The organism is Dermacoccus sp. SAI-028, assembly GCF_004346775.1.
Lineage (GTDB): Bacteria > Actinomycetota > Actinomycetes > Actinomycetales > Dermatophilaceae > Dermacoccus > Dermacoccus nishinomiyaensis.
Genome location: NZ_SMFS01000001.1, coordinates 2,868,424 through 2,981,379, shown reverse-complemented (window position 1 = coordinate 2,981,379; position 112,956 = coordinate 2,868,424). Strand labels below are relative to the sequence as shown.

Genomic DNA, 112,956 nt, shown 5'->3' with positions numbered 1-112,956 from the left:
GCGAACGTCTCGACGTCGATGACGTCGCGCGGCAGGCTCGGCTCGCCGTTGTCGACGCGCAGGAACGGCGTGTCGGCGTGCCACAGCTCCCACGCGCCGTTGCCGACGACCTTGATCTCGAATACCTCCTCCGTCGCCGGGGCGTACCCCTCGAGCATGCGCCCGATGCCGTAGACGGTGCGCCCGTCGCACAGCAGCTCGAAGCCGGGGCCCGTCATCTCGAGGGCCTTGCGGAACGAGCGTGGCACGCCGACGGGCACGTCGTGCTCGAACGTCACCTCGCACGCGACGTCGGGGTGCCCCTGGGGGGCGAGGACGACGGAGCCGAGGCTCGCGCGGCCCTCGTACGTCTGCGCGCTGACGGCGTCGCACGCGTCGCGCAGGCCGTGCGGAAACTTCTGCCCGGCGCGTGAGGCGCACCCGTTGATGAACGTGTCGGCCGCCGAACGCAGCACAGCGCCGGCGTCGAGGCCGATGAGCGAACCGGGGTGGACGCGGTCGAGTTCGTGGCTCGCGGCGCGCAGCACGTCGTCGATGACGGCCTCGGGAAAGTTGCCGGGCACGCCGAGGCCGTCAGCGAGCGTCGTGCGTAGGCGCGGCACTTCACTCGCAGGGTCGGCGCAGCACCGCGAGCACCGGGAAGACGCGGTAGTCGCCGACGACGATGCTGATGCCGACATGGACGACGCGGTCGGCGAACGTCGCCGCACGCGTCAGGGCCTCGCGCATCACGTCGCGGCGGCACCCCTCGCGCAGAGCGGCGAGGTAGTGGTCGGGGTGCCAGGTCGCCGTCGACTCATCGTCGGTGCGCGACGGGCACATGCGCGCGCGACGCTCCTCGAACAGCGACGTGAAGTGCGGGTGCAAATTCTCGAGGCGGGTGACGTCGAACGCGTCGCGCTGTGGGTCGACGAGGACGGGCAGCGCATCGTCGCCGTCAGGGATGCCGATGAGGTAGCCGCGCGGGTCGAGTTCGACGCCCGCGCGGTCGAGGGCTTCGTCGGCAATGCGCTCGATAGACCACCGCAGCTCGTGCTGGCCGTCCCACATGTGCGGCGCGAGGCTGATCCGGGGGTCCATGCCCGCCATGGTTTCATCCCTTGGCGGTGCCCCCCAAAGGGGCATTCGTTCGGCAGACGGACGTTGCCACGGCGCGGGCAGATCCGAGTGGGGCGATGGGGCCAGGTTGCCATGAGACCCGGCACCACCACCCTTGGGGAATGTCGCTCAGTGCCGCCCACCACGGGCGTCGCGCGCTCGCGTCAGCTCTGCGGAGCGTCTCCGCCGCGACGCATCGGCGTCTCGCCGTCGCCGTTCGTGTTGGCGCGGCGCTCGCCACCGAAGTCGCCCTCGGAGCCGGCCGACTCGAGACCCTCGCCCCGGTACGACGTGTTCGGGTCGAGCGACGACGACGGTGCGTCGGCGCCGATGGCGCGCTCGACCGGGTTTTCACCGCGCGACTGGTCATCAGCCGCCGACATGCCGTCCTGGCCGACGGTGCGCTGCGTCGCCGTCTCACCGCTGTCCTGTGCGCCGGCCGCGAGGTCGGCGTCGTAGGCGCGCTCGGAGCCGACGGCCGTCTCGCCGAACGAACCCGTCGTCGTGCCGGCGCCCGCACCTGCTGCCGCGCCTGCCCCCGCGCCCTGCTCAGCAACCTTGTCGACGCCCTTGAGCGCAGCGCCCTGAGCCTTGCTGATCTTGTCGCTGTACTTGCCGCCCGTCTTCGAATCGACGGTGGCGCCGGCCTTGTCGACGGCGCCGGCGATCTTGTCACGGTTGGCGTCGGCTGCCGCGGCGGCCTTCTCCTTGGCGAGGGCGGCCTTCTCGTCGAGGCCGAGTTCGGTGGCCTTGGCCCTGATCTTGTCCATGAATGACATCGTGGTCTCCCTGCGTCGATGGATCTCTTGACTCGTACAACACAGCGTGCGCCTCGAAAGGTCCCCGGCGCAACAGCTCGCGTGACATGACCATCGCGTGGTCCCTCGCGCCGCGACGCCATGACCGCAGCCCTGTCGAGCGACACTGCCGGCGCGCTCGCCGCAGCAGTCGGCGTCGGCGATCAAGGCGCTCCACCTCGTCGCGTACGCGGAGGCCGTCAGCCGCGGCCGACTCGATCCTGACGCGCGCGTCACCCTGCGACTGGGATCGCTGGTACTACCCAGCTGACGGCGCTGCCCACGCGCCGGCGCTCAAGCGGCTGCGCGTGCGGGCCCAGGGCAACGGCACACGCACGAGCGCCCACGACCTCGTCCGTCTCTACGATCGCGTCGCCGCCGGCTCGATCGCCGGCGCCGACGTCATGCGCCGCCACCTCCAATGGCAGCCCGCGAGCGGTGACGTCGCGGCGGGTTTCAAGGCCGGCAGCCTGCCGGGCGTGCTCACCGTCGGGATGGAGCAGCGTGTCGTCGGCACGAAGCGTCGCGCCACCGGCGCGCTGCTCATCGGTGGTCTCGACGAGGCGATGGCGAGCTCGACCGACTTCGGGTGGCAGGAGCTGCTCGTCGAGGCGATGGGTGACCCGACGTACGCCCGCCGCGTCATCGCGACGTTGGACGGCACGTCGTCGGGCACGCCGGGCAGCACCCCCACCGGGCCGCTCGTGCAGACCGACCTCGTGCGCTGAGCGCCGTCAGCTCTGCTTGATCGTGCGAACCGCGTCGGCGAGGCCGGGCATGGCGCGTTCCATCGTCGCGAGGGTCGTGACGAAGCCGTCCTGGCCGCCGTACCAGGGGTCGGGCACGCCGTCGCCGGGGTTCGCCTGCGGGTCGTAGTCGGTGAGTAGGACGACGTGGTCGGGCAGCTCGCCACCGTAGATGTCGCGCATGCGCTCGAGGTGGATGTCCTCCATCGCGACGACGAGGTCACAGGCGTCGATCTCGTCGCGCGTGATCTGGTGCGCCGCGTGGTTCGACGCGTCGTACCCGGCCTTCTCGAGTTCACGGACGGCGCGCGGGTCGATGGGGTTGCCGATCTCTTCGCGCGACGTGGCGGCGCTCGTCAGCTCGACGTCACCGAGCCCGTGCTCCGCGAAATATTTCGCGGCGACGCGCTCGGCCATCGGTGAGCGGCAGATGTTTCCCCAGCAGACGAAGACGACGGAAGTCATGCTCGCCATCCTGGCATCTGCCACCGATAGCGGCCATTCGCGGCGACCCTGCGGGCATCGAGTCGTCAGGTCAAGCGTTCCGAGTCAGGCCCGATGGCCGTGGCGCGGCAGCGCGAAGATGACGGCATGGTCATCGCTCTCGACCCCTCGGCCGACGCAGCCGACCTCACACCGCAGGCGCAGTTCGACGCCGAGCGCAGCCGCCGAACGTGTTGCCCCGACCGATATCGCTCGTTCAGCGCTGTCGCAGCCACAGCAGCGTGATGCCGTCGACTACGTCCTTTCGACGCAGGAGGGGCGCCTGCCCGCGTCACCGTTGCGGCAGTTCCGCAACGCGAAGGTTCGATCGATCCGCTCGACCTCGCCGGGCAGATGCTCGAAGACTTCGGCCAGGTCTGCGCCGTCATCCTCGCGCGCGGGCACACGCGCACGCTCCACCCGTCAGCGCTTCGGGGTTACCTCAAGGGTGCCGAGGATCTCGACGAGGCCCTCGCCGCGTACGCGCAGGACTGTGCGGACCAGGTCGAGCGCGACCACGCCGACCTGAACGGGTGACGTCGCGGCGTCGCCATGCAGGATGGCGGGTAACTCACAGGTAAGCGGCCAGTTGCCTGCCTACCTGTGAGTCACCCGCCATCTCGTGAAGGTCGGGCCCGAGCCGTTGTCCGCCACCGATCTCGCCGGGCGGGTTCGTCAGCGAATCCCGCCGACGATCTCGAGTGCGCGCTTCTGGGCGTCGAGGCCGCGGGCGGAGTTCGTCATCATGAGTTCGTCGGCCATGGCGTGCTCGGCGAACTGTTCGAGGTACGCGGCGATGCGCTCCGGGCCGCCGATCGCGGTGTAGGTGAGCATGTGCTTGGCCTGGTGGCCGGCGGGCGAGTCGAGCAGCATGTCGAGCTCGGCGTCGGTGAAGTCGCGATCGGCCACGCCGAAGCGCGTCGCTATCATCTCGACGCGCGAACGCAGCACCTTTTCGTACATCGCGGACGCTTCGTCGTCGGTGTCTGCGGCGACGACGTTGAGCGCGGCGATGACGTACGGCGCGTCGAGCTGGGCGCTCGGCTTGAACTCCGAACGGTAGGCGTAGACGGCGGCCTGCAGCTGATCGGGTGCGAAGTGGCTCGCGAACGCGTACGGAAGGCCTAGTGCCGCAGCGAGTTTCGCGCCGAACATGCTCGAGCCGAGGATGTAGAGCGGCACGTTCGTGCCCTTGCCGGGGATCGCCTCGATGCCCGCGAGCGGGCTCGTGTCGGAGAGCAGCCCCTGCAGCTCGACGACGTCCTGCGGGAAGCGGTCGCTCGCGTGCGGGTCACGTCGAAGCGCCTGCCAGGTGCGCTGATCCGTGCCGGGCGCGCGTCCGAGGCCGAGGTCGATACGGCCCGGGTGCAGCTCGGCGAGCGTGCCGAACTGCTCGGCGATCGTCAGCGGCGAGTGGTTCGGCAGCATGACGCCGCCGGAACCGACGCGGATCGTCTGCGTCTGCGACGCGACATGCGCGAGCAGCACGGACGTCGCCGCCGACGCAATGTGCTTCATGTTGTGGTGCTCGGCGAACCAGATGCGCTCGAAGCGACCCGTCGCCTCAGCCCGCTGCGCGAGCTCGACGCTGCTGCGGATCGCGTCGCCGACGCTCTCATGGCTGCCGACCTGCGCGAGGTCGAGGATCGACAGCGGAATGTCGGCTGCCTTCTTCGCGAAGGAGCCGGCCGAGTGGGAGGTCTCGTCAGGGGATCGCAGGTCGGTGTTCTGGGCGGCGTCGAAATCACTCACGCACTCGTCAACGCGGGCCCCGGCCTCGCCCATTCCCGGGCTGCATCCCGAAGGGTCCAGGCCGGCTGCGTCACATGGTGCCCGCTGCGTCAGTCGTGACCGACTCGACGAGCACGAATCGACTCACCTGGTCGGGCGTGGTCGCTTCGGCCCGGCTCCGATAGCGCCGTGCGCGCACGAACGCCGATCACGCGAGCAGCGCGTCGATCTCCTTCGCGAGCTTCTTGTGCAGCCACGGCGAGGGGTGGAATCCGTCGTCGGCGAAGGCCTTGTCGCGCGCCCATTTCGGGTTCGTCAGCGGTACGTGGCGGGCGGTGGGGTAGTCCGCGACGATCGCCGCAGCGATCGCCTCGAACCGACGCGCGCGCCCGCCGAGGGCATTACCGAGCTGCTGCGGCATCGCGGGCAGCGCCTCGATCGGCGGCAATCCGAGCAGGATGACGGGGGAGTCGCCGGCGAGCGCCGTCACGCGGGTCAGCAGCTTCGTCAAGCTGACGCGCCACGCCTCCTCGGTGCGCAGGTTCTTCACGTCGTTGACACCGACGCTGATGACGACGACGTCAGCGCGCGCGAGTTGCGCCTGGGCGCTCGCGGGCTGGGTGAGGTGGGCGACGTCGCGGGCGTCGGCGCCCGAGCGGGCGAGCACGTGCCAGCTGACCGGCCGTTCGAGCCGATCCGACATGCGGCTCGCGAGGCGCCCCGCGATCGAGTCGCGATGGTGTTCGACGCCGGCACCGTCGGCCACGCTGTCGCCGAGCACGACGAGATGCGGCTCGTGACCGTCCCGCTCGGCGTGGTGCTCGCAGATCGTGCTCGTGACGCCCTCGCGCCCGGCCGCACCGGGTAGGCGCGGCACGTCGCGCTGCACCTGACGCCCCTGCGCGATGAGCACCGGGCCGTGCAACAGCACGTCCGTCAGCGAATATCCGGGCAGCGACGACCCGCCCGTATCGGATGGCGCGTCAGCCGATGCCGCCTCGTCCGGTGCGGCGGAGCCCGACGTGGTTTCCCGTGAAACAGGGTCACGCGGCGCAGGGGGTCGTCGGTCGGCGTCCCCGTTGGTCGCCGAGATGTCACGCATGCCCCCATCGTCACCCATTCACCTGCACTTCGGCGCAATGACGCGCGGCGTTCACCGCACCGTTATCCGCATCGACTCTTCAGACTTTAATCTTCGCCAGACCCGACGGCCCCGCCTCAACGCCCCAACCCGCCGCGGCTCAACGCACCCGCGCCGTAGCCCGACCCGTCCACACCCCACACGACGAAGCGTGGCGCGCACCCGTCGACGAGGAGAGAGCTCCTGGCCGACCGATGCGCGCCACGCTGTGAACAAGGCGACAAGGCGACGGTTACGCCATCACTGCCCCTCGTTGGGTCGCGTGAACGGGAACGCGAGCGTCGCGCGGATGTTGTTGCCCGTCAGCATCATGATGAGGCGGTCGACACCGATGCCGAGCCCACCCGTCGGGGGCATGGCGTACTCAAGGGCGGCGAGGAAGTTCTCGTCGACCTCCATCGCCTCGGGGTCGCCGGCGGCGGCCTTGAACGACTGCTCGGTGAGGCGGTTGCGCTGGTCGACGGGGTCGACGAGCTCCGAGTACGCGGTGCCGATCTCGGCGCCGAACGCGACGAGATCCCAGCGCTCCGACAGCTTCGGGTCGGTGCGGTGCGTGCGCGTCAGCGGTGACGTCTCGAGTGGGAAGTCGGTGTAGAAAACCGGCATCGTCGTCTGGCCCTCGACGAGCTCGTCGTACAGCTCGAGCACGACCTCACCGGCCGTCATCGTCTCCGCCCAGTGCACGTCGTGCGCGTCGGCCACGGCGCGCACCTCCTCGAGCGGCGTGTTCGACGTCAGCGTCGTGCCCGTCGCCTGCGAGACCGCCTCGTGCACGGGCACGACGGGCCACTCGTGGTCGAGGCGCAGGCGCTCGACGCCGCCGTGTCCGTCGGGGCGGACGGCGACGGGCTCGCCGTGGATGGCCGTGGCGACCTCGAGGACGAGCTCGCGCGTCAGCACGCGCATCGTGTTGTAGTCGCCGTGCGCGGCGTACGCCTCGACGGAGGTGAACTCCGGGTTGTGCGTCGCGTCGGCGCCTTCGTTGCGGAAGTTGCGGTTGAGCTCGAAGATGCGGTCCATGCCGCCGACGGCGAGTTCCTTGAGGAACAGCTCCGGCGCGATGCGCAGGTACAGGTCGGCGTTGTACGCGTTGATGTGCGTGCGGAACGGTCGCGCGCTCGCGCCACCGTGCACCGCCTGCAGCATCGGCGTCTCGACCTCCATGTAGCCGCGCTCCTCGAACGCGCGACGCAGAGCGCTGACGCCCCGCGAGCGCGCGCGCAGCAGATTTGCCGAATCCTTGTTGACGATGAGGTCGAGGTAGCGCTGACGCACGCGTGCCTCGGGGTTGGTGAAGCCCGTGTGGTCGCTGGGGATGGGGCGCAGCGACTTCGACGCCATGCACCACGACGACGCGAGCAGCGACGGTTCGCCGCGACGGCTGTGGCCGAGTGTGCCCGTCACGGAGACGTGGTCGCCGACGTCGACGGTGCGTCGCCACAACCGCATGAGCTGCGGATCGACAGCGCCCGCCTCGAGCACGACCTGCAGGCGCACGTCGTGCTCCTCGATGAAGGCGAACACGACGCCGCCGAGGTCGCGCAGCGCTCGTACGCGGCCGCTGAGGGAGACGACGCCGGCGTCCACCCCGTTGCCTTCGACAATCGCTTTGCGGGCAAGATCGACCGTCATCGTGTACGGCACGTCGACGGGGTAGGGCTCCATGCCGGCCTCGCGCAGGACGTCGAGCTTGGCGTGGCGCACGCGCTGCTGCTCGGTGAGGCGCTGCACGGGTCGTGCGGGCGTGAGCAGCTCCTCGTCCTGCGCGACGACGAGCTGCGCCAGCGGTGCTTCGACGCCGTCGGGCAGGTGGACGATCGTGTCCGCGTCGTGGCTGGGGCGCGGTGCGTGGCCGGGCAGGAAGCCCTCGGCGCGGCCGGAGGCGATGCCGATGAGTGGCAGGCTGCCGACGGAGTCGAAGCAGACGAACCGGGTGTCCCAGCGCGGCAGGTACTTGGCGTTCGCCTCGTACAGCGATTCGAGCTGCCAGAAGCGGTTGCCGATCGACAGGATGCGGTCGGCGAGGCGCACGCCGATGCCGGCGCCCACCTTGTCGGCACCGGTGAACACGGAGCGGAACATCGCGAAGTTGAGCGACACGTCGCGCACCCCGAGGTCGGACGCCGCGTCGGCGAGCGCCGCGACCATCGCCTCGTTGACGCCGTTGGGCGCCTTCGGGGAACGGCGCATCAGGTCGAGCGACAGCCCTCGCATGCCCCACGGCACGAACGACTGCAGTGCGACGATCTGACCCTGTGCGTCACGGACGAGGACGGCGACGCAGCGGCCGTCCGTCGCGTCCTCGAGGCGGTTGAGGGCCATCGAGAAGCCGCGGTCGGGTTCGTCGCCACGCCACTTCTCGGACAGTTCGGTGATCTGGTGCAGCGTCTCGGCGTCGAGACGCGAGTGGCGTTCGACGTCGACGGTGCAGCCGGCCTCACGCACGCGCGCGACGGCGCGCTTGACGGGGCGCATCGCGCGCCCTTCGAGGCTGAACGTGTCGAGTTCGACCACGGCTTCGTCGCCGAGGGGGCGGGCCTTGAGCCCGGCCTCGACGTAGGCGCGCGCACCCGTCTCCGAGGCGGACAGGACGCCGGAGCGCCACGCGTGCTCGCGGGCGAGGGCCTGCCAGGCGCCGATGGCGGCGGGCCATGACTCACGGGCACCGAGCGGGTCGCCGGAGGCGAGGCAGACGGAGCCGATGACGCGGTAGCTGACGGCGGCCTCGCCGTCGGGGGAGAACACGACCGACTTGTCGCGGCGCGTCGCGAAGTAGCCGAGCGAATCCTGGTTGCCGTGCAGCGCGAGCAGGCGGCGTACGTGCAGTTCGTCGGCGGCCGACTGCACCTCGGAGCGTTCGGCCGATTCGGTGTAGCGCCACACCGTCAGCAGCAGCACGCCGGCGGCGAGGATGCCGGCGAACGCGGCGAGCCAGTGGGGCCCGTTGGCGCCGTCGGAGATGCCGTGCGGCATGGAGATGCCGGTGACGCTGCGGATCGAGAACCACAGGTGCTCACCGCCGTGCAGGTCGCCGGGGGCCGCCCAGGAGAGCATGAAGATGACGGCGATGCAGGCGAGCAGACCGGCTAGCAGCGTGACGATCGCGCGCCGCAGGGAGCCTGAGCGCATGCGGGCCGGGAAGTCCTTGCGCCGGATGACGAGCAGGACGAGCCACGCGCCGGTGACAATCGTCGTCACGACGATGAGGGCGATCGTGATGTCGTCGACTTCCTCGTCGAGGCTGTCCGTGCAGATGCTGACGGCGACGATCGCGCAGGCCACGAACTGGAGGGTGAGCACGGCGAGGGCGACGACCCACGCGGCGCGCAGCCCGCGCTTCAGGGCTGCGGCGGTGATGAGAAGACACAGGGCGAGGAAGAGACTCGGGCCTGCGGGGACGCCGACGACGGCGAAGAGGTCGTCGACCCAGTCGGCGAAGTCGCTGCGCGGCAGCGGGATCGACACGAGCGACCACACGCCGCCCAGGGCGACGAGCAGCCCCAGCAGCTTGGGCAACCATCCGTGGTCGTTCGCCACCGCGGGGTGGTGACGGGTGGGGGTGCTCATGCTGACGGTGCTCCTTCGACGTGCTCTGCGTTCGTTGCGGGATGGGGGGTCTCTGGGAGGCGGGCTGCTTCCTGTCTCGCGCGTTCGGCGCGGGCCCAGAGGTTGAGTGTCAACAGTGCGAGGGCCTGGAGGGCGGCTTCGAGCAGGATCTCGAACTGGCTCGTGTAGGCGCCGAGGGAGTTGGCGACGGCGAGCATGAGGACCATCGCGATGGAGCCGTAACGGAACGCACGCTCGACGTTCTGGTGCTTCGGGCTCATGGCGCGGAACGCGATGAGCGACAGGATGCCTGCGATGACACCGACGGCCGCTGACGCGAGGTACATCGACGCCGCGAGCGAACCGAGCTTCACGCGATCGTCAGCAGCAGCCCGCCCCAGAGGGCGCGCGCGATGTGGGAGACCTCGCCGCCGACCCGCGGGTAGCCTGTCAGGACGAGGTACGCGCGCGTCGCCGCGATCGTGACGGCGCAGGCACCGGCGAACAGCAACACGAGCGACGAGGCGTCCTCGCGCGGAACGATGCCGCGGGAGCCGCCGCGCCCTGACGGGGCCGACGACGCGCCCGCAGGCGTCGACGAGCCCTCTCTGGCAGGGGTGGCAGTCATGTCATGACGCTAGCAAAGCGTTTCGCCCCTGCCTGGAAGACCATGCGGCCTGCGGGGCGCCTTCGTCGCGCTCGGGGCGTCGGCTCGGGCATGGCGGGAGTGGAGGGGAGGAGGCCACCTGCGACGATCGACCTGACGACCGAGCGATGCCATCGGAGGGCAGATGAAGATCACGCAGGTGGGGCCCGCTCTGGCCATCACGGCGCTCCTGGGCGCGACCTGGGCCGTGCTGGCAGCGATCTCGGCAGCGACCCCGACTCCCGTCGAGACGGTCGCGGCGAGTGAGACGAAGACGCTCGAGGGGGCTGACCGGGGACTCCGTGACGTTCCGGGCACCTGAGGGCGGGGTGACGGCACCGTCCTTCTCGCGCTCCTCGGCCCACTTCGAGAAGGACGAGCAGACCCTGACGCTGGCTGTCGTCGACGGTAGCGTCGACTTCGACACGACCGCCGACCGCATCGTGCGAAACCTCGACGAGCAGGGTGTGGCTGTCGCCTTCGACGGGGGCAAACTCAGCACGCGCAACGGCTTCGCCTGGCTCGCGATGCATGCGAACGACCACCTGTTCGCCTTGTCGGCGAAGCCCCTGCCCGAGGGCAAGGGGGCCGACCGGGGCGCCGCCATCGCGGGCCCCACGAGCGAGGAACGGGCGAAGATGCTCGGCGTCGTCATCATCATGCTCGTGGCCTCGCGGACGTTGCGGCGGTCAATGCACGGTCTGCTCGTCGGCGCGTTCGTCGGGTGTCGTTGGCGCGGCGCGTGCTCACGTTCCACGGGCTCTTCGCACTGGGTTGGGGGCTGCACTTCCTGTGGAACTCGCCGGTACCCGAGGGTCGCGACGGCCCGGCGATCCCCTTGAGATCGCCGTCAGCGTCACCGCGTTCCTGCTCGTCGCCCGGCACGCCTGGGCGCAGGAGCGGCACTACCTCGCGAGCGCGCGCGAAGCCCTGGCCGCGGGGGGTTTCGTCGCCTTCGACGACGTCGTCGCCAGCGCTGCAGGCACTCGCAAGGAGCGCAAGCAGGGCCTGCAGACTGCGCGTCAGGTCGGCGGTCGCGCGGAGAGGAAACGGATCAAGCACGTCCCCGAAGGGCTACCTCGACCACCTGCAGGCCTGGGGTGGTCGCGGCACCGGCGTCGACGAGGTCGTTCGAGATCTGGTGTGACGGTGATTGCTCCCCCCGAGCGCCGGGGGTGCGCGCCCGTCACCAGGGATGCTCGGCGAAGTCCTTGAGAAAGACGCCGTACTGGTCGATTCCGTTCTCACCCATGACGATCGGGTCGTAGACGCGGGCGGCGCCGTCGACGAGGTCGAGCGGCGCGTGCCAGCCCTCCTCGGCGATGCGCAGCTTCTCGTGGTGCGGGCGTTCGTCGGTGATCCAGCCGGTGTCGACGGCCGTCATGAGGATCTTGTCGGTCGCGAACATCTCACCCGCCGACGTGCGCGTCATCATGTTGAGCGCCGCCTTCGCCATGTTCGTGTGCGGGTGGCCGGGGCCCTTGTAACGGCGCGAGAACTGCCCCTCCATCGCCGAGACGTTGACGACGTACGCGCGCCGCGCCCCCCGCGCGACGGCCGCACGCATCGCCGGGCGCAGACGGCTGACGAGCAGGAACGGCGCTGTTGAATTGCAGAGTTGCACTTCGAGGAGTTCCAGCGGATCGACTTCCTCGACCTTCTGCTTCCAACTGTTCGTGTCGACGACGTCGGGCAACAGGCCACCCGCGTCGACCGCCGTGCCCGCCCGATGCGCCTCGAGGCTCGCCTGCCCCGCCGACAGAGCGAGCGACGTCATCGCCGCCGCGCTGCGGGACGGGTCGAGAGCGTCGGACGGGTTGAGCGGGCCGGCCGCGGGCGTGACGCCGGGCGCATGGACGTCACGTCCGGCGTCGGGCTGGGGCTCGGCTTCGTCAGTGGCGTGGGTGTGCTGATAGGCCGCGAGGGTGCCGGCGAGGTTCGCGGGGTGAGCGTCACTGATGCGGTCGAACTGGACGATCTGCGGCAGCTTGACGTCGCGCGGCAGCGGAAGCTCTTCTCCCGCAGTGAGATTCGAGTACGCTCCCGGCGAGCGACGCACCGTCTGCGCCGCGTTGTTGATGAGGATGTCGAGCGGGCCGTCGGCCGCGACCTCGTCGGCGAGGGCGATGACCTGCGTCGGGTCACGCAGGTCGATGCCGACGATCTTGAGGCGGTCGATCCACTCCGGTGAGTCGGCGAGCTCCGCGAAACGACGCGCGGCGTCGCGGGGAAAACGCGTCGTGATCGTCAGGTGCGCGCCGTCGCGCAGCAGCATGAGCGCGATGTACATGCCGATCTTGGCGCGACCGCCCGTCAGCAGGGCGCGCTTGCCGCACAGATCGACGCGCTGGTGACGCTTCGCGTGACTCATCGCCGCGCAGTTCGGGCACAGCCAGTGATAGAACGCGTCGACGGTCGTGTACTTGGCGTGGCAGATGTAGCACCCGCGCGGCGTGTTGAGCTCTCCGGCGACCTCACCGATGACGTTGGACGTCAACGGGATTCCCTTCGTCTCGTCGTCGATGCGCAGCGGCGAACCCGTCGCCGTCGACGCCAGCACCTTCGCGTCCTGCTCGCGCAACGGGCCGAGCTCAGCAGCCCTCGCCTCCGCGCGACGCGCCTTGCGCACCCGCTTGTACATCGTGCCCGCGGCGCGCTTCACCGTCTCGATGTCGGGGTGGCCCGCGGGCAACTCGTGCAGCATCCCGATGACGCGCAACGTCGTCGCCATGTCCTCGGCATCGATCGCGGTCTCGGCGAACAGCTGTTCCTGCTCAGGTGTGACGGACGCGTCGTCACGGGCGTCGTCGTCCTCTGCGGGCTGTTCGTTCACGCCGTGATTCTAGAGGTTGCCGGTGAGGCGAGCCGGCGCTGCCCTCATGGGTGGGTGTGCCTCCCCGTGAGACTCTGCCCCGCCATGACCGGAGCCGGCGGTGTTTTCGCGGGGCGGGTGGCGGTGGGGGTCGGCGTGTCTCGAGGCGATGTCCGGAAATTCAGTCAGACGTCCAGATAGGGTGAGAATGATGACCTCGGGGGAGGTCGGCGCGCAGGGCCTCGGGGGCGTTCGGCTGAACGCGAGGTCGGCAGGAGAAAGGTGCACGATGAACCACGAACACCGCAAGATCTCACTCGCGGAACGACTCATCGTGACGCTCGGCGTCGGCATCTCGCTGGCCGTCATGGCCGTCGTCCTGATCCGCATGGCGAGCGCCGGCGCCCACCCCGTTGCGGTGTGCCTCATGGCTGCGGCGCTCGGCGGGGCGCTCGTCGTCGCCATGCGCCTGTGGCGCGGTTCGCAGGGCTGACGTTCGGCGCCGCCCGCCGGGTGTCATCCGCGCGGTGAAATCGGCCTGGCGTGGCCGGCTCGGCCGCCGGGGCGTGTCCCCCTACGCTCGTCTTCTTGGCGCCGCCGGCCTGTACCCATCCGCGATTTTCGTCCACATTCGTGACGGGGGCCGACGACGCGAACGTGGACGAAAATCGCCGATGTGACCGAGAAGCGCACATGGGGACGCGGTTCGCGAAGGTGGACGGAAATTGCGAAGGTGGACGAAATTCGCAGGTGGGGCCGGGTGTCTCAAGGTGCGCCGTCTCTGTTAGCCGTCGGACGAGGTGACGGGGGGTGGTGCGGCGTCAGAAAGCAGTCGCTCGCTGCGCACGACCAGATCGTCCGACGGCGGGCTTGCATGACGCGTGGCCGGACGGCGCGCTGTCCGCGTTGTTGACGGGCACCGCCGACAGGGCTCCCGCGAATGGCCCCGTCGCGTTGACGACGAGCGGCCTGACGTCGCGCTCCTCGTGTTCATGGGCGCGGCATTCGCCGGCGTCGTGACGCAGGCCGTCATCGATCGGCTGTGCCCAGAAGACGGTGTGCAGCGTGTGAACGGTGGGGGACGGGTCACCCGAGCCATACGAGGACACCGCACGACCCGTGCCATCTCGTGTCGTAAGGCCTAGTGCCGGCTCACCGCGTCATGTCATGGTGCTCAGCGCACCCTCATCGACGCGTGACACAGTAGGCATCGTGACCGACGAACGCACCCATCCGGACGACGACGCCTGGCGCTACGTTCCGCCGCGACCGCGCGAGACCCCGGCGTCGGTTCCGGGTTCGCCCGCGCCGGATTCCCGGGCGCACACGTCGGCAGCTTCCGCGAGCGACGCCGCGGCACCGACGGGGCAGCTGCCCAACGCATGGCACGAAGGCGCACCCATGCCGCACGGTTGGTCACAACCGCCCACAGGATCGATGTCGTCGCCTCCTCCGGCGCCGAACGCCCCCGGTGTGGGATCGTTCGCCCCGGGCGGGTGGCCCCCGCCGTCAGCTCCCCGGCCCGCAGCTTCGGGTGCGCCTGCGCCGGCTAGTTGGTCCCAGCCGTCAGCTCCGCAGCCTCAGTATCCGCCTGGGGTGTTGTTGGCGCCGGCGTCGCCCGGCGCTGCGTATCCCGTTGCAGCGCAAGCCGGTCCGCGCAAGCCACCCCCGGCGTGGGCATTCGAGCAACCGAAGCCGTTGCCGTATCACCGCATGGCACGCATCGACTGGCGCGTCGCGCAGTGGTGGCGTCCTTTCGCGACGCTGGGTGTGGCGTTCGGTGTCACGATCGTCATGATGATCGCGCTGGGCGTCGTCGCGCTCGCATGGGAGGGCCTCGGCCTGCCCGCTGCGAGCGAGAGCCTCGAGGACGGTGGCAACCCGGCCGACCTGATGGCGATGCTCGGTCCGCTCGCGGCGCTCGTCCCCATCGTCGTGCTCGCGTCGTGGTGGGGCGCCGGGCGTCGCGGGTCGATCCACTCGGTGTTCGGGCGATTCCGCTGGGGTCTGCTGGGGCGTGCGGCGCGCGTCGTCGTGCCGATCTATGCCCTCGTGATCCTCGTGCCGCCCCTGCTGTTCGGCCGCGACGAACTGACGGTGCCGCCTCTCTCGGCGTCACTCGTCGCGTCGTACGTCATCATCCTCGTGCTGACGCCGTTGCAGTGCGCGGGCGAGGAGTACCTGTTTCGCGGCATGCCGCAGCAGGCGCTCGGGACGTGGCTGAAGTCGCCGCTGTGGGGCATCATCCTGCCCGTGCCGCTGTTCATGCTCGGCCACGGGTATGACTGGGTCGGCCAGATCGACATCGCCTGCTTCGCGTTGTGCATGGGAGCGCTGGTGTGGCGCTCCGGCGGCCTCGAACTGGCGATCCTCGTGCATGCGGCGAACAACACGATGTCGTTCTTGCTCGCGCCACTGACGCCGAACTCGCTCGAGCAGGGCGCCGTCAACCCTGCTGCGCTGCTGTTCTCGCTGCCGCTGATCTTCGGCATCACGGCGTGGCTGTGGTGGTGGGTCGGCAAGCAGTACGGCGTCGACTGGAAGACCCCCGTCCGACGTCTCCCCGGCCCGCAGCACGAACAGGTCGGCCGCTGGTTGTGACCAGCTGCGATACGCGTCCGCATCTGCGATTTTCGTCCACATTCGCCACGGTTGCTCGCCGCGGTTGTTCGTCGCGGGGCGGCAGGTGCGCGACGTCATCGGCGCTTTCGTCTCCGCGTGACGTGCCGGTGAGCTCGCCCGATAGCCATGACGCCCGGCGGGCGCGACGCTGCGATCGTCGTCGGGCACTGGCGAATGCCGAATGTGGACGAAAATCGCAGGTGTGTCGGGGAGCAGGCCGCGCCTGGCGGGGGCGGGGCTGGCCGTTCAGAGGCCTCGCTGGTGTCGAGGCGTGGTGGATTTCTCGATCGCCAGGTGCCAGTCGCCCTGCGGCTCACGCGGTTCGTCGGCCCGGAGGACGGCGTGCCAGGCGTCCTCGAGGCGGTCCTTGCCCACGAGCAGGCTGGAGACGTAGGTGAATTCGTGGAAGCCGTTGCCCCAGGCGGCTCTCCAGCTGCCGACGTTGCCCGCGTAAGCCTCCCAGATGATGGTGTCGAGGCCCAGCGAGTCAAAGCCATACTCGACGGCCGCCGCCACGGCGCGCGTCATCACGCCCCGCCCGCGCGCCCAGGGGCTGAGCGCGAAACCGACGCTCGCCGCGCCGTAGGAGAAACCGCGCCCCCACGTCGTCAGGTCGATCGAACCCGCCATGCGGCCGTCGACCTCGATGGCCCACCAGATCGCGTCGCGGCTCGGCCCCGTCATGCGCGTGACGAACTCGAGCGCCATGTCGCGCGTGTAGTTCGCGGGCGTCGTCGTCCACCGCTGGACGAGCGGGTCGGCGCCACGTCGCGTCACCTCGTCGGCGTCGTCGATCGTGTGGGCGCGCAGCACCACACCGTCACGCTCGAGGCGCGGCACCGGGATCGGTTCGAGGTCGGCGGGGTTCGTCATCGTCCGAGCGTAGGTGCGTTCGACGTACCGTGTCGCGCGGATTTCGGGTGGGGTCTGCCAGGGGTGCCGGGATACCCCGCGCGTCGGGTTCGCAGATCAGGGCCTGCTGCAGGTTGCAGCGTGGAGGGTAACTCACGAGTAGGCGCGTAGTTGTGTGCCTACTCGTGAGTTAGTCGCCATCTTGCGCCCGTCTTCGATCAGCCGCCCGCTCTCGGGCGCGACGATGAGGGCTCGCCGTCAGCCCTTGAACGCGTCGACCGGCGGGATGACGTAGTACGAGCCGGTCTCGGCGTTCGAGTACTTCGTCAGTTCGTCGCGCGGGTGGTCACCGACGCCGGCCATCGATTCGAGCATGTCGTGCAGGCGCTTCTGCTCGCACGCGAAGCCGACGAACATCGTGCCGTGCTCGCCGACGTCACCGAACGGCATGTTGCGGCGCACGATGTGGCCGAAGTCGTCCTGGTCGGTGCGTTCGGCGTGCGACGTCTCGGGCTTGGGGTCCATCTCGATCGAGTCGACCTTGGAGCGGCCGATGACCTTCTCCTGCTCCTCGGTGGAGAGGGCCTCCCACTTCGCCTGCTTGTGCGGCCACTTCTGCAGCAGCAGCACGCTCGAGCCGGCGCCCGGCTTGCCGTCGGCGACGATGGCCTCGTCGTACTGCTCGATCGTCGTCGGGTTCTCGGTGCCGTCGATGAAACCGGTGAGGTCGCGGTTCGTCTGGTAGACCCAGCCCTCCGTCTCGTCGACGACGCGTGTGCCGGGCACGACCTGGCGCGTCAACGAGATGAGGTGACGCGTCGCGTCGAACACCTTGTCGCGCGCGCCGCCGAACACCCAGAAGACGAGGTCGCGCTGCGTACCGGGGATGACGTACCCGTCGGTTCCGACGACGTCGGTGTCGAAGTCATGAACGTTCTCGGGGGCGTGATCGGCGGCGATCTGCTGCATCAGCGACGGCCGCACGCCGACGACGAAGTTGACGCCCACGTCGTCCTGCTCGGCCTCGAACAGCGGCAGCAGCTGCGACAGCTTCGTCAGCGAGCCGGGCTCGACCTCGAACTCGACGTACTCGCTCGACGTCGCACCATCGACGAAGATGCCGATCTGGGCCTGGGGCATGTCTGACTCCTCGCGCGCGGGGTGGCTGATCTGCCACCAGGCTACGTGACCCACCCGTTGGGGGCGGCGCAGGTGACCGTTGCCGCCAGGCCCCACGCGAACTTCCTGGGGTGACGACGCGTCGGACTCGTCGGTGCTGACGCGTGCTGCGCGACGGACTGTGATGGGCGCGGTGGGTTTCTCGCTCGGCGTCGTGACGCGCGAGGGGGAGGTATGGGTACGGCGGTGGGGCTGGCCGGGCGAACACGTCCACACGCCATCGACGTTCCGCACCTGCGTCCGTGGGGCACGACGCCCACGCGGGGTACGTCATCTGCGAAGCTGGGGTCGTCCCGCGGGAGCCATCACGGCTGAGAGGCGCAAGCCGACCGCCAGCATCCTCTTCACGAGGGCGCCTACACCTGATCCGGATCATGCCGGCGGAGGAAGGAGACGCACGATGACTGCGCCCACGAACGAGCCCGACCACACCCCAGGCGCGTCGAGCGACGCGACACGCAGCGCCAGCCAGAGAGGCGGCGACAGGAGCCGCCCCGACGCACAGTCCCCCGACGCGGCGCACGAGGCGGGCACGGACGCGTCAGCTCAGGCGCTCGCCATCACCCCCGAAGCGATCGGGCGCGTCATCGACGCCGTTCGTGACGCCGCACCGCTCACGCAGTGCATGACGAACGCCGTCGTCACCGGTTTCACGGCGAACGTGCTGCTCGCTGTCGGAGCGTCGCCGGCCATGGTCGACTCGCTCGAGGAGGGCCCGATCTTCGCCGGTATCGCGGACGGGTTGCTCGTCAACGTCGGCACCGTGACGGCGGCGACAGCCGAGGCGATGCGCGCGACGGCTGCCGCGCGCGCCGAGGCCGGGCGCCCGTGGTGCCTCGACCCGGTCGCGGTCGGCACCCTGCCGGTGCGCACTCAGCTCGCTCGCGACCTGCTCGAACACGCCCCGGCCGTCACCCGCGGCAATGCCTCCGAGGTGCTCGGGTTGGCCGGCGAACAGGGTGCGGGACGCGGGGTCGACGCCGGTGACGACGTCGACGCGACGCTCGCGGCAGCGTCGCGACTCGCGGAGCGCACGGGCGGGGCGGTCGCCGTCAGCGGTGTCGTCGATGCCGTCGTCGCGCCGGGCGTGCCGACGGTGCGCATCGGCAACGGCGACGCCATCATGACGAAGGTGACGGGCGTCGGGTGCGCGCTCGGAGCGCTCGTCGCGGCCTACCTACCGGTCGCCGGTTCGGCGCAGCTCGCTGCCGCCGCCGCGACCGCGACGATGACGCTCGCCGCCGAGGACGCCGCGCACTGGGCGAGCGGCCCGGGTTCGTTCGCGGTCGAACTCCTCGACGCCCTGGCGCGCCTCGAGGGCGATAGCGTCGCAGCGACGCTCGATCTGCGAGTGGCGTCGTGATGTCGGACGGGCGCGGCGTCGAGCTGTACCTCGTCACCGATACGGCGCTGTGTGGCGGGCCCGACGGTGTCGTCGAGACGGCCGAGGCTGCTGCGCGCGGTGGTGTCGACATGATCCAGATCCGCGACCACGACGCTTCGACCCGCGAATTGTGCTCTCTCACAACGCGGGTCATCGACGCCGTTGCGGCCTTGGGTGCGCATCCCGCCGTCGCGCAGACGCCGACGCCGCGGGCCGCTGGTGGCCGATCGGCTGGCCTATATGACGAAGAGTGCCCCGCCCCCCGCGTCGAGCGAGACTTGCCCACGGGTGCCGGCCAGCAGATGGCTGCGGCGGCGACCCCGATCTCGTCCTCGACGACGGCACGGCGCGTCCGCGTCGTCGTCGACGACCGTCTCGACGTGGCGCTCGCCGTCGGGGCTGATGGCGTGCACCTCGGCCAGAGTGACCTCGATCCTGTCGTGGCGCGGCGCCTCGCCGACCGTGTCGTCGGTGAGGGCTTCCACCTCGGCTGGTCGGTGTCGAACCTCGAACAGGTCGCTGCTGCAACGAGGTTGCCGCGCGGCACCGTCGACCTGCTGGGCATCGGGCCGTTCCGTGCGACGCCGACGAAGCCGGACGCAGCGCAACCGCTCGGGCTTGACGGCGTCGGCGCCATCACGGACGCGGCACGGGCCGGCGGGTTCGCCAACGTCGTCATCGGCGGGGTGAAGCTGCCGGACCTGCGCGCGCTCGTGGCCGCCGGCGCGCAGGGCGTCGCCGTCGTGTCGGCGATCTGCGGGCAGCCCGATCCGCTCGCCGCAACCCAGGCGCTGCGGAGCGAACTCGACGAGGCTCTCGCCGAAGTCCGCCCGGTCGACGGCGGCCGAGGCGCACTCGAGCTCGAGCGGCCCGACCACGCGGGCCCGGCATGACACCCCGGCGAGGGGTGCCCCAGGGCTGCTGCGGCCGGTGGGCGCGACCACGTTCCGCTGACGCGAGCCGAGAGGCTCTGACATGAGCATCCCCAACGTCCTGACGATCGCCGGCACCGACCCCAGCGGCGGTGCGGGAATCATGGCTGATCTCAAGGCTTTCGGCGCCCTGCGCACGCATGGGTGCGCTGTTGTGACGGCCGTCGTCGCGCAGAACACGCGGGGCGTCGCGGCGGTGACGCAGATGACGCCGCAGCAGGTACGCACGCAGCTCGAGAACCTGGTGGACGACGTCCGCATCGACGCGCTGAAGATCGGCATGCTGGGTTCGGCGGCCGTCATCGAGACCGTCGCTGACGTGCTCGCCGACCACCCGGCGCTGCGCGGGGTGCCGCGCGTTCTCGACCCTGTCATGGTCGCCTCGAGCGGTGACCGGCTCATCGACGAGGACGCCGTGACCGCTCTGCGCGAGCGTCTCGTGCCGGAGGTCGACGTCATCACGCCGAACCTCGCGGAGGCCGCGGTCCTGCTCGATCTCGACGGAGCGCCACGCGAGGCGAGCGATGACGTCGCGCGCGCCCTCGTCACCCTCGGGTCTGGTGTGCTGCTCAAGGGCGGCCATGGCGGCGGCGCGAAGAGCGACGACGCCCTCCTCGTCCCCGCCGAGAGCGACGAGCCCGCCCGGTTGAGCGCGCCGCGCATCGACACGCGCAACACGCACGGCACCGGATGCACCCTGTCGGCGGCGATGACGGCACTCCGGCCGCAACGCGATTCGTGGGCGCAGGCGACGCGGGAGGCCAAGGATTACGTGACGGAGGCGCTCGCCGCGAGTGGCGACCTCGACGTCGGGCGCGGCGACGGCCACGGCCCCGTCCACCACTTCCACGCCTGGTGGTGACGTGACGGTCGGCAGCTGTCAGAGCACCGTACCCATCTGCGATTCTTCGCGAGCTGCTCACCGAGGCCTCACCGGACATGATGCGCAGCCTGTTGCAGACCATGCTCAACGCCCTCCTCTTCGCGGACGCTGACGCGGTGGTCGGCGCCGAATACCGCCAGCCCAGCCCCGGACGAGTGGTGCAACGCAACGACTACCGCCACCGCGGCCTCGACCGGGCGAACGTGGTGGACCATGGGGGTGGCCCGAGACGGGAACCTGGCCACCAGCCGCTCACCCGATGACTTCCGGGCCTTCTGTTCCGCCATTCCGGTACTGTTCAGTCAGGCCGACCAGCCCACCGGCGCCGGAAACCGCTCGTGAGCAGCCCGGTACGCCACATGGCGCAGGCGGGGCTAATGACCGGCTCGACACCCGGCACCTCGGTACCGCAAGCACTGGCCGGAGATGCGCTGGCCCTTCGAGGATCTCAGCCCACGTCCCACCTCAGCACAACCAGAAGGGAAGTGATCGCGGATGCGGCGAATAACGCTGCCGAGCGGGGAGTTCATCCCTGTGCTGGGCCAAGGCACCTGGGGCTGGGGTGAGGACCCCGGCCGCCGCCGCGACGAGGTCGCCGCGCTGCACGCCGGCCTCGAGCTGGGCATGACGCTGGTCGACACCGCCGAGATGTACGCCGACGGTGGCGCGGAGGAGGTGCTTGGTGAAGCATTGGCGGGTCGCCGCGACGAGGCGTTCTTGGTCAGCAAGGTCATGCCGTCCCACGCCTCCCGTTCCGGCACGATCGCGGCCTGCGAACGCAGCTTGAAACGCCTGGGCACCGATCGGATCGACCTCTACCTGCTGCACTGGCAGGGCGGGTACCCGCTGCAGGACACGGTCGCGGCCTTCCAACAGCTGGTCGAGGACGGGAAAATCCGATACTGGGGCGTCAGCAACTTCGACCACCGGGCCCTCACCGACCTGCGGGACGTGCCGGGCAGCAGCGGGCTGGCCACGGATCAGGTGCTGTACAACCTGTCGCGGCGAGGACCGGAGTACGACCTGCTGCCGTGGTGCACCGACCACCAGCTGCCGGTCATGGCGTACTCGCCGATCGAGCAGGGCCGCATCCTTCAGGACGCGACGCTGAACGACGTCGCGGCCCGTCACGGCGTCAGCGCCGCGGCGGCGGCCATCGCCTGGGTGCTGCGTCGCGACTCGCTCTGTACGATCCCCAAGGCGAGCAGCCCGCAGCATGTGCGCGACAACGCCACAGCTCTGGACGTGGAGCTGACCCGCGAAGACCTGGATGCTCTGGATCGAGCGTTTCCGCCGCCGAGCGGACCGCGACCACTAGAAATGCTGTGATCCTGCCCAGGCGCGCAGCCCGATCAGTCCGGTCAGCGCTCCGATCAGCGCTAAGAGCAGCACTCCCCGGAGTGGTGCGCCGGGGCAGGAGATCAGGCCGAGCCAGCTCGTCGATGTGGGAACGTCCGAGAGGTAGCCGCCACCCGAACGGCCGAACTGCCGAACAGCGCAAGTTTCCCAAGGACCTGCCTGTCACCTCCTCCTGAACCTGTGCCCGCCCTCACGTGGTCCACCACAGCAGCACCGTCGGTTCGGGGGTGGGAATAGCCGGGCTCGTAGGGGGATGATTTCGCCGGTGTGCGAGGACTCTGAGCCGGGCAGCGGGGCCGACGCGCGGGATAGCGGTAGCGGGTAGGTGGGCAACCTAGAGCTGTTCTTCGATCTGGTGTTCGTGTACGCCCTGGCGCAGCTGACCCGGCTGGTGCGGGACGACGTTTCGTGGCGTTCCCACCTTTCCCCAGCTACCCGACCCAACCGGCGCGCCCACACTCAACTCTGAAGAGCCAGATTCGCAGATGTGGACGTAACGCGCAGGAGGGGCAGGTGGACATCCACCTGCCCCTCCTGCGCGTCTCGCGGCGTCACCTCAATGAGGCGTCAGCTCAGCGCGTCGTCACGACGCATTGTTCACGCCGTCTTGACGGCTTCGACGTCGCGCATGTGGCGTCCGATCCACGGCACGAGGGCCATGAGGACGAGCGAGAAGCCAGCGGTGATGAGGCCGAGCGTCAGGAAGAACGTCGTGTCGCTGAGGCCCTCCATGAGGCGGATGGCCTGCGCGGCGGCCGACTGGCCGACGGCGGACGTGAGGTACCACAGCGCCATCGCCTGGGTCGTGAACGCGGCGGGTGCGAGCTTCGTCGTCGCGGAGATGCCGACGGGCGACAGGCACAGTTCCCCGATCGTCTGGACGACGAAGACGCTCGCGAGCGCCCACATCGGCGCCGTCGGGCCGTGCAGCCACAGGTTCGAGTAGAACGCGAGCAGCACGAACGACAGGCCGGCCATGAGCACGCCGAACGCGAACTTCGCGCCGGTGCTCGGGAACTTGCCGGCGCGGCGCAGCCAGATCGCGGCGAAGACGGGCGCGAGGGCGACGACGAACAGCGGGTTGACGCTCTGGAAGAACTCGGCGTTCACCTTGATGCCGAAGATCGAGCCGAGGTCGGTGCGCTCGGCGGCGAACGCGGCCATCTTGCTCGCGGCCTGCTCGAAGATCATCCAGAACAGCGCGGCGCCGATCCACAACGGCACGTACGCCTGCAGATGGCGGCGTTCGGCGGCGCTCACCTTGGGGCTCTTGAACATCATCGCGAACATGCCGACCGCGGCGATGACGGACATCACCGTGACGGTGTTGATGACGCCGTTCGCCGTCGTCCCCGACAGGGCGAAGCAGATCGCGGCGACGGTCGCGACGCCGACGACGCCGAGCCCCACGCGTCGCATGACGGTACCGCGTTCGGCCGCGGTGAGCGGGCTCGTCGGGTTCGTTCCTGCGCCGTGCAGGTGCTTGCGGAACACGAACAGGCCGATCAACCCGAAGGCCATGCCGACAGCCGCGGCGGAGAATCCGGCGTGGAAACCCCACCTGTCCTTGAGGAACGTCACGACGAACGGCGCGCAGAACGAGCCGATGTTCACCGACATGTAGAAGATCGAGAAACCGGCGTCGCGACGGCCGTCCTCGCGGTCGTACAGCTGCCCGACGACCGCCGAGATGGACGCCTTCTGCAGGCCCGTTCCGAGCGCGACGGTGGCGATGCCGACCCACGACATCGCTGCCACCGGCAGCGCGAGGAAGACGTGGCCGAGCATGATGATGACGGCGCCGTACAGCGTCGCGCGGAAGGCGCCGATGACGCGGTCGGCGAGCCACGCGCCGACGACGCTGAGCAGGTAGACCGACGCACCGTACGTCGCGACGATCGACAGGGCTGTCGGCTGGTCGATGCCGAGCCCGCCCTCGCTGACGGCCGTGTAGAGGTAGTACGCGAGGATCGCGCGCATGCCGTAGTAGCTGAAGCGTTCCCATAGTTCGGCGTTGAACAGCGTGCCCAGGCCGGAGGGGTGGCCGAGGAAACCGCGGTCGTCGAGCGACGGCCGGGTGCGGCCACCGGAGAGGGCGACGCGCGGTGCGTCGACGTCGGGCGAGTTCGCAGCGCCGGGCTCAGGCGTCGCGGATGACGCGCCGTGGCTGGCGGGGGAGTCGACCATGCTGGGTCGTCCTTCGGTAGGCGGTCACCAGTGCGCGGGGACGGCAATGGCCGCACCGATCGATGCGGCCATCAACTGTAGTCAACGGGTGTTTTTGTGAGCGAAACACCCTGGCGCGTGGTGTTCTTGTGCCCCGTCGCCTCAGGCGGGGGTGACGCCGTCGAGCGCCGTCGCGAGGGTCGCCTCGCTGCTCGGCATGAGCCCCGCGATGATGGCGCGTGCCTCGTCGATGGCGTCGAGGGCCTCGGGCAGGTCGAGCAGCGAGTGGATCTCGGCGCTGGGCATCGTCTCCGAGAGGTTGGCGACGCGGTCGCGGTTGAGCCACACCGTCAGCCAGCCGCGCTCGGCCGCCTTCGCGAAGGGTCCGACGGTGTTGCTGATGAGCACGACGTCGTCGGGGGCGGAGCCGCTCTCGGCGATGACGGCGTCGATGCGCTCGAACGTGGCGAGCCAGTTGAGGTCGGCTTCGGTGTCGTGCAGCTCGGGCGGCAGGTCCGACGGTGCTCCGGGCGCGTCGACGTGGGCGGCGAACGGGGGCAGGACGTGCTCATGGCCGGCGGGCATGGGTGCGTAGTCGATGAGGTTGACGCTGCCGCGCTCGGCCAGGTCGACCATGGCGGGCAGGACGTCGGGGAACAGCTCGGGCGCGCGCGTGTCGTCGTCGACGTGGCAGGGTTCGTCGAGGAGGCCGGTGAGCATGTAGCCCCGCCTGTCCCACAGGGTTTCGTCGCCGTCGAACCACACAGAGAAAGTCACGGCACAAGCGTGACAGATGAACGGGCTTCTACCTAGTCCGGTGCTCGCATCGCGCCGGGATCTTGATACGAAGGGCTATTCTTCGGCGCCTTCGGACGCTCGTGCGGCGCGGTGGGGCGGTCAGGACGACGTCACGAGCAGTGCCGCGAAGACGAACATCATGACGCCGACGACCGTGTCGATGACCTGCCAGGTGCGGGCGTTGCGGACGAGGGGCGTCAGCAGACGCGCTCCGAGCCCGAGCGCGACGAACCACAGCACGCTCGCGCTGATCGACCCGACGTAGAACCACCAGCGCCCTTGCGCGCCATGGGAGTTCGCGACGGTACCGAGCATGACGACCGTGTCGAGATAGACATGCGGGTTGAGGAACGTCAGGCCCGCGACGGTGGCGGCGGCCGCACGCCGGCTCATCGGGGGCGCGTCGGCAGGGCTGAGGCTGCCCGCGTGGCGCGCGTTCTTGAACGAGTTGAGCCCGAACCAGACGAGATAGGCCGCACCCAGCCACTTGATGACGCGCAGCGCGTCCGGATGCGCGGAGACGACGGCACCCATGCCGAGCACGCCGGCGAGTTCGAGGACGATGTCGCCGAGTGCGCAGATGGCGACGACTAGCCCGACGTGGTGACGCAGCAACCCCTGACGCAGGACGAAGGCGTTCTGCGATCCGATGGCGACGATGAGGCCGAGGCCGGTGAGGAAACCGGTGAGCAGGTGCGTCATGGCAGTGACGTTAGGGGTGTGCGTGGATGAAGGACAGTTCATGAAACTGAAGGTACTTCAGTGCTGCTTCACTAGGATGGCCCCATGAAACTGCGTGGCGAGTGGCTCGAGGCGCTCCTGGCCTGCGTCGACGAGGGGACGTTCGACGGGGCGTCGGCCGCGCTGCGGGTATCGCCGTCGGCGATCTCGCAGCGCATCAAGGCGCTCGAACAGGCAGTCGGGCAGGTCGTCCTCGCGCGCACCTCGCCCGTGCGCGCCACCGCCGTCGGGGAGGTCCTGCTGCGCGGAGCGCGGCAGCGGGCTCTCGTCGACGCCGAGTTGCAGCGCGCGCTCGGTTCGGCGGCGCCGGGCCGGACGCTGCCGGGTGACGTCGTCGACCTGCCGGTCGCCGTCAACGCTGACTCGCTCGCGACATGGTTCGTCGAGGTGCTCACCACGGTGGCCGAGTGGGGTGACGCGCGGCTGCGGGTCTTCGTCGAGGATCAGGATCACTCGGCGCGGCTGCTGCGCGAGGGTGCCGTCCTGGGTGCGGTGACGGCGAGTTCTGCTGCGGTGCAAGGATGTTCGGTCAGCGAGCTGGGCGTCATGCGCTACGTACCGCTCGTGCGTCGCGACCTGTGGGAGCGCTGTTCGGGGCGCCTTGCCGAGCTGCCGACGCTGCGCTTCAACGACCGCGACGACCTGCAGCGGCGCATCCTCGCCGATGTCGGCCTCGAGCCGCGCGTCGAGCATGTCGTCCCGTCCGCCGAGGGTTTCGCGGCCGCGGTGCGGGCCGGCCTCGGGTGGGGCATGGTGCCGGAGGGGCTCGCGGGCGGGGACGATCACCTCATGCGCGTGCCGGGCGTCGGCGACCTCGACGTGCCCCTGTTCTGGCAGTGCTGGCGCCTCGAGACTCGCGCGCTCGCGCGGCTGACGGATGAGGTGACGTCCGCGGCGCATCGGTTGCGGTGATCGCTGGCGGGCGCCCCATTCGTGCGTCCTGGTGCGCTTCGGGGATGTCGCGGCAGGAGCGATGACGGACCGCCGGACGGATTTTCGTCATTTCATGTGGGCCAGATCGACACCAGCATTCTGAGTAAGGTTAGGCTCACCTCACTATGAGCATGGTTGTCACGGCTACGGCCCTCCCCGATGTCATCCCGCCGGTGTGGCGGATCCTCACGAAGTTCGCCTATTTCATGGGCCTGGCCTGCGCCATCGGCGGCCTCTGGACGTACCTGAGTGTCGTCCGGCCCGCCGTCCGACGCGACACGACGGTGAACCCCGATGACGCGGCGCTCCTGACGCGTCGTGCGCTGCGTCTCGCAGCCGTCGGCACGATCGTCCTGCTCGTCGTCGCCTGGTTCCAGCTCGCAGCCCGTGTCGCGCGGGCCGGCAAGGGGATGGCGTACGCCGACGCGCTGCGCCCGTCGGCCGTCGCCGATTACCTGACGAAGCCCGCCAAGGCCGGCGAGTGGATCTCGACCGGTGCGCTCGTGACCGTCGCCAACGTCTGCATCGTGCTTGCGGCGCTCGTCCTGCTGCCGATGCTGTTCGGCCGGATGCCGCGCTGGTCGCACGCCGCCGCCGTCGCCGCCGCAGGGCTGACGGTCGCCGCCTCGCTGGTGCCGTCGATCCCGACGAAGGCCGTCGAGTTCGGCGACGTCGTCGCCAAGATGCTCATTCAGGCGCACATCATCGGGGGCTCGCTCTGGGTCGGCGGGCTCATCGCGCTCGCGCTGCTGGCTCGCACGCGACGCCATCTCGACGTCAGCGCCGGTGACGTGTGGGCACGAATCTGGGCGCGGTTCGGCGTGCTCGCGCTCGTTGCCGTCGGCATGGTGCTCGTCTCCGGGGCGTGGCTGACGTACCGCGAGGTCGGGGCGTGGGAGCAGTTCGTGACGACGCCGTTCGGGCGCTTCCTGCTCGCGAAGATCGTCCTCGTCGTCGGTCTCGTCGCCGCCGGGGCGTACAACCAGCTCGTCCTCATGCCGAAGATCGCCCGCGCGCAGCGGGCGGGGCGCGGCAGCAACGTGTTCACGTACGTCCTCGTGACGTTTCCGCGCGTCGTGCTGACGGAGGTCGTCCTCGGCATCGGCGTCCTCGCGATCGTGCCGTTCCTCAACGGTTCGGCGCGGGCGCAGGCTGCCGGCCACGAGATCGAGGGGCCCGTCATGGACGGCCGTCTCTTCAGCGCCGGTCTGCTGCTCGTCGCCACCCTTGCAGCGTCGTTCTACGCCACGGCGAAGGCGTCGGACGGCCTCGGCCGCCGCGACCTGACGGGGGAGGGGGTGGCCGCCACGAGCTGATCCGTACCGCACACGCCGAACGACCGCACCCAAAGGTTGCCACCTTCTCTGATCGGGTGCGGTCGTTCCATGTCTGCAAGCGACGGGGGCTCGCAGGCGCGATGACGGAGTGTGGCGATCACGGGCGGCCCGGATGCTGTCTCAGCACGGCACGGATCGCCGAGCCGCGCAGTTCACGGCGTCGTCGGCGTCTGCCCGGGTGCGTAGGTCGTGTATCCGGACGGGATCGGATCGCCGCTTTTGACGCACGTCTGCCCGGGCCCGTCTCCCTTGTCCTTGACGGGGTAGGAGCCGCTCGAGCAAACCTTCTCGTCGATCGGATTGCACGCCGAAACGGCTGTGAGCCCCGCGGCGAGAACGACGCTGACGCCGATTGTGCGGAAGAACCCTGCGCGGAAGAACGTCATGATGCCTGTCACCCCTGTCATCGAGGGCCGCCGGCTGCGGCCGTCGTCAGTACAGCACTCAGACGGGCCCGTGGCGTGAGTAGTTCTACCCGGTTCATCGGGTACTCCCCGTCGGCGGGCCGGGTCTTGACCGTCATCGCCTATCGGGATGACGGTGGTGATCTGCACCTGATCAATGCCTGGCCCGCGACCGCGGCCGTCCTGAAGATCTACCGAGAGGAACGCGAGCCCCAACCGAGCCGAGGTCTACTCCGCGCCGCCGTCCGCTAGCGTCGAGGCCGTGACGAACTCGCACCCCGACGAGCGCTCCATGCGCGAACGCATGCTGGCCGGCGACCTGTACCTCGCCGACGATCCGCAGCTCGCCGCGGAATCGGATCGCGCGTAGCTCCTCACGCATCGCATCAACACGATGGACCCGACGGCGCACGACGAGCGACGCGCCCTGCTGCGCGAACTGTTCGGAGCCTTCGGGGACGACAGCGAGATCCGACCGCCGCTGCAGGTCGACTACGGCTACCGCACGACGATCGGGGCGCGCACGTTCGCGAACTTCGGCTTCGTGTGCCTCGACGTCGCCGAGGTGACGATCGGCGCGAACACCGTCGTCGGTGCCGGCTCGATCGTGACGAAGGACCTGCCCGCGAACGTCGTCGCCGTCGGCAACCCCGCGCGCGTCGTCCGCGAGATCTGACGGCGCGTCAGCCCTCGCGGCCCGCGAGCCAGCGTGTGATGCGGCCCGCGTCACCGTCGATCATGCGCCCCGGCATCGCGGACGCCGTGCGACGCCACCCGGCCCCGGCCCACAGGTGCGTCCACTGCGGGTCGCCCGCCTCGGCGGCGGCGCGACGCAGCGGTGCGAGCATCCGGTTGACCTCCGGGTAGGCCGACGGCGCGACGTTCTCGACGCCGTCGAACATCGACATGAACTCGTTGACGAGACCGCGCGCGAACCGCCCCGAGAAGGCGCGCGTCAGACCCGTATCGGTGAAGTCGTCCGAGGCGAGCGCCGCACGATGCGTCGCCGACGAACCTGCCGACGACGAGCGCAGGAACGCCGTACCCGCCTGCACCGCAACGGCGCCCATGCCGAGCGCCGCGACGGTGTCGTCGGGCGTCGCGATGCCGCCGGCCGCGAGCAGCGGCACGTCGACGGCCGCGCGGATCTGTTCGAGCAGATCGGGCAGGGGTGCCTCGTCGGGGTCGGCGTGCAGGTCGAACGTGCTGCGATGACCGCCAGCGTCAGGGCCCTGGACGACGAGGAAATCCATCCCCCGTGCGACGGCGGTGCGCGCATCGTCGAGGCACGTGACGGTGGCCCCCAGCGAGGAACCCGCCGCATGCAACGCGGTGACGTCGGCGTCGGACGGCAGCCCGAACGTGAACGTCACGACGTCGACAGGATGCGCGACGAGCCACGCGACCTTCGCGGCATAGTCGTCGTCGTCCCACGTCGGCTCACCGAGCTCGACGTCGAAACGCTCGGCCACGGGCTGCATCTTCGCGCGCAGCGACGCGAGGGCCGCGGCATCCGTGCTCTGCGGCCCCGCGATGAAGAGGTTGACGCCGGCAGCGACGCCCGCGTCCTGAATGTCACGGACCTCGTCGGCCAACGCGTCGACGTTCTTGTTGCCGCCGGCGAGCATGCCCCACCCGCCGGCGCGCGATGAGTCGATGACGAGCCGACTCGTCGAAGGGCCGCCCGCCATCGGCGCGGCGATCACAGGGAGCTCGAGACTCTCGAAGGAGAACATGCCGGCAGTCTTGCATCCGGCACCGACAACCTCGTCGGGGTGAGCTCAGGCCGCCGGTGCGTTGCCGGCGCGACGCTGCTTGACGGGGGCGTCCCCGCCGGTCTCGACGATCTGGCGCACCCACTCGGGCGCCTCGGTGCCGCGCGCCTCGTGCGCGGCGATGACGCGGGCGGCGCGCTCGCGGCGCAGGCGTCGCTTCGGGTCGGTCGCAGGCATGTGCTGGGCCGGGCCGAAGCACGAGACGCCGATGTACTCGAGGCGCCAGGCGAATCGGTAGCCGAGGCCGAGGCCGGTGTTGTCTCGCATCGCATCTCCCGAAGTGTGGGCGCAGCGCGCCCCGTCGTTTCGCGCGGTCGCGCGAAACTTGCCACCCTCAAGCCTAGGGGGTTCGGCCTCCGAACGGTGGGCGCCCGAGGGGGCCATTGGTCCTGACCTCCTGCGTGGCCGTGCATGGCAAAGCTCTTTGCCCGAAAACGCGTCAGGGACGACTCGATTCCGGGCGATGTTGTTGCGCGAGGGCCGCGATGATGCCGCTCGCGACGCGCCACCCCAGATGGTCGCTGACGGCGGCGACGAACGGCGGCCCCGCGACGACGCCGACACTCGCGCCGAGAAAGGCGCTCGCGACTGATTTCGCCTCGGCGCCCCGGCGCGCGAGACTCGCCGCGGCCACGGGCACGACCGCGAAGATCGCGTCATGCGCGGCGGCGCCGATGAAGCGCGCGATCGTCACGACGAGCAGGCTCGGCGCGAGCGCCGCCATCGCCATCGAGACGAACAGGGCGAGCAGGCACGCGACGATGACGCGGCGGCGCGGCATACGTCGCGTCAGCATGACGAGCGGGATGGCGGCGACGCCGACACCGACCGCGTACCAGGTCACGAGGCGTCCGACGGCGGCGTCGCTCTCGCCGAGGTCGCGCGTCATGTCGGGCATCGCGCCGACGGGGTACATCTCGGCGGTGAGGAACACGAACAGGCCTGCGGCGAGCAGGAACAGGCGCGTCGCGCGTAGCTGGTCGTCCGTTGGCGAGGTGGCAGGGGGCGCCTGCGTGCCCGTCATCAGGTGAGGACGGTGATGATGGCGAACGCGCCGAACACGGCGAAGAAGAGGCTGATCGCGGCGAAGCACCCCATCGTCGCGAGGGTGCCGCCCGACGCCTTCGGCACGGCGTGCGCCGGGTCGTGCGGGTCGACGAGCAGCGGCAGCGTCTGGCCGTCGCGGCCGTTCGTGCTCATGCCACCCGTCGGGGTCTCGAGGAGCTGACGGCTGCCGTCGGGCGCGGTGTAGCGGATGCGTGCGAGCGAGTTCTCGCGCCCGTCCTTGCCGGTGCCGAGACGCACATGACCGTCGACGAGGGGCCAGCTGCGACGACGAATCGCCCCGGCGATGCCCTTGCCCAGCGCCGCGACGAGAGCGAGCCCGAACACGAGCATGACGACGCCGGCGGCGATGGTGGCAAATTCGCTCTTCACGAGGGCGAGCCTACGTGGTTCATGACGGTAGAGAGCTGCCGGCTGTCTCGGGAGGCCTTCGTGGGGTCGAGCGCTGAGGCGGCGGGGCCGATCGCACTGCTTCCCCGGAGCAGGGCTGAGCGTTGGACGGTTCACGAGGCCGGGCGGTTGGCCCGCGTGCGCCCGGCGACGCTGCGCCTCTGCTCTGCCGCCATGGGCCTGCGCTCTCCGTTCTGCCTGATTCGCCCTCCGAGTCGCGGGGACGCCTATCTCCTGCCCGATGATCGTGGTCGAATCGTGCGCGCGTCGTAGGCCATGGCTGAGTCGCGGGCGGTCTGCGACGCCCGTAGGTACGCCACAAGAGCGTCACAGAAAGCCCATAGACACCGGGCGTTGAGTGAACGTCATGAACACCACGAAGCACACCAGCCAACAGTCCACCTCGATCTTCGGCTCCCTCAAGTCGCTCGGACGCGGCATCGCCGTCAGCTCCGCCGCCGCCGTCATGGGCATCGGCACACTGAGCGCCGCCGACGCCTCCGCCGCGGGCGTCGCGACGGGCGTCCGGCACGCGAGCACCGTGACGTCGACGACGAACGCCGCGACGAGTCTCGAACTCGACCGCCGCGCCGCCTACGTCATCCGCAACGGCAAGATCGTCGCCTCCTGACGGGGCCCGACCCCGCCGACCCCACAGACCTCCTGCACCGGTGAGTCACGCAGATCGTGACGCCGAGATGAGCGCCCCACACGCCGCGCGACGTTCGTGGTGTTCGGCGCGCACCGGGGCGCCACCACGCCGGATCGCAGGAACCTCGTGACCGATCGACGTCCATCTCCTCGTCGTCGGCGCGAATCGCGAGCGGATGGACGACCGCTCGCCCACGACACCGGCTAGGGCCACCTCCCCCTCCCCACGGCCCTGGCCGGTGTCTCACCGCTCACATTTCGCAGAAATTTCGCCCCCAAGACTGTTGCGAGGTTAAGTCCTGGGTAACAATGGGTGAAGCCCCCGGCAACCTGATGACCCCAGAGCACCAGGCGGTCGGGGGATCCAAGCCTCTCGAGCGAAGGCCCTCACCGCGGTGGGGGCCTTCGTCGTGCCTGCCCCGCTCAGCCGGCGGCCGCCGTTTCGAGGTCGGCGACGACCATTTTCGTCATCGAGAACATCGCCTGAGAGACGCGTGCGACGACGTCGGGGTCGGGCGTCTGCATCAACTCGGTGAAACGGCGCGGAATGATCTGCCAACTGACGCCGAACGGATCCTTGCACCAGCCGCACGGGCTCTCGGAGCCACCGTTTGCCGCCAGGCCGTTCCAGTAGTGATCAACCTCGTCCTGTCCGGCGCAGGAAACCTGGAAGCTGAGGCCTCCGTCTGTGGAAAGACCGGGCCGCCGTTGAGCAGGGTGAACGGATGGACGTCGAGCTCGACCTGCTCGAGCATCACCCGCCCGGCGCGAGAGGCGTTGGGCCCAGGGTTTTCGGGTCGTCGGGATGGCGGACGGTGTCGACGCGCCGCGAGTTCGGGAACAAGGAGAGCTAGAGCTCGGCGGCCGGTTCCGCCGTGTCGTCGAGCCAGATGCAGGGTGTGATGTCGGTCAAGCTCGCAGTCTGGCACCGACCTCCGACAACCGGGTGTCGGCGTCTCGAGATTCCGCGGAACTCCGGGGTTGTCGCCGCCGGCGGGTAACGTCGCAGGCGTGAATGAGGAGCAGGCATCAACACTCGATCAGGCGGAGCCGAGCGCGTGGCGTGACGGCGTCGTCGTCCGCGGCGCGCGGCAGAACAACCTCAAGGACGTGGCGCTCGACCTGCCGCGCGATTCGATCGTCGTGTTCACCGGTGTGTCCGGTTCGGGCAAGTCGTCGCTGGCGTTCGGCACGTTGTTCGCCGAGTCGCAGCGGCGCTACCTCGAATCCGTCGCGCCGTACGCGCGGCGCCTCATCGATCAGGCGGGCATGCCGGACGTCGACGTCGTCGAAGGCCTGCCGCCGGCCGTCGCACTGCAGCAACAGCGCGGTGGGGGCGGCGCGCGCTCCGATGTCGCGACGGTGACGACATTGTCGAGCCTTGTGCGCATGCTCTACTCGCGCGCCGGGTGGTATCCGCCGGGGCAGGCGATGCTCTACGCCGAGGATTTCTCGTCGAACACCGTCCAAGGGGCCTGCCCGACGTGCCACGGCATCGGCCGTGTCTACGAGGTCACCGAGAAGAGCATGGTGCCGGATCCGTCGCTGACGATCCGCGAGCGCGCCGTCGCGTCCTGGCCCGTCGCGTGGGCGGGGCAGAACCAGCGCGACATCCTCGTCGCGCTCGGCTACGACGTCGACACGCCCTGGAAGGACCTGCCGAAGAAGGATCGCGACTGGATCCTGTTCACCGAGGAGCGCCCCAGCGTCGGCGTGTACGCGGGCCTGACGCCGAAGCAGACGAGGCGTGCGCAGAAGCAGGGCATGGAGCCGAGCTATCAGGGCACCTTCATCGGAGCGCGACGCTACGTGCTCGACACCTTCGCCAACGCCAAGAGCGCCACGACGAAGAAGCGCGCCTCGCGCTACCTGACGAGCGAGCTGTGCGGCACCTGCCACGGCGCCAAGATCAAGCCCGAAGCGCTGTCCGTGACGTTCGAGGGGCTCGACATCGCCGCCTTCTCGCACCTGCCGCTCGAGCGCCTCGCCGAGATCGCGCGCGCCGTCACCGCTGACGACTGGAGCCCGGCCGAGGCCGCGCACCAGGACGATCACGTGCACGACGCCGAAGCTCGGGAAGCGTCGACGCAGGCTCGCGTGGCAGGTGGCGGAGCATCGCACGATGCCGCGCCCGACGTGCGGCGCACGCCAAATCTTTCGGTCGAGAAGCGCGCGGCAGCGCAACGTCTCGCAGCCGACCTCGTCACGCGCCTGCAACCGATGATCGACCTCGGCCTGGGCTACCTCTCGCTCGATCGCACGACGCCGACGCTCTCCGGCGGCGAACGTCAGCGCCTGCGCCTCGCAACGCAGCTGTCGTCGAAGCTGTTCGGTGTCGTCTACGTGCTGGACGAGCCGTCTGCCGGGCTGCACCCGCGCGACCTCGACGCGCTCATCGGCATCCTGCACGGGCTGAAGGAGCGCGGCAACAGCGTGTTCGTCGTCGAGCACTCGCTCACCGTCATCCACGAAGCCGACTGGCTCGTCGACATCGGCCCCGGAGCCGGGGAGCAGGGCGGCCGAGTGCTCTACAGCGGCACGCCGTCCGGGCTCGCTGACGTCGCCGAGTCCGAGACCCGCCGCTACCTGTTTCCCCGCGACGACGACGCCCCCGGCGCCTCTTCGCGGCGCTCGCCCCGCGAGCCGCAAGGCTGGCTGGCGTTCGCGGACGTGACGCGCAACAACCTGCAGGGCCTCGACGTCAGCTTCCCCGTCGGATGCCTGAGCGCTGTCACGGGTATCTCCGGCTCGGGCAAGTCGAGCCTCGTCAGCCAGGCGGTGCCTGCGCTGCTGCGCGAGCACCTCGGCAGCGGCGGCGCTCCCGAACCCGAGCTGACGGGTGACCCCGAGACCGATCTGCTGCTCGGCGACGACGTCGATGACATTCGCGGACGCGTCACCGAGGCGCCCCCGGGCGTGCGCCGCGTCGTCGTCATCGACCAGAAACCGATCGGGCGCACGCCGCGCTCGAACGTGGCCACCTACACGGGCCTGTTCGACCACGTCCGCAAGCTCTACGCGGCGACCGACGAGGCGAAGCGCCGCGGCTACACGGCGGGTCGATTCTCGTTCAACGTGCCCGGCGGTCGTTGCCCGACGTGCGAGGGGGAGGGCAGCGTCATGGTCGAGCTGCTGTTCCTGCCGAGCATCTACACGCCGTGCCCCGACTGCCACGGCACGCGGTACGAGGCGAGCACGCTCGAGGTGACGTGGCACGAACGCTCCGTCGCCGACGTGCTCGCGATGAGCGTCGACGAGGCGCACGCGTTCTTCGACGGTGAAGACTCGATCCATCACAGCCTCGCGGTGCTGCGCGACGTCGGCCTCGGCTACCTGCGGCTGGGGCAGCCCGCCACCGAGCTGTCCGGTGGTGAGGCGCAGCGCGTCAAGCTAGCCTCCGAACTGCAGCGCGCCTCGCGCGGAGACACGCTCTACGTCCTCGACGAGCCGACGGCCGGCCTGCACCCGGCTGACAGCGACCGCCTCATGCGCCACCTGCAGGGCCTCACCGACGCGGGCAACACCGTCGTCATGGCCGAGCTCGACATGCGCATGGTCGCGCAGGCCGACCACGTCATCGATCTGGGGCCGGGCGCGGGCAAGGACGGCGGCCGCGTCGTCGTCGCGGGGTCGCCGGCCGACGTCGCGGCAGACGACAACAGCGCGACGGCGCCCTACTTGCGTGAGGTGATCGAGAAAGTCCTGCAGTGACAGCTCGGCCGCGAGCTATGGCCTGGGCCGGGTGAGTCTGTAGGGCATGTCCTGCTTCCAGGGTTCGCCCATGAGCTTGTGGGACAATCGGGATGTGGGGCGGGAGGCACACACCGAGCGCTTTCTCGTGACCCACCCGTCGCGAAGGAGTTACTATGAGCCTCGAAGGCACCATCGTCGAGACACCGCTGCATCGTCTCGCCTCGCACGCGTGGAAGGCGATCGCTGGCGTCGGCGCTGTGAGCATCATCGTCGGTCTGATCGCCCTGATCTGGCCGGGGCCGACCACCGTCGTCATCGGTGTGCTGTTCGGCATCTTTCTGCTGCTGAGCGGCCTCATGGGGCTGTTCGTCGGGTTGGCGGTGCCGATGCCGGGGTTCGTGCGCGCTGCATCCTTGCTCGTGTCCGCGTTGTCGGTCGTGCTCGGTCTGCTCTGCTTCCGCAGCGAGACGCACTCCGTCACTCTGCTCGGGCTGTGGATCGGCATCGGCTGGATCATGAACTCGATGACGATGCTCGCCCGCGGCCTTTCGACGAAGGGCCAGGGCCGCGGGTGGGTCATCGTCTCCAGCGTCATCGGCATTCTCGCGGGCATCGTGCTCGTCGCCTCGCCCATCTCGTCCATGGCGACCCTCGTCTGGATCGCGGGTGTGTTCCTGCTCGTCACCGGCATCGTCGAGATCATCCGCGCGATGCAGCTGCGTCGCCGCGCACGCTCCCTCTGACGAGCCTCGTCCTCGACGCGAGAGCCCCCCGGCGCACGAGCCGGGGGGCTCCGGCGTGTTCCCGGCGGGTGCGGTGGCTGGTCACGTGACGCAGACGGCCGCCCGGTAGGCACGCCCTCGATCGTCGCAGCGCCGACTCGTGGAGTGCACGCAGGCCGGGATCGCGGGTCGCCGCGGCCACAGATCGTCCTCGCGCGCCGGTCACGATTGCGGTTGATGCCGCCGGATGGCGGAAACTATGGGGCGTGTCGACGATTCTCTTCTTCCACGCCCACCCTGATGACGAAGCGAGCCAGACCTCGGGGGCGATGGCGCGAGCCGTTTCCGAGGGACATCGTGTCGTCGTCGTGTATGCGACCAACGGTGATCACGGGGATGCCCCCGACGACCTCGCGCCCGGCGAGAGCGTCGTCGATCGACGACGCACCGAGGCCGCCGGGTCGGCGCAGGTGCTCGGCACGGCGCGCGTCGCGTGGCTCGACTACGCCGACTCCGGCATGACGGGGTGGGAGCAGAACGCCGGCGAGAAGGCGTTCCACGGCGCCGACCTCACCGAAGCGGGCCAGCGGCTCGCCGACATCCTCGACGAAGAGGCCCCCGACGTCGTCGTCGGTTACGACTGGCATGGCGGGTACGGCCACCCCGACCACGTCAAGGTGCACCCGGTGATGCACCGGGCGCTCGAGCTGACGCGCGAGACGCCGAGGCTTTTCGAATCGACGATGAACCGCGATCGCATGCGCGTCATGTATCGCAAGGCCGTCGAGGCGGGCGTCTACCCCGAGGGGGAGGGGTTCAACCCCGATCAGCCCATGGACGACGGCAACCCGCTCGGCCTGCCCGAGCGCGAGATCTCGTTCTACGTCGACGTCACGCCCTGGCTCGAGAACAAGCGCGCGGCGCTCGCAGCGCACGCCTCGCAGTCGGACGCGCGCGGCATCCTCGAGATGCCTGACGAGGTCTTCCCGCTCGCGTTCGGGCGGGAGCACTACGTTGACGTCGCGGCGATGGAGGCGTCAGGCATCCCGTCGCTCGACGGCCACGCCCACGGCGCGCGCCCCGACGGCGAGCCGCTGCCGGAGGGCTGGTTCTTCTGAGCCCCCGCTCCCTGCATCGCAGAAGTAACCAAGAATCGCGGATGGGACGGGCGCGGCCGCTGGGGGCCGGAGGATTCCAGCGGGTCATAGAGGGAGCAGGTACTCGGCCTCGTCGGCCGGGCACTCGGCTGTCGGGTTCTCGACGAGCCGGAACCCGCGACGCCGGTACGCGGCAGCCGCGCGCTCGTTGGCGCGGTAGGCGTGCAGCCCGATGGCGCGCAGCCCTTGCTGGCGCGCATCGCTGATGACGGCGTCGACGAGCGCGTCGAACACGCCGGTGCCGCGGCGCGCCGGCTCCACCCACATCTGCACGAGGAACGCGATCTCGAGTGCCTCGTACCCCAGTGCGCCGACGACGGCCGGGTCGTCGAAGTACACCTGGCCCGGTCGTAGGCCGATCAGCCCGTCGGCGCGCGGCGCGACCTGACTCGACGCCTCCGGCTCACCTGCGTCCGGCATCCACAGGTACGTGCCGGGGCTCATCGCGCGCTCGGCCCAGACCTGCTCGGTGAACTCGCTCTCACGGGCGAACGTCGACCCGAAAGCCTCTGGGTTCGTCGACAATGCCCGCAGCCGCACGTCACGGTAGGTCTGCCACGGAAGGGCACCGGCAGGGAGAACAGTCATGACGCCCAGTCTCGTGACGCGGCGTGGACCCGTCAACGCGAAGCCGCTACCGCCGGATCGGGTCGAAGAGGCAGCGATCGGTCAGCGCCGAGGCACAGCCGTGTCGCCGCCCGATCGCGCCGGCGGCACGGTGATTCGCCGTATTCAGCGCATCGTGAGCTATTCGTTACCTGCGCGCCGCATTCGCCGTCAGCACACGGGACGGCGACGCGTCGAGGCGGCGTCAAGAGGCGCGGTCCAACCCTGACAACGCCGTCGAACGGCTCGTGTTTCCGAGGTAACCCATAGGCTGAAGCGAACTGCAGCCCGCGTGATCCGGGCGATCCAGCCCGCCTGGGCGTGGCTTCTCCAGCCCATGACGGCGGCCGAGGACGCCCTGCGTCACCGTCAAGGAAGGGAGGGTGAGGCCTGTGTGGGATTTCATCGCCGACCGGTGGGAGGACATCGCCTACCGCAGCTACCAGCACACGTCGCTCGTCGTGCAATCCGTGCTGCTCGCGACGATCATCGCGCTCGTCCTGGCCGTCATCGTCATCCGCAACAAGAAGCTCGAGAGCTTCGCGAACATCTTCTCGGCGATCGGCCTGACGTTGCCGTCGTTCGCGCTGCTCGGCATCCTGCTGCCGCTCGTCGGCATCGGTGCGGTGCCGTCGGTCATCGCCGTCACCTTCTACGCCGTCCTACCGATCCTGCGCAACGCCGTCGTCGGTCTGCAGGCTGTCGACGCGAACCTGCTCGAGTCCGCGCGCGGCATGGGCATGAGCAAGGTGGCGACGCTGCTCAAGGTGCGTCTGCCACTCGCGTGGCCCGTCATCCTCGCGGGGGTGCGCACCTCGACGCAGATGTCGTTCGGCGTCGCGGCCATCGCCGCCTACGCCCTCGGCCCAGGTCTCGGCGGCTACATCTTCACCGGCCTGTCTCAGAACGGTGGCGTCAACGCCATCAACTTCGCCCTCGTCGGCACGATCGGCATCGTCATCCTCGCCCTCGTGCTCGACCTCATTCTCGTCGGCATCGGCCGACTGACGATTCCCAGGGGTATCCGTGCCTGATCTGTTCCGCACCGACCACGACGCTCCCGTCACCGAGACCGTCAACGAGCAGCCCGCCAGCCATGACGTCACGGGCGCCGAGATCGTCTTCGACGACGTCGTCAAGAAGTACCCGGGCCAGGCGAAGGCGGCCGTCGGCGGCCTCAGCCTTACCGTCCCCGCCGGCGAGATGGTCATGTTCGTCGGCCCCTCCGGCTGCGGCAAGACGACGTCGCTCAAGATGATCAACCGGCTCATCAACCCGACGAGTGGTCGCATCACGATCGACGGTGACGACGTCAAGAACCACAAGGTCGACGACCTGCGCCGCAAGATCGGCTACGTCATCCAGGGTGGCTCGCTGTTCCCGCACCTCACCGTCGCCGACAACGTGGGCGTCGTGCCGGGGCTGCTCAAGTGGGACAAGAAGCGCATCGCCGCGCGCACGGACGAACTGCTCGACATGGTCGGTCTCGACCCTGCGCGCTACCGCGACCGCTACCCCCGCGAGCTGTCGGGCGGGCAGCAGCAGCGCGTCGGCGTGGCCCGTGGCCTGGCGGCCGACCCACCCGTCATCCTCATGGACGAGCCGTTCGGCGCCGTCGACCCGATCACCCGGCAGCGGTTGCAGGACGAGATGCTCAGCATCCAGCGCCAGCTGAGCAAGACGATCATCTGCGTCACGCACGACATCGACGAGGCACTGAAGCTGGGCGACCGCATCCTCATCCTCTCCGAGGGCGGGCGGATCGAGCAGTACGACACCCCCGAGAACATCCTCGCGGCGCCGGCCAACGAGTTCGTCGAGGACTTCGTCGGCTCGGGTTCGGCGCTGAAGTCGCTGCAGCTGACACGCCTCGACGAGATCGGCGCGACGCAGCTGGGTACCGTCACCGTCGGAGCCGACGCGTCCGAGGCGCGCGAGGCCGCCCAGCGTGGCGGTTCCCCCAACGTCGTCGTGCTCGACGAACGCGGACGCCCGGTCGACTTCATCAACGTCGAGCGGATGCGCGGCACCCGGGTCGAGAACCGTGGGGTCAACCTCATCACCGTCGACTCGCGTGCCACCCTCAACGACGCCCTCGACGCGATGCTCACCTCGAGCCACGGCGCCGTCGTCGTCACCGGCGGGCGCGGCGAGTACCGCGGCGTCGCGTCGTTCCAGCAGGTGATGGAGCACATCCGTCAGGTGCAGGAGCAGGCGGCCGCACTCAGCGAACGCGTCGACGGAGAGGCTCACGCGAGCTCGACGGTCGTCGCCAACACCTCCTCGACCACGGACTTCGACGCTCAGGCCGACGAGGGGGAGCAGCGATGAGGAAGCGCCTGGGGCGTGAGCGGTTCGGCATGATCGTCGGCCTGCCCATCCTCATCCTGCTCGTCGGCGGTGGCTGGGTGATCTGGCGCCTCAACGCCGACCTCGACGACATCGAGGCCCGCCAGCTCGAGTGGAGCCTGCTCGGCACCCTGTTCTGGCAACACCTCAAGGTGACGGCGGCCGCTGCCGTCGCGGTGCTCGTCACCGCCATCCCGCTGGGAGTGCTGCTGACGCGTCCGAGATTCCGGCGATTCTCCGGCCCCGTCATCGCCATCGCGAACGCGGGACAGGCGACGCCCGTCATCGGCCTCATCGTGCTGCTCGCGATGTGGATCGCGTTCGACTTCTGGACGGCGGTGCTGGCGCTCGCGATCTACGCGTTCCTGCCGGTGCTGCGCAACACCATGGTGGGGTTGCAGCAGGTCGACCAGACGCTCGTCGAAGCCGCACGCGGCATGGGCATGAGCCAGATGGCGACGCTCCTGCGCATCGAGATGCCCCTGGCTGCGCCCATCATCATGGCCGGCGTGCGCACCGCGCTCGTGCTCGTCGCGGGCACGGCCTCGTTCGCGGCCTTCATCAACGCCGGTGGCCTGGGCGAGCTCATCACGACCGGCATCAAGCTGTTCCGCTACCCCGTGCTCGTCAGCGGCGGCATCCTCATCGCGCTGCTCGCCCTCGCGTTCGAATGGGCCGGGCGCCTGCTCGAAGCCCTGCTCACGCCGAAGGGAATGTGATCGGATGACACGCCAGCGAATGAGGCGAGCGACGGGCGCCGTCGTCGCCGTCACGACGGCCGTGACGCTGAGTTCCTGCGGCCTCGGCACCTCGGGCGGGCTGACGACGAGTGCCAAGCTCGCGGGCCCCCTGGCCTCGGTGAAGAAGCTCGACGGGCTCGACATCGCGGTCGGTTCCAAGGACTTCACCGAGCAGCAGATCCTCGGCAAGATCGCCGTCATCATGCTGCAGTCGGGCGGCGCGAAGGTGAAAGACTTCACCGCCATCCCCGGTTCTGCGGCCTCGCGCCAGGCGCAGCTGACGGGGCAGGTGCAGCTCATCATGGAGTACACGGGCACGGCGTGGATCACCTACATGGGCAAGACCGACCCCATCGCTGATTCGCGCAAGCAGTACGAGGCCGTGAAGGCGGAGGACGCCAAGAACGGGTTCACCTGGCTGGAACCTGCGCCCATGAACAACACGTACAGCCTGGGCATGCGTCAGGACTTCGCGAAGAAGTACGGGCTCAAGGATCTGTCGGATCTCAAGAAGGTGCCTGTCGGCGAGCGCACGTTCTGCATCGAGTCGGAGTTCGCGAACCGCAACGACGGCTTCCAACCCATGCTCAAGGCGTACGGGATGACGTACGGCAAGGACGTGCCGACCGGCAACATCCGCAAGATGGACACCGGCGCCATCTACTCGGCGATCGACCAAAAGGTCTGCAACTTGGGTGAGGTCTTCACGACGGACGGGCGGATCAAGAGTCTCCACCTCGACGTCATGAGCGACAGCAAGCACTTCTTCCCCAACTACAACGTCTCGCCCGTGGTCAAGACGACGATCTACGACACGTATCCGCAGATCGCGCAGATCCTCGAACCGGTCGTGAAGAAGCTCGACAACGACACCCTCATCGATCTCAACGCCCGCGTCGACGTCGAGGGCAAAGATCCCGGCAAGGTCGCCGAGGAGTGGTTGAAGAGCGAGGGCTTCATCGAGTAGGTCGTGGCCGAGGGTGCTGATGGTGCGTCGTCAGCTGCCCGACTTCTGTGCAGCTGCCCCAGGAATGTGCTGAACAATCCTGGGGCAGCTGCACATTTCTCGTGCAGGTAATGGCACGTCGTCGGCGTGGCGGCACTCGAGGGGCACGGGTGTCACAAGGCTCGGGCGACGAACTCCCGCAGATCGGTGATGGTGCGTACCTCGTGCATGTCGACGATGGCGGCGTATCGGTGTGCGACGGAATCGCCCTGGCCCCACTGTGATTCGGCTTCCGGGTTGAGCCACATCGCGTGCCTCGCCTGCTGCGCGATGGTGCGCAGCGCGTCGTAGCGCGGGTCGGTGTTGTTCGTGCGCGCGTCGCCGAGGATGAGGACGGTGGCACGCGGCGTCACCGCGTCGAGGTGGTGTTCGACGAAGTCGGCGAACGTCTGGCCGTAGTCGCTGTTGCGGTGCCCGCGCGTCATGCGCCGGTTGCCCTTGAGCGCTTCGACGAGGTCGCCGTCGCGCCCCACCTCCTTGACGACCGCGGTCAGCTCGTCGACGGTGTTGACGAACCCGAAGACGCGCACGCGCGCGAACTGCGCCTGCATCGCCTGCATGAGCAGGATCGTGAACCGGCTGAACCCGGCGACCGAACTCGACATGTCGGCGAGGATGACGAGCTCCGAACGGTTCGGCGCGTGATGCGTGAACACCGGCTCGATCGGTACGCCGCCCGTCGACATCGACGCCCGCAGCGTCCGCCGGATGTCGATGCGCCCATGTGACGCGCGGCGCCGCTTGGCCGCCATCCGCGCTGCGAGCTTGCGGGCGAGAGGGTCGACGACGCGCCGCATCTCCGCGGCATCGACGGCATACGTCTGGCTGAAGGCGCGACGCTCGAGCGGCGTCGTGACGGCGTGCTCCGCCAGCCGTTCGACACCACGGATCTCCGCGTTGCGTCGCCGCGTCTCGGTCTCGACACGGCGCCGGAACGCGGCGACGCGCTCGCGGGCGTCGTCACGATCGAGCCGCTGCGTGAAGCGCTCCGGCTGCCACCCTTGATCGGCACCCATCGCCTGACCGCTACCACCACCCCCGCCGCCCGAGCTGCCACCGGCCGTGCCGCCGTCAGAACCGCCGGCTTCTGGGCCCTGCTGCATGAGCTCGGATGCGCGCGCGATGGCGAGGTTCGGCTGGAACTGCTCGATCGCCTGGTTCGCGCTGAACCCGTTCTCACCCTCGCGCCGCAGCACGCCGAACTCCGTGACGACGGTGGCTGCGAGGGCGTTCAACGCCCGCTCGTCCTGAGCGGCGAGAGCCTGCGCGAGGATCTCCTGCAGCGCCCTGGCGCGCTCGCGCAGGGCCGCGGCGTCCGCCGTCAGGGGGTCGAAGTCGTCGAGTGCGTCGAACGAGTCGGGTTCGGGCTCGCCGTCGGGGTGAGCACCGGATTTGTCTGCGGCGCCGTCCTCTTCGAGGTCCGTCAGGCGCGTGCGCGCGCCCAGGGCGGCGGGAAAGTAGAGGTCGAACAACTCGTCGAACACGCGCCGCTGCTCGCCGCGTCGCATGAACGCCGACGCGAGACCCTCGCGCAGACGCTCGCGATCGTCGAGCCCGAGAGCGGTGACGATGCGCCCCGCGTCGATGACGTCGCTCGTGCCGACGACGACGCCGTGGCGCCGCAACGCGTTCGCCAACGACACGAGTCGACGCTGCAGCACGCCCGCAGACGCGATGCCCGGGCCGGCGGATGACGTCACGGACGCGCGCGGTCCGTAGCCCGCGGTGTCCGAGTGCGCAGCTCGCCGCCCGGCGCCCGGCGCACCCGCGCCGGCGGGGATGACGGCGTCGTCAGGCATCGAGCTTGAGCAGCGTGGAGGCGCGTTCGATGTCGTCCTGGTGCTTGAGCAGCACGCCGAGGTTGGCGCGCAGCACCGTCGCGTCGAGATCGCCCGTGCCGTCGGCTCCGAGGGCGATGAGGGTGCGCGCCCAGTCGACGGTCTCGGCGACGCTCGGTGCCTTGCGCAGTGGCATCTGGCGCAGTCGGTGCACGAGTCGCACGACGGATTCGACGAGCGCCGCGTCGAGACCCGGCACCTTGAGTTCGACGATGCGCTGCTCGAGCGCCGGCGTCGGGTAGTCGATGTGCAGGAACAGGCAGCGTCGACGCAGCGCCTCCGACAGGTCGCGGGCGGCGTTCGACGTCAGCACGACGAACGGTCGCTGCGTCGCACTGATCGTGCCGAGTTCGGGCACCGTCACCTGAAAGTCGCTCAGCACCTCGAGCAGGAGGCCCTCGACCTCGACGTCGGCCTTGTCGAGTTCGTCGATGAGAAGCACCGTCGGCTGCGTGTTGCGGATGGCGCGCAGCAGCGGACGCGTCAGGAGGAAGTCGTCGGTGAAGATGTCGGTGGCAAGCTCGTCCCAGTCGTGGGCGGCGCCGCCCGATGGCGAGCCGACGGGGCTGGAGGCGTTCGTTGACGCCACACCGGACGCGCCCGGCGTGGCGCCCGGCGTGGCGTCCGGCTGAGCGCCCGCGGCGCTGTTCGTGGTCGATGTGGACGCGGCCGCGCCCGACGAAGACGCCTGTGCCAGAGCGGTGTTGGCGGTGATGCGCAGGAGCTGCTTGGCGTGGTTCCACTCATAGAGGGCGCGGGCCTCGTCGATGCCCTCATAGCACTGCAGCCTCACGAGGTCGGCGTCTGTGCCCGTCGCGCCGGACAATGCCGCCGCCACCGCCTTCGCCAGCTCGGTCTTGCCGACGCCGGCCGGCCCCTCGACGAGCAGGGGCTTGCCGAGGGCATCAGCGAGGAAGACGGTCGTCGCGATGGCGTCGCTCGCGAGGTAGCCGGCCTCGGCGAGGCGGTCGCGGACGTCGTCGACGGATTCGAAGTGCGCAGTCACCGTGCCATTGTCGCGGATGGCTCAGGCCGCGATCGGCGAAAACGCAGAACGGTTTGACCGGGTAGGCCCTCGGAACGATTCGATGTGACGCCGGCCCCACAGCTCGCGCACACCTCGCAGTCAGGTGTACGATTAAATATAGATAACCTAATTAAACGAAGGGAAGAGATGTCCACCGCGCATCCGCCAACCGCGCAGGCCCCGATGAGGACGATCTTGTCGCACGTCATCGTTCCAATCCTCATGGGCCTCATCATGTGCGCCGCCTACCTCGGTGGTTTCCACAAGCCGTCGCCCCACCACGTGCCCGTCGCCGTCGTCGGTCAGGCTCAGCAGGCCGGCCCGCTGGCGGCCAAGGTGCAGGACGCGTTCGGCGACGAGGCGGACGTCCGCACGATCGCGACGCCCGAGCAGGCCACGGATCAGCTGAAGCACCTGAAGATCTCCGCGGCCTACGTCCCCGGTGACGGCAAGGCCGAACTGCTCACCGCCGGTGGCGCGTCCGACACGACGAAGTCCGTCGTCGAGAAGATGTTCCGCCCCGTCGCGGAGAAGCAGCACGATGCGCTGACCGTCAAGGACGTCGCGCCCCTCACCGAGGACGACCCCGCCGGCCAGAACGGTTTCTTCTTCCTCGTCGCCCTGACGGTCGCCGCGTACGCCACGTCGATCGCCATCGGCGCGGCGGCTGCGAGCCGCCCATTCGCCCAGCGCATCGCCCTCGCCGCCGGCGCCGCCGTCGTCATCTCGACGATCGAACTCGCGATCGCGGCGTGGGGTTACGACATGTTCGGTGGGCACGTGCTCGCAACGTGGGCGCTGTCGCTGCTCTACACAGCCGGCGTGCTGACGGTCGGTGTCGGCCTGCACCCGATCGTCGGACGGTTTGCGACGCTGCTGTACTCGGCGATCTTCGTCGCGCTCAACTTCACCTCGTCCGGCGGCGTGTTCGCGCCCGTCATGCAGCCGAGCTTCTTCGGTTGGCTGCACGACTTCTGGATCGGCTCCGGCTTCGTCGAGGCGCTGCGTCGCATCATCTACTTCCCGGACGCCTCGATCGCCGGTCCGCTCACCATCCTGTTCGGTTGGTTGGTCGTCGGGTTGCTCTGTCTCGCAGCCGGATGCGCGGTCGAACAGCGACGTGTTGCGCGAGCCCGTGAGCTCGAGGAAGCTGCGTCCAGCCCCGTCGGACGCCACGCCGAGCAGGCGCATCAGGACGAGCGCGACGAGCTCGACCCCGAGACCGAGGAGGAACTCGAGGAGAACGTCGCCGTCTGACGTCCTCTCTCTTTGCGCCTAGATGCACCCGGGTGCATCTAGGCGCAAAGAGAAGACACCAGGGGTGTGGAGAAACGCGTCACGGATGACGCGTTTCTCCACACCCCCTTCGTGTCCCTCGATGCCTCACGAGCTGCGAGCGAGCCGATGGAGGGCCCACCACGCTAGCGGCCGGTAGGCCTGCCCGACGATGGGCGGCAGATCCATCGCCATGTGGCAGCGACACCCGCCCCGACGAACCTCGACGCGGTGCTCGCCCGTCGTCGTCAGCCCCAGGACGCTGACGCGCCAGCTCCACGTCCTCGCCACCGCATCGACGTCGGTGATGACGAACCGCCCCACCGTCACCGGCCCGAGACGCCATCGTCCTTGCGTGCCGGGACGGATCACCACGGCATCCGCCTCGACCGGCGGCATGTGCGGCGACCAGTCACGCCACCGATCGACGTGCACGTAGGCCTGCCACGCCGCGTCGACACTCGCGGGCCCGTCAGCATGGACGTCGATGCGCTTCATGTCCGAATGCTAGGCGTTCCAACGGAACCCAGGTCGCGCACAGCCCTCGGACGCCCCGCGCCGACCCCAGCACGCACGATGGCGCGTAACTCACACGCAGGCGTGCAGTTGCGTGCCTACCTGTGAGTTACGCGCCATCCTCAGGGTCAGGCGACCCTCGACTCCGTTCGCTTGATCCTCAGCGCGCGGACTACTCCTTGGCTCAGTTCCTCAGCGCCCGATTCGGCAGGGCCGGGCCGTCGCACGCTCCGGCGCGGACCTACCTCGGTCGGGCTTGATCGTCACTGAGCCCACGGCGCGCTTCGTCAACGCTCCCTACGCCGAGGTGTGAACGCCTCGCAAGCTCGGCATCCACACCCTCGACTCCGCTCGCTTGATCCTCAGCGCGCGGCTTTCTTGTCTCGCCGACGACGGTGCAGAATCGGCTCGGTGTAGCCGTTGGGCTGCTTCGTTCCCTCGAGGATCAGCTCCTTGGCCGCGTTGAACGCGATGCCGTCGAAGCCCGGCGCCATGGGCTCGTACTTCGCGTCACCGGCGTTCTGCTGGTCGACGACCGGCGCCATGCGCCTCAGCGACTCGACGATCTCGTCTTCGGTGACGATGCCGTGCTGCAGCCAGTTCGCGAGCAGCTGGCTGGAGATGCGCAGCGTCGCCCGGTCCTCCATGAGCGCGACGTCGTGGATGTCGGGCACCTTCGAGCAGCCGACGCCCTGGTCGATCCAGCGCACGACGTAGCCGAGGATCGACTGGCAGTTGTTGTCGAGTTCCTCGCGCTTGTCGGCGTCCGACCAGTCCGTGTTCTCCGCGAGCGGGATCTGCAGGATGTCGTCGACCGACGCGGCCTTGCGCTTCGCGAGCTCCTCCTGCACGGCGAACACGTCGACCTGGTGGTAGTGCAGCGCGTGCAGCGTCGCGGCGGTCGGCGACGGCACCCACGCCGTCGTCGCGCCGGCCTTCGGCTGGCCGATCTTCTGCTCGAGCATGTCCTTCATCAGGTCGGGCATCGCCCACATGCCCTTGCCGATCTGCGCCTTGTGCGCGAGACCGGCAGCGAGGCCCACGTCGACGTTGTTGTCCTCGTACGCCTTGATCCACGTGGAACCCTTCATCTCGCCCTTGCGGATCATCGGGCCCTCGAGCATCGACGTGTGGATCTCGTCGCCGGTGCGGTCGAGGAAGCCCGTGTTGATGAACACGACGCGCTCCTTGGCGGCGTCGATGCAGGCGGAGAGGTTGACCGTCGTGCGGCGCTCCTCGTCCATGATGCCCATCTTGACGGTGTTCTTCGCCAGCCCGACGACGCTCTCGACGCGCTCGAACAGCTCGTTCGCGAACGCGACCTCCTGCGGGCCGTGCATCTTCGGCTTGACGATGTAGATCGAGCCGGCGCGCGTGTTGCTCACGCCGTCCTTGTCGGCGAAGCCGTGGATCGCAGCCGGGACGGTGACGAGGGCGTCGAGGATGCCCTCGCCGATCTCGTTGCCGTCGGCATCGAGGACGGCGTCGCTCGTCATGAGGTGGCCGACGTTGCGGACGAACAGCAACGAGCGGCCCGGAAGGGTGAACGTGTCGCCGCCGGGGGAGACGTATTCGCGGTCGGGGTTGAGCTCGCGCTTGAACGTCTTGCCGTTCTTCGTGATCTCCTCGGCGAGGTCACCCTTGTTGAGGCCGAGCCAGTTCGTGTAACCGAGCACCTTGTCCTCGGCGTCGACGGCGGCGACGGAATCCTCGAGGTCCATGATCGTCGTGACAGCCGACTCGACGAGGACGTCCTTGATGCCGGCCGGGTCGGTCGCGCCGATCGGGGACTCGGAGTCGATCTGGATCTCCAGGTGAAGACCGTTGTGCTTCAGCAGGATTCCCTCCGGCTGCGCAGGCAGCCCCACGTAGCCGGCGAACTCGTCAGTGTTCTTCAGCGACGTCGTGCGCTCACCGTCGAGGTGGACGACGAGCTCGCCGCCGTCGACGCCGAAGCCGGTGACGTCGGTGTACGAACCCTCGGCGAGCGGGACGGCAGTGTCGAGGAAGTTCTTCGCGAACGCGATGACGGCGTCGCCGCGCACCGTGTTGTACGAGGTGCCCTTCTCCTTGCCGTCGGCCTCGTCGATCGCGTCGGTGCCGTAGAGCGCGTCGTAGAGCGAACCCCAGCGGGCGTTCGACGCGTTGAGCGCGAAGCGGGCGTTGAGGATCGGCACGACGAGCTGCGGGCCGGCCTGGTCGGTGATCTCACGGTCGACGTTCTGCGTCGTGATGCTGAACTCGGCCGGAGCATCGACGAGGTAGCCGATCTCGGTGAGGAAGCTCTTGTACGCGTCGAAGTCGGGCTTGCCCGGGTTGGCGCGGTGGTATTCGTCGATCTTGGCCTGGAGGTCGTCACGCTCGGCGAGCAGGGCGCGGTTCTTCGGGCCGAGCTCGGCGACGACGTCGGCGAAGCCCTTCCAGTACGTGTCGGCGTCGACACCGGTGCCGGGCAGGACCTGATCGTTGATGAAGTCGTACAGGATCGTCGCGACCTGCAGACCGTTCACCTCGGTGCGCTGCGTGTCAGCCATGAGCGTTTCCTTCCTCGCGGGGGCATGCCGCCCCCTACGCTACTGGTCGGTAACGTTTCTGTGGGGCAAATCCTCCAAGCCGCCCTCCGCGATTCCCGGACACATCGGCGATTCCTGTCCCCATCGGCGAGTTTCGTCCACTTTCGCAAGCCGCGCCACGAACAGACCACTGAAGATGGTGGCCAGGCCGACCGGTGACGCAGGCGACTGCCGGGGTGACGACCTCTCGCCCCGCGGCGGCTCAGACGTGGGCGTCGAGCCAGGCGAGGATGTCGGCGACGACCTCGTCGCGGTTCGTCTCGTGGAGGATCTCGTGGCGCGCGCCGGGGTAGAGCGTCAGGGTGACGTCGTGCACCCCGACGCCGCGCAGCAGATCGGCGACGGGTCGCACGCCCTTGCCGTTGTCGCCGGCCGGGTCGGCCTCGCCGGAGATGACGAGAACCGGCAGATCCGACGGCGTGCCGGCCGCGAACGAACGCCGGTTGACCAGGCGCAGCCCGCCCAGCATGTCGGCGTAGAACGCGGCGGTGCAGACGAACCCGCACAACGGGTCGGCGACGTAGTCATCGACGGCGGCCTCGTCGCGCGAGAGCCAGTCGAAGTCCGTGCGCGCAGGCGCGAACTGCTTGTTGAACGCCCCGAACGACATCGTGTCGAGGAGCTTGCTCGCGTGCGTGCGCCCCCGCAGACGGCCCTCGGCGCGCGCGACCTGACGTCCGACGCGGCCCAGCAGCCCAGGATCGGCGGGCGTTCCGGAGACGATGAGACCCGCCAGTAGATCGCCGTGTTGCGCCGCGAACGTACGCACCAGTAGCGAACCCATGCTGTGCCCTAGCAGGACGACGGGGCGACCCGGCACCTCGGCCTGCGCGCGCCGCGTCACCTGGAGCAGGTCGTCGACGACGCGCGCCCACCCGTCATCGTCAGCGAAATGACCGAGCACACCACCCTCGGCGGTGCGCCCGTGCCCACGGTGATCGTTCGCGTAGACGGCGTACCCGGCCGCGTTCAACTCCTGCGCGAACCGCTCGTAGCGCGCCGAATGCTCCGCCATGCCGTGAGCGATCTGCACGACGGCGCGCGCTTCTCCGTCCGGCAACCACCGCTGACCGCGGATGACGACGCCGTCACTCGCCGCGACCTCGAACTGCTCTGCTGCCATGTTGACCTCCGCTGTGATTCCGCGACGCTCTTGGATGGGGCGTGAAGACCCCATCGAACCACGCCGACCCGCGATGTTGCCCGGGATTCGGGGCTCCCGTGCCCCAGATCCCGGGCAACATCGAGTGATCGTCAGAGAACTACAGAACCATTCTTCTCGGTTCTCTTCGTCAACGTTCACTTCGGCAGGATCCTCGCTGTGACATGCGCGTCCGCCCGCGCCCGGCATGGCTGGAGCAATCCTCGCTTCGCTGCGGTGACCCCACCCATGCCGTACTCGACGGACACGACGCTGCGGTCCTACCTTCGTTCACTAGATCCTCAGAGAACCATCCGAAACAGGGGCGAGTCGGGATCCACCCGCTCAACCCGCGCCGGCGACGCATCGATCCGCGCAAGCAGATCGGGCAACGACGACGGGTCGCCCAACTCCAGGCCGACGAGCGCCGGGCCCGTCTCGCGGTTGGAACGCTTCGTGTACTCGAACAACGTGATGTCGTCGTCAGGCCCGAGTACCCCGTCGAGAAAACGCCTCAACTGCCCGGGTTCCTGCGGAAATTCGACGATGAAGTAATGCTTGCGGCCCTCGAACACGAGCGAACGCTCGACGACCTCCGCATAGCGCGACACGTCGTTGTTTCCGCCCGACAGGATCGCGAGGACGAGCTCGCCATCGGCGAAGTCGACACCGGGCAACGCTGCGGGCGCGAGCGCGCCGGCAGGCTCCGCGATGATGCCGTCGCTCTGATACAGGTCGAGCATCTCCGTGCAGATCTGCCCCTCCGGCACGCTGAAGCACGGCACGCCGCCGGCAGCGATGATCGGGTACGTGTGCGCGCCGAGCAGGCCGACCGTCGCGCCGTCGACGAACGGATCGGTCACCGGCACCGCCACCGGGCGTCCCTCAGCAAGCGCCGCCTGCAGCGACGGCGCCCCCACCGGTTCGACGCCGACGATGCGCGACGACGGATGGCGCTCCCGCACCCACGCCGTGATGCCCGCCAGCAACCCGCCGCCACCGACGGGCACGACGACGACGTCCGGCACCTTGCCGTACTGCGCCTCGCACTGCGCGAACGCCTCGAGCGCGACGGTGCCCTGCCCCGCGATGGTGCGGACGTCGTCGAACGCGGGCACGAGCGTCGCCCCGGTCGTCGCAGCGAATTCGCCTGCAGCGCCAGCGGCGACGTCGTACGTGTCGCCCTCGACGACCGTCTCGACCCACGGCCCGCCGAGCACTCGAACCCGCTCACGCTTCTGACGGGGCGTCGTGCGCGGCAGGAAGATCGTCGCCTTCACGCCGAGGCGCGAGCACGCGTATGCGACGCCCTGGGCATGGTTGCCGGCCGACGCGCAGACGACGCCCGCCGCGCGCGCGTCGTCGTCGAGCTGCGCGATGAGGTTGCTCGCTCCACGAATCTTGTACGAGCGCACCGGCTGCTGATCCTCGCGCTTGAGCACGACGCTCGCGCCGAACTTCGTCGACAGGCGGCTGCTCTCGAACAGCATCGTGGGGTGGAGCAGGTCGGTGAGGCGCTCGGCGGCGGCTTCGACGTCGGACGCATCGACCTCGGGACGCAGGGTGGGTGTGCTCGTCACGTCAGCCACCGTCTCACGGGCGACCCCGCGAATGTCGGGATGAACCGGATCGCGGATGCCCCCCTGGTCTCCCGCGTGCGACCCGGCAACCTCGGGCGCGGCTCAGCCGACGACGGGTGACGCAGCGGAAGCTGCGGCAGCGCCCTCGCGGCACGCGCGGCAGACGCCCCAGTACGTCACCTCGGCCTCGTCGATGTCGAACCCCTCGCTGAGTTCGGACTCGTGCGCCGCCGTCAGGCACGGTGTGTCGCCGACGGCACAGGGGATGTCGACGATCGTCGCGCATTGTCGGCACACGAGGTGGTGGTGGTTGTCGCCGACGCGTCGTTCGTAGAGCGCGGATTGGCCGGCCGGCTCGATGCGGCGGATGATGCCGTGCGCCGTCATCGCATGCAGGGCGTCGTAGACGGTTTGCGTCGAGACCTTGCCGTAACTGTCGCGCACCGCCTGGATGACGGTCTCCGCATCCGAGTGGGGGCGCGTCTCGAGGGCATCGAGGATGGCGACGCGCGGGCCGGTGATCCGCAGGTTCACCTGACGCAGCATGGTGCGCGGATCGGTGGCGGGCGTCGTCGTCATGCCTCCATGATGCCGCGATTTCTGGAACGAATCAAGAAAGCCTGCTCGTCGAGTGGGGCAGGGCCCGCAGATCGGCTATGATGGTTAGCGAGGGGAGTACTTCCCACGTCTCGGCTCCGGTCAATACGAGCGCGATCATGCGCGCTCCCGGTTCGAGAGCGGCGGATCGTTCCGCGGCGAAGGAGACCTCAGTTCGTCACTCATGCGATCTGAGGTAGTTCCATGCACTCCCTGGCCACCCCCACTCTCTGGGCCGTGACGCTCATCGGGCTCATCGTCCTGTTCGCGCTCGACTTCCTCGTCACGCGCAAACCTCACGAGGTATCGCTCAAGGAAGCGACGGCCTGGTCGACGTTCTACATCGCGTTGCCGGTCGCGTTCGGCGCCTGGTTGTGGAGCGCGCACGGCTCGACGACGGGCACCGAGTTCTACACCGGCTACCTCGTCGAGAAGTCACTCAGCGTCGACAACCTGTTCCTGTTCATGATGCTGCTGACGGCGTTCGCCGTGCCCAAGATGTACCAGCAGCGGGTGCTCCTCATCGGCGTCGCCGGCGCCCTCGTCATGCGCGCCATCATGATCGCGCTCGGCGCGCAGTTGCTCTCGAACTTCGCCTGGATGTTCGTCATCTTCGGCGCGTTCCTGCTGTGGACGGCCGTGAAGGTCTGGTGCGACACCCGTCAGGGCGACGACCACACCGTCGACCCGGGTGACATGCGCATCGTCAAGGTCATCCGCCGTTTCTTCCCCGTCACCGACGGCTACCGCGGCTCCGCGATGCTCGTGCGAGAAGACGCTGACGCCGGCGCTACCGGTCGGTCCGTCCGTCGCGCGTTGACGCCTCTGGCCGTCGTGACGCTGGCCGTCCTCGCGACGGACGCCTTGTTCGCGCTCGACTCGGTGCCCGCCGTCTACGGCATCACGTCCGACCCGTACCTCGTCTTCGTGACGAACGCGTTCGCGCTGCTCGGTCTGCGCGCGCTGTACTTCCTCGTCGAGGGCGTCCTCGGCAAGCTCGTACACCTCGGCTACGGTCTCGCCGTCATCCTCGCGTTCATCGGATACAAGCTCATCGCGCACTGGGCGCACGACGTCTGGTCGTGGGTGTGGACGCCGTCGACGGCCGTCTCGCTCAGCGTCATCGTCCTGTCGCTGCTGACGGTGACGGCGACGAGCTTGGTCGCCACCCGACGTCGCTGAATCACGAGACAAGCTCGCCGCGCAGGCCCCACAGGCCTGCGCGGCGGTGCGCGGTCTGCACTGCCGGGTGCCGGGCCACTCGCGCGCTACACGCGCACGTGTTCGAGCGTCGGCACATCGGGGGTGCCGGCCGGACGCGCGAGATGCCGGGGTCGCGCGGGAAACCAGGGGTCGCGATCCTGCGGCGCGCCCTTGGGTTCGACGACGGCGTAGACGGCGAGCATCTCGGGCGGAAACGGGGCGAGGGAGCGCGCGAGGTCATCGTCGACGTAGTTGACGCGCAGCTTGCGGCTGATCGTGCCGTCACCGTCCATGCGGTACTCGATCTTGAGCACCTTGTCCTCGGGCAGGTCGTTGAGGATGTCGTCGAGGCCACGCACCTCGCTGATGCTCCAGCGGCTGCGATGCACCTCGAGCGCATCACCGTAGATGGGTGTGAGCAGTCGCGTCGTGAGCTCGACGTCAGTGGCGCTGGCGATGACGCGCGGTCGCCCGGCGTCGAGAAAACGGACGCGACGCAGCATGGCGCCGCTCGAGAACAGGCCGGCCTCGACGGAGCGCACGTGCGCGCTGACCGGGGTGCGGTCCTTCGTCAGCGGATCGGGGATGTCGTGTGCGTGCGCCCAAGCGTCCCCCGGCTCGAGTTCGCACGCACTGATCTCGTACCCGGTCCACGTCCCACGCCCGAACACGGGCTGCCCCACGAGCGGCCGCGCCTTCTTCGCGCAGTCGGTGGCCAGTGCTACGAAGGGCGTCTGCTCCCACGTCAGATGCGGCGGCGAACCGAGCGGCAGCATCCCACAGCCAGTCAGGACGACCTCGTCCTCACACAGCGCCAACTGCCCCCGCAGTTCGACGCTCATCCCCTCGTCGAGCACCAAGCTCGTCATCGGATTGCTCATCGGCCTCCCCCCAGGCTGACGGTGACGGCCGCAGGCGTCCCGTTCATTCACTCATTATGAGATCCGACTCATAAGTTGTGCAAGGGGCGCCAATTCGGTGGCGGAGAGGCCGAAATCTGGTTGCCGGGGTCAGCGGCGCCGCAGGATGCGCAACGAGCCCGTCTGCGACACCTGCTCGAAGCCGTCGCCCAGGGCGCGTTCGACGACATGCCACGGTGCCTGCCCACCGTCATTCGGGTCGGGGAAGACGTCGTGCACCGCGAGCAACCCGCCGACGCTGACGTGCGGCGCGAACGCCGCGTAGTCGTGCTGCGCCATCTCCTCGACGTGGTTGCCGTCGAGGAAGAGGAACTCGACGGGGGTGCGCCACCACGTCGCGACCTGCGCCGTCGTCGCGACGACGATGCTGACGACGTCCTTGACGTGCTCGTCCCAGGTGCGACGAAATGCGGGCAGCGTGTCGAGCAGACCCGAGTGCTCATCGACCATCGACGTGTCGTGCCACTCCCAGCCGGGCTGGTTCTCCTCGCTGCCGTGGTGATGGTCGACGGTCACCACCTGCGTTGGGGCGTCGGACGATTCGGCGACGACGCGCGCCGCCTGCGCGAGCAGCACCGTCGACTTGCCGCAGTACGTGCCGATCTCGAGCCGGGTGCCGGGACGGGCGCTCGCGGCCGCCTCGTACAGCGCCTGCCCCTCGTCGTCCGGCATGAAACCGGTCGTCGCGTGGAAGGCGTCGAGAACGTCCTGGGGAAGGGGCGGGGTGCTCATCGGGGCTCCTCGTGGTCTCTGACGGCGCTGTGGCTCGGCGTGCGGGCCGGCCACGTCATGGCGTGGAAGAAGTTGGCGGCGGGCGTGAGGCCGTCGAGGGCATCGGCGGCGAGCAGCATCGCGCCGGCGCTCCATCCCGTCTGCTCGACGGGCCACACGGCGTCGTCGTCGACGACGTACCCCGTCCAATAGCCGCCGCTCGTGTCGCGTGTGTGCTGCAGGTCGGCGAAGACGGCGCGCGCGTCGCGTCGCGCGCGATCTTCGTGCGGCGTGCCGTCGAGGCAACACAGCGCCATGACGAGTTCGGCGCTCTCCCCGCCGGTGACCCACGGTCGGTCGTCGACGCAGCGGACCCCCTGGCCCTCGATGACGAAGCGATCCCAGTCGCGACGCAGGTGCGTGGCCGCGTGGTCGCCGACGAGAGCGCCGCCGAGGACGGGGTAGAACCAGTCCATCGAGAAGCGGCGACGGTCGGCGAACAGTTCGACCTGACGCACCGCTGCCGCGAGCCGGGTGCCGGATTCGCGCCAGGACGCAGCGTCATCGATGTGGCCGAGGGTATCCGCGATGGCGGCCGCGGCCCACAGCGACTGCAGGATGCTGGCGTTGCCGGTGAGCAACGCATGGTCGCCGAGGCCGCCGCGACGGTTGATCGCCCAGGCGATCGTGCAGTCGTCGCGCTGGGCCGTCAGGACGTGTCGGATCGCCGCACGGACCATCGGCCAGTTCTCGGCGAGGATGCCGCGGTCGGGGCCGTCGCCGCGCCCTGCGCCGGTGACGAGCGCGAGATGCCAGACGCCGACGGCCGGGTAGGCGCACTGGTTCGTGTCGCTCTCGTCCTGTTCGACGACGCCGTCTCTCACGCGCATCGGCCACGAGCCGTCCTCACGCTGCGTTTCGCGCAGGTGCTGCAGGCCGAGACGGGCGCGTTCGCTCAGCTGCTCGGCGGTGTGATTGACACGTGGTGATCCTGTTTCACGTGAAACATGGGCGGCGATCGTCAGGCCCATGAGTGCCTCGGTGTGGTTCCAGGCGTCCCACTGCCCGCCGACGAACCACGGCAGCGCGCCGTCTTCGCCCTGGAGGAGAGCAATGAACAGGCCTGTCTCGCAGACTTGTTCACTGGTGAGGGCTGACGTCATCGGCGCGACGGGGTTCAGTACTGCTTCTGCAGGTACACGACGAAGCTCTTGCCCATGACGGGGTTGAGCGCCTTCTCGGCCTGACGCGTCAGCGCCGGCGCCTTCATCATGTCCCAGACGAGCATGCGGTGATACGCCTTGACGGCGGGGTTGGTGTCGTTGTCGACCCCGACCGCGCACTTGAGCCACCAGTACGGCGAGTGCAGCGCGTGCGCGTGGTGTGTGCCGAGCGTCATCAGGCCACGCTTCTCGAGCTTGCCGACGAGTTCGCTCGCCTTGTTGATGCGCACGTGGCCACCCTCGACCTCGTGGTAGGGCGTCGACAGGGCCCAGCAGATCTTCTCGGGCCAGTACCGCGGCACCGTCACGGCGACGAGGCCGCCGGGCTTGGTCACGCGCACGATCTCGTCGATGGCGGCGTCATCCTCGACGATGTGCTCGAGCACTTCGGAGGCGATGACGCGCTCGAAGCTCGCGTCGTCGAACGGCATCGCGCGCGCGTCACCCTGGACGGTGCGGTAGGCGCCGCTCGCAGGCATCTGGCCCTCGGCGGCCATGGCGTCGAACATCGTCTGCACCTCGTCGAGGTCGGACTGGCTGAAGTCGAACGCCGTGACGTCCCCGCCGCGACGCAGCGCCTCGAAGCTGTGACGTCCCTGCCCGCACCCGACGTCGAGCACCGTCATGCCCGGGCCCAGGGTGAAGCGGTTGAAGTCGACGGTCAGCATCGGGCGATCTCCTCGGTGTAGACGGCGGCCGTCGCCTCGGCGACAGCCCGCCATGAGTATGTCGTGACGGCGCGACGGCGACCGACGCGTCCGAATCGTGTTCGGGTCTCCTCGGATTCGAGCAGGCTGACGATGCCGCCCGCGAGAGCGCGCGCATCACCTGGCTCGACGAGGATGCCGGCGTCGGAGCCGTCGGCGTCAGCGCTCGTGTCCGGCTCGCCTGCCGCGTGGGCGCGTGGGCCCGCGCTCCCGCCGTGGGCGGCGGGAACCCTGCCTGCGCTGCCGGTGACAGCCGACGTCTCGCCGTCGGTGCCGTGCACGAGTTGCGGCAGCGCGCCGACGCGCGTCGCGACGACGGGTGTGCCGCACGCCATGGCCTCGACCGCGGGCAGCGAGAAACCTTCATAGAGACTCGGCACGACGTGGACGGCGGCGCTCGCGAGTAGACCCGCGAGGTCGTCGTCGCTGATGCCGCTGACGAACCGGACGCGAGGGGACAATCCGAGGGCTTCGAGTTGGGTCTCGACCGCGCGGTTCGGTGTGCCGACGACGACGAGTTCGCGCCACGCGTCCTGCGGTAGGAAAGCGAGCGCGTCGATGAGCACACTCAACCCCTTGAGTGGCACGTTCGCGCTCGTGATCGTCGTGAGGCGTCCGGGCACGCGGTGGCGCGCCGAGCCGTCAGGCCAGAACGTCTCGACGTCGACGCCCGGGGCGGGCGTCTCGACGGCGATCCCAGGTGCACTCTTCGCGACGCCGGCGTCGGGCGTGAACGTCTCGACGTCGACGCCGACGGGGATGATGCTGATGCGTTCGGGGTCGACCCCGAATTCTCGGACGATGTCGTCGCGGCTCGTCTCGCTCACGGTGATGATGCGGCTGCTCGCGCGGGCGACGCGCGCCTGCATCGGCACGAACGAGTACCAACGCCATTTCGTGTACTTGCGCCACGGGTTCGTCGCGGCCTCGATCTCGAGGCGGCGGTCGGCGCTGATCGGGTGGTGGATCGTCGTGACGACGGGCAGGCCGCCGCGCGCGATGTCGAGCAGGCCCGGCGCGAGCGTCTGGTTGTCATGCAGGACGTCGAACTCTCTTGACCGCGAACGCATCTCGCGCGCCAGTCGCATCCCGAACGTGCGTGGTTCGGGAAACGAACCCGACAGCATCCCCGCGTATTCGACGACGTCGATGCGGTCGCGCAGTTCGCGCGGATGGGGGTGACGGAACGGGTCGTCATCGTTGTAGAGGTCGAGGCTCACCAGCTTCTCGAGGCGCAGCCTGCCGGGGTTCGTCGGCTCGATGCTCGCCGTCGCGCCGGCCCGCTTGGCTGGCGACGTCTGGCGACTCGCTGGACCCGTCGCCCGGTCAGTCGCACGGCCAGCCACAAGGCGGGCGTCGTCCAGTTCGGGGTAGGGAGGGCCGGAGAAGACGGTGACGTCGTGGCCGAGAGCGGCGAGTTCGCGGCTGAGGTGACGCACGTAGATGCCCTGGCCGCCGCTGTGCGGCTTGCTGCGATAGGAGGACAGCGCGATGCGCATCGGGCCCTCCTTCGCAAGCGGCGTGGTTCGGTGTTCAGCCTACTCGGACGCTACTCGCGGGTACGACAACGTGTGGCGGCACGCACACCCGTGGCGTCGATCACCACATAGGGTGCAGGTTGTATCGGCCGTCGATGAAGGTGGCTTTTCGCGTCTGACTGCACCGCGATTCTCGTCCACATCTGCACCTCTTGTCCCCATCTGCGATTCCTGTCCCCCTTCGCGATTTTCGTCCACATCGGCGAACGGCGTCCACGTTCGCCCCGAGAGGATCCCATGAGCTCAACAGCATCCGCCCCGCGCGTCGGCGGTGAGCGTCGCAACTCGGTGATGAGCAATGTCGCGCGTGGTTCGCTCGGCAATCTCATCGAGTGGTTCGACTTCTACAACTACGCGATCTTCACGACGTACATCGCGTCGAACTTCTTCGCCAAGGGTGATGAGACGCAGGCGCTGCTCGACACGTGGGCCGTCTTCGCCATCACGTTCCTGATGCGGCCCATCGGGTCGTGGTTCTTCGGACGCTACGCCGACCGCAAGGGTCGCCGCGCCGCCCTGACGACGTCGGTGCTGCTCATGGCGCTCGGTACCCTCATGATCGGCGCGGCGCCGACCTACGACCGGATCGGCATCTGGGCGACCGTCCTGCTCTGGGTCGGGCGCGCGATCAGCGGCTTCAGCGTCGGCGGTGAATACGGGACGACGGCCGCGTACATGTCGGAGATCGCGACGCCGAACCGTCGCGGGTTCTACTCGAGCTTCCAGTACGTGACGCTCGTCGGCGGCCAGGTGCTCGCAGCGTTGCTGCAGGTCGTCCTCCAGCACGTGCTCGACAAGGAGCAGATGCACACTTGGGGGTGGCGTCTGCCGTTCTTCATCGGCGCCGCGGGCGCACTCGTCGTGCTGTGGCTGCGGCGCAGCATGGACGAGACGGCTGACGTCGCGGATACCACCTCGGGTGGCGCGGCGGCAGGTACCTCGACCGAGAACAAGGGCTCGCTCGGCCTGCTGTTCCGCGAGTACTGGCGGCCGTTCATCGTCGTCGTCGGCCTGACGATCGGCGGGACGACATCGTTCTACGTCTACACGACCCTCATGCAGAGCTACATGAAGAAGGTGGCGGGGCTCGACGCGGACACCGTCTCGATCGTCAACCTGTGCGCGCTGACGGTGTTCATGATCGTGCAGCCGCTGTACGGACTGCTGTCCGACAAGATCGGGCGACGCACCATGCTGCTCATCTTCGGCGTCGGCTCGCTCATCATCACGTGGCCGGTGCTCGGCGCGATCCGTTCGGTCGAATCGGGCCTCGCGGCGTTCGGGTTGCAGATGTTCGCGCTGCTCATCGTCGCGTTCTACACGTCGGTCAACGCCGTCGCGAAGGCCGAGCTCTTCCCGACGCGCGTGCGCGCCCTCGGCGTCGGACTCGGATATGGCCTGGCGAACGCCGTCTTCGGTGGCACCGCGCCCTACATCGGCACCTGGTTCGCCTCCCATGGCAACGAGAAGGGCTTCCGCGTCTACCTGCTCGCGTGCGTCGCAGTGTCGCTCGCCGTGTACCTGTGGGGGCTGCGCAACAAGACGGTGACTGAACTCGATCGCGACTTCGGCTCCGCCTGGGGTGACGCGCCGGACGCACCGTCGTCCGATGACGCCCGCCCGGCGGGTCGCTGAGCGTCGCGCGCCCGCCTCATCTGCGATTCCTGTTCCCATCGGCGAATCTCGTCCACGTTCGTTCGTCCAAATTTTCCCGAGGAGCCTCCGTGCCATCAGCTCTCGACGGCCTGCTCATCGCCGACTTCGGCCGCGTCTTGGCCGGCCCTTACGCGACGATGCTGCTCGGCGACCTGGGCGCCGACGTCGTCAAGATCGAGCGCCCTGACGGCGGTGACGACACGCGCGCCTGGGGTCCGCCGTTCACCGAGGACGGGGAGGCGACGTACTTCCTGTCGGTCAACCGCAACAAGCGCAGCGAGTTCTGGGATCTTCGCGAGGCGGACGATCTCGCCGCCGCACGCGATCTCGTGACGCGCGCCGACGTCGTCGTCGAGAATTTCTTGCCGGGGACGATGGCGCGGCTGGGGTTCGGGTATGAGCAGGTGCGTGAGTGGAACCCGGACGTCGTCTACGTATCGATCACCGGTTTCGGTGAGTCGGCGTTGCCCGGGTACGACCTGCTCGTGCAGGCCGTCGGTGGCCTCATGTCGGTGACCGGGCCGCCCGACGAGCCGACGAAGGTCGGCGTCGCGCTCGTCGACGTCGTCACCGGTCTGCATGCTGCCGTCGGCATGCTCGCGGCGTTGCGGCATCGCGACGCGACAGGGGAGGGGCAACGCGTCGAGGTGTCGTTGCTGTCGTCCCTGCTGTCGGCGCTGACGAATCAGGCCGGCGCGCACGTCATGACGGGGGCCGTGCCGCGCCGCATGGGCAACCGTCACCCGTCGCTCGTGCCGTACGAAGTGTTCGAGACCGCGGATCGGCCGCTCGCCATCGCCGTCGGCAATGATCGCCAGTTCGCCTGCGCCGCAGAGGTGCTCAGTCACGACGAGTGGACGCAGGACGCCCGCTTTGCGACCAACTCCGCGCGGGTCGAGCATCGCGACGACCTCGTCCCGCTGATGCTCGAGGCGCTGTCGGCACATGGGGCGCAGGAATGGGCCGAGCGTTTCGCGGACGCCGGTGTGCCCGCCGGGCCCGTCAACGATCTCGCGCAGGCGTTCGCGCTTGCCGAGTCGGTCGGCCTCGACATGCGTGTCGACGTCGAGGGCGTCGCGCAGGTCGCCAACCCGATTCGGATGTCGGCGACGCCAGCGAGCTATCGGCGCCGCCCGCCTCGCCTGGAGGCGTGACGTCGACGTCGAGTCAGGCGAGGGCGACTCAGTCGAGATCGAGCTGAGGATTCACCGCGCCCACCGTGCGAAGGCGCTCGATGACGACGCCCGCACGACGGCGGGTTTCCGGACTCACCGCGTCGTCGGAGCGGGCGCTCACCGTCAGGCGTGTTGCGCCGTCTCGCACGCCGAGGCGAACGTAGGGCCTCTCCGCGGCGCTCGATTGCGGCGTCGCTTCCAGTGTGCTCAAGGCCGTCGCGGCATCCGACCATCCGTGGGTCCGCGTCGTCGGACCCACGGCGACGGTGGCGTACGTCTGCGCACACCGGAAGGTCAGATGCGTGCTTATGCCGTCGGTGCCGGCCACCTTGCGCAGGACGGCGACCGTCGGAGCGGTCACTCGGTCGAGATCCTCGCACTTCGTTGCGATGACGTCGGATTCCACGACGAAGGTCGCCTTCGCCGCGGGCTGTGCGCGGTCGGGGAGCAAGCGCGCTTCCGTCCGCGGGTTCGTGCGCGCCACGTCGAGATAGGCCTGCGCCTGCGCCGTCGTCAGGGCTGGGCCGGAGGTGGTCACGGCGAGGCTGTTGTCGCCGCTCGCGTTCAACCCGGCGGTGAAGAAGTGGATGGACGCTGGGATGTTTGCCGCCATTGGGTACGCGCCCTCGGGGTAGCGGCTGCGGACGAAGGCCGCGGCGTCCCGAACGTTCGCGGCCGTCGCGTCGTCCGTGAGGTCGATGGCGACGTCGAACCCGTAGCGCTGACCCTTGCAGCCGTCGATGCACTCGATCGCTTCCTCGGCGCGAACCCGTGCCACGCCGGGCCGCTTTTCGAGTTGCTCCTCGAGAGCATGTGCGTAGGCAGGCGCCGGCTGGGTCGGTTCGCGGAACGAGGAATCGTGCCTTGTGAGGTTGACGACGGCGACACCGGCCGCGATCAGCGCCACCACCAGGGCGAGCGCCACCGTCAGCGGCCAGCGTCGTGTCGTTGTCATGGTGTTTGGACGGCAACGCCCGCGCGCCGGTTCCACGGCCCGCGCGGCGAGCGGTTCTGGCGGGCGAGCGCGGCGGGAAGAGATTGCCTCCGGTGTTTGTTTGAATGGCCGACGAACCACAATCTTTTTTCGAGGAGCAAGGCCTGTGGCAACCATCGAACTGACCGGTGAGAAGTTCACCGAGACCATCGAGAACAACGGCATCGTCCTCGTCGACTTCTGGGCGGCCTGGTGCGGCCCGTGCCGTCAGTTCGCGCCCGTGTTCGAAGCGGCGAGCGAGAAGCACGACGACATCGTCTTCGCGAAGGTCGACACCGATGCCGAGCAGGAGCTCGCGGCGGCCGCGAACATCCAGTCCATCCCGACGCTCATGGCGTTCCGCGACGGCCTCATGGTGTTCTCCAACTCGGGCGTGCTGCCCGCGGCGGCCGTCGAGGACCTGATCCGTCAGATCCGTGAGCTGCCGATGGACGACATCCGCGCAAAGATGGAGGCCGACGCCAAGGCCCGCGAAGCTGGCGTGGGCGCCGGTGGCGGCTGCGGCTGCGGCGGGTGCAACTGCGGTCGCGCCGAGAGCGAAGAGACCGCAGCCCAGGCCTGAGCCTCGACGAACGCCCGGCGCCCCGACGAGGGGTGCCGGGCGTTCGCGTGTTCATGACGCGTCATGCGTTCACCGTCGAGCGCCGCCGGTCACGGTGCGGGCCGCAGGTCCAGCGTGGGCGTAGGCACCTCGAGTGCGCGAAGCTGCGCCACGACCGTCGTCGCGTCGTTCTTCACCTCGGACGTCGCATTCGACGGGTGGCCCGTCACCGTGAGGACGGCGCTGTGGTGCTTGTGCTTCAGGTAGACGCCGTCACGTCGGTACGACCTGCTGCCCGCCGGCGGGGTCATGAGTCGCGACAGGGTGTCGGTCATCGTCGACCATCCGGTCGTGTGCGTCGTCGCGCCGATCGGCACCTCACCCGCGGCGTGCTCGCACCGGAAGTGAAACTCCGCTGGCGTGCCCTTGCGGCGTATCGCCGACAGCGCGGTGACGGTGTTCGCGGCCGTCGCGTCGAGCGTCGCGCAATCGCTGGTCTTGATGGTGGAGCGAACGACGAACGACGGCGCGTCGTCCCTGCCTGACGACGACCATGACGCCGACGACGACGGGTTGACGCGGGCAGCCGCCACGAACGCGTCGACCTGCGTGCTCGTCAACGCGCTGGCCCTGGTCGGTGACGAAGCCGTGCCGTGGCTGCCGTTGGAGGTCGGCACGATGAGAGCACCGTCCTGCGGCGAGTGCAGGCTGAAGCGGATTCGCCCGGGAGAACGTGCCCACTCCGGCGGAGCCGTGCGCGGGTAGAGCTCGTTGATCGTGCGGTTGACGTCGAGCACGTGGCGTGCGCTGGCGTCGTCCGTCAGCGTGACGTCGACCGTGAACTCCTGGTCACGGCCCTGGCAGCCGTCGATGCAGTTCACCTTCATGACGACGCGCGAATTCGCCACACCAGGCTGGTGGCGCACGGCATTCTCGATGTCGCGCGCGATCGCCCGGTCCGGCTGTGCGGGCTCCGATCCGCCGTGCCCGCCTGGGGCACCGATTCGGGACGACAGCGCGAACGCCGAAACGGCGCCGATGATGCCCAGCACCGCGACGGCGAGGGTGATGATGATGGACCGGCGCATGTCTTGCTTCCCTCGATGGTGTGCTGGCGTGACGTGCGCGCGGGGTGTGGTGGTTCCGTCGAGGCCGGTGGTGATGGCGTGCCGGCGTACCGCACGGCAGTGCTCTATCTCGTGTGTTTCGCGCGCCGCCGCCGGGCTACGAGATCGCACGAGGCACTTCTTGGCCCGACGTGTGCGGCGAGGGGTTTCCTGTGGACCGGCGGGATCAGGGGGTCTCGAGGCCGCCCCTCCACGTTGAGGTGCGTGGCCGGCTGCGTGTTGGATGGGCGCATGACTTCTTGGATCGCCCCGCATCTCGTCCTCGGCACGATGCATTTCGGCACGAAGACGGACGGGGCGACGTCATTCGCCCTCATGGATCGCTACGTCGACGCCGGTGGGCGCACGCTCGACACGGCCAACTGCTATGCGTTCTGGGCGAATCCGACGGGTGCGGGCGGCCAGAGCGAGCAGACGATCGGGGCGTGGCTGCGCGCCAACGCCGGCATCCGCGAAGGTTTGACGATTGCGACGAAGGTGGGTCAGGAACCGGCGCGGGCCGGCGACTTCACCGAATGGGAGGGCCTCGCGCCTGACGTCATCGCCACCCAGTTCGAGCGAAGCCGCGAACGTCTCGGCATCGACGTCGTCGATGTCTACTGGGCGCACGGTGAGGATCGTTCGACGCCGATGCCCGACGTCGTCGCGGCGCTGGGTTCCCTTGTTGCGCGAGGGAAGGTGAGCCGGCTCGGTGTGAGCAACCACCCGACGTGGCGCGTCGAGCAGGCACGCATGCTGGCCGCCGAGCAGGGCGTCGAGCCGTTCACGGCGCTGCAGCTGACGACGTCGTACGTCCGCCCGCGCCCCGACACGCAGGTGCCGGGCAAGGATCACCGTTTCGGGTTCGTCAGCGACGAGACGATCGACTATCTCGAGACGCATGACGACCTCGAGTGCTGGGCCTACAGCCCGCTGATCCAGGGTGCGTATGACCGTGACGACCGGCCGCTGCCCGAGGTCTACGACCACCCGGGGACGACGCGTCGCCTCTCGGCGCTGCGGTCGGTGGCTGACGAACTGGGCGCGCAGCCCGGGCAGGTCGTGCTGTCCTGGCTCGTGCAGGGCAGCCCGTCGATGCGCCCAATCGTCGGGGCAAGTTCGCTCGCGCAGCTCGACGCCGCACTGGCTGCTCCGCAGCTCAGCGACGCTCACATGGCGCGCCTCGACTCGGCTCGCTGACGATCCCCCCTCGTGCGCTGGGTGGCGCGAGTGCGGGTGGTAAGCGCGTCAGGCTTCCTCATGTGCGTCAGCCCGCGAGATGAAGAGATGAGGCGGTGAGTCGTCGCGTCCGAGGAAACCGTCAGGAAATCGCGTCGTGTTCGTGCACCTCGAGCGCGCCGGACGGGCACCGCGCCACGGGTGCGCCTCCGTTCGGGTCGTGGCTGCCGTCTGTGAGGAACCGCATCCTCGACGCTATTCCGCCCGGGCCAGGACCATCGCGATGCCGACACGGCCTGTCACGCCGAGTTTGGTGGCGGCCGACGTCAGGTGTTGTTTCACCGTGCTCTCGCTCAAGAACAATGCGGCGGCGATGGCGGGGTTCGACATCTCCTGCGCCACCATCTCGACGATCTCGCGCTCACGGTCACTCAACCGTGCGAGCTTCGCGCGAGCGTCCATGCGCGCGGCGCCCCCGGCGTCGAGGTATCCGGTGCGCAGATGCGCGGCGCTCGCGGGCGACATGGGGCTGCGCCCCTCGTGTGCGTCGCGGATCGCGCCGTACAGCGCCCCGCGCGCTGACGCCTTGAGGATGAACCCGACGGCACCGGCGTCCATTGCCTGCGGCACGTACTCCTGCTCGTCGAACGTCGTGAGAATGATGACGCGCGGTGCGTTCGGCCGCTTCGTCAGTGCGCGCGTCGCGTCGATGCCGTTGATGCGCTCCATGCGCACGTCCATGAGGACGACATCCGGGTGATGTGCTGTGACGACCCCGATCACCTCGTCGCCGTCGCTCGCCGTCGCGACGAGTTCGATACCGGGCGCGGCCTTGAGCATGACGCGGATGAGGTCGAGCACCATCGGGTCGTCGTCGACGGCCATGACGCGGATCGCGCGCTCAGCGCCGGCATGGGCCGGAAGGGATGCGCCGTCGGGACGGTCAATGTCGTTCATGCTCAACTGCTTTCGTACTCTCGTCGCATTCGACACGTGTGGTGCCGTGGATCGAGCCGTCGTCAGACACGCGGCATCGTCCACGGCAGCGTGGCGCTCGCGGTGAAGCGGCGACCGTCGGGTGACGGGCCTGCCCAGAACGATCCTCCGACGTCCTGAGCGCGCCGCGCCACGCCCGTCAGGCCGGTTCCCGAACCATCCGATCGGGCAGCGCGCGCGACATCGGGCAGCGGGTTGGCCGTCGAGATCGTGATGCCACCGCGCGCGTCACCGCGGATGTCGAGCTGCACGAGAGAGCCCGGCGCGTGCTTGCGCGCGTTCGTCAGCAGTTCGGTGGTGATGCGGTACGCGCTGCGCGAGATGACGGGGTCCAGGGGGTGCGACTGATCGACGAACACGTTCGAGCTGACGGGCGTGCCCGCGTCGATGCACTCACGCACGAGATCGGCGATGTCGGCCAGATCGTGATGATCCGCCGACTCGTCGGTCGCGCCGGTGCGCAGCATCGCTAGCAGCGAACGCAGACCCGTCATCGAACCGGCCGCGCCCTCCTGGATCTGTCGCGCGCGATCCTCGACGTCACGCGAACCCGCCTCCTGCGCCTCGATCTCGAGAGCGTTGGCCTGCATCGACAGCAGGCTCAACCGGTGGCCCAGGACGTCGTGCACCTCGCGAGCGAGCGCCTCGCGCTCCTCCTTCTCGGCCATCTGCCGGTCGAGGTCGTGCATTCGGGTCTGGCCCACGCGGACTGGATCATCGACCTCGGCTCCGGCGCGGGACACGACGGTGGGCGCGTCGTCTTCGAGGGCACCCCAGCCGACCTCGTCGCCGATGCGACGACGCACACCGGCGAGCACCTCAAGGCCTACGTGGGCGCCTGAGACGCGAGAACGCGGCCGGGTTTCACCCCATTCGGTGTGGGGACCCGGCCGCATCAGCCGGGCGTGCGCCGAGTCGACCGACCGCCCGCATCCTCACGCTAACGACGGCAGCAGGCCGTGAGCGCTCCAGCCCGCACGCATAACGCGTGCGCTCAGGCCCGCACGTCCGAGGCAGCCCCGAGCGTACGTCAGCAGGCGGTGCGCTTGGCCGTCAGCTCGAGGGGCTTGATGATCGTGCTCATGCCCTTGGGCACGCGCGAGCACACGCTGGCTGCGGAACCGGAGTACTCGACGTTGAAGACAGGCTTGTTCGCCGCGAGCATCGGCGCGTAGCGGTCGCACTCGTCGTAGGCGACACATTCTTCGTTGACGGCGAAGTCGATGCTCGTCTGCAACTGCGGGAGGATTTCCAGGCTGTTCTTCAGGCCGATCGCCAGGCCCCGCTTGTGCGCGTCGGCGATGAGCTGACGTTGGTAGGCGACGGCGTCGGACTGCTTGATGGGGAACCCGCTCGTCGCGGCGTAACCGTCCATGTTGTCAGGGTCGACGGCGTCGAAGCCCTTCGCCTTGCACACGTCCATGCGCTTGGCCATGATCGGCGCCAGCTTGGCGCGCTGGCGCACGTCGAGCCAGCGCTCGCCCGGCCAGTCATCGAGCGGCTTGCCGAGCGTCGACGCGGGGAACTTCTTCGCGTCCGGACGCCACTGCTCGTACCCGCCGGCGTTGATGTAGCAGATCACCTTGATGTTGCGCCGGTGCAGAGCGGTGACGGTCTTCGTGCTCGTCCCCTCCCAGTCGAGGTTGTAGACCGATGCCTTGACGGAGGTGTCGAGCGCGCCGCTGTACTGGATCTGCCAGCTCTGCCCACGCGCGGGCTTCCACCACGTGGCGCCCGGCTTGCCGTTCGACGTTGCGGCGCTCGGGGCCGTTCCGGCGGCACTCGCGGACGGCGGGAGGGCCTGGTCGTCCGTGGCCGCGCACGCACTCGTCGTGAGCGCGAGCACGAGCGCGCCCGCTGCGGGGAGCGAGGTCTTCATCGTGCCTTCACGAGTTCAGGGTGACAGTCGGCGTACGGCGCGGGCAGCACGTCCCACGGGTTGGGCAGGCCACGGTCGGTGGCCCAGCTGAAGTGCGCCCCGCGGCTCGCGGCCAGGGCCGGCACGGAGGCGAGGTGCTCGGGTGGCACGCCGTGCACGAGGTGCCACTGCTTGTGCGGGCTGACCGCCTGCAACCACTCGGGCATCTGCAGGTGGGCGTAGTCCTGCCAGGCAGCCTCGGCCACACAGGTGACGTCGGCCGTCTCGACGAGGCGTCGCGTTGGCACGACGCCGGGGTTGGCGATGACGTGCTCGACCCCGGCACGCCGCAGCGCGTCGATCCACTCGACCGACCAGGCGCCCTGACGATCCTGCGACGGGACGCAGTCGAGCATGACGTCGTGGATGCCGTACCACCGCTGCCACTGTTCGACCTGCTCGAGCACGTCACCCCAGGGGCGCTGGCCGTAGCCGACGTTGACGTACCCGACCGTCGTCGTGGCGAGCCCGCGCGCGAGCGGTTCGCGGTAGTAGGGATCCTGTGGTCCGCGGCCGGGCCCGTTCTCGATGTTGACGACGACGAAGCCGAAACCGAACGCGCCCTCGGCGAGGCGCTGCCAGGCGAGCGGAGCCTGCGCGGGGTGGATGTACCAGGGCACGGCCGGGGTGGGTTGAAGGACGTGGAACACGGGGGTCACCAATTCGCGGAGTGGGAGGTGCGTCGGGCCGTGACGGCGCTGACGGTGACGAAGAGGACGAGCGAGGCCAGGAGGAGGCCGACGGCGTCGCCGGCGGGCAGGCAGACGAGGACGAGGCCGAGGCTGCCCACCGCCACTGCGGCAGCGCCGAGGGCGTTGCCGGTGCGCAGTTGAACGCCGGAGCCGGTCGTGGCGAGGGCGGTGATGAGCACGGCGGGCAGGAAGACGTGGGCGTCGTTGCGGTCACCGCCCGCGGCAGCGAGCATGCAGAACGCGGCGATGAGCCCTACGCCGCAGACGAGGCCGACGGCGAGAATGCCGAGCCCGGCCGTCATCCACCGCAACTGACGCCAGCTGTCCGTGAGGAACGCGAGGCGCTTCGCGCCGAGCAGGGCACTGTCGAGCACCGGTTCGCAGGCCGCGGAGGCCGCGAGACCAGCGATCGCCATGGGCAGCGTGAACGCGTTGCCGACGTGGGCGACGAGCACCATCAACTGGGTGATGAGCGCGAGCGTCTGAAGGGTGCTCCACGCCAGGACGGGATGGAGCACCTCGCGCGCCAGACTTCGCGCGCGCTGCTGTTGCTCCCGGGCTGCGCTCGTGACGATGTACCCCGTCACCGCGGCGAACCCGACCACGATGACGCGGCTGACGACCGTTGCCGCGCCCGGTTCGACGACGAGCAGTACCCCTGTCAGCGCGGCGCAGGGCAGGACGGCGACGAGAAGCTGCACGGGCGAACCGATGACGACGAGAGCCGAGATCGCACAACTCCACAGGGCCCACAGCAGCGGCACCCACGAATCCACGACGAGGCAGGCGCCCGCGGAGAGCAGGAGGGAGACGGAGCCGACGCAGGCGCCGTTCACCTTCGCCTTGAGGCGACTCGCAGAGGACAGCCCCTGCCACATCGTCGCGCTGACGAGCTGCCCCGCGAGCCAGCCGACGGCGCCCGCCGTGAAGACGGCGTTCGTGTTGTACGACGTGACAGTCGCGATGCAGATGAGGACGCCGCACAGCATCGTGAGGGATCGGGCGAGCGCCTGGCTCCAGGCCCGCCTCCACGTGCGCACCTCGTCCGTGCGCTCGCGGCCCGTGAGGACGACGGCGCCGGCCAGGCGCGTGCGCACGAGCGCGTCAGCGTGCGCGAAGGTGTTCGCATAGCCGTGGCGCACCGAGCTGCGGCCCCCGAACCCCATCGATTCGAGGTGAGCGGCGGCGTCGAAGAGGTCGACGGTGTTGTCGACCGAGGCGGCGAGCTCGGGGTGCGTCTCGTCGTCGCCCGTCGCCCTCGTCCCGGTCGCTTCCTTGAGCGTCATCGACACGACTCGGCCTCCGTGGTGGTGGGTGCGGCGTGGGTCGCGGCGGCGTCCTCACGTGTGGCGCTCGAGTCGGCTGCCTCGAGGGCGCGGCGGACGTCGTCGAGGTCTGCCTCGGGCACCGTGGCGGCGCTGCGCTGGTAGATGCACCGGTAGCGTGCGGTGAACTTCGCGAGGTCGAACGTCGACAGGGCGCGCTCGCGCGCACGGCGTCCCATGGCTTGCCGTTCCGCATCGTCGACGAGCAGGCGCACGAGCGCCTCACCCAGGGCCTGGGCGTCGCGTGGCGGTACGAGCAGCCCGCACGTCTCGTCGCGCCCGACGCACTCGTTGACTCCTCCGACGTCGGTGTTCACGGTCGCGCGGCCGCACATCATCGACTCGATGACGGTGTAGGGCAGCCCCTCGGAGATGCTGGACAGGGCGACCACGTGGCCCGCTTCGATCGCGGGTCGGGCCGAGGGCACCGCGCCCTCGAACGTCACGCTCGCCTCGAGGCCGCATGCGACGACGAGCGCGTCGAGTTCCGCCCGGTAGGCCTCGTTGCCGGCTGGCGTCGGGCCGAAGAGCCGCAGGCGGGCATCCGGCACCGAGTCGCGCACGATCGCGAACGCCTCGATGAGGGTGGCCAGGTCCTTCAGCGGGTCGATGCGACCCACGAAGCTGACGGTCGGCACGTCCGGCTCGCCCTCGACGGGTGGGAAGGCCGTGGCGTCGACGGCGTTGGGCACGGTGATGACGCGCTGCGCCTTCGCTCCGAGCTCGCGCTCCCATCCTGCGTTGAACTCGCTCACGGGCGTCATGAGTTCGCAGTGGTTGTAGACGGTCTGGCAGACGGCGCGCGTCATCGCCATAAGGGCGTAGCGCACGGTCCAGGGGAAGTTCGCGGCGCGCAGCGCGAGGTAGCGCTCGCGCAGGTGCACGCCGTGCTCGGTCAGGACGATGGGTGTGCCGTCCCGCCAGTGCCGGCCGAGTGCCATGAGCCCTGCCGGACCGTTCGTCGTGGCGTGGATGAGGTCGACGCTCGGCCATGACACGTTGAGCACCGCGAGAAAACGGTCGACGTGCCGCGAGACGTCCGCCGCCTGCGACCCCGACAGCGGTGGTAGGCCCGTGCCCTTCACGTGCGACGCCCAGGCGCCCATGAGCGCCTTCGTCCCCAGGCCGCCCGTGAAGTGCGCCATGAGGGGTTGGGCGTACTCGGCAGCGAGGACGCGCAGCCCTGCCGTCGCCGCCTGCAGGTCGACCGAGCGACCTGCAGGTGGCAACACGGCCGACCACAACTGGCGGTAGGCGGAGTCGATCTCCGACGACTCACCCCAGGCTCGCAGCGCCTCGAACGACCACCGACGCCTCACCTCACCCCACATGGGTTTGGCCTGGAACGAGCGGACGTTGGAGGGCAGCGACCACACGCTCTCGTGCTGCGTGCCGGTGAGCGTCACGATGGAGAACTCGTGTTCGGGTAGGTTCTTCACCAACTGGTCGCACCAGGTGCTGACCCCGCCGTGCACGACCGGGTACGTCCCCTCGTTCAGCAACGCCACGTGCATGCGGGTCTCAGCCGGCGGCCGCGATCAGGTCGCTGTCCGCGACCGGCTGGGCGATCACTCGCGTCGACGTGCCGTCCTTCGCCGTGCCCGGTGTGAGGGCAGGCGCGCTCGGGGTGGCGGGCGTCGCGGCGGCGGAGGTGTCCCACGAGGCGCTCGTGGCGAAACCGGTCGCGGTGGGCAGGGTGAACGTCTTGAGGCCGAGGCCGCGCAGGCGCACCCAGTCGGACGACTGCCCGCCGTAGCTCTGCCCGAACGTCGAAAGGCCCGAGCGGGTGCCGGACGGTGCCGTCACGGGCACGTCGATCGCGGAGAAGGAGTTGTTGAACAGCTGCAGCTTGGTGCCGGAGATCGTCGCCTGCACCTGCGAGCTCCTGGCCCGCCACGTCTGCTGACGCACGAGCTGCGTGCCCGCTTCGGCCGTCGTGACGTTGACGATGGGAGCGTTGTCGGCGTAGACGCCGCGGTAGGAGCCGAGAATGCCCTCGACGACCGGGTAGAGAATGCGATCGCCCGTCAGGTTGCTCTGGTGGGCGTAGTGCGGGCGGGCGTCGTTGTCGAGCACGTGCCCCAGGGCGATCTGCTTCTCCTTGGGCACGATGTAGGAGTCGAACCCGTCCTGCGTCAGCGGCGTGATGCACGTGCTCGTGGCCGGGTTGTCCTCGCACAGCCCGGATCCGCCGTCGGCGCGGCTCGTGTAGAGCCAGTTGTACTCGTCGACGGCGTTAGCCTTCGTCGAGGTGTTGTAGTAGATGTTCATCGGGTGGCGCGGCACGGTCGTCGCGGAGCCGAGGACGCGCGGTTCGCTCTCGCGCGAGGCGTCCGAGGCGATCCACTTGATGCGCTGCTGCGTCAGGGCCGGCGCGAGGTAGGGGTTGTCGGCCGGCATCTGCGGCAGCGACTTCAAACCCGAGTGCTCGCCGGTGACGAGGCTCGCGGCGTCGAAGTTGGGCAGCGTGTTCGTCTTGGCGTACGCGACGTTCTTGCTGATCTCGGAGGCGATCGTGGCCTGCGAGGCCCAGTTGATGACACCCGTCGACGTCTTCGCGCACTGCCACGGCGTCGTCGAGTCGTCGTGAACACAGCCGAGGTAGGGGTGCGACCACGTGTGGTTGATCCAGCGGAACTCGTTCTTGTTGGCCAGCAACGACGCCTCGAGGGCGTCGGAGCCGGTCTCGGCCTTCTGGTCGGCCGCACCCGCGCCGTTGAAGGCGACGTCGAGCTTGACGCCGTTGGTGCGCTGCCAGGCGGCGAGCTGGTCGACGTCCTGGGCCGTCATGCGCGAGGTGGCGCCGGGCGCCGTCTCCGGGTAGGTGGCGGGGTTGCAGTCGTCGCCGACGGTGCAGTTGCCCTCGGCGTTCCACTCGGCGTCGGGCAGCAGGACGTCGTCGACCTGGACCGCGAAGAAGTTGCGCGAGTAGGACGTCGAGATGCCTCGGGTCAACCACGAGACGATGCCGTGCGAGAGCACCTTCCAGTGCTGCTGCGACGCGTTGGACGCGACGGTGCTGATGAGCTGCTCGCGACCGCCCTTGGCGTAGACGCCGAGGAGGGAGCCGCTGTTGCCCGTGCCGGGCACGGGAAGCGTGAGGTACGGGGTGTAGGTGGCGCCGTTGCTCGTGGCGGCCTTCTTCGCGATGTATCCGTAGCTCTCGGAAACACCGGGGGAGAGGTCGTCGAACGTGACCGATCCCTTGAGGTACTCGAAGCCGTTGGTCTTCGCTGCGCCGGACAGGTCGGCGGCCATGCCGTCGACGGCGCCGCTGTACTGGTTCTCCAGGCCGATGCCCGCGCTGGGCCAGTTGTACGCGCTGAACTCGCGCACCTTGAAGGTGCTCTCGTATCGCGCCAGGGTGGCCCGCTCGGCGGCGGTGAGGCTCGCCGGTTCGGCGCTGGGCGTCACGACACCCATGAACTTCGCCCGGGTCGTGAGCAACCCCTGACTCGCGAAAAAGGACGGCGTCAGCTGCGGGCGGGACGCGGAGGTGAGGTCGATCTTCTGGTAGGCGACTCCCTCCTTGCTGAGGCGGTCGACGATGGCGCCCACCATGGGCTGTCCGTCGTCGAGGACCAGGACGGTGGCCTGGATCTCCACGGGGCGGGTGGCTGCGGCAGCGGGCGTGGCCAGGGCGGCGACTCCCGTGGCGAAAAGGGCCATGGCGGCCGTCGTCGTGATCGTGGTGGCGCGCAGGGGTGCGCGAACCGGGCGAGCGTTCATGTACTTCTGCTTCCTTGCGGCTGGCCGAGATACGGCTGCGATCGTGTCGGGCTGAGGCCGGACCGAGGGTGAGACCCGCGCCTATGATATGTGAAATATCAGACTGAGATCTCGCCCATCGGGTGAAGTGGCTGTGCAGAGACGGGTGGGGGCTCCACCGCCGAGACGCTGGTGGGTGTGTCCGCGCGTTCGGCGAGGCGTTTGCCCAATTGTGGCGCCAAGTTGGACGTACGTGTGAATCGCCGCGCGGTCGAGCGGTAGGCTGTGATTGAGATTTCAATCACGTTCGTCCTGGGTCAAGGAATCTGCCGACGGTCTCGATGTGCCAATTCGCCACCGATGGCGGCGCATGAGGGATCTACGTGACGGCCCGTGAATGATCAGGCGAGAGGTCGTTCGATCGAGCGGCTCGTCGTAGCTCCAAGAATCGTCCGGATGAAATGCGGTTGAAGGTCGAGCGCGTGGTGAAGGCGATTGAACTCCATCGATGTGGTGAACACGGTCAAACCTCGCCGGAGTGATGAACGTCAGCGAGCCAATGTGGAGACGCTCGAACCCAATTCACGATCACCAAGGTCGAGCGCGACGTCCCCAGCATCGGGAGCCAGTACGTGAACAAGAAGGCTCAGGGCAGCCGTCCACGTCACCGTGAAGAACGTCGGTACCGAGGCCGAGACGATGATGGCCGATGGTCAGAAGGCCTACGACGCGAACGGGGTCGGCTACGAGGCGACCTCGGACGGCACCATCTACATCGAGGGCAACGACACCCTCTACACCGAGATCAACCCCGGCAACACGCTCAAGGGCATCCTCGTCTTCGACGCGCCGAAGGGCACGAAGTTGACGAAGGTGCGCCTGCACGACTCGATGTTCTCCAACGGCGTCGAAGCCTCCCTCTGAAGGCTCACCCCTGAAGCCGTGTGCCGCAGCGTGATCCCCACATCACGCCCCGCGCAGAGCTCTCGGACCCCCTCGTCCCATCGACCTGAACGCCGCGCGACCCCTCCCGCGTCGACGTTCGGCGGCGCCCGGTGTTCTACCCACCGGCGCCGCGCCCGCTCCCTGCACGCCTGAACCGGCACGCATCGGCGGCAGGACTCTTGGGGAAGAGGGAGACGCCCGTCATCGCATCCGCGGTGGCGGGCGCTTCCGTTCCGCAGCACTCTCAGCCTCCCCACAGCGCCGGGATTCCGTGCTTGTCAGCGCGACGTGCTTGGGTGGTGGCATGACTCTTCACGATGCTCTCCCCTCGACGAGCGAGGCCCCGGCCGACGCCGTGCTCGACGTCGTCGCCCGCCGCAGCAGCCCGGCCGTGTTCGATCCGACGTACGACCTCTCCGACACCGACCTCGCGACGCTGTTCGACGCGGCCCGCTGGGCGCCGAGCGCCGGCAACTCGCAGCCCTACCGTTACCTCGTCGGTCGCCGTCAGGGCGACGAGTGGGATCCGACGTTCACCGCCATCGTCGAGACGCTCGCGCGCGGCAATCGACGCTGGGCGCCGGCTGCGTCGATGCTCGCCGTCTCGTTCGTGCAGGTTGCGAAGCTGCCGGAGACGTCGAAGGAGTTCGTCTTCGGTGCCACCGCCGCACACGACACGGGCCAGGCGACGGCGTACCTGACGCTGCAGGCGCACGCGATGGGCCTCGCCGTCCACCAGTTCGCCGGGTTCGACCACGACGCCATCGCTACGCGAGCCGCGTTCGGTGAGGCATGGGCGCCGATGGCGGGCATCGCCGTCGGCCGCGCCTGGCCCGACGCCGAACGCGACGGTGAGCACGCCGCCGTCACGACGCTCGCCGGCCGCGTCGAGGAATACGACCTCACCGCCAACATCGAGCGCGAGAACAAGCCGCGTCGCCGCCGCTCGCTGACGGACGTCGCGTTCGAACTCGACTGATCGACGACCCCGACGCGACGCGCTGGCTCGTGCTGCTCGGGTTCGCTCGCCGCGAACACGCGCAGTCGACGCGACTTCGTCGGCGCGCTGCCCCCACCGTCGACGTTCGACGTGAGACGGTGGGGGGACAAGTCGTCAGGTCGGGGAGGGCCACGACGCACCGTCGGCGTGCCCTACCCGCTCTTCATCAGGCCACCATCGCGCCCCATCAGGCGCCCTTCACGCCAACCCCCAGCTCTCGGAGCCTCAGCATGAACCGCCACCCGCAACCCGACACCGCAGCCGATGCCCCCGGCATCACGAGCTTCACCGACGAGCAACTCATGCGCGTCGCGCGCCTGTTCGCCTCGGACGAGTCGCTCGCCGCGCACCTCGACGACCTGCCCGACGGCGGTGAGCGACGCCGCGTCGAGCTCGCGAGCACGCCGCACCTGCAGATGTGGGCGATCAGCTGGCCGGCCGGGTCGACGAGCGAATGGCACGACCACGGGCGCGCGACGGGCGCGTTCGTCGTCGTCAAGGGAGCTTTGCGCGAGAAGCGCTGGGTGCGCGGCACCACCGTCAGCGCGATCGTCGAGGCGGGGGAGAGCCGCACGTTCGCCGGTGATCTCGTGCACCGCACGGCCCCCGTCGGCGATGCCCCGGCGCTGAGCGTTCACGCCTACGCGCCGTCGCTCGTCGGGGCCCGCACGTACGAGGTGGTGGACGGCTCGCTCGTCGAGATCGCCGCCTGAGCCGCGGACGCGCCAGGAGCCGAAGTGGGCATGGCGCGGGCGGCGTCGCACTGCCGTCACATGGTGCGTAGGAGTGAAGCCGCGCCCACTCGTGTCGGTCCCGACAGTCTGCGTTCGCGTCTGCGCCCCATGAGCGGGCGCGACCGCACGAGGGTGGACGAGTCGCGAGCATGCTCGAGCTGCTCTTCGACCTGACGTTCGCCGTCGCCGTGGCCGTCGCCACGGGCGCGTCGCAGCTCGCGCACTCGCTCGCGCACAGGCACGTCGCGGCGGGCGTCGGATCGTTGTGTTTCACGAGCTTCGGCATCATCTGGGCGTGGATCGACTACTCGTGGTTCGCGAGTGCATACGACACCGACGACTGGCTGCACCGGCTGCTGACGATGGTGCAGATGATCGGTGTCGTCATCTTCACGCTCGCCACGCTCGTGACGCCCATCGAACTCGCCGAGCCCGCCGTCGCCGAACGCGGCACCGGGACGCCATGGCACGCGCATCACATCGTCGAACGGCGCGGCCAGCTGACGATCATCACGATGGGTGAGATCGTCACGGGTACGTCCTGACGCTGCAGGGCATCAAGGGCACCGAGGGCTAGGGTATCGACTGGACGGGCGCCGTGCTCGTCGCCATCAGCGGCCGCCGCGTTCGGGTTCTGGTGGGCGTACTTCATCCCCAACTTCGGTGCGGTGCTGCACCGTCGCCGCAGCCGCTCGTTCGGGTTCGGGTACAGCCACACTTCCTTATCGGGCCGGTGCTCGCGGCCGTCGGTGGTGGTCTGCACGTCATGACGCAGGCGTTCGAGAACGTCTCGGGCATGCACGTCGACCCCGTCGTCGCCGCGGCGGCGCTGGCGGTGCCCGTCGGTGTCTTCGTCGTCGGCCTGTTTCTCGCCTACTACTTCACGACGCAGCTGTAGGCGGGCCTGCACACCGCGATCCTGGCGCTCGCCCTCGTCGTCCTCGGCTTCGCGGTGTTCCTCGCCGCGCACGGCGTCTCGCTCGCTGTCGTCCTCGCGATCTGCACGATCGTGCCGTGGATCATCGTCATCGCGTTCGAACTCTTCGCCGGCGCCCAGCACGAGGCGCACGTCCTTGAGAGCCTCGGGGTCGAGGGGCACGAGGTCGACGGCCGTCGCGCCGGCGTGTCGTGACGCCTGGGCCCGGTGCTCGGAATGGCTGCGCCTGGTCCGTGCCCGCACACCGCGTCGCGTGCCGTCGTCGACGAATCGCCCCACGCGGGCGGGTCGCGTCACTAGGCTGGCGGGATGGCGAATGTGGAGACGACGATCACGGGCGGCATCGCGCACGTGAAGCTGAACCGTCCGGAGAAGTTGAATGGCCTGACGCTGCCGATGCTCGGCGAGCTCGTCGCCGCTGCGCATCACGTGCGCCGCAACAAGGGGGTGCGCGCTGTCGTCATCTCGGGCGAGGGGCGGTCGTTCTGCGCGGGCCTCGACTTCGGTGAGGTCATGGCGAAGCCAGTGAAGATCGTGCCCGTCTTCCTGCCGCGTCCGTGGCGTGGCACGAATACGTTCCAGGAGGCGTGCTGGGCATGGCGGCGCGTGCCGGTGCCCGTCATCGTCGCGGTGCACGGTCACTGCTACGGCGGCGGGTTGCAGATCGCGCTCGCCGGCGACTACCGCTACACGACAAGAGATGCACAGTGGTCGGTGCTCGAGGGCAAGTGGGGGCTGATCCCTGACATGTCGGGCGTGCAGTCGCTCAAGGAACTCGTCTGCATCGACGTCGCGAAGAAGCTGACGATGACCGCCGAGATGCTCTCCGGTGAACGCGCGGTCGAGCTGGGCCTCGCGTCGGAGGTGGCTGACGACCCGCTCGCCGCGGCGATGGATCTGGCGCACGAGCTGACGCAGAAGTCTCCCGACCAGCTGGCCGCCGCCAAGCGTCTGTTCAACCGGTCATGGAACACGTCCGCACGCACGACGTTCCGGCGCGAGCGCGCCGAACAGTTCGTCCTGCTCATGGCGCAGAACACGGCGAAGGCGCGCAAGGCGGCGTTCGCGAAGGCCGGCGCCAAGCAGGCGCAGCTGGCCGAAGCTCGCGCGGCGAAATACAGCCCGCGCGTTCTGCCCTGAGCCGCGTCCTGCCTTGAGCGGCGTGATGTCTGGCCGACCTGTGAGCGCCCTCGTCCCCGCTGGGGTCGGGCCTTGCTCGATGATCGGCCACCGAGTCGCTACGTGAGTATTCCCATCGTCGTCAGCGCCGGGCTCTGATGCGCCAGGCCCCGATCCTGCTCGTGCAGGTCGGGGGCCTCGTCTCTTCGGTACGGCGGGTGGGGCCGCCGGCTCGGAGCAGACTCAGGCCGGCGCCGTCGCGCGCGCGTCGTCAGCCGTCCCGTCGGTGGCTGCGCCGGCGACGTGAGCGCCGCGCGCGGCGGTGTCCTCGTGCGTGAGGGCGTTGGGAGTGCGGCTCTCGTCGCTAGTGGCTCTGCGGCTGCGCAGGCGGTTGAGCAGGCCGTCGACGCTCCAGCGGCCGGGGCCGACGAGCGCGAAGACGAAGGCGGCGAGGCCGAGGGCGGCGACGAGTTCCCAACCGCTCTCGTCGACGAAGACGCCGTGGCTGCGGTGCACGAACCACCAGGCACCGGCGAGGTCGACGGCGACGAGGAGGCCGGCGAGCGGCGTCAGCACGCCGAGCACGAGCATGCCGCCGCCGATGAGTTCGGTGAGGGCCGCGAACCATGCGGAGGCGTGCGGCGCCGGGACGCTCATCTTCTCGAACATCGCGGTGGTGGCGTCGATGCCGTTCGTGTGCAGCTTCTGCCATCCGTGGGCGATGAGGACGGCTCCGAGCAGGGCGCGGGCCAGCAGGAGCCCGGCGTCACGGATCGGGGCGGGCGGGGTGAACAGGTTGCCGGTGGTGCGCATCGGTCCTCACAAGGTTGGTGATGTGTCACCTAAAGCTTGGCATGCTCGGTAGGTGACGTGTCAACCAGGCGCTAGGGTGAGTGGTATGAATCACGACGGTCGATGGCTGCGCTCCGACGAGGAAGCGTTGTGGCGCGCCTGGCTGGGTGTTCATGCTCGTCAGCACGTGGTCATCGCGCGCGACCTCAAGGCCAGTGGTCTCTCCGAGCCTGACTTCGAGGTACTCGTTCATCTCACCGACGCACCCGACGGGCAACGTCGCCTCTCCGAACTCGCCGCCGGGTTGCAGTGGGAACGAAGCCGCGTCTCTCACCAGGTGACGCGCATGGCCAAGCGTGGTCTCGTCGAGCGCCATGACGTGGCCGAGGACGCGCGTGGCGCGCGCGTCGTCATCACGCGTGAGGGGCGCGCAGCCATCGAGAAGGCTGCGCCCCCTCATGTGGCGAGAGTGCGTGAGGTATTCGTCGACCGTCTCGACGCGGCTGATCGCGTCGACCTCGCGCGGATCCTGCGCAAACTCGTTCCCTGACGACGCGTCGCCTACCCCATGCGCCCACATGCACCTGCGTGCAAGTGCACCCGGGTGCACGTGCACGCAAGAGGGCGGGCGGCGCCGCGACGCGACGTGGAACGGCGGGGCGGCCGAGGGCCGGCCGGGCGCAGACCTGGAATCGCCTGGCCAGATCAGGCGGTTCAGATCAGGCGGTTCAGAACAGGCCGGTGATGTGGCCTTCGGAGTCGACGTCGATGGCCAGCGCGGCGGGCTTCTTGGGCAGGCCGGGCATCGTCATGAGGGATCCGCAGACGAACACGACGAAGCCGGCGCCGGCGGCGAGGCGAACTTCGCGCACCTCGAGCACGTGGCCGGACGGGGCGCCGCGCATCGCGTCGTCGGTCGTGAACGACTTCTGCGTCTTGGCGATGCAGACGGGCAGGTGGCCGTAGCCCTCGGCCTCGAACTGCGCGATCTGCTTCGCCACCGCCGGCGGAATGGCGATCGAGCCGGCACCGTAGATCGTCGTCGCGATCTTCTCGACCTTCTCGACGAGCGTCAGACCGTCGTCGTAGGTGAAATGGAGATCGGGCGTGCCGCCCTCGGTCGCCTCGACGATGGCGCGCGCGAGGCCCGCCGCGCCGGCGCCGCCATCGGAGAAGTGGGTGCACACCTCGACGCGCGCGCCGAGCTTCTCGATGCCTTCGACGAACGCGGCGATCTCGGCGTCGGTGTCGCTGGGGAAGCGGTTGAGGCCGACGACGACGGGCAGGCCCCACACCTCGCGCAGGTTGTGCAGGTGTCGTTCGATGTTGCTCATGCCGGAGCGCATCGCGTCGACGTTCTCGCTCGTCAGGTCGGTGACGGTGACGCCGCCGTGGTACTTCATCGAGCGGATCGTCGCGACGAGGACGGCGGCGTCGGGGCGCAGGCCGGTGAAGCGGCACTTGAGGTCGATGAACTTCTCGGCGCCGAGGTCGGCGCCGAAACCGGCCTCCGTCACGACCCAATCGGCATGGGCGAGAGCAGTGTTCGTCGCCGTCACCGAGTTGCAGCCGTGCGCGATGTTCGCGAACGGGCCGCCGTGGACGAATGCCGGGTTGCCCTCGAGCGTCTGCACGAGGTTGGGCGCGAGCGCGTCGGCGAGCAGTGCCGTCATCGCGCCGTGGGCGCCGAGGTCGGCGGCCGTCACGGGCTCCGTGTCGTAGGTGTGGCCGACGACGATGCGGCCGAGGCGCTCCTTGAGGTCGTCGATCGACGTGGCGAGGCAGAAGATCGCCATGACCTCGGAGGCGACGACGATGTCGAAGCCCGACTCGCGCGGCACGCCGTTCGTCGGGCCGCCGAGGCCGATGACGATGTCGCGCAGTGCGCGGTCGTTCATGTCGAGCACGCGCTTGAACGTGATGCGGCGCGGGTCGATGCCCAGTTCGTTGCCCTGCTGCAGGTGGTTGTCGATCAGCGCCGCGAGCAGGTTGTGCGCCTCGGCGATGGAGGCGAAGTCGCCGGTGAAGTGCAGGTTGATGTCCGTCATCGGGTTGAGCTGGCTCTTGCCGCCCCCGGCGGCGCCGCCCTTCATGCCGAACACGGGGCCCATCGACGGCTCGCGCAGCGCAGCGGCGGCCGTCTCACCGATGTGGGCGAGGCCGTCGACGAGGCCGACGGTGGTCGTCGTCTTGCCCTCACCGGCGGGCGTCGGGCTCGTCGCGGTGACGAGGATGAGCTTGCTGCCCTCGCGTCGCTGCATGCCCTGCACGTATGGCAGCGAGACCTTCGCCTTGTGCGGGCCGTACCGGAAGATCTCGTTCGCGGAGATGCCGATCTTCGCGGCGATCTCCTCGATCGGCAGCATCGGTGTGGCAGCGGCGATTTCGACGTCGGTCGGCATGTCTTCCTCGGGTCTGGTGAAGCGCAGGTCGGACGCCCGAGCGCGAGCGTCCGTCTCGACGGTAGAGCGTTACTGACGAGTTGGGGCGCGATTGACGCAAGGTGTCGTTCGGATGCGAACGGGTGGGCCGGGTTGGAGTGTGCTGCTGCGTTCCGAGGGCGCGCAGGACACGATCTCCGGGTTTCAGATGCGCCCCGTCGCGAGTGCCGCGTACATGAGGGCCGCGACGGTCTCGCCGTCGCTGATGGTGCTGTCACGGACGAGGCTCATCGCCTCGTCCCATGGTACGAAGCGGACGGCGTCGATGCCCTCGGCAGCTTGCTCGGCTTCCACGTCGACGGTGGCGCTCGCGATGTCGGCTGCGTCGGCCACGGTGCCGTCACCCAGGGCACCGACGCTGCCGGGCGGCTCGACGTCCGCGCGGCCGCCGATCGTCAGACCCGTTGCGAGATAGACGAACTCGGGTGCATCGCACACGCCGTTGAGCGCGTTCATCCGCCCGATCTCGTGCCACTCGGATGCCACGAAACCGGTCTCCTCGAGCAGCTCGCGGCGTGCTGCGTCGAGCGGGTCGTCGCCGTCGCACCCGCCTGCGGGGACCTCCAGCGACATGCCGCGCGTCGCGTAGCGATACAGCGACACCATGAGCACGGCCCCGTCGTCATCCATCGCGACGACGAACACCGACGGATGCTGCATCGTCACGACGCCGTAGATGCCCTCGCCGCCGTCGGGTCGTAGGACGGCGTCCTCGCGCACGGCGATCCACGGGTTCGAGTAGACCTCGCGGGAGCCCGTCGTCGTCCACCCGCCGTGCGCGTCACTCATGCGGCCGGCGGTGCGTCAGTAGCTTCGACCTCGACGTCCTCAGCAGGCTTGCCCGCGACGAACACGAGCGTCTTGTAGCCCCAGAACCGGAACAGTGTCGCGAGCACGAGCCCGACGCCGTTGGCAGAGATGTTGTCCGCGAGCTTGCTCGTCAGGCCGAGGACGTAGTGGCTGAATCCGAGGCAGCCCATGGCGATGAGTCCGCCGGCGGCGCTGACGGCGAGGAAGATGAGCACCTCGTGGTGCACCTGCTCGCGCCGCGTGTCCTTGAACGTCCAGTAGCGGTTGCCGAGCCACGCGACGAGGACGCCGAGCGCCGTCGAGACGAGCTTCGCCGTGACGGCCTGGTCGTACATGATGCCGTGCCCATCGGGGCCGGCATAGCGAAGCACGTTGAACCCGCCTGCGTCCGCGACGAAGGCGAGCCCGCCGACGACGACGAAGCTGATGAGCTGCTGACGAGCGGCCAGCAGCCGCTCCATCATGCGGCGGCTCTTCGTCGATCCGGGCGGTGCGTCGGGAATGGTCACTGAGGCTGCTTTCGGCTGACGTCGGGGTCGCTCGATTCTAGGGTGGTGATGACGGGGGCCGCGCTGTCCGTCGGGGCGCCTGGGTCGTGCGCGGCACCTGCGACGATCGCGCCGCGGTCGGCCTCGCGTGCTTCTCGTCGCACCTTCTGATCAGCCGCGCGCCGCCAACCGCGCCGGCAGCGTCGCGTATCCCCGCAGGATGCGCGTGGGCCGACGGGTGGCGCCCGGCAGCAGTTCGACGTCGAAGCGGTCGAAGAACGCGCGCAGCGCGACCTCGCTCTCCATCCGCGACAGGGCCGCGCCGAGGCAGAAGTGGCGCCCGGCCGAGAACGCCAGGTGCTCGCGCGCGTTCTCGCGGTGCACGTCGAACGCGTCGGGGTCGTCGAAGATCTTCGGGTCGCGATTGGCTGCCGCCAGGACGGTGACGACGAGCGTCCCGGCGGCGACGTCGACGTCCGCGACGCGCGTGTCGCACGTCGCCGTGCGCGCCGTCAGCAGCACGGGCGGGTCGAAACGCAGCGTCTCCTCGACGGCGTTGAGCCAGGACGCCTCGCCGCTGCGCAGCGCCGCGAGCTGCTCGGGGTGGCCGACGATGAGCCGGATGGCGTTGCCGAGCAGGTTGACGGTTGTCTCGAAACCGGCGGCGAGGACGAGCCCGGCCACCGACTTGAGCTCCCGGTCGCTGAGGCCGACGCCGTCGTCCTGCGCCTGGATGAGCGCGCTGAACAGGCCGTCACCCGGCTGCGCTCGCTTGGCGGCGAGGTGGGTCTCGAGCCACGCGTCGAACTCGTCGAGCGCGCTCTCGGTGCGGCGGAACGTCGCCCAGTCGAGCCCCAGGTCGAGGCTCGAAGCGGCGTGCCCGCCGAGACGCAGCACAGTCTCGTACTCGCTCTCGGGCACCCCCAGGATCTCGGCGATGACGGTGACGGGCAGCTGCTCGCAGTAGCGCGCGACGAGCCGACGTCATGCCCGGCGCGCGCGTCGGCCTCGAGGTCGTCGAGCAGCTCGGTGGCGACCTGCTCGGTGCGTTCGCGCAGGGCCTCGACGGCGCGCGCGGTGAACACGCGGGTGACGAGCTTGCGGTTGCGCGTGTGCGTGGGGCCGTCCGTGGCCAGCAGGGACGGCGGCTCGAGCGGCCCGATCGTCGTGCTCGCCGCCCACGTCAGCGCGCCGCGGACCGCGCGCGAGGTGTCGCCGGGGAAGCCGGTGCGGAAGTCGTTGCTCGTCAGCACCTCGTTGACGGCGTCGTGCTCGCCTGTCAGCGTCGAGAGCTTGCCGCCCACGATGGCTCCGCCACTGCGGATGCGCGCGAGGATCGGCGCGAGCTCCTCCGCCAGCAGGCCCGTCGTCTCGGTGCTCAGCACCCCCTGCGGGTCGCCCTGCGACGCGACGCGCACCAGCGCCCTGCGCGGGATGGCGTGCTGCAGGCTCCAGCGCACGCCGGGTTTGGCGTGCTCGACCAGGCGGCGGGGGATCCGAGTGGTGAGGGTGGACATGGGGCCTCCAACGGCTGTGAACGTGTCTCACGTCACACTACAGATGTAGGGCGGTGACGGAACACCTCGCGGCTGATCGGCGGCGGACGTCGCCCGCTCCGGCTCTGGCACGGCGCATTCGACGCGGCTGTGCCCGCTCGTCGCACGGGTGTTCGTTCGATGTTCACGTCGCGGCGTAGCGGGGCGTGGGGGCCTCTGGAGTACGGTCACGGCATGGCTGACGTCCTGATGCGCACCGTTGATCTGGCTCAGGCTTCGAGGCAGCAGGGTGGCTCTGAGCGCCTCTCCGCCTACCTTGCGCGCCCTGGCGGGGACGGGCCGTGGCCCGGCGTCGTCATGGTGATGGAGATCTTCGGCGTGAACGACGACATGCGTGCGCACGCGGAACGCATGGCGTCGTGGGGGTACGTCGTCATCGTGCCCGATTTGTATTCCGACGCTCGCGCCGCTGTGGCACGTGGCCGGCTTCGGCGGCAGCCGCGACGACGCCGAGCGCGCCTAGCAGCGTATCCACGACTATTTCGACGCCCATCTGCATGTTCCGGCAGCAGCGTCGGCACCTACCGTCAGCTGACTCAGCGGGCATGATCATCCCTTCGACGGGCAGGTGAGAGCGTGACCGTCCAACCGTCAGGTCGCCGCTCGTCAGCGTCGTGCTGGTTCGTCCTCGCCGCACTCGCCGGCGTCATCCATGCCGCGGTGACGCTCTACTGGGCGCTGGGTGAGCGGGGGTTGTTGTGGACGATGGGTGACAGCTTCGTGGCTCAGTTCGCCGACATCATGTGGGTCTTGTACCCGGTGGCGTTGGTCAAGGGCGTGAGTGCGGTCGCTCCGCTCTGGCTGGCGAGGCGGGGCTGGCCGCTGCGTCGTCTGACGCGCCCCGTCTGCTGGGTAGGGAGCGTCGTGCTCGTGGCGTGGGGTGGCGCGAACACGGTGCTCGCCAACGCCGTGTTGCTCGGCGCCGTTCGCCCTGACGGAGGCTTCGACCGTGCCGCGATGATCGGGCACGCCTGGATCTGGGATCCGCTGTTCCTGGTGTGGGGCGCAAGCCTCGCCGCGGGTCTGTGGTCGACGCGCCACAGCGAGGGCCAGCCGGCGGAGTGAAGCGGGCGCATCTGCTCGCGAGGTTCGCCACGCACCCGGCCTCCCCTGAACAGGCGACGACGACGGCGCCGTCGCTGCGTGCTTCCGAGATCACCACGAGTCCGGCCTGCCTGACGCTCGCGGTTGGCACCCCCGGCTGACACACTGACGGCATGAACTTCCGCTCGCTCTATGCTCACGGTTTTGCGCGCGTTGCTGCGGTGACGCATCCCGTCGCGCTCGCTGATCCGACGACGAACGCGGCGCGCGTGCTCGAAGTCGCCCGCGAGCTGCACGACCGGGGCGTCGCAGCGGCGGTGTTCCCTGAACTCGACCTCACCGGTTACAGCATCGACGACCTCGTCTTCCAGGACGTGCTGCTCGACGACGTGCTCGCGGCCATCAAGACGATCGTCGACGGCTCCGAAGGTCTGACGCCGGTGCTCGCCGTCGGCGCGCCGCTGCGCAAGGGCACGCGGCTGTTCAACTGTGCCGTCGTCATCAAGGACGGCGAGGTGCTCGGCGTCGTGCCGAAGAGCCACCTGCCCACCTACAAGGAGTTCTACGAGAAGCGCTGGTATGCACCGGGTCTCGACCAGCGCGGGCAGTACATCGACCTCGGCGACCTGGGCGAGGTGCCGTTCGGGCCCGACCTCATCTTCCGCGCCGTCGACCTGCCCGACCTCGCGATCCACGTCGAGATCTGCGAGGACGTGTGGGTGCCGATCCCGCCGTCGTCCGAGGCCGCCGCGGCCGGCGCGAGCGTCCTCATGAACCTGTCGGGCTCGCCGATCACGATCGGCAAGTCGTCGCAGCGCAGCCTCGTCGTGCAGAGCCAGTCGTTCCGCACCCTCGCCGCGTACGTCTACGCCGCGAGCGGCGAGGGTGAGTCGACGACCGACCTTGCCTGGGACGGGCAGACGATGATCTACGACCAGGGCACGCTGCTCGCCGAATCCGAGCGATTCCCGAGCGGCCCGCGCACGAGCATCGCCGACGTCGACCTGGGCGCCATCCGCCAGGCCCGCATGCGCTTCAACAGCTACGACGACAACCGTCCGGGCATCGGCCCGGCGCGTCCGCTGCGTGAGGTGCCGTTCGAACTCGGCGCCCCGGACGGTGACCGCGGCCTGCTCCGCGAGATCGAGCGCTTCCCGTTCGTCCCCGCCGACGACGCGCAGCTCGCGCAGGACTGCTACGAGGCGTATGAGATTCAGGTCTCGGGCCTCGAGCAGCGCATGCGCTCGATCGGCGCGCCGAAGATCGTCATCGGCGTCTCCGGTGGCCTCGACTCGACGCACGCCCTCATCGTCGCCGCCCGGGCGATGGACCGTGTCGGGCGCCCGCGCACCGACATCCTCGCGTACACGATGCCCGGCTTCGCGACGAGCGATCACACGAAGTCGAACGCGTACAAGCTCGCCGAAGCGCTCGGCGTGACGTTCGAGGAGGTCGACATCCGGCCGATGGCGACGCAGATGCTCAAGGACATGGGCCACCCCGCCGGCAGCGGCGAGCCCGTCTACGACGTGACGTTCGAGAACGTCCAGGCCGGCCTGCGCACCGACTTCCTGTTCCGCATCGCGAATCAGAAGAGTGGCATCGTCCTCGGCACCGGCGATCTGTCCGAACTCGCGCTCGGCTGGTGCACGTACGGCGTCGGCGACCAGATGTCGCACTACGGCGTCAACGCGGGCGTGCCGAAGACGTTGATGCAGCACCTCATCCGCTGGGTCGCCTCGGGTGACGAGTTCTCCGCCGAGGTCGGCGAGACGCTGCTGTCGATCCTCGACACCGAGATCTCGCCCGAGCTCGTGCCGACGAAGGAGGGCGAGAAGCCGCAGTCGACGCAGGACTCCATCGGCCCCTACAACCTGCAGGACTTCACGCTGTACCACGTGCTGACGCACGGTGCGCGCCCGAGCAAGATCGCGTTCCTCGCGATGCACGCCTGGCAGAACGCTGACGAAGGGCGCTGGCCGAGCGGTTTCCCCGACGACGAGCGCCCCGCCTACTCCCTCGCCGAGATCAAGAAGTGGCTCGAGGTGTTCCACAAGCGCTTCTTCAGCCAGCAGTTCAAGCGCTCGGCACTGCCGAACGGGCCGAAGGTGAGCGCCGGCGGCGCACTGTCGCCGCGTGGTGACTGGCGCATGCCGTCCGACGCGTCGTCGCGCGCTTGGCTGGCCGAGCTGGAACGCAACATCCCGAACGAGTGAGGAACGCTCAGCACGATCGGCGCGGCGGGCGGCTGCGCCGATCGCTCGCGTCGAGCGTCAGCCCGTCAGGGCAGCGGTCTGGGTGGAGGGAAGCCAGTAGCCGAGCGTCTTGACGCAGTTCTTCGCGAGACCCGCGGCGCGCAGCTTCTTCGTCAGAGCTCGTGTCGTGACGGTGTCGCACGCACCCCACGCGAAAACGCGCGGGCAATCGGCCGGTACGGCAAGAAGATTCGGTCGATCACCGCGACACGTGCGCCCGAGCGCCGGGTCGCCCAACTGGCTCAGGTCGGCGAGCACCTCGTCGACGGCGTCGAGCAGCGCGCCGCCGTCACGTTCGCGGCGCACCCAGCGCAGCGCGTCGCCGTCGCGCAGTCGCACCGGCAGTGCGCGGTCGTCAGGGTGCGTCCATTCGAGGACGACGGTCGTCGGCGCCGGCGACAGGGCGTCGAGCAGCGAGTTGATCGCGGGCAGTGACGCGGGGTCGCCGACGAGCAGGTGATGGTCGACGTCGTCGCAGCCCGGCAGCGACGGTTCCGAACCGTAGAGGCTTGCTTCGACCTGATCGCCCGGTTGCGCGCCGAGCGCCCACGCCGTCGCGGAACCGTCGTGGATGGCGAACTCGAGCCAGAACGTGTCCGTCGGGACGTCGGGGTCGACGAGCGTGTACGCCCGCTGATGCCCCGCACCCGTGCCGGAGCGATCGGCGAACCACAGCCGCACCCACATCGTCGGATACGGCGCGTGTGTACGCAGAAAACCGTTGCCCGAGAATCGAATCCGCACGAGCCGCGAAGATGGTTGTTCGCGCTCGAGCACGGTGAAGACGAAGTCCTGGGCGCGCAGTTCGCGCAGCACACGGCCCGCCTCGCCGCGCTCGACCCGTAGCAGGGTGCGTGGTGGCGTCATCGCGTCGTGGGGCTGGTCGCTCACGCGTCCCGCCTTCCTTCGGTGGCCCGGCGGTGACTGCCGTGGCCGGTGGTGATGCCGTCCCCGCACCTATCTGAGACGCGACGTGAGCCTCAGTCCGCGCGGTTGACGATCTCGACTTCTCTAAGGTTAGCATTGCCTAACTCGCGGTCCGGCAGGGCCTCGCGAGAACCATCACGTCATGACACGGGTGCCGTCGTGCGCCTGAACGAAAGGTCGTCCGCATGATCAACCGCCGTGGCTTCTTCGCCATCGCCGCCGCCGGTGCCACCAGCGCCCTCGCCGCTTGCAGCACCGGCTCGTCGTCCGACAAGGCCTCGAGCGCCACGTCGGGATCGGCCGGCTCGGCGGGTAGCGGCGCGGGTTTCCCCGTCACGATCAAGCATGCCCTCGGCACGGCGAAGCTCGAGAAGGCCCCGACGAAGGTCGTCACGGCCGGCTGGTCGGACGCCGACATCCTGCTCGCGCTCGGCGTCGTGCCCGTCGCCGCGCCGGCGATCACGTGGGGCGGCAACGCCGCGAAGTCGAGCGACTGGTTCGACGCGAAGCTCAAGGAGGTCGGCGGCAAGGCACCCGAGCGTTACAGCGATGCCGACGGCACGCCCGTCGACAAGGTCGCCCAGTACCAGCCCGACTTCATCTCGGGCACGAACTCGGGCCTCAAGCAGGCTGAGTACGACAAGCTGACGAAGATCGCTCCCACCCTCGCCTACCCGACGTACCCGTACGGCACGTCGTGGCAGGAGTCGACGAAGATGATCGCCGAGGCGCTCGGCAAGAAGGATGAGGGCGAGAAGGTCATCTCCGACACGCAGGCCAAGGTCAAGGCCGCCCTCGACAAGCACCCCGAACTCAAGGGCAAGAGCGTCGCCTGGGTCTACTTCGACGCGGCCAAGCTCAACTCGATCACCGTCTACACACTCAACGACAACCGTCCGCGTGGCCTCGCCGACTTCGGTCTCAAGACGCCGTCGTTCGTCACCAAGGCGAGCCAGGGCGCGAAGACGTTCTCCACGGAACTGTCGGCCGAGAAGGCCTCCGAGCTCGACGCCGACATCGTCGTCTTCGACGCGGTGGACGCGGCGACGACGAAGAAGATCACCTCCGACAAGCTGCTGTCGCAGATCCCCGCGTTCAAGAAGGGCAGCTACCTCGCGCTGACCGACCAGAAGGCGTCCGAGACGATGGCCAGCCCGACGCCGCTGTCGATCCCCGTCGCGATCGACACCTTCCTGCCGAAGCTCGCCGAGGCCGCGAAGAAGGCCTGAGCGTAGGCTCGTTCGAGGGTTCGCCCGGCTGCCACCGCGCGACGGTGTGACGCGCCGGGCGAATCGTCGTTCCACTGGAAAGGGTGACGATGTCGACTCCCGCCGCGCCCCGCGCCGGCACCGACCAGCGTCGCACGCCGCGCATCGACGCCCGCCGCGTGCTCGCAGGCGGCCTGACGCTGCCGCTGCTGCTCGCGTTCGCCGTCGCCGTCTCGCTCACCGTCGGGGCGGGCTCGTTCCACGGCGGTGACGTCTCGGCGCTGCTCGCCTCGCGCGGCGACCGCACCGCCATCGGCATCATCGTGGGCGCTGCCGTCGCGATGGCGGGGACGGCGATGCAGGGCATCACCCGCAACCCGCTGGCCGACCCCGGCATCCTCGGCATCAACGCGGGCTCGGCGCTCGCCGTTGTCATCGGCATCACGTGGTGGGGCGTCTCGAACCTACTCGGGTACGTATTGCTGTCGCTCGTCGGCGCCGCCGTCGCGGCGGTCGCCGTCATGGCTCTCGCGACGTTCGGTGCGCGCGCTCTCGGGCAGGCGTCGCAGTCGGGGCCGCTGACGCTGGCGCTGTCCGGCATGGTGTTCACGGCGGGCACGTCGTCGATCGCGCAGGCCGTGCTCGTCTCCAACGGCAAGTCGCTCGACACCTACCGCTTCTGGCAGGTCGGGTCCGTCGCCGGCCGTGACCTCGGCGATCTCGTGCCGGCTGTGCCGTTCCTGCTCATCGGATTTCTCGTCCTGCTGGCCTCCGGACGCCGCCTCGACGTCCTCGCCATGGGCGATTCCGTCGCCGCCGGCCTCGGCGAGCGTCCTGGCCGGCTGCGGCTCGTCATCGGTGGAGCGGGCGTCCTGCTCGCCGCGGCCGCGACGGGTATCGCCGGGCCCATCGCGTTCGTCGGGCTCGTCGCGCCGCATGTCCTGCGCCCGCTCATCGGCACGTCCTACCGCGTCCTCGTGCCGGCCGCGGGGGTGCTCGGCGCGTGCATCGTCGTGCTGGCCGACACCCTCGGCCGCATCGTCTCCCCGCCCGGTGAGGTGCAGGTCGGCATCATGACGGCCGTCCTCGGCTGCCCGGCACTGCTGTGGGTCGTCGCACGAATGAGGTCGCTGTGAAGCGCGCGACGGCAGCACACGCCACGACGCCCAACACGTTCGACGCCGCGCGCCGCCGACGTCGGGGCGTCATGCTGGTTGCGCTGGTGCTCGTGACGTTCGGCGTCTTTCTGGCCCGGTGCCTGCTCGGTGACTTCACCGTGACGATTCCCGATTTCGTCCGCATCCTTCGCGGCGAGCATGTCGACGTGCCGGCCGCCAACTACATCGTCATGGAGTCGAAGCTGCCGCGCGCGCTCGCGTGCCTGCTCGCGGGCGCCGTGTTCGGGGCGTGCGGTGCGGCGATGCAGTCGCTCGTGCGCAATCCCCTCGCCAGCCCCGACGTCCTCGGCATCTCGCTCGGCTCGAGCACCGCGGCCGTGTTCTGCACGACGATCCTCGGTTGGAGCGGCGCGGGCGTGACGGGCGCCGCCATCGCGGGTGGCCTCGCCGTCTCCGCGGTGATCCTCGGGATGGCACGCGGGCAGACGCCGCGGATGATCCTCGTCGGGATCGCCCTGGCCGCCGCGCTGCAGTCGCTCATCCAGTGGATCCTGCTCGAGTCGAACGCCTACCAGGCGCAGGACGCGATGGCCTGGCTCGCCGGGTCCGTCTCGGCCGTGTCGTGGCCGCAGATCACCCGGCTCGCCGTCGTCGGCGCGCTCGTGCTCGTCGTCCTCGCGGCCCTCGCGCACTGGCTGCGCGTGCTCGAGATGGGGCGCCCGCTCGCCATCGGCCTCGGCGTGCCCGACGGGTTCGTGCGCGCCGTGACGTTCGGCGTCGTCGTCATCGGTGTGGCCGTGACGACGAGTGTCTGCGGGCCGATCTCGTTCGTCGCGCTGCTCGCCGGCCCGATCTCGCGGCGCCTCATGGGCCGCACCGCCATCGTCGCGGCCGCTCTCGTCGGCGCGATCATCACGATCGCGGGTGACTACGTCGGTGCCTACCTCGTTCCCGGTGACAACAAGCTGCCCGTCGGGATCATCACCGGCCTCGCCGGTGCGCCTGTCCTCGCCTGGCTGCTGCTGACCTCGCAGCGCCCGCCCCGCCGTTCGAAAGGCCGTGCCTCGTGACGTCCCTCGCCGCCCATGACCTCGTCCTGCGCTACGGATCCGGGCGTTCCGCAGGCCCCGACATCGTGCGAGGCATCACCTTCGAGGTGCCCGAGAACGCGGTCACCGTGCTGATCGGCGCGAACGGCTGCGGCAAGTCGACGCTGTTCGCGGGCCTGGCGCGGCTGCTCAAGCCCGCGGCCGGCGATGTGCTTCTCGACGGGCGCAGCATCGACGCGACGCCGACGCGCGAGGTCGCCAAGGCCCTCGCGCTGCTGCCGCAACACCCCATTGCGCCGGAGGGGATGACGGTGGCCGAGCTCGTGCGTCAGGGACGCACCCCGCACCAGGGCCTGCTCGGGCGCGGCGGGCCCGACGACGACGCTGCCGTCGCCGCGGCGATGGAGGCGACGGGCGTCAGCGAACTGGCAGAACGCACCGCCGATTCTCTTTCCGGCGGCCAGCGTCAGCGGGTGTGGCTCGCGATGGTGCTCGCGCAGCAGACCGGCATCCTCCTGCTCGACGAGCCGACGAGCTTCCTCGACATCGGCCACGCCGTCGAACTGCTCGACGTCGTCCGCCGCCGCAACCGCGAGCACGGAACGACCGTCGTCATGGTGCTGCACGACCTGTTCCTCGCGGCGCGCTACGCCGACCATCTCGTCGCGATGCAGGACGGTGAGATCGTCGCGGCGGGCGAGCCGACCGACGTGCTGACGGCGCAGCTCGCCGAGCAGCTGTACGGCATCCCGTGCGTCGTGCATCCTGACCCGAATACCGGACGTCCGGTGGTGCTGCCGCGCTAGGCTCGAGCCACCACACGTCGATCGGGAGGGTTTGCCATGTCTCACCAGCGCACCACGAGGCGGATGACGATCAAGGGCGCGATGCTCGCGTCGAGCGCCGTCGCGGCCCTGACGCTCACGGGGTGCTCGATGGGCTCCGACTCCGGTACGTCCGCCGCGAGCAGCGCGACGAGCGCCGCCGCGAGCGCAGCCTCGAATGCGAGCGGTTCGTCGAGTGCGGCGCCGTCGACCGATGTGTCGACGAGCCCTGCGTCCGAGTCGAGTTCGCCGTCGAGCGCATCGAGCTCCGTCGCCGCGTCGAGCGCGGCGCTGCCCGCCGACACGCAGCTGGCGAAGGCGACGGCGAACAAGTTGTCCTTCGCGGTGCCGAAGTCGTGGACCGTCGTCGACGGTGAGCTCGGCACAAGCAGGACGCGGTGAAGAAGCAGCTCGAGCCGATGGCGAAGAAGTCCGGCATGTCGCCCGAGAAGTACGTCGCGCAGATGACGTCGGCCGCAGACGTCCTCGCGATCGACGCCACGGGGGCGCAGAGGTTCAACGACAACATCAACGTCCTCAAGGTGACGCGTCCGAGCCTGGCGGGCAAGGCCCAGCTGGAGAAGGAACTCAACCAGCTCAACGCTGCAAGCGGTGCGAACGGGTCGAACAGTTCCAGCGACATGAAGGTCACCACCGGTGAATACAGCCGCATCACGACGCCGGCCGGCGCCGGAGAGCAGATGGAGTACACGCTGACGACGAAGGGTGTCACCGTGCACGGTGTCTCCATGGTCATCCCGAACGGCAGCGGGTCGTACTCGATGCTGACGGTGAGTGCCTCTGCGGCGGACAAGGCTGCCGAGTACGCGAAGACCGTCGCCGAGACCGCGCAGAAGATGTGACGCACCTCAGTCGGGAGCAGTTCGAGGACGCCGTCGGCGAGGCACTCGACGGCGTACCGCAGCGCTTCCTCGACCGTCTCGACAACGTCGTCTTCCAGGTCGAGGACGAGCCGTCACGCGAGCAGCTCGCCCAGGCCTGCGTCGCGCACGGCGAGGGCGAGCTGCTCGGGTTGTACGTCGGCGTCGCGCTACCGGATCGTGGCGAGGGCTACGGCTGGGGAGCCCTGCCCGACCAGATCTTCCTATTTTCCGGCCCCATCCAGCGGCTGAGCCACAGCCGCGAACAGGTGATCGAACAGATCCGCGTCACGCTCCTGCACGAGATCGGCCACTACTTCGGCCTCGACGACGCCCGCCTCCACGAGCTGGGCTGGGGCTGACCCCTCGCCCCTGCATGCCCCCGCGCCCATCTGCGATTCGCGTCCACGTTCGTCTCGTGGACGACGGCTCCGATGGCGTCCGCAGCCCTCAATCCGACCGCATCGCCCAGGCCCCGAACGTCGACGGGCCGTCGTAGCCCTCGAGGTCGTCGCTGATGTCGACGATGCGCCAGCCGGGCGGCATGCGCGCGCGGTCGCTGACGTCGTCGCGATCGAGGGGCGCGTTGAGCCCCTCACCCGTGGCCTTGAGCAGGGCTTCCTTCCGCGTCCAGATCTGCGTGAAGGCCCGACGTCCGTCATCGTCGCTCGCCGCTGCGTCGATGACGGCCTGCTCGCCGGGATGCAGCATCCGGCTGACGTCGGTGACGGTCGACGCCGCGGCCAGCACCTCCACGTCGATCCCGACGGGGACGTCCGCAGAGGCGAGCGCGGTGATCCACGGCGTCGAGCTCGTCGAGAAGAACCCGTCATGACCGACGGCGCGTGGACGCCCGTGCGGCTTGCCGCACGCCGTGCACGGCTCGCGCCAGTAGCGGATGTCCTCGTGAGGAATGGCCGCGAGGTTGGCCAGCTCATTGCGCAGCTGCGCACGGCGCGTGACGAACTCGCCGCGCGCGGTGTCCGAGCGCACGGCCAGGGCCCGCGCGCGTTCGTCGTCGTCGAGGCTGTCCGGGCCCAGCGTCGCGACGTCGGCCGCGGTGAGGGGCGCCCACGTCGCGCACAGGACGATCGACGGCGTGTGCATGCCGCCACCCTACGGCTCGCTGCGTCGCTCGAGCGGCCATTTTCCGCGGAATTCCGAGGTTGTCGCCGCGCTGCGCTAGCCTCGCGGACGTGATGAAGTTCGAGCCGGACGAGGCCACGTGGGTGCTGACGAGCACGGACGTCGGCCTGGCCGCCGTCGTCGGTGACGGCGCCTTCGGGCGTGGTCTCGACTACGCCATCGGGGGCAAGGTCATCGCGCTCGCGACGGCTGATCGCGGGCGTGTCCTCATGGGCACGGTCACCGGCAACGGTCTCGCGCCGTATCAGTGCCTCGTCACGTACAAGGGTGAGGCCGGCAACGGTGAGCCGTTGTGGGTCTCGCGCTGCACATGTCCTGTCGCGACCGAGTGCAAGCATGCGGTCGCCTCGATCCTCGCCGCTCGTCGCGCGCTGACGTCGGGGGTGCGCGAGGGCAGCGTCAGCCGCACATCGGCCCCGTCCGGCACGCGAAACGCCGCCGAGTCCAACGTCGTTCCCCTCTTCGGCGGTGCCGCGGCGTCCTCGACGAGTTCGTGGCGTGACAAGCTCACGGCGAGCCTCGGTCCGGACGAGTCGCAGCGCGCCGCGGCGCGGTCGGCGAGCCCGTCGAGTGATGCATGGCGCGCGCAAGTCGGCCTGCAGTTCGAGCCGAAGGCTCGGCCGGCGTCGTTGACCGATTCGACGCCCGTGCAGCGGTTCGAGCTCAAACCGACGAAACTCATGCGTACCGGCCGTTGGTCGCGCACCGCGACGTGGCTCGACGCCCGCAGCAGTGCCGGCATCGCCGAGGCCGAGGAGCACCAGAGCGAGGCGCTGCGCCGCTTCATCACGCCCCACAAACCGCGGGTCGGCAACGGCCAGACCGTCTACCTCGACGAACTGGGCCCCGGCGTCTGGCAGGCGCTCGCCGAACTGACCGACGCAGGCGTCACGCTGATGCTCGCCGCGACGCCGGGTGAGGGCGTCACTCTCGCCGAAGCGGCCGAGGTGAGCCTCGGCGTCCACCGACGCGATGGCGGGCTCGTCCTGACGGCCGACGTCGTCGGCGTCGACCTCGAACCCGAGTTCGGTACGGCGACGCTCGTCGGCGATCCGGCCCACGGCGTCGCCATCCTCGACCGCGGCAGCCTCAAGCTCGTGCCGTTCCACGAACCGCCGCACGCCCTGCTCCAACCGCTCCTGCTCGGCGACGTCATCGAGGTGCCCGAAGCCGACGTGCCCGAGTTCGAGGCCGAGTTCCTGCCGCAGATCCGCCGACACACGAGCGTCAGCGATGCGTCGCAGACGCTGACGGACGCCGTCGAACCGCGCCTCTTGCTCGTCGTCGAGCCGGTCACCGTCGGCAAGGCGAAGGTCGAGACGTTCTTCACGTACGGCGAACGTCGCCTCCCCTCGCCGCCGATGGGGCGCGGGCGCCATTTCTCCAGCGAGGCCGCCGTCATCGCCCGCGCGGCGCTGCCGTTGAGCCGTCTGCGGCTGACGCGCGCCGTGCCGGCCTTCGACCTATGGGTCAAGCAGACCGCCGAACTGACCGGTCTGGAGGCCGTGCGTCTTGCCGACGCCATCCCCGAGCTGCGGGCCATCGACGGCGTCGATGTCGTCATGAAGGGCGAGTTGCCCGCCTACGAGGAGGCCGAGGACGATCCGATCGTTCAGGTCGGCGTCAATGAGGCCGGCCTCGCAACCGACTGGCTCGACCTGCAGATCACGATCAGCGTCGACGGCCAGGAGGTGCCGTACCCCAACCTCATCGAGGCGATGAGCAAGGGGCGCGACGTCATGATGCTGCCATCGGGCACGTACTTCCGCCTTGACTCTCCGCAGCTGCTCGACATCGCCCAGGTGCTCGAGGAGGCGCAGCAACTCACCGACAAGAAGAGCGACGGCCTGCAGATCAGCCGCTACGACATCGGGTTGTGGGATCAGCTCGTCGGGCTCGGCATCGTCGAGGCGCAGCGCTCCCAGTGGCAGGCGGCCGTCGAGGGGCTGACGAGGTCGGGGTGGAACCCGGAGAGCGTCGAGCTGCCCCCGTCGTTCCGGGCGACCCTGCGCCCCTACCAACTCGAGGGATACGCCTGGCTCGCCAACCTGTGGGACGCGGGGCTCGGCGGCGTGCTCGCCGACGACATGGGGCTCGGCAAGACGATCCAGACCCTCGCGATGCTCGAACGCGCCCGCGTCGCAGGCGAACTCGACACGACGCCCGCACTCGTCGTCGCACCGACGTCGGTGCTGGGCGTGTGGGCGCGCGAGGCCGCGCAGTTCGCGCCCGAGCTGAAGGTGAAGGTGCTCGCCGAGACGTCGAAGAAGCGCGGCACCGAGGTGGCCGAGGAGATCCAGCGGGACGCTCCGCACGTCGTCGTGACGAGTTACGCCGTCGCACGGCTCGACGCCGACGCGTTCCATGCCTGCGGGTGGCGCGCGCTGATCCTCGACGAGGCGCAGATGGTGAAGAACCACACGTCGCAGACCTTCCAGGCCGTCAAGAAGATCGGCGCGCCGTTCGGGCTCGCGATCTCGGGCACACCGCTGGAGAACTCCGTCATGGACGTGTGGTCGCTGTTCAACCTCGTCGCGCCGGGGTTGTTCCCACGCCCGGAGGAGTTCATCCGTCGCTACCGCAAGCCCATCGAGCAGGGGGAGGGGCACGTCGCCACAGACGCGCTCAAGGGCCTGCAACGGCGCATCGGCCCGCTCATGCTGCGTCGACGCAAGGGCGAGGTCGCGCCCGATCTGCCCGAGAAGCAGGTGCAGCGCGTCGACGTCGCGATGTCGCCGCAGCACGAGCGCGTCTACAAACGGCACCTGCGGCGCGAGCAGCAGCGCCTCATGGGCCTGCTCAAGGACCCGGACGCCAACCGTGTCGAGATCCTGGCCGCGCTCACCCGCCTGCGTCGTCTCGCACTCGACCCGGCCCTCGTCGACGACGAGTTCGCCGGGCGTTCGGTGAGCCGCAAGGTCGAGACGGTCGTGCAGCAACTCGCCGAGATCGCCGCGGAGGGGCATCGCGCCCTCGTGTTCAGTCAGTTCACCGACTTCCTGGCGATCGTGCGCGAGGCCGCAGCCGACGCCGGCGTCTCGACAACGTACCTCGACGGCTCGACGCGCAACCGGCAGCAGGTCGTCGACGAGTTCAAGAGCGGCGAGGCCGACGCGTTCTTCATCTCCCTCAAGGCCGGTGGTACGGGATTGACGCTGACGGAGGCCGACTACGTCATCGTCCTCGACCCGTGGTGGAACCCGGCGGCCGAGGATCAGGCCATCGACCGCGCACATCGCATCGGGCAGACCAAGCACGTCATGGTCTACCGCTACGTCAGCGCGGGCACGATCGAGGAGAAGGTCATGGAGCTGCAGGAGAAGAAGCGCAAGCTCTTCGACGACGTCGTCGACGCCGGTGCCGGCGGCGGTCGTCTCACCTCCGACGACATCGCCGGCCTGCTCGAGGGGTAGGGCGCGAGGTCGTCACGGGTCGCACGGCTTGGGTGGGCCGCACGGGCGGAGCCCCAATATTTCTCTCGATGCAAAGTATCTTGATGTCAAGAGATCTGGTCTTCCGGCCGGCCGGACACCGTGAGGAGCGCACCAGCCATGACCCGCGAATGGGATGCGAAGAGCTACGACGAGTTGCCGCTGCCGCACGTCGGCTGGGGCAGACGCACCATCGAGCGCATGACGCTGCGCGGTGACGAACGGGTGCTCGACGCCGGATGCGGCACCGGCCGCGACGCGGCCGAGTTGCTGTCGCGCCATCCGGGTGTCGACCTCGTCGGCATTGACGGCTCGTCGCAGATGATCGCGCAGGCCCGCGAGCGGGTCGGGTCTGGGGCCGCATTCGCGGTGCGTGACCTCACCGAACCACTTGACGTCTCGGAGCTCGGCGCGCGGCCAGGCCCGTTCGACGCCGTCATGAGCGTCGCGTGCTTTCACTGGATCAGCGATCACGAGACGCTGTTCGCCCACCTCGCCGCGGTGCTGCGCCCGGGTGGCCTGCTGACGAGCGACTCCGGCGGCGAGGGCAACATCGAGAACGTCGAGCGCGCGATCGCGGCCGTCAACGCCGAGGGCTTCGCCCCGAAGGCCTTCGCCTCGCCCGAGGAGACGCGAGAACACTTGGAGCGCAACGGTTTCGACGTCGATCGCGTCGCGCTGCGCCCGAGCCCGATCCGCCTCGACGACCCCGACGTCATGGAGCGCTACCTCGCGACCGTCTGCCTCGGTTCCTACCTCGAGCGCATGAGCGAGCAGGAGGGCTGCGAGTTCACCCGGGCGGTGCGCGAGGCCATGGTCGAGCCGGTGCTCGACTACGTACGTCTCGAGATCGACGCGGTGCGCCGCTGACGCATCCCGCATCCGAAGCGACGAAAGCGCCGCGAACCGGCCGGTGGCTGACCTACCGTGAAACTCATGAAGCTCAGCCGCCGAACAGCCCCCAGCCATGCCGGTCGGTGCGTCCTCGTCACCGGTGGCGCGTCAGGTCTCGGCCTCGAACTCGTCAAGCTCTTCGTGGCCGACGCCGCCCGCGTCGTCGTCGCGGACCTCCACGCCGAGCGCCCGGCGAGCGTGCCGGACGGCGTCGACTACCTGACGCTCGACGTGCGCGACGATGCCGCTTGGGCCGATGCCCTCGCCTGGGTGGAGCAGCACTGGGGGCGCCTCGACATCCTCGTCAACAACGCGGGCATCGCCGTCGGCGGGCGCATCGACACGACGGCGATCGCCGACTGGGAGCGCGCGCTGTCGATCAACCTCATGGGCGTCGTGCGGGGGTGCCGCACGTTCACCCCGATGATGAAGACGCAGCGCAGCGGTCACATCGTCAACACCGCCTCGCTCGCCGGGCTCGTCCACGCGCCGGCGATGGCGACATACAACGCGACGAAGGCCGCTGTCGTCCCCGTCAGCGAGACGCTGCAGAACGAACTGGCGCCGTTCGGCATCGACGTCAGCGTCATCTGCCCGTCGTTCTTCCGTACGAACCTCGCGCAGTCGTTGGCCGGAGCCGACGCCGAGATGGAGGCCAACGCCGTCGAGCTCATCAACGGCTCGCCTCGTTCGGCGGCCGATGTCGCCCGCACCGCGTTCGCCGGGATCGGCGCGCGCCGACACATCATCCTCACCGACCCGGACGGCCGGGTCGCCTACGGCGCCAAGCGTTTCGTCCGGCCCGTCTATGACGCGGCCATGGCCGGCGCTGCCAAACGTGTGGCGGCGGGCAAGGATCCGCAGCCCGCGGTACTTACCCAGCTCGGGCAGTGGGTGAAACGCCGTGCTGCCTGAGGGGAGGCCGGGGCGGGCACCCGTACTGCCAGTCTGGGGCCGCCAGTTGGCGGTATCCGGCGTCAGCTTCCTGACGTTCCGGCGTTTCCGCCCGTGCCTCCGGGCGCGGCGCCCGGCATCTGCCCGCCGCTCGGCGGTTGCTGGCTCGCATTGCCCGCCGAGCCTCCGGGCGCCTGTCCCTGGGCGCCCCCGCTCGTCCCGCTGCCCTGGCCTGCGGTGCCGGATCCGGACGCACCGGATTCGGACGTGCCAGATCCAGATGCACCGGCAGAACTGGTGGTGCCGCCCGACGTTCCGTTCGTACCGGAGCCCGAGGTGCCCGAGCCGGGCATCTGCATGCCGGGGCCCATCTGACCAGTCGTGCCCTGCTGATTCTGCGACGTGCCACCGGGCCCGCCCATTCCGCCGCCCATGCCGCCCCCCGACGTTCCGGCCGGCATCGCCGCGGCCGCGCCGATCGACACGAGCGACGCCGTGCCCATGGCCAGCGCCGACACGAGCGCCGACTTCTTCGCCGACCATCGCTCGGGTCCCGGCGCCGAAGCGCCTGCCGTGTCGTTGCCGGTCGAAGCGCCAGAGGCAAACGGCGCCTCCTGCTCCGGCCCCCCGCGGTAGTCCGTGCCGGCGTCGCCGTCGGTGCCCGTGTGGGGCAGAGCAGTGCGGCGGACGGGCGGGATGTCGTGCAGTGTCGGGTCGTCGTCGTTCATGCTGTGTGCGTCGGGTCGGGGGTCGTCGTGGTCCATCGTGTCTCCTTCGTGCCTGGCGCCTCGGGGCGCGACGTTGCGGGCGCTCGCCCGTCATCCGCCGTCGACGTTGCGCGCCGGTACTGTGGAGAAGCTGTGCCCGGCGTGTCGTCGGTTCATGAAGCCGCCCGTCGGCCGGCCACTGCACGGCCCCGGGCTGGTCGTCGCACAGCCGGGCCAAAGCCGAGGTGGTGACGCTCGGGGCCATGAACTCCTCGATCTCAGCCGCCGGCTCACACCTCGCGCGGCGCGCACCGCGTCATCGCTCCCGCCGGGCAACCGACATGACGCTCCGTGGCGCGACAAGCCCCGATGCCGGCGATACCCCCGACACTATCGGCACCCGCACCACGGCCTCGAACACCTCCCGCACCTGGCTGACGCGCCTCGTCACCGGCCCGCACGACGACCCGAACTGGGCCCGCCCGGCGCTGTTGGCCCTGCTCGCGGCGACTGCAGTGCTCTACCTGTGGAACCTCACCGCCAGTGGCTGGGCGAACGCCTTCTACTCCGCTGCGGCACAGGCGGGCTCGCAGAACTGGGAGGCGTTCTTCTTCGGCAGTTCCGACGCGGCGAACTCGATCACCGTCGACAAACCACCTGCGTCGCTGTGGGTCATGGCGCTGTCGGTGCGGCTGCTCGGCCTGAGCAGCTTCTCGATCCTCGTACCGCAGGTGCTCATGGGTGTGGCCACCGTCGCCATCCTGCACGCGACGGTGAAGCGTCACTTCGGCGCGGGCGCCGGCCTGCTCGCGGGCCTCGTCATGGCGCTCACCCCGGTCGCCGTCCTCATGTTCCGTTTCAACAACCCGGACGCGTTGCTCGTCCTGCTCATGACGGCGGCCGCCTGGGCCACGATGCGAGCGCTCGAGCGCGGTTCGGTGCGCTGGATGGCGTTGGTCGGCGTGTTGCTCGGTTTCGGGTTCCTGACGAAGACGCTGCAGGTTTTCCTCGTCATCCCCGGTTTCGGGGCGGCGTTCCTGCTGCTCGCTGCGGCGCCACTGCGTCGACGCCTCGTCGGCAGCCTCGTGGCCCTCGTCGCTCTCGTGGCATCCGCCGGGTGGTGGGTCGCGATCGTCGAACTGACCCCGGCGAGCATGCGTCCCTACGTCGGCGGCAGCCAGAGCAATTCCTTCCTCGACCTGACGTTCGGGTACAACGGCTTCGGCCGACTCAGCGGTGAGGAGACGGGCTCGGTCGGCGGCGGCGGGGGCGCTGCCGGCGGGCAGTGGGGTGCGACGGGGCTGACGCGCCTGTTCGACGCCGAGATCGGTGGCCAGATCAGCTGGCTCATCCCGGCCGCGATCATCCTCGGCGTCATGGGTGTCGTGATGCGCGCGCGTGCGCCGCGCACCGACGTCCGTCGGGCCGCCTACGCAGTGTGGGGCGGCTGGCTCCTGGTGACGATGCTGACGTTCTCGTTCATGGCCGGCATCTTCCACGCCTACTACACGGTGGCGTTGGCGCCGGCAGTCGCGGCGCTCGTCGGCATGGGTGGCGCGCAGGCCTGGGAGCGTCGCCGCGAACCGGTCGGCACCCTGACGATGGCGGCCGCGGCCGCCGCGTCGTCGATCTGGGGGTTCGTCCTGCTCTCCCGCACGAGCGCCTACAGCGACGTGCTGCGCGTCGGCGTGCTGACGATCGGAATGACGTGCGCGGCACTCCTCGTCATCGGGCGACGGCTGCACGCGCGAGCCCTGCCCGTGATCGTCGTGGGCGCCGTGGGCGCGGGCCTCGCGGGGCCGACCGCGTACTCGCTCACGACGCTCACCTCCGGGCACACCGGCTCGATCGTCACCGCCGGCCCGGCGTCGGGCGGCATGGGTGGGATGCCGGGTGCGGGCGGCCGTGGCCCCGGTGCTCGCGCCCTGGGTGGTTCGCCAGTAGGCGCGCCCCCGGCCGCTTCCTCGACGACGCGTGGCACAGTGCCCACCGGTGCAGGTGGGCAGGGAGTCGGTGGCGGCGGCATGGGCGGGTTGCTCGATGCCACGACGCCGAGCGCCGCCGTCATCTCTGCCCTGCGGGCCGACGCGCAGCGTTACACCTGGGTGGCCGCGGCGGTGGGTTCGCAGAGCGCGGCCGGACTGCAGCTCGGAACGGGCGAGCCGGTCATGGCGATCGGCGGCTTCAACGGCACCGACCCGAGCCCGACACTCGCCCAGTTCCAGGCCGAGGTGAAGGCAGGCAAGATTCACTACCTGCTGGCCAGTGGTGGAACATCGACGGGCGGTGGGACGAGCTCGGCCCAGACGAGCGATGCGAGCCGCATCCTGGCGTGGGCGGAAGCCACCTACCGCCAGGTGACGATCGGATCGACGGTCTTCTACGACCTGACGCAGCCGCTCGATTGAGGCAGTCAGCCGGCCTCGACAGGGGTGAAACGCATTGGAAATCATCATTCTTCGACGTGTTTCACCTCTAGGGGTGGGGCAACGCGCGGGTGTGCCCCGTACCCTCATGGGGTGATGACTTCCGCCTCCCCCATCCGACTGGCCGTGATCGACGACTACGAGGTCGTCGTCAACGGTCTGGCCAAGATGCTCGAGCGCTACCGCGACCGGGTCGAGGTGGCCGAACTCGACATCGAGGGCCCGATGTCGACGGTCGAGCACCCCGTCGACATCGCGCTCTATGACACGTTCGGGCAGGCGCAGGGCGAGCCCGAGGCGCTGGCGCACCTGCTCAAGGAGCCCCGGGTCGACAAGGTCGTCGTGTACACGTGGAACTTCCAGCCCGACCTGGTGCGCCGCAGTCTCGATGCCGGCGTTCGGGGTTACCTCTCCAAGACGCTGCCCGCGGGCGAACTCGTCTCGGCGCTGGAGCGAGTGCACGCTGGCGAGGTCATCGTCTCGGCCGAGGTGGGCTCCGGCCCCATCGCCGGCGAATGGCCGGGGCGTGAGGAGGGGCTCACGCCGCGTGAAGCCGAGGTGCTCGCACTCATCACCCAGGGTCTGTCGAACAACGACATCGCCGCGCAGACGCACCTGTCGATCAACTCGGTGAAGAGCTACATCCGCACCGGCTATCGCAAGATCGGAGTGACGAGCCGTAGCCAGGCCGTGCTGTGGGGGGTTCGCCACGGCTTCGAGCCCGACCACCGTCGCATCGTCGCGGATCCCACCGTCCAAGATCGCTGAGCGCGCACACGCCAGGGCCGCCCCATCGTCAGGATCGACTGACGGGGGGCGGCCCTGATGTGTCCAAGGGGGTGGCGCAGGTCACCTGACGGTGATTTGGCGTCCACCTGGAGGACGTGTAATGTTTTCCGAGTCGCCGAGGGGCAGACAGCACAGAAACCCCAGTGTTTCCGGGCAGTTTGCCTCACGAGCTCGAACCTCACCGCAGTTTCGACAAGCGCGCCGGCTCCGCCAAGAGCAAGCGCCGAGTTGAAGTCGGGGAGCGAGGGTGGTAAGGTTGACGAGTTGCCCCGAGTGGGGCGGGAAACGAAAAGGGTTCCTGCTTCGTGTGGTGTGCGATGGTGTTTTGAGAACTCAACAGCGTGCCGATGTGATCATCGCCAAACATTTTAGTGGCACTTATGGAGTGTCGCGTGTTTTGGCTGAGTGATTAATGATTGTACAGAACGACGATGACCCTTTTGGGGTTGTTGTTTGTCACCGTTTTTTTCTCGGCCAGGGTAACAAATTTTTTCTACGGAGAGTTTGATCCTGGCTCAGGACGAACGCTGGCGGCGTGCTTAACACATGCAAGTCGAACGATGAAGCACCAGCTTGCTGGTGTGGATTAGTGGCGAACGGGTGAGTAACACGTGAGTAACCTGCCCCTCACTCTGGGATAAGCCTGGGAAACTGGGTCTAATACTGGATACGACCGATCTCCGCATGGAGTGTTGGTGGAAAGTTTTTGTGGTGGGGGATGGACTCGCGGCCTATCAGCTTGTTGGTGGGGTAATGGCCTACCAAGGCGACGACGGGTAGCCGGCCTGAGAGGGCGACCGGCCACACTGGGACTGAGACACGGCCCAGACTCCTACGGGAGGCAGCAGTGGGGAATATTGCACAATGGGCGAAAGCCTGATGCAGCGACGCCGCGTGAGGGATGACGGCCTTCGGGTTGTAAACCTCTTTCACCAGGGACGAAGCTAACGTGACGGTACCTGGAGAAGAAGCACCGGCTAACTACGTGCCAGCAGCCGCGGTAATACGTAGGGTGCGAGCGTTGTCCGGAATTATTGGGCGTAAAGAGCTTGTAGGCGGTTTGTCGCGTCTGCTGTGAAAGACCGGGGCTTAACTCCGGTTCTGCAGTGGGTACGGGCAGACTAGAGTGTGGTAGGGGAGACTGGAATTCCTGGTGTAGCGGTGAAATGCGCAGATATCAGGAGGAACACCGATGGCGAAGGCAGGTCTCTGGGCCATTACTGACGCTGAGAAGCGAAAGCATGGGGAGCGAACAGGATTAGATACCCTGGTAGTCCATGCCGTAAACGTTGGGCGCTAGGTGTGGGACTCATTCCACGAGTTCCGTGCCGCAGCTAACGCATTAAGCGCCCCGCCTGGGGAGTACGGCCGCAAGGCTAAAACTCAAAGGAATTGACGGGGGCCCGCACAAGCGGCGGAGCATGCGGATTAATTCGATGCAACGCGAAGAACCTTACCAAGGCTTGACATACACCGGAATCATGCAGAGATGTGTGCGTCTTCGGACTGGTGTACAGGTGGTGCATGGTTGTCGTCAGCTCGTGTCGTGAGATGTTGGGTTAAGTCCCGCAACGAGCGCAACCCTCGTTCCATGTTGCCAGCACTTCGGGTGGGGACTCATGGGAGACTGCCGGGGTCAACTCGGAGGAAGGTGGGGATGACGTCAAATCATCATGCCCCTTATGTCTTGGGCTTCACGCATGCTACAATGGCCGGTACAGAGGGTTGCGAAACCGTGAGGTGGAGCTAATCCCAAAAAACCGGTCTCAGTTCGGATTGGGGTCTGCAACTCGACCCCATGAAGTCGGAGTCGCTAGTAATCGCAGATCAGCAACGCTGCGGTGAATACGTTCCCGGGCCTTGTACACACCGCCCGTCAAGTCACGAAAGTCGGTAACACCCGAAGCCGGTGGCCTAACCCTTGTGGGGGGAGCCGTCGAAGGTGGGACTGGCGATTGGGACTAAGTCGTAACAAGGTAGCCGTACCGGAAGGTGCGGCTGGATCACCTCCTTTCTAAGGAGCATCAAGCCCTTGCCACACCGTTCGTGTGTGGGGGGTGCTCATGGGTGGAACGATGATCATGGTGCAGCCTGCATGGTTGCCGGCATCAGCGAGTACGAATCAGTCATACGCGTCTTGATCCCTTGATGGGGTGAGGATGTGGGGCTGGTTGGGGAAAGCGTGGTGGTGGTGAGTGTGTTGGGGTTGTGTTCGGCGCGTTGTTGGGTTCTCAGGACACGGATCGTGTTCTGGGGTTGTGGTCAACACAAGATCACACACCAAGTGAAGACTCTTCATCTTGTGGGATGGGGTTTGGGTGTGTGGGGTTGTGTGTGGCGTGTTGTTTGAGAATTACACAGTGGACGCGAGCATCTAGTATCTGTGATCTTAAGTTTTTAAGGGCACACGGTGGATGCCTTGGCACCAGGAACCGATGAAGGACGTTGTAATCTGCGATATGCCTCGGGGAGTCGATAAACAGGCTGTGATCCGGGGATTTCCGAATGGGGAAACCCGCCATGAATCATGTCATGGCACCTGCACCTGAACACATAGGGTGTTGGGAGGGAACGTGGGGAAGTGAAACATCTCAGTACCCACAGGAAGAGAAAACAAGAGTGATTCCGTGAGTAGTGGCGAGCGAAAGCGGATGAGGCTAAACCATGATCGTGTGAGACCTGTCAGGGGTTGCGGTTGTGGGGTTGTGGGACAGTGCTGATCCTCACTGACATGAGGGTGCGCAGTAAGAAACCATGTGCGTAGTTGAACAATCTTGAATGGTTGAGCGTAGAGGGTGCGACTCCCGTAGACGAAACGTGTGTGGCTGTGTTGTGCTGTTTCCCAAGTAGCACGGGGCCCGTGAAATCTCGTGTGAATCTGGCAGGACCACCTGCTAAGCCTAAATATTCCCTGGTGACCGATAGCGGACTAGTACCGTGAGGGAAAGGTGAAAAGAACCCCGGGAGGGGAGTGAAATAGATCCTGAAACCGTGTGCTTACAATCCGTCGGAGCCTCTGTGTGGGGTGACGGCGTGCCTTTTGAAGAATGAGCCTGCGAGTTAGTGCTCAGTGGCGAGGTTAACCCGTGTGGGGTAGCCGTAGCGAAAGCGAGTCCGAATAGGGCGTTTGAGTCGCTGGGTCTAGACCCGAAGCGGAGTGATCTACCCATGGCCAGGTTGAAGCGCCGGTAAGACGGCGTGGAGGACCGAACCCACTTAGGTTGAAAACTGAGGGGATGAGCTGTGGGTAGGGGTGAAAGGCCAATCAAACTCCGTGATAGCTGGTTCTCCCCGAAATGCATTTAGGTGCAGCGTCGCGTGTTTCTTGCCGGAGGTAGAGCTACTGGATGGCTGATGGGCCCCACCGGGTTACTGACGTCAACCAAACTCCGAATGCCGGTAAGTGAGAGCGTGGCAGTGAGACTGCGGGGGATAAGCTTCGTAGTCGAGAGGGAAACAGCCCAGATCATCAGCTAAGGTCCCTAAGCGTGTGCTAAGTGGGAAAGGATGTGGAGTTGCTGTGACAACCAGGAGGTTGGCTTAGAAGCAGCCACCCTTTAAAGAGTGCGTAATAGCTCACTGGTCAAGTGATTCCGCGCCGACAATGTAGCGGGGCTCAAGCACATCACCGAAGCTGTGGCAATGACACACTGACCCTTAACGGGGGTGTTGTTGGGTAGGGGAGCGTCGTGTGGCGAGTGAAGCGGCCGAGTGATCGAGTCGTGGATGCTACACGAGTGAGAATGCAGGCATGAGTAGCGAATGACGGGTGAGAAACCCGTCCGCCGAATAACCAAGGGTTCCAGGGTCAAGCTAATCTGCCCTGGGTAAGTCGGGACCTAAGGCGAGGCCGACAGGCGTAGTCGATGGACATCCGGTTGATATTCCGGAACCGGCGAAGAACCGCCCATACTGAACCATGGGATGCTAAACACCCGAACCATGCCGACCGGTCCTTCGGGATCATCTGGTGTGGGGAGCGTGTGACCCGATCGTGTAGTAGGTAAGCGATGGAGTGACGCAGGAAGGTAGCCTCCGCGGGGCGATGGTAGTCCCCGTCCAAGCATGTAGGCCCACTGGTAGGTAAATCCGTCAGTGATGTGGCTGAGATGTGATGGTGACCACGTATGTGGGAAGCAGGGTGATCCTATGCTGTCGAGAAAAACTTCTAGCGAGGTTCGAGCCGCCCGTACCCCAAACCGACTCAGGTGGTTAGGTAGAGAATACTAAGGCGATCGAGTGAATCGTGGTTAAGGAATTCGGCAAAATGCCCCCGTAACTTCGGGAGAAGGGGGGCCCAAGCCTTGAAGCCCGTACGGGCTAGGGGTGAGGGTCGCAGAGACCAGGGAGAAGCGACTGTTTACTAAAAACACAGGTCCGTGCGAAGAAGTAATTCGATGTATACGGACTGACGCCTGCCCGGTGCTGGAAGGTTAAGAGGACTGGTTAATCACTTCGGTGGTGAAGCTGAGAATTTAAGCCCCAGTAAACGGCGGTGGTAACTATAACCATCCTAAGGTAGCGAAATTCCTTGTCGGGTAAGTTCCGACCTGCACGAATGGCGTAACGACTTCTCCACTGTCTCAACCACGAACTCGGCGAAATTGCAGTACGAGTAAAGATGCTCGTTACGCGCAGCAGGACGGAAAGACCCCGGGACCTTTACTACAGTTTGGTATTGGTGTTCGGTACGGCTTGTGTAGGATAGGTGGGAGACTGTGAAGCATGCACGCCAGTGTGTGTGGAGTCATTGTTGAAATACCACTCTGGTCGTATTGGGCTCCTAACTTCGGTCCGTGATCCGGATCAGGGACAGTGCCTGATGGGTAGTTTAACTGGGGCGGTTGCCTCCTAAAGGGTAACGGAGGCGCCCAAAGGTTCCCTCAGCCTGGTTGGCAATCAGGTTTTGAGTGTAAGTGCACAAGGGAGCTTGACTGTGAGACAGACATGTCGAGCAGGCACGAAAGTGGGGACTAGTGACCCGACGGTGGCTTGTGGAAGCGCCGTCGCTCAACGGATAAAAGGTACCCCGGGGATAACAGGCTGATCTTGCCCAAGAGCTCATATCGACGGCATGGTTTGGCACCTCGATGTCGGCTCGTCGCATCCTGGGGCTGGAGTAGGTCCCAAGGGTTGGGCTGTTCGCCCATTAAAGCGGTACGCGAGCTGGGTTTAGAACGTCGTGAGACAGTTCGGTCCCTATCCGCTGTGCGCGTAGGAAACTTGAGAAGACCTGTCCCTAGTACGAGAGGACCGGGATGGACGAACCTCTGGTGTGTCAGTTGTTCCGCCAGGAGCACCGCTGATTGGCTACGTTCGGAAGTGATAACCGCTGAAAGCATCTAAGCGGGAAGCACGCTTCGAGATGAGGTTTCCATACACCTTGTGTGTGAGAGGTTCCCTAGAGACGATGGGGTTGATAGGCCGGATGTGGAAGACCAGTAATGGTTGTAGCTGACCGGTACTAATGAACCGATAACTTATTATCACACTCAGTATTGTTGTGCTAGTGCTCGCGTCCCTGTGTAATTCTGAAACAATACACTCGCCATGATGGGTTGATATGTTTCATAGTGTTACGGTGGTTATAGCGAAGTGGGAAACGCCCGGTCACATTCCGAACCCGGAAGCTAAGCCCTTCAGCGCCGATGGTACTGCACTCGGTAGGGTGTGGGAGAGTAGGACGCCGCCGGACTTCTTCTAAGACGTGATGGTCTTGAACAGCTCCCCCGAAAGACTGGGGTTGAGTAGTTCAAGACCATCACGCATTTCTACGTCCACCACAAACACCCTGACCCCCGCCGCCCCTGCGAATGCTTGTACGGGTGCGGATAGACACGTACATGACGTTGCCCACTCCCTCGGGGTTGGCCGTCGGCGTCGTGTCGCCCTCACCGCGGCTCGCACCCTGCGGCATCTCGACGAGCGCGACGTCGCGGTGGCCGAGGTCGTACAGGTACGTGGCCAGGGTGCGCAGCGCGGCGCGTTCCATCGTCAGCTGCAGGACACCGTCGATCGCGGGGTAACCCGTGCCGGCGAGCGGGATGCGGCGATGGCGCAGGTGGTCCAGCACCGCCGCCGAGACATGCCCGCCGAGCGGGAAGACGACGGCGTCGCGGGGGATGCCGGACATGCGTCGCACGACCTCGTGCTCATCGCTACCCTACGCCAGGATGAGCAGGATGCCGCTCGAGTTCTGGCCCAGGTGCTGCGCGAGACCGTCGAGCACGCTGACGGCGAACGGGTCACTGAACGAGTTGAGCAGTCGCCCCTCGGCGAAGACACCGACGATGCCGGAGCGTCCCTGTCGCAGGGACGAGGCGAGCGGGGGTCGGGGCTGCCGGAATCGAGATCCTCGGCGGCCTCGAGGACGCGCTCATGCGTCGCGTCGGCTTCGCATCGTCCACCACGGCCGGGGGGATGGCAATTCTGTGCAGGCACCCATCGATGTGGGACGGGCTGAGCGGTATCCGTCACGTGGTTACTGAAGCGTAGGTAGGGTTGGGGGATCGCGGCGCGGACCGCGACACCGGAGCTGACGACGGCCGAAGGAGACCACAGCGATGACGACCTCACGGACCCGGGTGACGCTGCTCGACGTGGCGCGCGGGGCGCTGACGATGACGCCCGACATCCCCCACGTCGCCAAGCATCTGCCGTCCTTACTGCTGCGTCGATCGGGCCGCGCCATGTCGATCGGCTCGGTATTCGAAGGGCTCGCCGAGCGGCACCCGCAGCGTCCGTTCGTCGTGGCCGACGAGGGGCGCCTCACCTACGCAGAGGCCAACGAGCGTGTCAACCGGCTCGCGTGGGTGCTCAAGGACGCTGGGGTGCGTCACGGGGACGTCGTCGGGCTGATGTCGCACAACTCGATCGACATGCTGCTCGTGATGCTCGCGACCGTGAAGCTCGGCGCCGTCAGCGGGCTGCTCAACTACAACCAGCAGGGCGATGTGCTCGCCCACAGCCTCGGAGTACTCGACGCCCGCGTCATCGTCGCCGAGCCGTCGTTGCTCGAGGCGGTGACGACGTGCCTCGCGGGGGAGGGCTCAGCGAACACCGCACCGTCGTCGGATACCGGGCGCCACGCGGACGTCGTCGGGCTCGACGAGCTCGTCGCACAGGCGACGAACGCGCCTACGGCGGCGGCGCAGAACCCGCCCGAATGCGCGCAGGTGCGCGGCAGCGACAAGGCGTACTACATCTTCACCTCCGGCACGACGGGCATGCCGAAGGCCTCCATCATGAGCCACCATCGGTGGCTGCAGTCGTACTCGGGCCTCGGCGGGCTGGGCGTGCGGCTGCGCGAGGGCGACACTCTCTACTGCTGCCTGCCGCTGTACCACAACAACGCCGTGACGGTCGCGCTCGGAGCCGTGCTCAACGGCGGCGCGTGCTTCGCCATCGCGCGCAAGTTCTCCGTCTCCAACTTCTGGGACGACGTCATCCGCTTCGACGCGACGTCGTTCGTCTACATCGGCGAACTGTGCCGCTATCTGCTCGGCCAGCCGCAGCGGGACGTTGACCGGGCGCACCGCATCCGCGTCATCGTCGGCAACGGCCTGCGGACCGACATCTGGGCCGAGTTCCAGGAGCGCTTCGGCATCGCGCGCATCGCCGAGTTCTACGGGGCGAGCGAGTGCAACATCGCGTTCATC

Annotated in this window: 104 protein-coding genes, 3 rRNA genes and 5 pseudogenes (2 of these 112 cut by a window edge); 58 read left to right on the top strand and 54 right to left on the bottom strand. The window is 68.7% G+C overall.

Going from position 1 to position 112,956, the window contains the following annotated elements:
* From EDC82_RS13605 to EDC82_RS15085, 3 genes are all read right to left on the bottom strand, one after another.
* A protein-coding gene (locus EDC82_RS13605) for a DNA integrity scanning protein DisA nucleotide-binding domain protein (RefSeq protein WP_235006237.1) crosses the window boundary here: on the bottom strand, nt 1-602 show its beginning. 709 nt of this gene lie to the left of the window's left edge; 602 of the gene's 1,311 nt are visible here — the first part of the coding sequence; it begins with the start codon at nt 600-602; its stop codon lies beyond the left edge, outside the window.
* 1 nt (nt 603) lies between these two features.
* The gene (locus EDC82_RS15090; RefSeq protein ID WP_235006235.1) at nt 604-1,080 is read right to left on the bottom strand and encodes a hypothetical protein; all 477 of its coding nucleotides are present in this window, start codon (nt 1,078-1,080) and stop codon (nt 604-606) included.
* 182 nt (nt 1,081-1,262) lie between these two features.
* On the bottom strand, nt 1,263-1,877 hold the full coding sequence (locus EDC82_RS15085; RefSeq protein ID WP_083803218.1) for an antitoxin: 615 nt from the start codon (nt 1,875-1,877) through the stop codon (nt 1,263-1,265).
* A 326-nt stretch (nt 1,878-2,203) separates the two neighbouring features.
* On the opposite strand from EDC82_RS15085, the gene EDC82_RS13590 reads away from it, so the two are divergent.
* Complete coding sequence (locus EDC82_RS13590) at nt 2,204-2,623, top strand: hypothetical protein (protein ID WP_006945067.1); 420 nt, start codon at nt 2,204-2,206, stop codon at nt 2,621-2,623.
* 6 nt (nt 2,624-2,629) lie between these two features.
* Here the strand turns inward: EDC82_RS13590 and EDC82_RS13585 are convergent, their stop codons facing one another.
* Nucleotides 2,630-3,106 carry a low molecular weight protein-tyrosine-phosphatase gene (locus tag EDC82_RS13585; protein ID WP_006945043.1) on the bottom strand — a complete coding sequence of 159 codons (477 nt, stop codon included), beginning with the start codon at nt 3,104-3,106 and terminating at the stop codon, nt 2,630-2,632.
* Nucleotides 3,107-3,232: 126 nt separating this feature from the next.
* Between EDC82_RS13585 and EDC82_RS14665 the strand changes: the two genes are divergently transcribed.
* A complete protein-coding gene (locus tag EDC82_RS14665; protein WP_160126266.1) occupies nt 3,233-3,370 on the top strand; it encodes a hypothetical protein in 138 nt (45 codons plus the stop codon).
* 54 nt (nt 3,371-3,424) lie between these two features.
* A pseudogene (locus EDC82_RS13580) lies at nt 3,425-3,661 on the top strand (DUF2252 family protein); the annotation flags it as partial.
* Between the two features lie 138 nt (nt 3,662-3,799).
* Here the strand turns inward: EDC82_RS13580 and EDC82_RS13575 are convergent.
* The 5 genes from EDC82_RS13575 to EDC82_RS13555 all read right to left on the bottom strand — a co-directional run bounded on the left by EDC82_RS13575 (nt 3,800) and on the right by EDC82_RS13555 (nt 10,170).
* A complete protein-coding gene (locus EDC82_RS13575; RefSeq protein WP_006945122.1) occupies nt 3,800-4,909 on the bottom strand; it encodes an LLM class flavin-dependent oxidoreductase in 1,110 nt (369 codons plus the stop codon).
* A gap of 154 nt (nt 4,910-5,063) precedes the next feature.
* Complete coding sequence (locus EDC82_RS13570) at nt 5,064-5,957, bottom strand: SGNH/GDSL hydrolase family protein (RefSeq protein ID WP_006945127.1); 894 nt, start codon at nt 5,955-5,957, stop codon at nt 5,064-5,066.
* Between the two features lie 279 nt (nt 5,958-6,236).
* Nucleotides 6,237-9,563, bottom strand: coding sequence for a bifunctional lysylphosphatidylglycerol synthetase/lysine--tRNA ligase LysX (gene lysX, locus EDC82_RS13565; protein WP_006945131.1), 3,327 nt, complete (start codon nt 9,561-9,563; stop codon nt 6,237-6,239).
* Nucleotides 9,560-9,916: a hypothetical protein gene (locus EDC82_RS13560; RefSeq protein WP_006945125.1), complete on the bottom strand. Its 357-nt coding sequence runs from the start codon at nt 9,914-9,916 to the stop codon at nt 9,560-9,562. Before EDC82_RS13560 ends, lysX begins: the two co-directional genes overlap by 4 nt.
* Nucleotides 9,913-10,170: a hypothetical protein gene (locus EDC82_RS13555; RefSeq protein ID WP_074040484.1), complete on the bottom strand. Its 258-nt coding sequence runs from the start codon at nt 10,168-10,170 to the stop codon at nt 9,913-9,915. The genes EDC82_RS13560 and EDC82_RS13555 overlap by 4 nt, the downstream gene beginning before the upstream one ends.
* A gap of 163 nt (nt 10,171-10,333) precedes the next feature.
* On the opposite strand from EDC82_RS13555, the gene EDC82_RS14660 reads away from it, so the two are divergent.
* Both EDC82_RS14660 and EDC82_RS13550 read left to right on the top strand, forming a co-directional pair.
* Complete coding sequence (locus EDC82_RS14660; RefSeq protein ID WP_160126265.1) at nt 10,334-10,510, top strand: hypothetical protein; 177 nt, start codon at nt 10,334-10,336, stop codon at nt 10,508-10,510.
* A gap of 7 nt (nt 10,511-10,517) precedes the next feature.
* Nucleotides 10,518-11,030, top strand: a complete 513-nt coding sequence (locus tag EDC82_RS13550) for a PrsW family glutamic-type intramembrane protease (protein WP_160126264.1) — start codon at nt 10,518-10,520, stop codon at nt 11,028-11,030.
* A 344-nt stretch (nt 11,031-11,374) separates the two neighbouring features.
* Here EDC82_RS13550 and EDC82_RS13545 read toward each other — a convergent pair whose 3' ends face one another.
* A complete protein-coding gene (locus EDC82_RS13545) occupies nt 11,375-13,021 on the bottom strand; it encodes an SDR family NAD(P)-dependent oxidoreductase (protein ID WP_006945103.1) in 1,647 nt (548 codons plus the stop codon).
* A 268-nt stretch (nt 13,022-13,289) separates the two neighbouring features.
* On the opposite strand from EDC82_RS13545, the gene EDC82_RS13540 reads away from it, so the two are divergent.
* Nucleotides 13,290-13,493, top strand: a complete 204-nt coding sequence (locus EDC82_RS13540; RefSeq protein WP_115296821.1) for a hypothetical protein — start codon at nt 13,290-13,292, stop codon at nt 13,491-13,493.
* A 328-nt stretch (nt 13,494-13,821) separates the two neighbouring features.
* Here EDC82_RS13540 and EDC82_RS13535 read toward each other — a convergent pair whose 3' ends face one another.
* Entirely contained in the window at nt 13,822-14,109 is a 288-nt protein-coding gene (locus tag EDC82_RS13535; RefSeq protein WP_131941854.1) for a hypothetical protein, read from the bottom strand.
* Between the two features lie 604 nt (nt 14,110-14,713).
* Between EDC82_RS13535 and EDC82_RS14655 the strand changes: the two genes are divergently transcribed.
* Nucleotides 14,714-15,601: a CPBP family intramembrane glutamic endopeptidase gene (locus EDC82_RS14655; protein WP_050786507.1), complete on the top strand. Its 888-nt coding sequence runs from the start codon at nt 14,714-14,716 to the stop codon at nt 15,599-15,601.
* A 267-nt stretch (nt 15,602-15,868) separates the two neighbouring features.
* Here EDC82_RS14655 and EDC82_RS13525 read toward each other — a convergent pair whose 3' ends face one another.
* Both EDC82_RS13525 and EDC82_RS13520 read right to left on the bottom strand, forming a co-directional pair.
* Nucleotides 15,869-16,495, bottom strand: coding sequence for a GNAT family N-acetyltransferase (locus tag EDC82_RS13525; RefSeq protein ID WP_131941852.1), 627 nt, complete (start codon nt 16,493-16,495; stop codon nt 15,869-15,871).
* Between the two features lie 237 nt (nt 16,496-16,732).
* Nucleotides 16,733-17,614: a Dyp-type peroxidase gene (locus EDC82_RS13520; protein ID WP_006945140.1), complete on the bottom strand. Its 882-nt coding sequence runs from the start codon at nt 17,612-17,614 to the stop codon at nt 16,733-16,735.
* A gap of 439 nt (nt 17,615-18,053) precedes the next feature.
* On the opposite strand from EDC82_RS13520, the gene thiM reads away from it, so the two are divergent.
* The 6 genes and pseudogenes from thiM to EDC82_RS15320 all read left to right on the top strand — a co-directional run bounded on the left by thiM (nt 18,054) and on the right by EDC82_RS15320 (nt 22,680).
* On the top strand, nt 18,054-19,016 hold the full coding sequence (gene thiM / locus EDC82_RS13515) for a hydroxyethylthiazole kinase (RefSeq protein ID WP_131941850.1): 963 nt from the start codon (nt 18,054-18,056) through the stop codon (nt 19,014-19,016).
* Complete coding sequence (locus tag EDC82_RS13510; protein ID WP_131941848.1) at nt 19,016-19,930, top strand: thiamine phosphate synthase; 915 nt, start codon at nt 19,016-19,018, stop codon at nt 19,928-19,930. The genes thiM and EDC82_RS13510 overlap by 1 nt, the downstream gene beginning before the upstream one ends.
* 82 nt (nt 19,931-20,012) lie before the next feature.
* On the top strand, nt 20,013-20,831 hold the full coding sequence (gene thiD / locus EDC82_RS13505) for a bifunctional hydroxymethylpyrimidine kinase/phosphomethylpyrimidine kinase (RefSeq protein ID WP_074040479.1): 819 nt from the start codon (nt 20,013-20,015) through the stop codon (nt 20,829-20,831).
* Between the two features lie 41 nt (nt 20,832-20,872).
* Nucleotides 20,873-21,046, top strand: a pseudogene (locus EDC82_RS13500) (transposase); the annotation flags it as partial.
* Nucleotides 21,047-21,347: 301 nt separating this feature from the next.
* Nucleotides 21,348-22,181, top strand: a complete 834-nt coding sequence (locus EDC82_RS13490; RefSeq protein ID WP_131941844.1) for an aldo/keto reductase — start codon at nt 21,348-21,350, stop codon at nt 22,179-22,181.
* 355 nt (nt 22,182-22,536) lie between these two features.
* On the top strand, nt 22,537-22,680 hold the full coding sequence (locus EDC82_RS15320) for a low temperature requirement protein A (RefSeq protein WP_083603902.1): 144 nt from the start codon (nt 22,537-22,539) through the stop codon (nt 22,678-22,680).
* A 128-nt stretch (nt 22,681-22,808) separates the two neighbouring features.
* Here EDC82_RS15320 and EDC82_RS13480 read toward each other — a convergent pair whose 3' ends face one another.
* The 3 genes from EDC82_RS13480 to EDC82_RS13470 all read right to left on the bottom strand — a co-directional run bounded on the left by EDC82_RS13480 (nt 22,809) and on the right by EDC82_RS13470 (nt 25,877).
* On the bottom strand, nt 22,809-24,398 hold the full coding sequence (locus tag EDC82_RS13480) for a peptide MFS transporter (protein WP_074040476.1): 1,590 nt from the start codon (nt 24,396-24,398) through the stop codon (nt 22,809-22,811).
* 141 nt (nt 24,399-24,539) lie between these two features.
* Nucleotides 24,540-25,154 carry a hypothetical protein gene (locus EDC82_RS13475; protein WP_131941842.1) on the bottom strand — a complete coding sequence of 205 codons (615 nt, stop codon included), beginning with the start codon at nt 25,152-25,154 and terminating at the stop codon, nt 24,540-24,542.
* Nucleotides 25,155-25,274: 120 nt separating this feature from the next.
* Entirely contained in the window at nt 25,275-25,877 is a 603-nt protein-coding gene (locus EDC82_RS13470; protein WP_062256065.1) for a LysE/ArgO family amino acid transporter, read from the bottom strand.
* Nucleotides 25,878-25,961: 84 nt separating this feature from the next.
* Here EDC82_RS13470 and EDC82_RS13465 point away from each other — a divergent pair, with 84 nt between their 5' ends.
* Both EDC82_RS13465 and EDC82_RS13460 read left to right on the top strand, forming a co-directional pair.
* Nucleotides 25,962-26,828, top strand: a complete 867-nt coding sequence (locus EDC82_RS13465; protein ID WP_062256063.1) for an ArgP/LysG family DNA-binding transcriptional regulator — start codon at nt 25,962-25,964, stop codon at nt 26,826-26,828.
* Between the two features lie 146 nt (nt 26,829-26,974).
* On the top strand, nt 26,975-28,165 hold the full coding sequence (locus tag EDC82_RS13460; RefSeq protein WP_062256061.1) for a copper resistance D family protein: 1,191 nt from the start codon (nt 26,975-26,977) through the stop codon (nt 28,163-28,165).
* 173 nt (nt 28,166-28,338) lie between these two features.
* Here EDC82_RS13460 and EDC82_RS13455 read toward each other — a convergent pair whose 3' ends face one another.
* Nucleotides 28,339-28,572, bottom strand: a complete 234-nt coding sequence (locus tag EDC82_RS13455; protein WP_143181244.1) for a hypothetical protein — start codon at nt 28,570-28,572, stop codon at nt 28,339-28,341.
* Between the two features lie 310 nt (nt 28,573-28,882).
* Here EDC82_RS13455 and EDC82_RS15185 point away from each other — a divergent pair.
* Nucleotides 28,883-29,266 (top strand): annotated as a pseudogene (locus EDC82_RS15185) (maltose acetyltransferase domain-containing protein).
* Nucleotides 29,267-29,273: 7 nt separating this feature from the next.
* On the opposite strand, the gene EDC82_RS13445 reads toward EDC82_RS15185, so the two are convergent.
* From EDC82_RS13445 to EDC82_RS13430, 4 genes are all read right to left on the bottom strand, one after another.
* Nucleotides 29,274-30,326: a nitronate monooxygenase family protein gene (locus EDC82_RS13445; RefSeq protein ID WP_074040474.1), complete on the bottom strand. Its 1,053-nt coding sequence runs from the start codon at nt 30,324-30,326 to the stop codon at nt 29,274-29,276.
* A 45-nt stretch (nt 30,327-30,371) separates the two neighbouring features.
* Entirely contained in the window at nt 30,372-30,632 is a 261-nt protein-coding gene (locus EDC82_RS13440) for a hypothetical protein (protein WP_038569802.1), read from the bottom strand.
* Between the two features lie 172 nt (nt 30,633-30,804).
* Complete coding sequence (locus EDC82_RS13435) at nt 30,805-31,389, bottom strand: MFS transporter (protein ID WP_074040473.1); 585 nt, start codon at nt 31,387-31,389, stop codon at nt 30,805-30,807.
* On the bottom strand, nt 31,389-31,802 hold the full coding sequence (locus tag EDC82_RS13430; protein ID WP_062256775.1) for a DUF3592 domain-containing protein: 414 nt from the start codon (nt 31,800-31,802) through the stop codon (nt 31,389-31,391). The genes EDC82_RS13435 and EDC82_RS13430 overlap by 1 nt, the downstream gene beginning before the upstream one ends.
* A gap of 385 nt (nt 31,803-32,187) precedes the next feature.
* Between EDC82_RS13430 and EDC82_RS13425 the strand changes: the two genes are divergently transcribed.
* Complete coding sequence (locus EDC82_RS13425; protein WP_131941840.1) at nt 32,188-32,451, top strand: hypothetical protein; 264 nt, start codon at nt 32,188-32,190, stop codon at nt 32,449-32,451.
* Nucleotides 32,452-33,077: 626 nt separating this feature from the next.
* Here EDC82_RS13425 and EDC82_RS15070 read toward each other — a convergent pair.
* Nucleotides 33,078-33,278, bottom strand: a pseudogene (locus tag EDC82_RS15070) (hypothetical protein); the annotation flags it as partial.
* 204 nt (nt 33,279-33,482) lie between these two features.
* Between EDC82_RS15070 and EDC82_RS13415 the strand changes: the two are divergent.
* From EDC82_RS13415 to EDC82_RS13405, 3 genes are all read left to right on the top strand, one after another.
* Nucleotides 33,483-36,182, top strand: coding sequence for an excinuclease ABC subunit UvrA (locus EDC82_RS13415; RefSeq protein ID WP_131941838.1), 2,700 nt, complete (start codon nt 33,483-33,485; stop codon nt 36,180-36,182).
* Nucleotides 36,183-36,337: 155 nt separating this feature from the next.
* The gene (locus EDC82_RS13410; protein ID WP_006945042.1) at nt 36,338-36,907 is read left to right on the top strand and encodes an HdeD family acid-resistance protein; all 570 of its coding nucleotides are present in this window, start codon (nt 36,338-36,340) and stop codon (nt 36,905-36,907) included.
* A 245-nt stretch (nt 36,908-37,152) separates the two neighbouring features.
* Nucleotides 37,153-38,004 (top strand): PIG-L deacetylase family protein, encoded by an 852-nt coding sequence (locus EDC82_RS13405; RefSeq protein ID WP_115296842.1) that lies wholly within the window; start codon nt 37,153-37,155, stop codon nt 38,002-38,004.
* A gap of 84 nt (nt 38,005-38,088) precedes the next feature.
* Here EDC82_RS13405 and EDC82_RS13400 read toward each other — a convergent pair whose 3' ends face one another.
* The gene (locus tag EDC82_RS13400; RefSeq protein WP_006945007.1) at nt 38,089-38,631 is read right to left on the bottom strand and encodes a GNAT family N-acetyltransferase; all 543 of its coding nucleotides are present in this window, start codon (nt 38,629-38,631) and stop codon (nt 38,089-38,091) included.
* A 410-nt stretch (nt 38,632-39,041) separates the two neighbouring features.
* Between EDC82_RS13400 and EDC82_RS13395 the strand changes: the two genes are divergently transcribed.
* From EDC82_RS13395 to EDC82_RS13380, 4 genes are read left to right on the top strand one after another with little or no spacing between them, the layout of a single operon-like run.
* Complete coding sequence (locus tag EDC82_RS13395) at nt 39,042-39,683, top strand: ABC transporter permease (RefSeq protein WP_038569784.1); 642 nt, start codon at nt 39,042-39,044, stop codon at nt 39,681-39,683.
* Nucleotides 39,676-40,980 (top strand): ABC transporter ATP-binding protein, encoded by a 1,305-nt coding sequence (locus EDC82_RS13390; RefSeq protein ID WP_115296844.1) that lies wholly within the window; start codon nt 39,676-39,678, stop codon nt 40,978-40,980. Before EDC82_RS13395 ends, EDC82_RS13390 begins: the two co-directional genes overlap by 8 nt.
* The gene (locus EDC82_RS13385) at nt 40,977-41,717 is read left to right on the top strand and encodes an ABC transporter permease (protein WP_006945175.1); all 741 of its coding nucleotides are present in this window, start codon (nt 40,977-40,979) and stop codon (nt 41,715-41,717) included. Before EDC82_RS13390 ends, EDC82_RS13385 begins: the two co-directional genes overlap by 4 nt.
* Nucleotides 41,718-41,721: 4 nt before the next feature.
* Nucleotides 41,722-42,705: a glycine betaine ABC transporter substrate-binding protein gene (locus EDC82_RS13380; RefSeq protein ID WP_038569779.1), complete on the top strand. Its 984-nt coding sequence runs from the start codon at nt 41,722-41,724 to the stop codon at nt 42,703-42,705.
* A gap of 152 nt (nt 42,706-42,857) precedes the next feature.
* Here EDC82_RS13380 and EDC82_RS13375 read toward each other — a convergent pair whose 3' ends face one another.
* The gene (locus EDC82_RS13375) at nt 42,858-44,543 is read right to left on the bottom strand and encodes a VWA domain-containing protein (protein WP_131941836.1); all 1,686 of its coding nucleotides are present in this window, start codon (nt 44,541-44,543) and stop codon (nt 42,858-42,860) included.
* Nucleotides 44,536-45,588: a MoxR family ATPase gene (locus tag EDC82_RS13370; protein WP_131941833.1), complete on the bottom strand. Its 1,053-nt coding sequence runs from the start codon at nt 45,586-45,588 to the stop codon at nt 44,536-44,538. The genes EDC82_RS13375 and EDC82_RS13370 overlap by 8 nt, the downstream gene beginning before the upstream one ends.
* A 204-nt stretch (nt 45,589-45,792) precedes the next feature.
* Here EDC82_RS13370 and EDC82_RS13365 point away from each other — a divergent pair, with 204 nt between their 5' ends.
* On the top strand, nt 45,793-46,866 hold the full coding sequence (locus EDC82_RS13365; RefSeq protein WP_143181242.1) for a hypothetical protein: 1,074 nt from the start codon (nt 45,793-45,795) through the stop codon (nt 46,864-46,866).
* Nucleotides 46,867-46,992: 126 nt separating this feature from the next.
* Here the strand turns inward: EDC82_RS13365 and EDC82_RS13360 are convergent, their stop codons facing one another.
* The 5 genes from EDC82_RS13360 to EDC82_RS13340 all read right to left on the bottom strand — a co-directional run bounded on the left by EDC82_RS13360 (nt 46,993) and on the right by EDC82_RS13340 (nt 53,273).
* Nucleotides 46,993-47,382: an SRPBCC family protein gene (locus EDC82_RS13360; protein ID WP_006946391.1), complete on the bottom strand. Its 390-nt coding sequence runs from the start codon at nt 47,380-47,382 to the stop codon at nt 46,993-46,995.
* 380 nt (nt 47,383-47,762) lie between these two features.
* The gene (locus tag EDC82_RS13355) at nt 47,763-49,934 is read right to left on the bottom strand and encodes a malate synthase G (protein ID WP_006946379.1); all 2,172 of its coding nucleotides are present in this window, start codon (nt 49,932-49,934) and stop codon (nt 47,763-47,765) included.
* 241 nt (nt 49,935-50,175) lie between these two features.
* Nucleotides 50,176-51,096, bottom strand: coding sequence for an alpha/beta hydrolase (locus tag EDC82_RS13350; RefSeq protein WP_006946386.1), 921 nt, complete (start codon nt 51,094-51,096; stop codon nt 50,176-50,178).
* Between the two features lie 320 nt (nt 51,097-51,416).
* Nucleotides 51,417-52,703 carry a threonine ammonia-lyase IlvA gene (ilvA, locus tag EDC82_RS13345; protein WP_006946380.1) on the bottom strand — a complete coding sequence of 429 codons (1,287 nt, stop codon included), beginning with the start codon at nt 52,701-52,703 and terminating at the stop codon, nt 51,417-51,419.
* Nucleotides 52,704-52,796: 93 nt separating this feature from the next.
* Nucleotides 52,797-53,273: a Fur family transcriptional regulator gene (locus EDC82_RS13340; protein WP_006946384.1), complete on the bottom strand. Its 477-nt coding sequence runs from the start codon at nt 53,271-53,273 to the stop codon at nt 52,797-52,799.
* 222 nt (nt 53,274-53,495) lie between these two features.
* On the opposite strand from EDC82_RS13340, the gene EDC82_RS13335 reads away from it, so the two are divergent.
* On the top strand, nt 53,496-54,473 hold the full coding sequence (locus EDC82_RS13335; RefSeq protein WP_006946385.1) for a TerC/Alx family metal homeostasis membrane protein: 978 nt from the start codon (nt 53,496-53,498) through the stop codon (nt 54,471-54,473).
* Between the two features lie 86 nt (nt 54,474-54,559).
* Here the strand turns inward: EDC82_RS13335 and EDC82_RS13330 are convergent, their stop codons facing one another.
* From EDC82_RS13330 to EDC82_RS14650, 5 genes are all read right to left on the bottom strand, one after another.
* Complete coding sequence (locus tag EDC82_RS13330) at nt 54,560-55,375, bottom strand: hypothetical protein (RefSeq protein ID WP_144708445.1); 816 nt, start codon at nt 55,373-55,375, stop codon at nt 54,560-54,562.
* 129 nt (nt 55,376-55,504) lie between these two features.
* Nucleotides 55,505-56,146 carry a class I SAM-dependent methyltransferase gene (locus EDC82_RS13325; RefSeq protein ID WP_006946394.1) on the bottom strand — a complete coding sequence of 214 codons (642 nt, stop codon included), beginning with the start codon at nt 56,144-56,146 and terminating at the stop codon, nt 55,505-55,507.
* Nucleotides 56,143-57,288, bottom strand: a complete 1,146-nt coding sequence (locus tag EDC82_RS13320) for a hypothetical protein (RefSeq protein ID WP_006946390.1) — start codon at nt 57,286-57,288, stop codon at nt 56,143-56,145. The genes EDC82_RS13325 and EDC82_RS13320 overlap by 4 nt, the downstream gene beginning before the upstream one ends.
* A gap of 14 nt (nt 57,289-57,302) precedes the next feature.
* Nucleotides 57,303-58,016, bottom strand: coding sequence for a class I SAM-dependent methyltransferase (locus EDC82_RS13315; protein ID WP_006946388.1), 714 nt, complete (start codon nt 58,014-58,016; stop codon nt 57,303-57,305).
* The gene (locus EDC82_RS14650) at nt 58,010-59,554 is read right to left on the bottom strand and encodes a glycosyltransferase family 4 protein (protein WP_006946383.1); all 1,545 of its coding nucleotides are present in this window, start codon (nt 59,552-59,554) and stop codon (nt 58,010-58,012) included. The genes EDC82_RS13315 and EDC82_RS14650 overlap by 7 nt, the downstream gene beginning before the upstream one ends.
* Nucleotides 59,555-59,830: 276 nt before the next feature.
* On the opposite strand from EDC82_RS14650, the gene EDC82_RS13305 reads away from it, so the two are divergent.
* Both EDC82_RS13305 and EDC82_RS13300 read left to right on the top strand, forming a co-directional pair.
* On the top strand, nt 59,831-61,228 hold the full coding sequence (locus EDC82_RS13305) for an MFS transporter (RefSeq protein ID WP_131941827.1): 1,398 nt from the start codon (nt 59,831-59,833) through the stop codon (nt 61,226-61,228).
* A gap of 89 nt (nt 61,229-61,317) precedes the next feature.
* Nucleotides 61,318-62,403, top strand: a complete 1,086-nt coding sequence (locus tag EDC82_RS13300) for a CaiB/BaiF CoA-transferase family protein (protein ID WP_131941825.1) — start codon at nt 61,318-61,320, stop codon at nt 62,401-62,403.
* A 28-nt stretch (nt 62,404-62,431) separates the two neighbouring features.
* On the opposite strand, the gene EDC82_RS13295 is transcribed toward EDC82_RS13300, so the two are convergent.
* Nucleotides 62,432-63,577 carry a hypothetical protein gene (locus tag EDC82_RS13295; protein WP_171969932.1) on the bottom strand — a complete coding sequence of 382 codons (1,146 nt, stop codon included), beginning with the start codon at nt 63,575-63,577 and terminating at the stop codon, nt 62,432-62,434.
* On the opposite strand from EDC82_RS13295, the gene trxA reads away from it, so the two are divergent.
* On the top strand, nt 63,525-63,980 hold the full coding sequence (trxA, locus tag EDC82_RS13290; RefSeq protein ID WP_062256812.1) for a thioredoxin: 456 nt from the start codon (nt 63,525-63,527) through the stop codon (nt 63,978-63,980). The genes EDC82_RS13295 and trxA overlap by 53 nt on opposite strands.
* An 89-nt stretch (nt 63,981-64,069) precedes the next feature.
* Here trxA and EDC82_RS13285 read toward each other — a convergent pair whose 3' ends face one another.
* Complete coding sequence (locus tag EDC82_RS13285) at nt 64,070-65,047, bottom strand: hypothetical protein (RefSeq protein ID WP_131941821.1); 978 nt, start codon at nt 65,045-65,047, stop codon at nt 64,070-64,072.
* A gap of 270 nt (nt 65,048-65,317) precedes the next feature.
* On the opposite strand from EDC82_RS13285, the gene EDC82_RS13280 reads away from it, so the two are divergent.
* A complete protein-coding gene (locus EDC82_RS13280; protein ID WP_074046063.1) occupies nt 65,318-66,265 on the top strand; it encodes an aldo/keto reductase in 948 nt (315 codons plus the stop codon).
* A 234-nt stretch (nt 66,266-66,499) separates the two neighbouring features.
* On the opposite strand, the gene EDC82_RS13275 is transcribed toward EDC82_RS13280, so the two are convergent.
* Both EDC82_RS13275 and EDC82_RS13270 read right to left on the bottom strand, forming a co-directional pair.
* Complete coding sequence (locus tag EDC82_RS13275) at nt 66,500-67,201, bottom strand: response regulator transcription factor (RefSeq protein ID WP_131941819.1); 702 nt, start codon at nt 67,199-67,201, stop codon at nt 66,500-66,502.
* Between the two features lie 62 nt (nt 67,202-67,263).
* Entirely contained in the window at nt 67,264-67,929 is a 666-nt protein-coding gene (locus EDC82_RS13270; protein ID WP_160126262.1) for a sensor histidine kinase, read from the bottom strand.
* Between EDC82_RS13270 and EDC82_RS14645 the strand changes: the two genes are divergently transcribed.
* The gene (locus tag EDC82_RS14645) at nt 67,924-68,082 is read left to right on the top strand and encodes a hypothetical protein (protein ID WP_160126261.1); all 159 of its coding nucleotides are present in this window, start codon (nt 67,924-67,926) and stop codon (nt 68,080-68,082) included. The two genes, EDC82_RS13270 and EDC82_RS14645, sit on opposite strands and share 6 nt — an antisense overlap.
* Nucleotides 68,083-68,270: 188 nt before the next feature.
* On the opposite strand, the gene EDC82_RS13265 is transcribed toward EDC82_RS14645, so the two are convergent.
* The 5 genes from EDC82_RS13265 to EDC82_RS13245 are packed head-to-tail and all read right to left on the bottom strand — an operon-like array spanning nt 68,271 to nt 74,904.
* Nucleotides 68,271-69,119: an endo alpha-1,4 polygalactosaminidase gene (locus EDC82_RS13265; protein ID WP_062256826.1), complete on the bottom strand. Its 849-nt coding sequence runs from the start codon at nt 69,117-69,119 to the stop codon at nt 68,271-68,273.
* The gene (locus EDC82_RS13260; RefSeq protein WP_160126260.1) at nt 69,116-69,808 is read right to left on the bottom strand and encodes a spherulation-specific family 4 protein; all 693 of its coding nucleotides are present in this window, start codon (nt 69,806-69,808) and stop codon (nt 69,116-69,118) included. The genes EDC82_RS13265 and EDC82_RS13260 overlap by 4 nt, the downstream gene beginning before the upstream one ends.
* A 5-nt stretch (nt 69,809-69,813) precedes the next feature.
* Nucleotides 69,814-71,136 carry a hypothetical protein gene (locus EDC82_RS13255; protein ID WP_131941815.1) on the bottom strand — a complete coding sequence of 441 codons (1,323 nt, stop codon included), beginning with the start codon at nt 71,134-71,136 and terminating at the stop codon, nt 69,814-69,816.
* The gene (gene pelF / locus EDC82_RS13250) at nt 71,133-72,683 is read right to left on the bottom strand and encodes a GT4 family glycosyltransferase PelF (RefSeq protein WP_160126259.1); all 1,551 of its coding nucleotides are present in this window, start codon (nt 72,681-72,683) and stop codon (nt 71,133-71,135) included. The genes EDC82_RS13255 and pelF overlap by 4 nt, the downstream gene beginning before the upstream one ends.
* 13 nt (nt 72,684-72,696) lie before the next feature.
* Nucleotides 72,697-74,904, bottom strand: coding sequence for a hypothetical protein (locus EDC82_RS13245; protein WP_131941813.1), 2,208 nt, complete (start codon nt 74,902-74,904; stop codon nt 72,697-72,699).
* Nucleotides 74,905-75,546: 642 nt separating this feature from the next.
* Between EDC82_RS13245 and EDC82_RS13240 the strand changes: the two are divergent.
* The 7 genes and pseudogenes from EDC82_RS13240 to EDC82_RS13215 all read left to right on the top strand — a co-directional run.
* A pseudogene (locus EDC82_RS13240) lies at nt 75,547-75,807 on the top strand (DUF4352 domain-containing protein); the annotation flags it as partial.
* Between the two features lie 325 nt (nt 75,808-76,132).
* Nucleotides 76,133-76,807: a nitroreductase family protein gene (locus EDC82_RS13235; protein ID WP_062256837.1), complete on the top strand. Its 675-nt coding sequence runs from the start codon at nt 76,133-76,135 to the stop codon at nt 76,805-76,807.
* Between the two features lie 251 nt (nt 76,808-77,058).
* Entirely contained in the window at nt 77,059-77,541 is a 483-nt protein-coding gene (locus tag EDC82_RS13230) for a cysteine dioxygenase family protein (RefSeq protein ID WP_062256839.1), read from the top strand.
* 170 nt (nt 77,542-77,711) lie between these two features.
* A complete protein-coding gene (locus EDC82_RS13225) occupies nt 77,712-78,107 on the top strand; it encodes a low temperature requirement protein A (protein ID WP_131941811.1) in 396 nt (131 codons plus the stop codon).
* 188 nt (nt 78,108-78,295) lie between these two features.
* Nucleotides 78,296-78,460: a hypothetical protein gene (locus EDC82_RS14640; RefSeq protein WP_160126258.1), complete on the top strand. Its 165-nt coding sequence runs from the start codon at nt 78,296-78,298 to the stop codon at nt 78,458-78,460.
* A 54-nt stretch (nt 78,461-78,514) separates the two neighbouring features.
* On the top strand, nt 78,515-78,694 hold the full coding sequence (locus EDC82_RS14635) for a hypothetical protein (protein WP_160126257.1): 180 nt from the start codon (nt 78,515-78,517) through the stop codon (nt 78,692-78,694).
* A 114-nt stretch (nt 78,695-78,808) separates the two neighbouring features.
* Nucleotides 78,809-79,639, top strand: a complete 831-nt coding sequence (locus EDC82_RS13215) for a crotonase/enoyl-CoA hydratase family protein (RefSeq protein ID WP_200829306.1) — start codon at nt 78,809-78,811, stop codon at nt 79,637-79,639.
* A 222-nt stretch (nt 79,640-79,861) separates the two neighbouring features.
* Here EDC82_RS13215 and EDC82_RS13210 read toward each other — a convergent pair whose 3' ends face one another.
* Complete coding sequence (locus EDC82_RS13210; RefSeq protein WP_131941807.1) at nt 79,862-80,431, bottom strand: DoxX family protein; 570 nt, start codon at nt 80,429-80,431, stop codon at nt 79,862-79,864.
* An 85-nt stretch (nt 80,432-80,516) separates the two neighbouring features.
* Between EDC82_RS13210 and EDC82_RS13205 the strand changes: the two genes are divergently transcribed.
* Nucleotides 80,517-80,960 (top strand): MarR family winged helix-turn-helix transcriptional regulator, encoded by a 444-nt coding sequence (locus tag EDC82_RS13205; RefSeq protein ID WP_074046054.1) that lies wholly within the window; start codon nt 80,517-80,519, stop codon nt 80,958-80,960.
* A 178-nt stretch (nt 80,961-81,138) separates the two neighbouring features.
* Here EDC82_RS13205 and EDC82_RS13200 read toward each other — a convergent pair whose 3' ends face one another.
* The 4 genes from EDC82_RS13200 to EDC82_RS14775 all read right to left on the bottom strand — a co-directional run bounded on the left by EDC82_RS13200 (nt 81,139) and on the right by EDC82_RS14775 (nt 85,070).
* Nucleotides 81,139-82,812 carry a formate--tetrahydrofolate ligase gene (locus EDC82_RS13200; protein ID WP_131941805.1) on the bottom strand — a complete coding sequence of 558 codons (1,674 nt, stop codon included), beginning with the start codon at nt 82,810-82,812 and terminating at the stop codon, nt 81,139-81,141.
* 183 nt (nt 82,813-82,995) lie between these two features.
* The gene (locus EDC82_RS13195) at nt 82,996-83,640 is read right to left on the bottom strand and encodes an NUDIX domain-containing protein (RefSeq protein WP_062256844.1); all 645 of its coding nucleotides are present in this window, start codon (nt 83,638-83,640) and stop codon (nt 82,996-82,998) included.
* Nucleotides 83,637-84,170 carry a GtrA family protein gene (locus EDC82_RS13190; RefSeq protein WP_235006232.1) on the bottom strand — a complete coding sequence of 178 codons (534 nt, stop codon included), beginning with the start codon at nt 84,168-84,170 and terminating at the stop codon, nt 83,637-83,639. Before EDC82_RS13190 ends, EDC82_RS13195 begins: the two co-directional genes overlap by 4 nt.
* Before the next feature lie 150 nt (nt 84,171-84,320).
* The gene (locus EDC82_RS14775) at nt 84,321-85,070 is read right to left on the bottom strand and encodes a cytochrome P450 (RefSeq protein ID WP_200829305.1); all 750 of its coding nucleotides are present in this window, start codon (nt 85,068-85,070) and stop codon (nt 84,321-84,323) included.
* A 65-nt stretch (nt 85,071-85,135) separates the two neighbouring features.
* On the opposite strand from EDC82_RS14775, the gene EDC82_RS14770 reads away from it, so the two are divergent.
* The 4 genes from EDC82_RS14770 (at nt 85,136) to EDC82_RS13170 (ending at nt 88,965) form a co-directional block, all read left to right on the top strand.
* Complete coding sequence (locus EDC82_RS14770; RefSeq protein WP_200829304.1) at nt 85,136-85,723, top strand: hypothetical protein; 588 nt, start codon at nt 85,136-85,138, stop codon at nt 85,721-85,723.
* A gap of 156 nt (nt 85,724-85,879) precedes the next feature.
* Nucleotides 85,880-86,254 (top strand): dienelactone hydrolase family protein, encoded by a 375-nt coding sequence (locus EDC82_RS13180; RefSeq protein ID WP_131941803.1) that lies wholly within the window; start codon nt 85,880-85,882, stop codon nt 86,252-86,254.
* Nucleotides 86,255-86,281: 27 nt separating this feature from the next.
* Nucleotides 86,282-86,770, top strand: a complete 489-nt coding sequence (locus EDC82_RS13175; protein ID WP_062256846.1) for a DUF3995 domain-containing protein — start codon at nt 86,282-86,284, stop codon at nt 86,768-86,770.
* 152 nt (nt 86,771-86,922) lie between these two features.
* Entirely contained in the window at nt 86,923-88,965 is a 2,043-nt protein-coding gene (locus EDC82_RS13170; protein ID WP_062256848.1) for an NAD(+) synthase, read from the top strand.
* A 57-nt stretch (nt 88,966-89,022) separates the two neighbouring features.
* On the opposite strand, the gene EDC82_RS13165 is transcribed toward EDC82_RS13170, so the two are convergent.
* The gene (locus tag EDC82_RS13165; protein WP_006946324.1) at nt 89,023-89,895 is read right to left on the bottom strand and encodes a siderophore-interacting protein; all 873 of its coding nucleotides are present in this window, start codon (nt 89,893-89,895) and stop codon (nt 89,023-89,025) included.
* Between the two features lie 221 nt (nt 89,896-90,116).
* Here EDC82_RS13165 and EDC82_RS13160 point away from each other — a divergent pair, with 221 nt between their 5' ends.
* The 4 genes from EDC82_RS13160 to EDC82_RS13145 all read left to right on the top strand — a co-directional run bounded on the left by EDC82_RS13160 (nt 90,117) and on the right by EDC82_RS13145 (nt 94,112).
* Entirely contained in the window at nt 90,117-91,160 is a 1,044-nt protein-coding gene (locus tag EDC82_RS13160) for an iron-siderophore ABC transporter substrate-binding protein (RefSeq protein ID WP_038569724.1), read from the top strand.
* Between the two features lie 89 nt (nt 91,161-91,249).
* A complete protein-coding gene (locus EDC82_RS13155) occupies nt 91,250-92,275 on the top strand; it encodes an iron ABC transporter permease (protein WP_131941801.1) in 1,026 nt (341 codons plus the stop codon).
* Nucleotides 92,272-93,327 carry an iron chelate uptake ABC transporter family permease subunit gene (locus tag EDC82_RS13150; RefSeq protein ID WP_006946330.1) on the top strand — a complete coding sequence of 352 codons (1,056 nt, stop codon included), beginning with the start codon at nt 92,272-92,274 and terminating at the stop codon, nt 93,325-93,327. The genes EDC82_RS13155 and EDC82_RS13150 overlap by 4 nt, the downstream gene beginning before the upstream one ends.
* Nucleotides 93,324-94,112 (top strand): ABC transporter ATP-binding protein, encoded by a 789-nt coding sequence (locus EDC82_RS13145; RefSeq protein ID WP_006946336.1) that lies wholly within the window; start codon nt 93,324-93,326, stop codon nt 94,110-94,112. The genes EDC82_RS13150 and EDC82_RS13145 overlap by 4 nt, the downstream gene beginning before the upstream one ends.
* 41 nt (nt 94,113-94,153) lie before the next feature.
* Here the strand turns inward: EDC82_RS13145 and EDC82_RS13140 are convergent, their stop codons facing one another.
* Nucleotides 94,154-94,516, bottom strand: a complete 363-nt coding sequence (locus EDC82_RS13140) for a hypothetical protein (protein ID WP_062256850.1) — start codon at nt 94,514-94,516, stop codon at nt 94,154-94,156.
* A 12-nt stretch (nt 94,517-94,528) separates the two neighbouring features.
* Between EDC82_RS13140 and EDC82_RS13135 the strand changes: the two genes are divergently transcribed.
* Entirely contained in the window at nt 94,529-94,993 is a 465-nt protein-coding gene (locus tag EDC82_RS13135) for a hypothetical protein (RefSeq protein WP_062256852.1), read from the top strand.
* Nucleotides 94,990-95,373, top strand: coding sequence for a metallopeptidase family protein (locus EDC82_RS13130; RefSeq protein ID WP_006946306.1), 384 nt, complete (start codon nt 94,990-94,992; stop codon nt 95,371-95,373). Before EDC82_RS13135 ends, EDC82_RS13130 begins: the two co-directional genes overlap by 4 nt.
* 88 nt (nt 95,374-95,461) lie before the next feature.
* On the opposite strand, the gene EDC82_RS13125 is transcribed toward EDC82_RS13130, so the two are convergent.
* Complete coding sequence (locus EDC82_RS13125) at nt 95,462-96,118, bottom strand: 4'-phosphopantetheinyl transferase superfamily protein (RefSeq protein WP_006946313.1); 657 nt, start codon at nt 96,116-96,118, stop codon at nt 95,462-95,464.
* Nucleotides 96,119-96,210: 92 nt separating this feature from the next.
* Between EDC82_RS13125 and EDC82_RS13120 the strand changes: the two genes are divergently transcribed.
* The 3 genes from EDC82_RS13120 to EDC82_RS13110 all read left to right on the top strand — a co-directional run bounded on the left by EDC82_RS13120 (nt 96,211) and on the right by EDC82_RS13110 (nt 101,397).
* The gene (locus EDC82_RS13120; protein WP_062256853.1) at nt 96,211-99,570 is read left to right on the top strand and encodes a DEAD/DEAH box helicase; all 3,360 of its coding nucleotides are present in this window, start codon (nt 96,211-96,213) and stop codon (nt 99,568-99,570) included.
* Nucleotides 99,571-99,708: 138 nt separating this feature from the next.
* Entirely contained in the window at nt 99,709-100,458 is a 750-nt protein-coding gene (locus EDC82_RS13115; protein WP_062256854.1) for a trans-aconitate 2-methyltransferase, read from the top strand.
* Nucleotides 100,459-100,524: 66 nt separating this feature from the next.
* Entirely contained in the window at nt 100,525-101,397 is an 873-nt protein-coding gene (locus EDC82_RS13110) for an SDR family NAD(P)-dependent oxidoreductase (protein ID WP_172462983.1), read from the top strand.
* A 62-nt stretch (nt 101,398-101,459) separates the two neighbouring features.
* On the opposite strand, the gene EDC82_RS13105 is transcribed toward EDC82_RS13110, so the two are convergent.
* Nucleotides 101,460-102,140 carry a hypothetical protein gene (locus EDC82_RS13105; RefSeq protein ID WP_062256855.1) on the bottom strand — a complete coding sequence of 227 codons (681 nt, stop codon included), beginning with the start codon at nt 102,138-102,140 and terminating at the stop codon, nt 101,460-101,462.
* Nucleotides 102,141-102,346: 206 nt separating this feature from the next.
* On the opposite strand from EDC82_RS13105, the gene EDC82_RS13100 reads away from it, so the two are divergent.
* The 5 genes from EDC82_RS13100 (at nt 102,347) to rrf (ending at nt 110,993) form a co-directional block, all read left to right on the top strand.
* The gene (locus EDC82_RS13100; protein WP_231729401.1) at nt 102,347-104,491 is read left to right on the top strand and encodes a glycosyltransferase family 39 protein; all 2,145 of its coding nucleotides are present in this window, start codon (nt 102,347-102,349) and stop codon (nt 104,489-104,491) included.
* A gap of 114 nt (nt 104,492-104,605) precedes the next feature.
* Nucleotides 104,606-105,277 carry a response regulator transcription factor gene (locus tag EDC82_RS13095; protein ID WP_038569711.1) on the top strand — a complete coding sequence of 224 codons (672 nt, stop codon included), beginning with the start codon at nt 104,606-104,608 and terminating at the stop codon, nt 105,275-105,277.
* A 513-nt stretch (nt 105,278-105,790) separates the two neighbouring features.
* A 16S ribosomal RNA gene (locus EDC82_RS13090) occupies nt 105,791-107,312 on the top strand.
* 373 nt (nt 107,313-107,685) lie between these two features.
* Nucleotides 107,686-110,786: ribosomal RNA gene (locus tag EDC82_RS13085) — 23S ribosomal RNA — on the top strand.
* Nucleotides 110,787-110,875: 89 nt separating this feature from the next.
* A 5S ribosomal RNA gene (gene rrf / locus EDC82_RS13080) occupies nt 110,876-110,993 on the top strand.
* The 16S, 23S and 5S rRNA genes sit together here, the layout of an rRNA operon.
* 66 nt (nt 110,994-111,059) lie before the next feature.
* Here the strand turns inward: rrf and EDC82_RS13075 are convergent.
* Nucleotides 111,060-111,440: a hypothetical protein gene (locus EDC82_RS13075; protein ID WP_131941795.1), complete on the bottom strand. Its 381-nt coding sequence runs from the start codon at nt 111,438-111,440 to the stop codon at nt 111,060-111,062.
* Between the two features lie 421 nt (nt 111,441-111,861).
* Here EDC82_RS13075 and EDC82_RS13070 point away from each other — a divergent pair, with 421 nt between their 5' ends.
* A protein-coding gene (locus EDC82_RS13070) for a long-chain-acyl-CoA synthetase (RefSeq protein WP_131941792.1) crosses the window boundary here: on the top strand, nt 111,862-112,956 show its 5' portion. It continues 711 nt past the right edge of the window; 1,095 of the gene's 1,806 nt are visible here — the first part of the coding sequence; its start codon is at nt 111,862-111,864; the stop codon falls past the right edge of the window.

Excerpts from the sequence above, each read along its gene's own strand:
- EDC82_RS13490 (WP_131941844.1), top strand. The coding sequence starts at position 21,348 with ATGCGGCGAATAACGCTGCCGAGCGGGGAGTTCATCCCTGTGCTGGGC.
- EDC82_RS13275 (WP_131941819.1), bottom strand. The coding sequence starts at position 67,201 with ATGAACGACATTGACCGTCCCGACGGCGCATCCCTTCCGGCCCATGCC.
- EDC82_RS13245 (WP_131941813.1), bottom strand. The coding sequence starts at position 74,904 with ATGAACGCTCGCCCGGTTCGCGCACCCCTGCGCGCCACCACGATCACG.
- EDC82_RS13230 (WP_062256839.1), top strand. The coding sequence starts at position 77,059 with ATGAACCGCCACCCGCAACCCGACACCGCAGCCGATGCCCCCGGCATC.
- EDC82_RS13155 (WP_131941801.1), top strand. The coding sequence starts at position 91,250 with ATGTCGACTCCCGCCGCGCCCCGCGCCGGCACCGACCAGCGTCGCACG.
- EDC82_RS13235 (WP_062256837.1), top strand. The coding sequence starts at position 76,133 with ATGACTCTTCACGATGCTCTCCCCTCGACGAGCGAGGCCCCGGCCGAC.
- EDC82_RS13400 (WP_006945007.1), bottom strand. The coding sequence starts at position 38,631 with ATGACTGTTCTCCCTGCCGGTGCCCTTCCGTGGCAGACCTACCGTGAC.
- EDC82_RS13285 (WP_131941821.1), bottom strand. The coding sequence starts at position 65,047 with ATGCGCCGGTCCATCATCATCACCCTCGCCGTCGCGGTGCTGGGCATC.
- EDC82_RS13210 (WP_131941807.1), bottom strand. The coding sequence starts at position 80,431 with ATGCGCACCACCGGCAACCTGTTCACCCCGCCCGCCCCGATCCGTGAC.
- EDC82_RS14650 (WP_006946383.1), bottom strand. The coding sequence starts at position 59,554 with ATGCGCATCGCGCTGTCCTCCTATCGCAGCAAGCCGCACAGCGGCGGC.
- EDC82_RS13380 (WP_038569779.1), top strand. The coding sequence starts at position 41,722 with ATGACACGCCAGCGAATGAGGCGAGCGACGGGCGCCGTCGTCGCCGTC.
- EDC82_RS13470 (WP_062256065.1), bottom strand. The coding sequence starts at position 25,877 with ATGACGCACCTGCTCACCGGTTTCCTCACCGGCCTCGGCCTCATCGTC.
- EDC82_RS15085 (WP_083803218.1), bottom strand. The coding sequence starts at position 1,877 with ATGTCATTCATGGACAAGATCAGGGCCAAGGCCACCGAACTCGGCCTC.
- EDC82_RS13270 (WP_160126262.1), bottom strand. The coding sequence starts at position 67,929 with ATGCACGACCTCGACCGGCAGATGGCCGAGAAGGAGGAGCGCGAGGCG.
- EDC82_RS13170 (WP_062256848.1), top strand. The coding sequence starts at position 86,923 with ATGAACTTCCGCTCGCTCTATGCTCACGGTTTTGCGCGCGTTGCTGCG.
- EDC82_RS13480 (WP_074040476.1), bottom strand. The coding sequence starts at position 24,398 with ATGGTCGACTCCCCCGCCAGCCACGGCGCGTCATCCGCGACGCCTGAG.
- EDC82_RS13460 (WP_062256061.1), top strand. The coding sequence starts at position 26,975 with ATGAGCATGGTTGTCACGGCTACGGCCCTCCCCGATGTCATCCCGCCG.
- EDC82_RS13125 (WP_006946313.1), bottom strand. The coding sequence starts at position 96,118 with ATGCACACGCCGTCGATCGTCCTGTGCGCGACGTGGGCGCCCCTCACC.
- EDC82_RS13305 (WP_131941827.1), top strand. The coding sequence starts at position 59,831 with ATGAGCTCAACAGCATCCGCCCCGCGCGTCGGCGGTGAGCGTCGCAAC.
- EDC82_RS13325 (WP_006946394.1), bottom strand. The coding sequence starts at position 56,146 with ATGAGCACCCCGCCCCTTCCCCAGGACGTTCTCGACGCCTTCCACGCG.
- EDC82_RS13110 (WP_172462983.1), top strand. The coding sequence starts at position 100,525 with ATGAAGCTCAGCCGCCGAACAGCCCCCAGCCATGCCGGTCGGTGCGTC.
- EDC82_RS13555 (WP_074040484.1), bottom strand. The coding sequence starts at position 10,170 with ATGACTGCCACCCCTGCCAGAGAGGGCTCGTCGACGCCTGCGGGCGCG.
- EDC82_RS13385 (WP_006945175.1), top strand. The coding sequence starts at position 40,977 with ATGAGGAAGCGCCTGGGGCGTGAGCGGTTCGGCATGATCGTCGGCCTG.
- EDC82_RS13115 (WP_062256854.1), top strand. The coding sequence starts at position 99,709 with ATGACCCGCGAATGGGATGCGAAGAGCTACGACGAGTTGCCGCTGCCG.
- EDC82_RS13280 (WP_074046063.1), top strand. The coding sequence starts at position 65,318 with ATGACTTCTTGGATCGCCCCGCATCTCGTCCTCGGCACGATGCATTTC.
- EDC82_RS13465 (WP_062256063.1), top strand. The coding sequence starts at position 25,962 with ATGAAACTGCGTGGCGAGTGGCTCGAGGCGCTCCTGGCCTGCGTCGAC.
- EDC82_RS13320 (WP_006946390.1), bottom strand. The coding sequence starts at position 57,288 with ATGACGTCAGCCCTCACCAGTGAACAAGTCTGCGAGACAGGCCTGTTC.
- EDC82_RS13180 (WP_131941803.1), top strand. The coding sequence starts at position 85,880 with ATGGCTGACGTCCTGATGCGCACCGTTGATCTGGCTCAGGCTTCGAGG.
- EDC82_RS13575 (WP_006945122.1), bottom strand. The coding sequence starts at position 4,909 with ATGGGCGAGGCCGGGGCCCGCGTTGACGAGTGCGTGAGTGATTTCGAC.
- EDC82_RS13540 (WP_115296821.1), top strand. The coding sequence starts at position 13,290 with ATGAACCACGAACACCGCAAGATCTCACTCGCGGAACGACTCATCGTG.
- EDC82_RS13375 (WP_131941836.1), bottom strand. The coding sequence starts at position 44,543 with ATGCCTGACGACGCCGTCATCCCCGCCGGCGCGGGTGCGCCGGGCGCC.
- EDC82_RS15090 (WP_235006235.1), bottom strand. The coding sequence starts at position 1,080 with ATGGACCCCCGGATCAGCCTCGCGCCGCACATGTGGGACGGCCAGCAC.
- EDC82_RS13215 (WP_200829306.1), top strand. The coding sequence starts at position 78,809 with ATGGCGAATGTGGAGACGACGATCACGGGCGGCATCGCGCACGTGAAG.
- EDC82_RS13510 (WP_131941848.1), top strand. The coding sequence starts at position 19,016 with ATGTCGGACGGGCGCGGCGTCGAGCTGTACCTCGTCACCGATACGGCG.
- EDC82_RS13425 (WP_131941840.1), top strand. The coding sequence starts at position 32,188 with ATGAACACCACGAAGCACACCAGCCAACAGTCCACCTCGATCTTCGGC.
- EDC82_RS13455 (WP_143181244.1), bottom strand. The coding sequence starts at position 28,572 with ATGACGTTCTTCCGCGCAGGGTTCTTCCGCACAATCGGCGTCAGCGTC.
- EDC82_RS14655 (WP_050786507.1), top strand. The coding sequence starts at position 14,714 with ATGGCACGCATCGACTGGCGCGTCGCGCAGTGGTGGCGTCCTTTCGCG.
- EDC82_RS13365 (WP_143181242.1), top strand. The coding sequence starts at position 45,793 with ATGAGGACGATCTTGTCGCACGTCATCGTTCCAATCCTCATGGGCCTC.
- lysX (WP_006945131.1), bottom strand. The coding sequence starts at position 9,563 with ATGAGCACCCCCACCCGTCACCACCCCGCGGTGGCGAACGACCACGGA.
- EDC82_RS13435 (WP_074040473.1), bottom strand. The coding sequence starts at position 31,389 with ATGACGGGCACGCAGGCGCCCCCTGCCACCTCGCCAACGGACGACCAG.
- EDC82_RS13225 (WP_131941811.1), top strand. The coding sequence starts at position 77,712 with ATGCTCGAGCTGCTCTTCGACCTGACGTTCGCCGTCGCCGTGGCCGTC.
- EDC82_RS13445 (WP_074040474.1), bottom strand. The coding sequence starts at position 30,326 with ATGTTCTCCTTCGAGAGTCTCGAGCTCCCTGTGATCGCCGCGCCGATG.
- EDC82_RS13255 (WP_131941815.1), bottom strand. The coding sequence starts at position 71,136 with ATGACGCTCAAGGAAGCGACCGGGACGAGGGCGACGGGCGACGACGAG.
- EDC82_RS13525 (WP_131941852.1), bottom strand. The coding sequence starts at position 16,495 with ATGACGAACCCCGCCGACCTCGAACCGATCCCGGTGCCGCGCCTCGAG.
- EDC82_RS13410 (WP_006945042.1), top strand. The coding sequence starts at position 36,338 with ATGAGCCTCGAAGGCACCATCGTCGAGACACCGCTGCATCGTCTCGCC.
- EDC82_RS13570 (WP_006945127.1), bottom strand. The coding sequence starts at position 5,957 with ATGCGTGACATCTCGGCGACCAACGGGGACGCCGACCGACGACCCCCT.
- EDC82_RS13520 (WP_006945140.1), bottom strand. The coding sequence starts at position 17,614 with ATGCCCCAGGCCCAGATCGGCATCTTCGTCGATGGTGCGACGTCGAGC.
- EDC82_RS14660 (WP_160126265.1), top strand. The coding sequence starts at position 10,334 with ATGAAGATCACGCAGGTGGGGCCCGCTCTGGCCATCACGGCGCTCCTG.
- EDC82_RS13350 (WP_006946386.1), bottom strand. The coding sequence starts at position 51,096 with ATGGCAGCAGAGCAGTTCGAGGTCGCGGCGAGTGACGGCGTCGTCATC.
- EDC82_RS13585 (WP_006945043.1), bottom strand. The coding sequence starts at position 3,106 with ATGACTTCCGTCGTCTTCGTCTGCTGGGGAAACATCTGCCGCTCACCG.
- EDC82_RS13120 (WP_062256853.1), top strand. The coding sequence starts at position 96,211 with ATGAAGTTCGAGCCGGACGAGGCCACGTGGGTGCTGACGAGCACGGAC.
- EDC82_RS13195 (WP_062256844.1), bottom strand. The coding sequence starts at position 83,640 with ATGAGTGACGCGCACGGCGGGTGGACGACGACGGGCTCCCGCGAGGTC.
- thiM (WP_131941850.1), top strand. The coding sequence starts at position 18,054 with ATGACTGCGCCCACGAACGAGCCCGACCACACCCCAGGCGCGTCGAGC.
- EDC82_RS13335 (WP_006946385.1), top strand. The coding sequence starts at position 53,496 with ATGCACTCCCTGGCCACCCCCACTCTCTGGGCCGTGACGCTCATCGGG.
- EDC82_RS13315 (WP_006946388.1), bottom strand. The coding sequence starts at position 58,016 with ATGCTGACCGTCGACTTCAACCGCTTCACCCTGGGCCCGGGCATGACG.
- EDC82_RS14770 (WP_200829304.1), top strand. The coding sequence starts at position 85,136 with ATGCCCGGCGCGCGCGTCGGCCTCGAGGTCGTCGAGCAGCTCGGTGGC.
- EDC82_RS13440 (WP_038569802.1), bottom strand. The coding sequence starts at position 30,632 with ATGCGAGACAACACCGGCCTCGGCCTCGGCTACCGATTCGCCTGGCGC.
- EDC82_RS13265 (WP_062256826.1), bottom strand. The coding sequence starts at position 69,119 with ATGAAGACCTCGCTCCCCGCAGCGGGCGCGCTCGTGCTCGCGCTCACG.
- EDC82_RS13160 (WP_038569724.1), top strand. The coding sequence starts at position 90,117 with ATGATCAACCGCCGTGGCTTCTTCGCCATCGCCGCCGCCGGTGCCACC.
- EDC82_RS13100 (WP_231729401.1), top strand. The coding sequence starts at position 102,347 with ATGAACTCCTCGATCTCAGCCGCCGGCTCACACCTCGCGCGGCGCGCA.
- EDC82_RS13105 (WP_062256855.1), bottom strand. The coding sequence starts at position 102,140 with ATGGACCACGACGACCCCCGACCCGACGCACACAGCATGAACGACGAC.
- EDC82_RS13340 (WP_006946384.1), bottom strand. The coding sequence starts at position 53,273 with ATGACGACGACGCCCGCCACCGATCCGCGCACCATGCTGCGTCAGGTG.
- EDC82_RS14665 (WP_160126266.1), top strand. The coding sequence starts at position 3,233 with ATGGTCATCGCTCTCGACCCCTCGGCCGACGCAGCCGACCTCACACCG.
- EDC82_RS13205 (WP_074046054.1), top strand. The coding sequence starts at position 80,517 with ATGAATCACGACGGTCGATGGCTGCGCTCCGACGAGGAAGCGTTGTGG.
- EDC82_RS13360 (WP_006946391.1), bottom strand. The coding sequence starts at position 47,382 with ATGAAGCGCATCGACGTCCATGCTGACGGGCCCGCGAGTGTCGACGCG.
- EDC82_RS13355 (WP_006946379.1), bottom strand. The coding sequence starts at position 49,934 with ATGGCTGACACGCAGCGCACCGAGGTGAACGGTCTGCAGGTCGCGACG.
- EDC82_RS13200 (WP_131941805.1), bottom strand. The coding sequence starts at position 82,812 with ATGCCGACCGACGTCGAAATCGCCGCTGCCACACCGATGCTGCCGATC.
- EDC82_RS13095 (WP_038569711.1), top strand. The coding sequence starts at position 104,606 with ATGACTTCCGCCTCCCCCATCCGACTGGCCGTGATCGACGACTACGAG.
- EDC82_RS13330 (WP_144708445.1), bottom strand. The coding sequence starts at position 55,375 with ATGAGCAATCCGATGACGAGCTTGGTGCTCGACGAGGGGATGAGCGTC.
- thiD (WP_074040479.1), top strand. The coding sequence starts at position 20,013 with ATGAGCATCCCCAACGTCCTGACGATCGCCGGCACCGACCCCAGCGGC.